This is a genomic window from Antarcticimicrobium sp., assembly GCF_029212575.1.
Taxonomy (GTDB): Bacteria; Pseudomonadota; Alphaproteobacteria; order Rhodobacterales; family Rhodobacteraceae; genus Antarcticimicrobium.
In genome coordinates this window covers 1-86,258 of sequence record NZ_JARGPK010000021.1, presented here as the reverse complement: position 1 = coordinate 86,258, position 86,258 = coordinate 1, and the positions used below count along the sequence as shown (strand labels likewise).

General features: G+C 63.1%; 79 protein-coding genes and 2 pseudogenes. 34 read left to right on the top strand and 47 right to left on the bottom strand.

The features are described from left to right. Positions 1-45 precede the first annotated feature (45 nt). Positions 46-837 carry an ABC transporter ATP-binding protein gene (locus P1U75_RS04310; protein WP_300240223.1) on the top strand — a complete coding sequence of 264 codons (792 nt, stop codon included), beginning with the start codon at positions 46-48 and terminating at the stop codon, positions 835-837. 14 nt (positions 838-851) lie between these two features. Then, positions 852-1,640 carry an SDR family NAD(P)-dependent oxidoreductase gene (locus tag P1U75_RS04305; RefSeq protein ID WP_300240222.1) on the top strand — a complete coding sequence of 263 codons (789 nt, stop codon included), beginning with the start codon at positions 852-854 and terminating at the stop codon, positions 1,638-1,640. Positions 1,641-1,662: 22 nt separating this feature from the next. On the opposite strand, the gene P1U75_RS04300 is transcribed toward P1U75_RS04305, so the two are convergent. Beyond that, a complete protein-coding gene (locus P1U75_RS04300) occupies positions 1,663-2,766 on the bottom strand; it encodes a CaiB/BaiF CoA-transferase family protein (RefSeq protein ID WP_300240221.1) in 1,104 nt (367 codons plus the stop codon). Positions 2,767-2,878: 112 nt separating this feature from the next. On the opposite strand from P1U75_RS04300, the gene P1U75_RS04295 reads away from it, so the two are divergent. From P1U75_RS04295 to P1U75_RS04285, 3 genes are read left to right on the top strand one after another with little or no spacing between them, the layout of a single operon-like run. Beyond that, the gene (locus P1U75_RS04295; protein ID WP_300240220.1) at positions 2,879-3,667 is read left to right on the top strand and encodes an enoyl-CoA hydratase-related protein; all 789 of its coding nucleotides are present in this window, start codon (positions 2,879-2,881) and stop codon (positions 3,665-3,667) included. A 16-nt stretch (positions 3,668-3,683) separates the two neighbouring features. Beyond that, positions 3,684-4,922 (top strand): thiolase family protein, encoded by a 1,239-nt coding sequence (locus P1U75_RS04290; RefSeq protein WP_300240219.1) that lies wholly within the window; start codon positions 3,684-3,686, stop codon positions 4,920-4,922. 16 nt (positions 4,923-4,938) lie between these two features. Then, positions 4,939-6,105, top strand: a complete 1,167-nt coding sequence (locus P1U75_RS04285) for an acyl-CoA dehydrogenase family protein (RefSeq protein ID WP_300240218.1) — start codon at positions 4,939-4,941, stop codon at positions 6,103-6,105. 85 nt (positions 6,106-6,190) lie between these two features. Here the strand turns inward: P1U75_RS04285 and P1U75_RS04280 are convergent, their stop codons facing one another. The 3 genes from P1U75_RS04280 to P1U75_RS04270 are packed head-to-tail and all read right to left on the bottom strand — an operon-like array spanning position 6,191 to position 9,490. Continuing rightward, the gene (locus P1U75_RS04280; protein ID WP_300240217.1) at positions 6,191-7,354 is read right to left on the bottom strand and encodes an acyl-CoA dehydrogenase family protein; all 1,164 of its coding nucleotides are present in this window, start codon (positions 7,352-7,354) and stop codon (positions 6,191-6,193) included. 4 nt (positions 7,355-7,358) lie between these two features. After that, the gene (locus P1U75_RS04275) at positions 7,359-8,234 is read right to left on the bottom strand and encodes a GntR family transcriptional regulator (RefSeq protein ID WP_067925394.1); all 876 of its coding nucleotides are present in this window, start codon (positions 8,232-8,234) and stop codon (positions 7,359-7,361) included. Then, positions 8,231-9,490, bottom strand: coding sequence for a CoA transferase (locus P1U75_RS04270; protein WP_300240216.1), 1,260 nt, complete (start codon positions 9,488-9,490; stop codon positions 8,231-8,233). Before P1U75_RS04270 ends, P1U75_RS04275 begins: the two co-directional genes overlap by 4 nt. A gap of 219 nt (positions 9,491-9,709) precedes the next feature. Here P1U75_RS04270 and P1U75_RS04265 point away from each other — a divergent pair, with 219 nt between their 5' ends. From P1U75_RS04265 to P1U75_RS04250, 4 genes are all read left to right on the top strand, one after another. Beyond that, positions 9,710-10,303, top strand: coding sequence for a TRAP transporter small permease (locus P1U75_RS04265; RefSeq protein WP_300240226.1), 594 nt, complete (start codon positions 9,710-9,712; stop codon positions 10,301-10,303). A 2-nt stretch (positions 10,304-10,305) separates the two neighbouring features. Beyond that, on the top strand, positions 10,306-11,586 hold the full coding sequence (locus P1U75_RS04260) for a TRAP transporter large permease subunit (RefSeq protein WP_300240215.1): 1,281 nt from the start codon (positions 10,306-10,308) through the stop codon (positions 11,584-11,586). After that, entirely contained in the window at positions 11,562-12,695 is a 1,134-nt protein-coding gene (gene dctP, locus P1U75_RS04255) for a TRAP transporter substrate-binding protein DctP (RefSeq protein WP_300240214.1), read from the top strand. Before P1U75_RS04260 ends, dctP (P1U75_RS04255) begins: the two co-directional genes overlap by 25 nt. A gap of 647 nt (positions 12,696-13,342) precedes the next feature. Next, on the top strand, positions 13,343-13,522 hold the full coding sequence (locus tag P1U75_RS04250) for an SDR family oxidoreductase (protein ID WP_366914954.1): 180 nt from the start codon (positions 13,343-13,345) through the stop codon (positions 13,520-13,522). 96 nt (positions 13,523-13,618) lie between these two features. On the opposite strand, the gene P1U75_RS04245 is transcribed toward P1U75_RS04250, so the two are convergent. Next, positions 13,619-14,821 carry a CoA transferase gene (locus P1U75_RS04245; RefSeq protein ID WP_300240212.1) on the bottom strand — a complete coding sequence of 401 codons (1,203 nt, stop codon included), beginning with the start codon at positions 14,819-14,821 and terminating at the stop codon, positions 13,619-13,621. Between the two features lie 348 nt (positions 14,822-15,169). Between P1U75_RS04245 and P1U75_RS04240 the strand changes: the two genes are divergently transcribed. The 5 genes from P1U75_RS04240 to P1U75_RS04220 are packed head-to-tail and all read left to right on the top strand — an operon-like array spanning position 15,170 to position 21,035. Continuing rightward, positions 15,170-16,378 carry an ABC transporter substrate-binding protein gene (locus P1U75_RS04240; RefSeq protein ID WP_300240210.1) on the top strand — a complete coding sequence of 403 codons (1,209 nt, stop codon included), beginning with the start codon at positions 15,170-15,172 and terminating at the stop codon, positions 16,376-16,378. 27 nt (positions 16,379-16,405) lie between these two features. Further along, positions 16,406-17,281, top strand: coding sequence for a branched-chain amino acid ABC transporter permease (locus P1U75_RS04235; RefSeq protein ID WP_300240208.1), 876 nt, complete (start codon positions 16,406-16,408; stop codon positions 17,279-17,281). Continuing rightward, positions 17,278-19,155 carry a branched-chain amino acid ABC transporter ATP-binding protein/permease gene (locus tag P1U75_RS04230; protein WP_300240206.1) on the top strand — a complete coding sequence of 626 codons (1,878 nt, stop codon included), beginning with the start codon at positions 17,278-17,280 and terminating at the stop codon, positions 19,153-19,155. The genes P1U75_RS04235 and P1U75_RS04230 overlap by 4 nt, the downstream gene beginning before the upstream one ends. 3 nt (positions 19,156-19,158) lie before the next feature. Further along, a complete protein-coding gene (locus P1U75_RS04225) occupies positions 19,159-20,331 on the top strand; it encodes an acyl-CoA dehydrogenase family protein (RefSeq protein ID WP_300240204.1) in 1,173 nt (390 codons plus the stop codon). Next, the gene (locus P1U75_RS04220) at positions 20,328-21,035 is read left to right on the top strand and encodes an ABC transporter ATP-binding protein (protein ID WP_300240202.1); all 708 of its coding nucleotides are present in this window, start codon (positions 20,328-20,330) and stop codon (positions 21,033-21,035) included. The genes P1U75_RS04225 and P1U75_RS04220 overlap by 4 nt, the downstream gene beginning before the upstream one ends. A 74-nt stretch (positions 21,036-21,109) precedes the next feature. Here the strand turns inward: P1U75_RS04220 and P1U75_RS04215 are convergent, their stop codons facing one another. The 16 genes and pseudogenes from P1U75_RS04215 to P1U75_RS04140 form a co-directional block, all read right to left on the bottom strand. Further along, positions 21,110-22,264 (bottom strand): acyl-CoA dehydrogenase family protein, encoded by a 1,155-nt coding sequence (locus P1U75_RS04215; protein ID WP_300240200.1) that lies wholly within the window; start codon positions 22,262-22,264, stop codon positions 21,110-21,112. 6 nt (positions 22,265-22,270) lie between these two features. Next, a complete protein-coding gene (locus tag P1U75_RS04210; RefSeq protein WP_300240198.1) occupies positions 22,271-23,392 on the bottom strand; it encodes a CoA transferase in 1,122 nt (373 codons plus the stop codon). After that, positions 23,389-24,207 carry a citryl-CoA lyase gene (locus tag P1U75_RS04205; protein ID WP_300240196.1) on the bottom strand — a complete coding sequence of 273 codons (819 nt, stop codon included), beginning with the start codon at positions 24,205-24,207 and terminating at the stop codon, positions 23,389-23,391. The genes P1U75_RS04210 and P1U75_RS04205 overlap by 4 nt, the downstream gene beginning before the upstream one ends. Beyond that, a complete protein-coding gene (locus P1U75_RS04200) occupies positions 24,204-26,315 on the bottom strand; it encodes an acetate--CoA ligase family protein (protein ID WP_300240193.1) in 2,112 nt (703 codons plus the stop codon). The genes P1U75_RS04205 and P1U75_RS04200 overlap by 4 nt, the downstream gene beginning before the upstream one ends. Next, positions 26,308-26,799 carry a MaoC/PaaZ C-terminal domain-containing protein gene (locus P1U75_RS04195; RefSeq protein ID WP_300240191.1) on the bottom strand — a complete coding sequence of 164 codons (492 nt, stop codon included), beginning with the start codon at positions 26,797-26,799 and terminating at the stop codon, positions 26,308-26,310. Before P1U75_RS04195 ends, P1U75_RS04200 begins: the two co-directional genes overlap by 8 nt. Beyond that, positions 26,796-28,310, bottom strand: coding sequence for an AMP-binding protein (locus tag P1U75_RS04190; RefSeq protein WP_300240225.1), 1,515 nt, complete (start codon positions 28,308-28,310; stop codon positions 26,796-26,798). The genes P1U75_RS04195 and P1U75_RS04190 overlap by 4 nt, the downstream gene beginning before the upstream one ends. Before the next feature lie 16 nt (positions 28,311-28,326). Further along, positions 28,327-29,499 carry an acyl-CoA dehydrogenase family protein gene (locus P1U75_RS04185; RefSeq protein ID WP_300240189.1) on the bottom strand — a complete coding sequence of 391 codons (1,173 nt, stop codon included), beginning with the start codon at positions 29,497-29,499 and terminating at the stop codon, positions 28,327-28,329. Further along, positions 29,492-30,241, bottom strand: a complete 750-nt coding sequence (fabG, locus tag P1U75_RS04180) for a 3-oxoacyl-ACP reductase FabG (protein ID WP_300240186.1) — start codon at positions 30,239-30,241, stop codon at positions 29,492-29,494. Before fabG ends, P1U75_RS04185 begins: the two co-directional genes overlap by 8 nt. A 20-nt stretch (positions 30,242-30,261) precedes the next feature. Next, positions 30,262-31,551: a TRAP transporter large permease subunit gene (locus P1U75_RS04175; RefSeq protein ID WP_300240184.1), complete on the bottom strand. Its 1,290-nt coding sequence runs from the start codon at positions 31,549-31,551 to the stop codon at positions 30,262-30,264. A gap of 2 nt (positions 31,552-31,553) precedes the next feature. Beyond that, the gene (locus tag P1U75_RS04170) at positions 31,554-32,123 is read right to left on the bottom strand and encodes a TRAP transporter small permease subunit (RefSeq protein WP_300240182.1); all 570 of its coding nucleotides are present in this window, start codon (positions 32,121-32,123) and stop codon (positions 31,554-31,556) included. A gap of 12 nt (positions 32,124-32,135) precedes the next feature. Next, entirely contained in the window at positions 32,136-33,179 is a 1,044-nt protein-coding gene (dctP, locus tag P1U75_RS04165; RefSeq protein WP_300240180.1) for a TRAP transporter substrate-binding protein DctP, read from the bottom strand. A gap of 246 nt (positions 33,180-33,425) precedes the next feature. After that, positions 33,426-33,786 (bottom strand): annotated as a pseudogene (locus P1U75_RS04160) (acyl-CoA dehydrogenase family protein). A gap of 142 nt (positions 33,787-33,928) precedes the next feature. After that, a complete protein-coding gene (locus tag P1U75_RS04155) occupies positions 33,929-34,732 on the bottom strand; it encodes an IclR family transcriptional regulator C-terminal domain-containing protein (protein ID WP_300240178.1) in 804 nt (267 codons plus the stop codon). A 139-nt stretch (positions 34,733-34,871) separates the two neighbouring features. After that, positions 34,872-36,986: an acetate--CoA ligase family protein gene (locus P1U75_RS04150; protein WP_300240175.1), complete on the bottom strand. Its 2,115-nt coding sequence runs from the start codon at positions 36,984-36,986 to the stop codon at positions 34,872-34,874. 23 nt (positions 36,987-37,009) lie between these two features. Then, entirely contained in the window at positions 37,010-38,176 is a 1,167-nt protein-coding gene (locus P1U75_RS04145) for an acyl-CoA dehydrogenase family protein (RefSeq protein ID WP_057817149.1), read from the bottom strand. Positions 38,177-38,206: 30 nt separating this feature from the next. Continuing rightward, positions 38,207-39,421, bottom strand: coding sequence for a CoA transferase (locus P1U75_RS04140; RefSeq protein ID WP_082631166.1), 1,215 nt, complete (start codon positions 39,419-39,421; stop codon positions 38,207-38,209). A gap of 158 nt (positions 39,422-39,579) precedes the next feature. Between P1U75_RS04140 and P1U75_RS04135 the strand changes: the two genes are divergently transcribed. Genes P1U75_RS04135 through P1U75_RS04110 form a run of 6 tightly spaced genes read left to right on the top strand, consistent with a single transcriptional unit; the run spans position 39,580 to position 44,929 of the window. Then, positions 39,580-40,995 carry a CoA-binding protein gene (locus tag P1U75_RS04135; RefSeq protein WP_300240168.1) on the top strand — a complete coding sequence of 472 codons (1,416 nt, stop codon included), beginning with the start codon at positions 39,580-39,582 and terminating at the stop codon, positions 40,993-40,995. Then, positions 40,992-41,663: an acetate--CoA ligase family protein gene (locus tag P1U75_RS04130; RefSeq protein WP_300240166.1), complete on the top strand. Its 672-nt coding sequence runs from the start codon at positions 40,992-40,994 to the stop codon at positions 41,661-41,663. The genes P1U75_RS04135 and P1U75_RS04130 overlap by 4 nt, the downstream gene beginning before the upstream one ends. A 59-nt stretch (positions 41,664-41,722) precedes the next feature. Further along, the gene (locus tag P1U75_RS04125; protein ID WP_300240164.1) at positions 41,723-42,160 is read left to right on the top strand and encodes a MaoC/PaaZ C-terminal domain-containing protein; all 438 of its coding nucleotides are present in this window, start codon (positions 41,723-41,725) and stop codon (positions 42,158-42,160) included. After that, positions 42,157-43,299, top strand: a complete 1,143-nt coding sequence (locus P1U75_RS04120; RefSeq protein WP_300240162.1) for an acyl-CoA dehydrogenase family protein — start codon at positions 42,157-42,159, stop codon at positions 43,297-43,299. The genes P1U75_RS04125 and P1U75_RS04120 overlap by 4 nt, the downstream gene beginning before the upstream one ends. A 48-nt stretch (positions 43,300-43,347) precedes the next feature. After that, positions 43,348-44,520 (top strand): acetyl-CoA acetyltransferase, encoded by a 1,173-nt coding sequence (locus P1U75_RS04115; RefSeq protein WP_300240160.1) that lies wholly within the window; start codon positions 43,348-43,350, stop codon positions 44,518-44,520. A gap of 4 nt (positions 44,521-44,524) precedes the next feature. Then, positions 44,525-44,929, top strand: coding sequence for a Zn-ribbon domain-containing OB-fold protein (locus P1U75_RS04110; RefSeq protein WP_300240158.1), 405 nt, complete (start codon positions 44,525-44,527; stop codon positions 44,927-44,929). 90 nt (positions 44,930-45,019) lie between these two features. Here P1U75_RS04110 and P1U75_RS04105 read toward each other — a convergent pair whose 3' ends face one another. The 5 genes from P1U75_RS04105 to P1U75_RS04085 all read right to left on the bottom strand — a co-directional run bounded on the left by P1U75_RS04105 (position 45,020) and on the right by P1U75_RS04085 (position 51,334). After that, a complete protein-coding gene (locus tag P1U75_RS04105) occupies positions 45,020-46,963 on the bottom strand; it encodes a TRAP transporter fused permease subunit (RefSeq protein WP_300240156.1) in 1,944 nt (647 codons plus the stop codon). 85 nt (positions 46,964-47,048) lie between these two features. After that, entirely contained in the window at positions 47,049-48,101 is a 1,053-nt protein-coding gene (locus tag P1U75_RS04100) for a TAXI family TRAP transporter solute-binding subunit (RefSeq protein WP_300240154.1), read from the bottom strand. Next, positions 48,064-48,831 (bottom strand): hypothetical protein, encoded by a 768-nt coding sequence (locus P1U75_RS04095; protein ID WP_300240151.1) that lies wholly within the window; start codon positions 48,829-48,831, stop codon positions 48,064-48,066. Before P1U75_RS04095 ends, P1U75_RS04100 begins: the two co-directional genes overlap by 38 nt. Continuing rightward, a complete protein-coding gene (locus P1U75_RS04090) occupies positions 48,828-49,766 on the bottom strand; it encodes a CoA-transferase (protein ID WP_300240149.1) in 939 nt (312 codons plus the stop codon). Before P1U75_RS04090 ends, P1U75_RS04095 begins: the two co-directional genes overlap by 4 nt. Before the next feature lie 173 nt (positions 49,767-49,939). Continuing rightward, positions 49,940-51,334: a hypothetical protein gene (locus P1U75_RS04085; RefSeq protein WP_300240146.1), complete on the bottom strand. Its 1,395-nt coding sequence runs from the start codon at positions 51,332-51,334 to the stop codon at positions 49,940-49,942. Positions 51,335-51,866: 532 nt separating this feature from the next. Here P1U75_RS04085 and P1U75_RS04080 point away from each other — a divergent pair. From P1U75_RS04080 to P1U75_RS04070, 3 genes are read left to right on the top strand one after another with little or no spacing between them, the layout of a single operon-like run. Then, positions 51,867-53,297 carry an MmgE/PrpD family protein gene (locus P1U75_RS04080; protein ID WP_300240144.1) on the top strand — a complete coding sequence of 477 codons (1,431 nt, stop codon included), beginning with the start codon at positions 51,867-51,869 and terminating at the stop codon, positions 53,295-53,297. Further along, positions 53,297-54,355, top strand: coding sequence for an acyl-CoA dehydrogenase family protein (locus P1U75_RS04075; protein ID WP_300240141.1), 1,059 nt, complete (start codon positions 53,297-53,299; stop codon positions 54,353-54,355). Before P1U75_RS04080 ends, P1U75_RS04075 begins: the two co-directional genes overlap by 1 nt. Next, positions 54,352-55,500, top strand: coding sequence for an acyl-CoA dehydrogenase family protein (locus tag P1U75_RS04070; RefSeq protein WP_300240139.1), 1,149 nt, complete (start codon positions 54,352-54,354; stop codon positions 55,498-55,500). The genes P1U75_RS04075 and P1U75_RS04070 overlap by 4 nt, the downstream gene beginning before the upstream one ends. A 32-nt stretch (positions 55,501-55,532) precedes the next feature. Here the strand turns inward: P1U75_RS04070 and P1U75_RS04065 are convergent, their stop codons facing one another. Both P1U75_RS04065 and P1U75_RS04060 read right to left on the bottom strand, forming a co-directional pair. After that, the gene (locus P1U75_RS04065; protein ID WP_300240136.1) at positions 55,533-56,351 is read right to left on the bottom strand and encodes an IclR family transcriptional regulator; all 819 of its coding nucleotides are present in this window, start codon (positions 56,349-56,351) and stop codon (positions 55,533-55,535) included. A 99-nt stretch (positions 56,352-56,450) separates the two neighbouring features. Then, on the bottom strand, positions 56,451-56,981 hold the full coding sequence (locus tag P1U75_RS04060) for a MaoC family dehydratase N-terminal domain-containing protein (protein WP_236553309.1): 531 nt from the start codon (positions 56,979-56,981) through the stop codon (positions 56,451-56,453). 125 nt (positions 56,982-57,106) lie between these two features. On the opposite strand from P1U75_RS04060, the gene P1U75_RS04055 reads away from it, so the two are divergent. The 8 genes from P1U75_RS04055 (at position 57,107) to P1U75_RS04020 (ending at position 65,597) form a co-directional block, all read left to right on the top strand. Next, positions 57,107-58,369: an acyl-CoA dehydrogenase family protein gene (locus P1U75_RS04055; protein ID WP_300240131.1), complete on the top strand. Its 1,263-nt coding sequence runs from the start codon at positions 57,107-57,109 to the stop codon at positions 58,367-58,369. Positions 58,370-58,385: 16 nt separating this feature from the next. Next, a complete protein-coding gene (locus P1U75_RS04050) occupies positions 58,386-59,612 on the top strand; it encodes an acyl-CoA dehydrogenase family protein (RefSeq protein WP_057817184.1) in 1,227 nt (408 codons plus the stop codon). Positions 59,613-59,658: 46 nt separating this feature from the next. Next, entirely contained in the window at positions 59,659-60,807 is a 1,149-nt protein-coding gene (locus P1U75_RS04045; protein WP_300240125.1) for a TAXI family TRAP transporter solute-binding subunit, read from the top strand. Positions 60,808-60,910: 103 nt separating this feature from the next. After that, positions 60,911-62,806: a TRAP transporter fused permease subunit gene (locus P1U75_RS04040; protein ID WP_300240224.1), complete on the top strand. Its 1,896-nt coding sequence runs from the start codon at positions 60,911-60,913 to the stop codon at positions 62,804-62,806. A 1-nt stretch (position 62,807) separates the two neighbouring features. After that, entirely contained in the window at positions 62,808-63,248 is a 441-nt protein-coding gene (locus tag P1U75_RS04035; protein WP_300240123.1) for a PaaI family thioesterase, read from the top strand. Between the two features lie 33 nt (positions 63,249-63,281). After that, positions 63,282-64,058 (top strand): 3-oxoacyl-ACP reductase family protein, encoded by a 777-nt coding sequence (locus tag P1U75_RS04030; RefSeq protein ID WP_088652400.1) that lies wholly within the window; start codon positions 63,282-63,284, stop codon positions 64,056-64,058. A 10-nt stretch (positions 64,059-64,068) separates the two neighbouring features. Next, positions 64,069-64,455, top strand: a complete 387-nt coding sequence (locus P1U75_RS04025; RefSeq protein ID WP_300240118.1) for an OB-fold domain-containing protein — start codon at positions 64,069-64,071, stop codon at positions 64,453-64,455. Then, positions 64,452-65,597, top strand: coding sequence for a thiolase (locus P1U75_RS04020; RefSeq protein ID WP_300240116.1), 1,146 nt, complete (start codon positions 64,452-64,454; stop codon positions 65,595-65,597). The genes P1U75_RS04025 and P1U75_RS04020 overlap by 4 nt, the downstream gene beginning before the upstream one ends. A 70-nt stretch (positions 65,598-65,667) precedes the next feature. On the opposite strand, the gene P1U75_RS04015 is transcribed toward P1U75_RS04020, so the two are convergent. From P1U75_RS04015 to P1U75_RS03980, 8 genes are read right to left on the bottom strand one after another with little or no spacing between them, the layout of a single operon-like run. Continuing rightward, complete coding sequence (locus P1U75_RS04015) at positions 65,668-66,801, bottom strand: C4-dicarboxylate TRAP transporter substrate-binding protein (protein WP_300240114.1); 1,134 nt, start codon at positions 66,799-66,801, stop codon at positions 65,668-65,670. Between the two features lie 57 nt (positions 66,802-66,858). Next, complete coding sequence (locus P1U75_RS04010; RefSeq protein WP_300240112.1) at positions 66,859-68,166, bottom strand: TRAP transporter large permease; 1,308 nt, start codon at positions 68,164-68,166, stop codon at positions 66,859-66,861. 10 nt (positions 68,167-68,176) lie between these two features. After that, on the bottom strand, positions 68,177-68,698 hold the full coding sequence (locus P1U75_RS04005; RefSeq protein ID WP_300240109.1) for a TRAP transporter small permease: 522 nt from the start codon (positions 68,696-68,698) through the stop codon (positions 68,177-68,179). Between the two features lie 42 nt (positions 68,699-68,740). Further along, complete coding sequence (locus P1U75_RS04000; protein WP_300240106.1) at positions 68,741-69,517, bottom strand: enoyl-CoA hydratase-related protein; 777 nt, start codon at positions 69,515-69,517, stop codon at positions 68,741-68,743. A gap of 28 nt (positions 69,518-69,545) precedes the next feature. Further along, complete coding sequence (locus tag P1U75_RS03995) at positions 69,546-70,700, bottom strand: acyl-CoA dehydrogenase family protein (protein WP_300240103.1); 1,155 nt, start codon at positions 70,698-70,700, stop codon at positions 69,546-69,548. A gap of 5 nt (positions 70,701-70,705) precedes the next feature. Beyond that, on the bottom strand, positions 70,706-71,884 hold the full coding sequence (locus P1U75_RS03990) for an acyl-CoA dehydrogenase family protein (protein WP_300240101.1): 1,179 nt from the start codon (positions 71,882-71,884) through the stop codon (positions 70,706-70,708). A 1-nt stretch (position 71,885) separates the two neighbouring features. Further along, positions 71,886-73,076 (bottom strand): CoA transferase, encoded by a 1,191-nt coding sequence (locus tag P1U75_RS03985; protein WP_300240098.1) that lies wholly within the window; start codon positions 73,074-73,076, stop codon positions 71,886-71,888. Then, positions 73,073-73,804, bottom strand: coding sequence for an enoyl-CoA hydratase-related protein (locus P1U75_RS03980; protein WP_300240096.1), 732 nt, complete (start codon positions 73,802-73,804; stop codon positions 73,073-73,075). Before P1U75_RS03980 ends, P1U75_RS03985 begins: the two co-directional genes overlap by 4 nt. Before the next feature lie 255 nt (positions 73,805-74,059). Between P1U75_RS03980 and P1U75_RS03975 the strand changes: the two genes are divergently transcribed. Continuing rightward, the gene (locus P1U75_RS03975) at positions 74,060-75,025 is read left to right on the top strand and encodes a nitronate monooxygenase family protein (RefSeq protein ID WP_300240093.1); all 966 of its coding nucleotides are present in this window, start codon (positions 74,060-74,062) and stop codon (positions 75,023-75,025) included. Positions 75,026-75,096: 71 nt separating this feature from the next. On the opposite strand, the gene P1U75_RS03970 is transcribed toward P1U75_RS03975, so the two are convergent. From P1U75_RS03970 to P1U75_RS03925, 10 genes are all read right to left on the bottom strand, one after another. Beyond that, complete coding sequence (locus tag P1U75_RS03970; RefSeq protein ID WP_300240090.1) at positions 75,097-76,293, bottom strand: phenylacetate--CoA ligase family protein; 1,197 nt, start codon at positions 76,291-76,293, stop codon at positions 75,097-75,099. Between the two features lie 27 nt (positions 76,294-76,320). Beyond that, positions 76,321-77,130 (bottom strand): enoyl-CoA hydratase/isomerase family protein, encoded by an 810-nt coding sequence (locus P1U75_RS03965; RefSeq protein WP_300240088.1) that lies wholly within the window; start codon positions 77,128-77,130, stop codon positions 76,321-76,323. A gap of 27 nt (positions 77,131-77,157) precedes the next feature. Next, on the bottom strand, positions 77,158-78,309 hold the full coding sequence (locus P1U75_RS03960; protein WP_300240086.1) for an acyl-CoA dehydrogenase family protein: 1,152 nt from the start codon (positions 78,307-78,309) through the stop codon (positions 77,158-77,160). After that, positions 78,306-79,415: an acyl-CoA dehydrogenase family protein gene (locus P1U75_RS03955; protein WP_300240084.1), complete on the bottom strand. Its 1,110-nt coding sequence runs from the start codon at positions 79,413-79,415 to the stop codon at positions 78,306-78,308. Before P1U75_RS03955 ends, P1U75_RS03960 begins: the two co-directional genes overlap by 4 nt. A gap of 1 nt (position 79,416) precedes the next feature. Then, positions 79,417-79,866, bottom strand: a complete 450-nt coding sequence (locus P1U75_RS03950; RefSeq protein ID WP_300240082.1) for a MaoC family dehydratase — start codon at positions 79,864-79,866, stop codon at positions 79,417-79,419. Beyond that, positions 79,863-80,582 (bottom strand): transglutaminase family protein, encoded by a 720-nt coding sequence (locus tag P1U75_RS03945; protein WP_300240080.1) that lies wholly within the window; start codon positions 80,580-80,582, stop codon positions 79,863-79,865. Before P1U75_RS03945 ends, P1U75_RS03950 begins: the two co-directional genes overlap by 4 nt. Before the next feature lie 75 nt (positions 80,583-80,657). Further along, the gene (locus tag P1U75_RS03940) at positions 80,658-81,785 is read right to left on the bottom strand and encodes a CaiB/BaiF CoA-transferase family protein (RefSeq protein ID WP_300240078.1); all 1,128 of its coding nucleotides are present in this window, start codon (positions 81,783-81,785) and stop codon (positions 80,658-80,660) included. A 10-nt stretch (positions 81,786-81,795) separates the two neighbouring features. Then, positions 81,796-82,653, bottom strand: coding sequence for a MaoC/PaaZ C-terminal domain-containing protein (locus tag P1U75_RS03935; protein WP_300240076.1), 858 nt, complete (start codon positions 82,651-82,653; stop codon positions 81,796-81,798). A gap of 24 nt (positions 82,654-82,677) precedes the next feature. Further along, the gene (locus P1U75_RS03930; RefSeq protein WP_300240075.1) at positions 82,678-83,829 is read right to left on the bottom strand and encodes a thiolase; all 1,152 of its coding nucleotides are present in this window, start codon (positions 83,827-83,829) and stop codon (positions 82,678-82,680) included. Positions 83,830-83,832: 3 nt separating this feature from the next. Further along, a complete protein-coding gene (locus tag P1U75_RS03925; RefSeq protein WP_300240073.1) occupies positions 83,833-84,210 on the bottom strand; it encodes an OB-fold domain-containing protein in 378 nt (125 codons plus the stop codon). Between the two features lie 105 nt (positions 84,211-84,315). Between P1U75_RS03925 and P1U75_RS03920 the strand changes: the two genes are divergently transcribed. Both P1U75_RS03920 and P1U75_RS03915 read left to right on the top strand, forming a co-directional pair. Next, positions 84,316-85,464, top strand: a complete 1,149-nt coding sequence (locus tag P1U75_RS03920) for a CaiB/BaiF CoA-transferase family protein (protein WP_300240071.1) — start codon at positions 84,316-84,318, stop codon at positions 85,462-85,464. Between the two features lie 253 nt (positions 85,465-85,717). Beyond that, positions 85,718-85,963: pseudogene (locus P1U75_RS03915) on the top strand (transposase domain-containing protein); the annotation flags it as partial. A gap of 114 nt (positions 85,964-86,077) precedes the next feature. On the opposite strand, the gene P1U75_RS03910 reads toward P1U75_RS03915, so the two are convergent. Further along, the coding region (locus P1U75_RS03910) for an FAD-binding protein (RefSeq protein ID WP_300240068.1) at positions 86,078-86,258 on the bottom strand (181 nt) is incomplete at its 5' end.

The following is an 86,258-nucleotide window of genomic DNA, read 5'->3' as shown; positions in this document are numbered from 1 at the left end:
CGATTGCGGCGCCCGTCCTGATCCTTAGCCCCGGGCAGAATGACCATGCTGGAACTCAACAACGTGGAAGTGACCTATTCCGACGTCATCCTGGCGCTCAAGGGCGTATCCATGACCGTGCGTGAAGGCCAGTGTGTTGCGCTGCTCGGCGGCAACGGCGCGGGAAAAAGCACCACGCTCAAGGCCATTTCCGGAACCCTGAAATCCGAAGACGGGACCGTTTCGGCGGGGTCCATCATGCTGAACGGCACCGCGATTCAGAACATGGAAGCGTCGAATGTGGTGAAGAACGGTCTGATCCACGTGATGGAAGGCCGGCGCGTGCTGCGTCACCTCACCTCCGAGCAGAACCTGATCGTCGGCGGGCACATGGTGCCCAACTCTGCCGAGCTGAAAAACCGGCTGGATCATGTCTATACCCTGATGCCGCGCCTTGCCGACCTGCGCAACCGCACCTCCGGTTTCATGTCCGGCGGCGAACAGCAATTGTTGCTGATCGGACGGGCGATGATGGCAAAACCCAAAATCATCGCCATCGACGAGCCGTCGCTGGGGTTGGCCCCGATGATGATCCGGGATGTCTACGAGGTGCTCAAGCAACTCAAATCGGAAGGCACGACCTTCTTCCTGGTCGAACAGAACAGCGCCGCGGCGCTGTCGATCGCGGATTATGCCTATGTGATGGAAAACGGACGTATCGTGATGGACGGCCCGGCCGACAAGCTCGCCAATAACGAGGACATCAAGGAATTCTATCTCGGTGTCACCGCCTCGGGCGAACGCAAGAGCTATCGTGAAATCAAGCACTATCGGCGCCGCAAGAGATGGCTGGGATAGGATAGGGAAAGAACATGAGTGAACTGCTCGCAATCAAGGGACGTACCGCATTTGTAACCGGGGCCGGGCAAGGTGTGGGCCGTCAGGTCGCGCTTTATCTGGCCCAGCACGGCGCGGGCGCCGTTGTGGTCAACGATTTCCACGCCGAGCGCGCCGAAAGCGTCGCCGCAGAGGTGGAAACCGCCGGCGCAAAGGCGCTCCCGCTCGCTTTTGACGTGTCCGATTTCGAAGCGGTCGGCGCGGCCTTTGCCAAGGTACAGGAAACCTTCGGCAGCGTGGATATTCTGGTCAATAACGCGGGCAACGCCGGTCCGACGTCGCGGCTTGATGATCTTGTCCCGTTCTGGGAATCGGACCCCGCCGAATGGCGCCGCTGGATGGCCACCAATTTTGACGGTGTGCTGAACTGCACCCGCCACGCCATGCCGCTGATGGTCAAGGGCGGCTATGGACGTATCGTGACGGTGATCTCGGACGCGGGCCGCGTGGGCGAGCCGCATCTGGCGGTGTACTCCGGTGCCAAGGCCGGGGCGGCAGGTTTCATGCGCGCCATTGCAAAGGCCGGTGGCCGGTTCGGGATCACCGCGAATTGCGTCGCCCTGGGCGGCACGAGAACCCCGGCGGTCGCCGATCTGATCCCCGATGCAGAGACCGAGAAGCGGGCGCTGTCGCAATATGTGATCCGCCGGCTGGGCGAGCCGGAAGACCCCGCCGGCATGATCCTGTTTCTCTGCTCGGATGCGGCCAGCTGGATCACCGGACAGACCTATCCGGTGAATGGCGGGTATTCCTTTGCCTGCTAGCGCCAAATGCGGGGGGTGGCCGTCAATCGGAGCCGCCCGCAAAGACGCTGTCATTGTCGGCGCCGATCTCCGGAGGCAGGCCCGAAATCTCGGAGTCAAAATCGTCGAACTTCAACGGCTGGACCAGGAAGGTTTCGGTCTTGCCGCCGTCCTGCGTCATGGTGCGCAACAGCTGGCGCGCACGCACATGCGGGTCATCAAGCGTTTCGACGAGCGAATGGAGCGGGCCCCAGGGCACGCCCGCGCGGTCGAACAGATCGCCCCAGTCATCGCGCGTCTTGCTGACCAGCACCGCCGCGATCTCTTCGCGCAGCGCGTCCTTACGGGCGACACGCTCGCGACCTTTCAATCCAGCAAGCTCCGGCTTGCCGATCACATCGCAGAACGGTGTCCAGAACCAGTCCTCATGCGCGATAGACAACGTCATCAGCTTGCCGTCCTTGCAGGTGAAAACGCCATAGGCCGGTTCGGCGATAAATTCGCCAAGCGGCGTGCCATTGGCCGCCGGAACGAGGAAGGCGGTGAGCATGGAGACCACTGCGTCCGACATCGAGACATCCACGTAACGCCCCTGCCCCGTGCGCTGACTGGAGACAACCGCCGACAGGATTGCGATGGCCGCAAACAGCGCCGCGCCAATATCCGCCAGGGGGACGGTGGGCAGCGGTCCGGCCTGCCCGGCATCCGCCTGATCGGCCAGCAGGCCACCGACCCCTTCATAGCTCAGATCGTGCCCTGCCCTGTCCCGATAAGGTCCATCCTGCCCGTATCCCGAAATCGACACGTAAACGAGGCTCGGATTGATCTTGCGGATGTCCTCGAACCCGGCACCGAGCGCCGCGAGCTTTCCGGGGCGGAACCCTTCAACGATGACATCGGCGGTTTGCGCAAGGGTGCGAAATTGTGCGAGGCCATCGGCGGATTTCAAGTCGAGCGCCACGCTGCGTTTGCCGCGGTTCAGGGCCCTAAACAGAGGCGGAAACTGACGGGCCGGATCGCCGACACCCGGTCGTTCGATCATGATCACCTCGGCCCCCATGTCCGACAACAGCATGGTCGCATAGGGACCCGGGAATTGTTCGGCGAGGCTGAGGATTTTCAGGTCGGCCAGGGGTGCAGTGCTCATATCGGGCTCCATGTCTCGTTTTTCCCGCGTGCGGGTCCCGTCCATAGCAACTCGATCCGTCGGAAAAAGCAAGCCAGAATTGAAAATTCTTATTGTTCTTCAGGAGGTTAACATGACTGAAGCGCCAAAGACCCTGTCCGTCGAACGTGTGGCCGGAACCGAATGGATCACTTTCCAGCGGACCGACCAGTTGAACGCCATGTCGATGCAGATGCTACGGGAAATGGCGGACGCGCTTGAAGCCGCGATTGCCGATAACGCGGTTCGCGCCATCGTCCTGACCGGATCCGGGCGGGCGTTCTGCGCCGGTGCGGACCTCAAGGAGGTCGCCGGTGCCAAGCACGAACCCGGCGAACCCGACCTTCTCGATCTCGTCGAACACACCTTCGGGCTGATGCGTCACGGCCCCAAGCCAGTGATCGCCGCCGTAAACGGGCTGGCCATGGCGGGAGGGCTCGAGATGGTGATGGCCTGCGATCTGGTCTTTGCCGCCGAAAGCGCGCAACTGGGTGATGCTCACTCCAATTTCGGCGTCTTTCCGGGCGCGGGGGGCGCGGCGATCCTGCCGCGGCGGGTCGGGCTGAACCGCGCGAAATTCCTGTTATTCTCGGGCGAAAACATTTCGGCCCAGGACATGATGGACTGGGGGTTGGTGAACAAGGTCGTGCCGGACGCAGAGTTGCGCGACGCCGTACAGGCTTTCACCGACCGGCTGGCGGACAAGAGCCCCGCCGTATTGCGCCGCATGAAGAAGGTGGCGAACCGGTCGCTGAACGTGGACGAAACCGCCGCCCTGGCCGAAGAGATGCTGAACCTGCGCGCGCATATGCGTTCCTGGGACATGCGCGAAGGGCTGGCGGCTTTCAATGAAAAGCGCAAACCGCAGTTTCGCGGCTACTGAACAGGGAGACTGCAAGATGCAGGATATCTACGTTGTTGGCGTCGGGATGACGCCGTTCGGAAAATTCCGGGATAAATCCATCAAGGACATGACAGGCGAGGCCGTCGCCGCCGCACTGACCGACGCCGGGCTGACCTCTGATCGCATCGACGGCGCGTTCTTCTCGAACGCGGTGCAGGGCCATATGGAAGGCCAGCACATGATCCGGGGCGAAATCGCGCTGCGCGAGATGGGCATTCAGGGCATTCCGGTAGTCAATGTCGAAAACGCCTGCGCCAGCGCCTCGACCGGGTTCAAATTGGCGGTGGATTTCCTCAAGGCCGGCAATGGCGATTGTTGCCTAGCCGTGGGCGCCGAGAAGATGTATTCCGACGACCGCGCGCTGATGTTCTCGGCCTTCGACAGCGGCTGGGACGTCAGCAACGGCGAAGAGGTCGCGCAGCGTCTGGCAGATCTGGGTGCAGGGGTCGAGGAACCCGAAGGGTCGAAGTCGCCCAAACCCTATAGCGTGTTCATGGATGTCTATGCAGGCTTCGCGCGGCTCCACATGAAGACCTTCGGCACCACGCAGGAACAGTTCGCCGCCGTCTCGGCCAAGAACCACGCGCATTCGGCGCATAATCCACTGGCGCAATACCGCGATGCGATGACCATCGAACAGGTTTTGCACGCGCCGCCCATTACCTACCCGCTGACCCTGCCGATGTGCGCGCCGATCTCCGACGGCGCGGCGGCCGCCGTGCTTTGCACCGGTGAGGGGCTGAAGCGGCTGGGGCTCGATCCTGCCCGCGCGATCAAGGTCAAGGCCGCGATCCTGCGCTCCGGCACCGACCGTCCGCCGGAGGGTTTTGAAAATCACCTGACCCGCTTTGCCGCGCTTCAGGCCTATGAACAGGCCGGACTCGGCCCCGAGGAAATGTCGGTCGCCGAAGTGCATGACGCCACCGCTGTTGGCGAGGTGATTCAGATCGAAAACCTCGGCTTTGTGGCATTTGGCGAGGGTGGCCCGGCCAGCCTGCGTGGAGAAACCAGTATCGGCGGACGGATACCGGTAAACCCCTCCGGTGGGCTGGAATCCAAGGGGCACCCTGTCGGGGCCACCGGGATCGGCCAGGTTTTCGAACTGGTCACACAGCTGCGCGGCGAAGCTGGCGCGCGCCAGGTTGAAGGCGCGCAAAACGCGATTGCCGAAAACGGCGGCGGCCTGCACGGCGTCGAGGAAGCTGCCGCCTGCGTCACCATTCTGGGCCGCTGAGACAAGGAAAAGAACAATGGAAAACGTGATCGCCGCCGCTCAGGCAATCTATACCGACGAGCAACGCATGTTGCTGGAAAACTTCCGTAAGATGGCCGAGGCGGAATTCGCGCCGCTGGCCGAGAAATACGAAAACCTCGGCCACCCGCCCGATGCGGAAACGCTGAAATCCCTGTTCGCCAAGGTCGAGGAATTCGGGCTGATCAGCGGCCTGATTCCGGAAGAGGACGGCGGCGCCGGGATCGACCGCATGACCTATGGCATCCTCTACGAAGAACTCGCCCGGATCTGGGCCGATCTGGCGATTGCGGTGCTGATCCAGGGCCACGCGGTGTTTGCGGTCAACCTTTTGGGCGACGCGGCGCAAAAAGAGGCCTATCTGAAGCCACTCCTGCGTAGCGAACGCATTTGCGCCACCTGCATTTCCGAGCCGGAAGTTGGCTCGAACGTGCGCGAGGTCAAGACCCGCGCAGAACGCAGGGGGGGCAAGATTTTCGTCACCGGACAGAAGCTCTGGATTTCCAATGGGGCGCAATCGGACTTTGCCATTGTGGTCTGCAATCTGGACGACGGGATTTCCATGGTCATCGTCGACCGCGACACCGGCGGTTATGAAAGCCGCGAGTTGCGCAAGATGGGGCTTGTCGGTGCCTCGACCTGCGAATTGTTCTTTGATCAAGCCGAAACCACGGAGGCCCACGTTCTGGGCAATTCCGGCGGCGGTCTGTTCCAGACCTTGAAGCTGTTTGAAAGCGCGCGTGTGTTTGTTGGCCTGACCAGCATCGGCATCGCCCAGGCAGCGCTGGAATGTGCGGTCAAATATGCGCAGGAACGCGAGCAGCATGGCAAACCGATTGGCGGGCACCAGTTGATCCAGGGCTATCTGGCCGACATGGCCACACATCTCGATGCCGGGCGGCTTTTGTGCCAACGCGGGCTGCAACTCTTGGATCTGGGCGTGCGCTGCGACACCCAGACCTCGATGGCAAAATGGTATGCGACCGAGATGGCCGTCGAAATCGCCGGCAAAGCGGTGCAAATCCACGGCGGCAACGGCATCACCAAGGAGTTCCCCGTTGAACGGCACTTCCGCAATGCGAAGGTCATGCCGATCCCGGATGGCACCACCGAAATTCAGAAGCTGGTAATCGGGCGAAACCTGACCGGGTTGAACGCGTTCTGAAAAAGGGCCTTGGCCGCCCCACCCTCGAAGGTCGTCAGCTTCGAGGGTGGGCACGACCCGGCGGAATCGCGATACGGGCGAAGGGTCAGTAGGACTTGGGCATCCCCAGTGCCTTCTCGGCCACGTAGGAGAGGATCAATTCCTCGCTGACCGGCGCGATGAAGTTCAGCACGCTTTCGCGAAAGTAGCGCTCGACGTGGTATTCCTGCGCGAAGCCAAAGCCGCCATGGGTGCGCACCGCCCGGAACGCCGCTTCGTAGGCTGCCGAGCCTGCGAGGTTGCGCGCGGTATTGGCCTCCAGCCCACAGGGCCTGCCCTGATCGTAAAGCGCGGCGGCCTTGTAGGTCATCAGTTCCGCCGCTTGAAGACGCATCCACACCGTGGCAAGCGGATGCTGGATCGCTTGGTTCTGGCCGATCGGACGGCCGAAGACAACGCGCTCGCGCGCATAGGCCGCCGCCTTTTCCAGAACATGCATCCCGAACCCGACCGCTGCCGCAGCGACAATGATCCGCTCGGCGTTCAACCCGTGCAGCAGAACCTTGAATCCCTCGCCTTCTGCTCCGATCCGATTTTCCTCTGGAACCTCCAGCCCGTCGATGAAGATGGCGTTGGAATCGACTGCCTTGCGTCCCATCTTGGCAATTTCATGCACGTCGATCTTGCTGCGGTCGAAATCCGTGTAGAACACCGACATGCCGTCGGTCGGTCGCTTGCATTCCTCGATCGGCGTGGTCCTGGTAACCAACAGGATGTGATCTGCGCGCTGTGCCGTCGACGTCCAGACCTTGCGCCCGTTGACCACATATCCCCCGCCTTCGCGGCGGCGCGCGAAGGTGGAGATATGTGTGGTGTCGAGGCCCGCGTCCGGTTCAGTCACGCCGAAGCAGGAGCGGTGCTCGCCCCGGATCAGAGGCGGCAGCATCCGCGCCTTTTGTTCGTCGGTGCCGAAGCCGACCACCGGTTGCAGCCCGAAGATATTGATATGCACCGCAGAACTGGCCGCCGCGCCGTAGCGCCCGATTTCCTGCATGACCAGAGATGCCTCGGTAATGCCCAGGCCCGAACCGCCGTATTGGTCCTCCATGGTCACGCCGTAGAAACCGCCTTTCGCGATCTCGGCCGCGAAATCTTCGGGGAAGGTCCCGGTTCGTTCGCGTTCCAGCCAGTAGGCATCGTCGAAACGCGAGCAGATCTTGGCCACCGCGTCGCGGATGGCCCGTTGCTCTTCGGTGAGATCGAAATCCATGAGATCACTCCTTCTTCTGACTTGGGTGTGGTCGCTCCGAATGCTCGGGCGGGGCGGGTTCCGCCATATGCGGGCGCCAGGAGCCGGGATCTCCTGTGGCGAGATTGCCGAACTGGCGCTCGGCGGCAAAGACGTCGCTGCGGATCTGCACGAGGTGAGCCATGACCGGGCGGCCTTCGGGATCGAACAATCGCGAGACCACATGGGCCACCGGCTCGCTGAGGGTGATGCCCAACAGGTGCGCGGTGGCGATGTCGGCCCGAACGATGGTGATGATCTGGTCGCCCGACAGATCCGTCAGGCCGGTGTGGTCGCGCAGCAGTTGTGAATAGAGCTGCGTTTCGTCAGCGCCCTCAGGCAGCATATCGAAATAGCGTTGCGGCAGCCACAGATCGACCAGCGAATAGGGCTGCTGCCCGGCGTGATGGCGCTTGCGAACATGAACCAGCGGCGTTTCCAAACCGATCAGGTCGCGGCCAAGATCGGGACGGTCTTCACAGGACACGCGCGACAGAATTTCGATGCGGACTTGTGCCCCGAGCGTCAGCGGATCGTAGGCGGGCGTATGCGCCTCTATCTGCTCGGCCGACGTTGTGACAAAGGTGCCCAGCCCGCGGGTGCTGTCGATCAGGCCCTCGCTGCGCAGAACCCCCAGGGCCTGGCGGACGGTCTCACGCGCCAGACCGTATTCTTCGCGCAGGACCAGCAAGGTGGGCAACTGGCTGTGTGTGGGCCAATGGCCGCAGCGAATCTTTTCGCGAAACAGGCTTGCGAGCTTGAGATACAAGGGGATGCCGTCACGCTGCCGAAGCAGTTCCCTGGCCGAGCCTTCCTCCGGGCGGGGACAGTGGCCGACGCCGGTGGTCCGGGTGCCGCTCAAGGCTGGTCGCCGGACCGAGGCACCGCTCCCGCCAGACCGTCGTTTGCCGACGAGTCCTGCTCGGGTTGCACAACGATACCGGCCTCTATCAGTTGAGCAACCCTTTCCGGTGAGAAGCCGAACTCTTCCAGTATCGCCGTGCCTTGTGCGCCAAGGGCAGGTGCTGGAAGGTCGGGGCCCGTCTCCACGCCTCGCATCGAGTAGGGGCTGCGGACCCGGCGCATCGGCCCCTGCTGAGGATGGACATAGTCTTCGATCAAACCGACGGCGCGGACATGCGGATCGTCGGGCAGATCCTCCATCGCCATCACTGGGGCATTGGGAATATCGAGGGCATCGAACAGCGCTTGCCACTCTGCCGTGGTCCGCTGCGGCAGGATCTGCGTGACGACAATCTCGTAGAGTTGGGGAAAGTGCCGCTGTGCAGTCACGGCGTCGGTCATCATGGGGCCGTCGGCCACGTCGTCGCGACCCACAGCGCGCAGGAATCGCTGCCACTGGTCGAATTTGTAGATCCCATGCGCGATGAAGCCGTCGCTGGTCGGCGCAGGCTTGCGGAACGGGCTCATCACCCGGGCGTAGCCGAACCCGCCTTCCGGCGGCCGGTAGGCGGCACCGTTGAAATGCTGGCTCAGCATCACTGACACCATGGTTTCGAACATTGGCGTTTCGATGTAACACCCCTCGCCGGTGGTGCGCTGCCGGAACAGGCCGGCCAGCATCGCCTGACCCAGCGCCAGCCCGGTGATCTTGTCGGCGGCCACCATCGGCACAAAGGCGGGGGCACCTGCGTTGCGCCCGTTGGCCTCGGCCAGACCCGACCGGGCCTGAATCAGGTCATCGAAGGCGGGCAGGTCGGCATAGGGCCCGTCCTGCCCGAACCCGATCGCGGCGCAGTAGACGATGCGCGGATTGACCTCCCGCACGGCGTCATATCCAAGACCCAGTCGCTCGATCGCAGGCACTCGCATATTGTGAACCACGATGTCCGCCTGACTCAGCATCTCCAGCAGCGCCGCACGCCCTTCGGGGGATTTGAGATCAAGCGCAATGCTGCGTTTGTTCCGGTTCACCGCCATCCACTGAGCGGTCATACCCGGCGCGCGCGAGACGCCGAGGCGCCGGTAATAGTCGCCTTCCGGCGCTTCGACCTTGATCACATCGGCCCCGAAATCGCCCAGGAACTGGGTGGCGTAGGGGGCGAGGAGAATATGGCCCAATTCCACAACGCGCACCCCGTCGAGCATTTGAAACATGACTCTCTCCCTCCGGTTTTATCGTCGGTGCCGGCGACACGGCGCGGCAAAAGACTATAAGTCTATGTTGCTGGATTTTTTTGCACGGAGTGCGTTGACATGCAAGGGGGCCTTGCTAAGTTTAGCGCCACAATGAGGCACAGACAGTTTTTTCCGGGTTCGGAAATCACCGCTGAAAATGGCCCGCAATGGTACAAAAAGGGGGGGATCGTGGTCGCAATGAAGCCACCGAAAAACGGGGGAGCCGTGCGCGGCATGTCAGCCGTCTCGCGCGGGTTGGACGTGCTGGAGACCGGGCTGGCGGCACTGGCCTGCGTCGCATTAGCGGCAATCATGCTGATCGTGGTCGTGGATGTCGCAATGCGCTACGCGCTTTCGATGCCGCTGGGCTGGTCGTATGACCTGATCGGGCTCTACCTTGTTGTAGCGGTGTTTTTCCTGATGCTGCCCGACACACTTCACCATCACGGCCACGTGGCGATCGATCTGTTCCAAGGGGTGCTTCCTCGCCGATTTCGGCACCTTGGACTGGCGGTGGGTTATGCCGCGGGGGCGCTGGTTATGGCGCTGATCGGATTGGAGGCCTGGGACCGCTTCCAAAGCTCCTATGCCGGGCAGGACCGGATCGCCGCGTTGGTCCCGTGGCTGACGTGGCCCGCTTATCTGATTGTCCTGACCGGCACCGCTCTGCTGACACTTCGGCTGATCTACCGGGCGGTCGGGCACGGGCTTTCCATCTTTTCGCGGCTCGATCTGGTTGAGATGCCGCCCCCGCCCGAAACGACTGCTCTCCATGGGGAGGACGCCCTGTGACGGTGGCTTTGGTAATTGCGCTATTGGCCGGGCTGCTGGTGATCGGGCTGCCGGTGGCCCTGGCAATGGCGATTTCGGGGTCCGTGGGGCTTTACCTGTTCGGCGGAATGGCGGTGCTGGGCGGTATCCTGAAAACCGCGCCGCTGAGCACCGCGAATTCCTACGAGATCATCACTATCCCGATGTTCATCCTGATGGCTGAGTTCGTGATCATCTCCGGTGTGGCGCAGGATCTGTTCCGCGCAGCAACCATATGGGTCGGCCGCCTGCGCGGGGGTCTGGCTATGGCCACTGCGGTGGCGGGGGCTGGCTTTGGCGCGGTCTCGGGATCGAGCACGGCGGCGGCGGCGACGCTCGCTTCGACCTCGATTCCGGCGATGATTGACGAGGGCTACGACCCCAAACTGGCCAGCGGCGTGGTGGCGATCTCGGGCACTCTGGCGATGTTGATTCCGCCGTCGGTGGCGCTGATTCTCTATGGGATCATTGCCGATGTCTCAGTCGGACAACTGCTGGTGGCAGGGGTGATTCCGGGAATCCTGGTCGCTCTGACCATCATGGCCACGGTCGCGGTTCTCGTGCGTATCGATCCCTCGGCCGCGCCTGCCGGTCAGTCTTACAGCTTTCGCGAGAAGATCGCGTCGCTGTCGCGTGTGGGGCCGATGCTGGTGCTGTTCCTGGCCGTCACCGGCACGATCTACTCAGGAATCGCCACGCCGACCGAGGCGTCGGGCATCGGTGCCTTCGGTGCGATGTTGCTGGCGCTGCGTGAGGGCAAGCTGGGGTTCGGCTCGGCTTGGGGCTGCCTGAGACGGGCGGCGCAGACCACCTGCATGATTCTCTTCGTGATCCTCGGCGCGCATATCTTCGGTTATTTCTTCACCCTCACGCGGGTGACGAACGATCTGACCCATTGGATCGGAGGCCTCGGCATGTCGCCGATGGGGGTGATGGTGGTGATCCTGATCATCTACATCTTCCTGGGGGCCTTCATGGATCAGATCGCCATTCTCATCCTGACGGTGCCGGTGCTTCTGCCGTTGGTGCTGACGCTGGGCTTTGACCCGATCTGGTTCGGGGTGATCGTCGTGGTGACCGCCGAGGTCGGTATGGTCACGCCACCACTGGGCATGAACGTTTTCGTGGTGGCCCGCTATACCCGTCGACCTTTGGGTGAGATCTTTCGCGGCACGTTTCCGCATGTTCTGGCGCATTTGCTGGTGATCGCGTTGCTCACCGCATTTCCCGCGCTGGTGCTGTGGCTGCCCTCGACAATGAACTGACGACGTCGGCCTGCGCAATAGCGCCAGTCCATAACCCTAGAATACAGGAGGAGAATGAAATCATGACCAGAATATCCAAATTCCCATCGCCCGTACGGACAGCGGGCTGGGCCCTGAGCGTTGCCTTGCTGCCGCTCGCCGTGCAGCCGGTTGCAGCGCAGGAGATCGAACTGCGCGCGGCCGACAGCCTGCCCACCGGCCATTACATTGCCCAGAGCCTGATCGAACCTTTCATGGAACGGGTGAGCGAGCGAACCGGGAAAACCGAGTTCGCGTACTTCCCGGCTCAGCAACTCGGCAAGGCCAAGGACCTGCTCTCGCTGACCCAGACCGGCGTGACCGATATCGGCTATGTCGGCCCCTCCTATGTCAGCGACAAGATGCCCCTTTCGGCGGTCGGGCAATTGCCCGAGGCGTTTTCAACCTCGTGTGAGGGCACGATGGCCTATTGGGAGATTGCCAAGCCCGGCGGCGCGCTAGACCAGGCCGAATTCGCGCCGAACGGCGTGCGCCTGCTGATGGCGATGGTGCTGCCACCCTACAACCTGCTGACGTCGAGCCGCGAGATCAGCGGGCTGGACAGCATGGAAGGCCTGAAGATCCGTTCAACCGGCGGCGCGCTTGACCTGACCATCCAGAAGATCGGCGGTGTGCCGGTGCAGATGCCGGCGCCGGAAGTGCGCGAGGCTTTGTCCCGCGGGACGATCGACGCCGGGCTCTTCCCCTATCCCAGCGTCACGCCCTACGGCATGGAGACATTCCTCGACTGGGGCACGCAGGGGATGAACTTCGGATCCTTCGTGGCGACTTACGTGATCAGCCACGAAAAGTGGGACAGTCTTCCCGAGGACGTCCAGCAGGCGATGACCGCGATTGGCGAAGATTTGACTAGGGAAGGATGCGAAACTGCCGACCGACAGAACCTTGAAGTCAAGCAGCAGATCGCCGAGGCGGGCGTGACCTTCGTTGACCTGCCCGCCGGAGATGTCGAAAAGCTGAACCAGATCCTGTCGACGGTGGGGTCCGAATGGGCCGAGCAACTCGATGCCCAAGGCAAGCCCGGAACCGAGATCCTGGAAGCCTTCCGGTCCGCGCTGAAAAGGAACTGATACCAGATCGTGGTCGGCCCGGTTCCTGTGTCGGGCCGGGCCACCAAAGACGCGCAGAAGTCAGCCGGTGGGTGCATCTGAATCCTGCCCTTCGACACTCAGCCTGGTCGCCCGTTATGCAGCTGAAGTCCGGGCGAGCCGTGCATACGTTCGGCCACATTGATCTGGCGTAGATGCGCCACGCCGGTCCCGATCTCGGCGACGAGTTGATGCGCGAACGGCGCGGGCGAATTGGGTTCAACGTGCCGCTCAGCGCTCCCTTCTGAGCACAGGCACATCTGAGAATCTGAATCAGAGGTAGTGAAAAAACCTGGCGAGGTTACCCGAGCAGGCTATTCCACTCCGACATTCGTTTGAGTAGCAGCGCTGTGTATGATGAAAGGTAGTGTCCAGAGTCTTTCGCACTTTCGGTCATGCGACGACGGCTCCTTGGGTTTGATCCGCGTATAGCGGTGTCATGTTCATGTATGTTCGGGTCGCCCATTGGGTTCCGGCGATATGGCGCAGATGGGCGGCAGCGAGAGTGTCCGACCTTTTGTGTATGGCTGATCCGGTCCATGCTTCATCGAAAGGCCGCATGAACGACCATCTCGAAAGAAATCCTGGATGGATAACGTACAGGATCTTCCGCACATTTGATTCCGGCGATGGTTCCTTTCAGACTGGCTGACCCGGACGGTCAGAAAGATATACGTGGGACAACGATCATGCAGCGCCCGGCCCAACCGGAAGAAGTAGCCGGGGCGGTGCTGTTTCTGGCGTCCGACGAGGCATCCTATATGACCGGATCCGAAATGGTCGTCGATGGCGGCTATACCGCGCAGTAAAATGGGCGGAGCCGGAAGTTTGGGACAGGCGGGTCCGGTTGGCCGCGAACCGATCCTGGCCAACCGGGCACCGGCTGCCCGCCTGGCCTGGTTCCGTCAGGCGTCGGCGCGCGGAAGGCGGATTTCGGACAGAACTTCCTCCGTGTGCTCGCCCAGCCGCGGTGGCAGCCGGCGCACCCGGCCGGGGCTGTCCGAGAACTGGACCGGTATCCGGGGCGTCACGACGGCACCCTCTGTCGGGTGCTCGTGGCGCTCGAAATAACCGGTTTGAACCAGGTAGGGATCAACCAGAAGATCCTCCAGGCTGTTGGCCGGTCCATTCGGCACGTCGGCCGCGTCGAACCGGCGGCGCCACTCGGCGGTTGTATTCCCCGCGATTGCCTCGGCGAGGATCCCATATAACTTGTCAATGTGATCGGTGCGCAACTCTGCTGTGGCAAATCGTGGATCGTCGCGCAGCTCGGGCCGGCCTATGGCGTCGAAGAGACGCAGCCACTGGTTGTCCATCGCCGCCATCACACAGATGTGCCCGTCCTGCGTTGGATAAGGCCGACGATGGGGCGAGAATACACGGCTGTAACCCATGCCCAGATCGGGCCGGTCGAGCGTTGCGCCCCAGAGATGCTCGATCAGATTGAAGTTGACCATCGCATCCATCATCGGCACGTTTACCTGCTGCCCGTGGCCGGTGCGCTCGCGCCAGACGAAGGCCATCGCTATGGACGATGCCAGGATGTAACCGCATAGTTTGTCGGCGATTACCGTGGGGTAATAGCGCGGCTCGCCGGTGGCCCGGGCCATCATCCCGGCTACGCCGCTGGCGCCCTGGATCACATCGTCGAAAGCAGGCCAGTCGCGGCGCTCGCTATCCAGCCGGAAGCCAGAAGCCGAGGCGTGAATGATGCGGGGATTGACCGCGCGGATCGCCTCGTAACCGACGCCCAGCCGTTCGGCGGCGCCGGGGCGCATCGAATGCACCAGCACGTCCGCGGAACGCACCAGATCAAGGAGCGCTGCCCGCGCGTCGGGTTTCTTCAGGTCGAGCACGACCGAGCGTTTGTTGCGGTTTGTGTTGAGGAACAGTGCCCCCATCTTCGGGTTGCGCGACGGCCCCACCTGGCGTGTGTAGTCGCCGTCGGGTGACTCGATCTTGATGACGTCGGCCCCCATGTCGCCGAGGATCTGGGTCGCCACCGGCCCAAGCACGTTGACCGAAAGATCAAGCACCCTGTAACCGGCAAGCGGGCCGTCCCCCTCGGCTGGCTGCTGCGGTGATGGCTGCTGCGGCTGACTGTCCATTTTCTTTTCCCTTTGCGGTATCGCACCCTTCGAGTCAGCAATGCGCGCCGTGGTCTGGCGGTCAGTCGGCCCGCAACCCAAGGGCGCAGCGCCGCAATCCTGCGGAAGCGTCCCTGCAAGACCCACACTATTCGGGAGCGACTCGTGAAAGCGGTTCCGCAGGCCATTAGAACGGCGTCGCCAAGAGCGCTCAACCGCCGCAGACCTAAAAACACATCTGTGCGCAAAAGGCTTGCCCGGCCCGGAGTTCTTGGCGCAGGCTGACCGCCCCGCTTACCCTAGGTCACCGGAGTCCTGCCATCGGCCGATGCCGCTTTCGGACTTGCGGGATTTTAGGGAGGAGCCACAATGAACAAGTTTCTACAGGCCGTTATCGGCCTGGCCGTTGCCATTGCGCCGCTGACGTCTTCACCTGCGCTGGCCCAAGCCGAAGAAATCGTGATACCGGCGATCGCCGCCATGTCGGGAGCGGTCGCCGTGACCGGACAGGATGCGCAAAAGGGGATCGCAGTTGCCCTTGAGCACATCAACGCCGATGGCGGCGTCGCCGGTCGGCCGCTGAAGATCCAACTATACGACACACAGGGCAATCCCGGGGTGGTGCGCCAGGTGATGGAGCGGTTGACCCGCCTCGAGCGGGCTCCGGTCATCCTTGGCTGCGAGATCAGCGCAGGCACATCGGCTGCGGCGCAGTTCGCCGAGCAGGCGCGGGTTCCTTACCTGAACTCGTCGGCGGTGTCGGCCGAGCTCCTCGAGCGCGGTTACAAATGGTATTTCTCCGATCAGATCACCGCCGATACCGAGGCGGCCACGGTCGTGGAATTCTTCGAACACCTGATGACGCAAGGCGACGTCGTCCCGGCGTTGCTTTACGAAGACAGCCCGCGTGGCGCCGGAACCATCGAGCGGATCGAAGCCCTGCTGGAGGCCCGGGGCATCGAGATCGCCGCCAGCGCGCCGTATTCGCGCAGCGATCGCAACCTTCTGCCGCCGGTCAAGCGGGTGCAGACATCGGGTGCCAACGTGGTGATCTGGGCCGGCTACACCGAAGATGTGGTGACCGGGCTCCAGGCAATGCAGCAGCTTGACTTCAAGCCCTACATTGTCGGAATCGGCGGCGGTCCGGGTGATGTGCGCATCCCGCAACTGGTGGACAGGGGCTTCATCGAGGACGTCAATCTCAGCACGGTGGACTACTTCAATCCCGACATGGACCGCGCCCAGCGTTTTGTGAAGGCCTACGAGGAACGGCACGGCATCGTGCCGTCAAGCTATGCGTCGATGTGCTACCGCGGTGTCTACACGCTGAAGGCCGCGCTGGAGAAGACGCTTGAGTCCGGCCAGGAACTGACGACCGAGAACCTCCGCGCCGCCATCCTTGAGATCGACATCCCCGGCGATCAGCTGATCTCGCCGTTCTCGCGGATCAAATTCGACGAACACGGCAGGAACGTCGGATCGCAGAACCTGATCGCGCAATGGAAGAACGGCGGCACGAAAAAGGTCACGGTCTGGCCGCCAGAGGTGGCTGTGGAAGAGCCCAATCCTCTGAACTGATGCGAAAACTGTACGGGAGTGGGCAGGATGAGTGTTGAGCTTCTTTTTCAGGCGGCCGTGTCGGGGTTCCTGATGGGTGGCATTTATGCGCTTATCGCCCTGGCCCTGGCCTTGGTGTTCGGTGTCATGGGAGTGCTGAACTTCGCCCATGGCGACCTGCTCATGGTCGGCATGTATGGCGTGGTGCTGGTCAGCGCCTCCACGGGTCTCTCGCCGTTCCTCGCGGGCCTCCTGATAGTGCCTGCCATGATGGCGATCGGATGGGCGGTCTTCGGGCTGCTCATCCGGCCGATCGTCGGCTCTGCCCCTCTCGTTCAGGCGCAGCTGACCATTGGGCTGTCATTCGTGATCCAGAGCGCGGCGTTCCTGTGGTTCGGGGCCGATCTTTTCAACGTGAGGACCGAACTCGGCGCCTCGACAATCCATCTGGGCGCCATCGTGGTAAGCGTGCCGTTGCTGATAGGCTTCGTCATCGCCCTGGTGGCGTCGGGGTTGCTGGCCTGGTTTCTCTCGGCGACCGTCTGGGGGTACCGCGTCCGTGCCACGGCGGAAGACCCGGTGATGGCCCAACTATGCGGCGTGAAGGTGCAGCGCGTGCAGATGTGGGTCTTCGTCGGCGCGACGGGGTCGCTGGCGGTCGCCGCCGGCTGCCTGATGGGGTTCTATCATGTCACCCCGGTGGTGGGGCTTCAGTTCAGCGTTCTATCTCTGATGATCGTGGTGCTGGGCGGTCTAGGTGATCTGCGCGGTGCGATGGTGGCAGCGCTGGTTCTCGGCGTGGCCGAGGCCCTGGCCGGCGCCATCTTCAACAGCGCATCGGCGCCGGCGGGGCTTTACATCTTGTTCGGCGCCGTGCTGCTTCTGAGGCCGCACGGCCTTCTGGGGCGGGGGGCGACAGTATGAGCGGCAAACCGGATACCGCAGCCCGCCTCCTTGGTCGATCCCCGGCGGGTGCCATAGCAGGCGTGCTGCGCAGCGAGGGTGCAGTCGCCGTCCTGGTCATCTGGGTGGCGGTGGTGATCGCCCTCACCGTTCTGAACGCCTACTGGGTCAGCGTCGCGGTGATGATGCTCGTGTGGTGCTACCTCTGCACGGCCTGGAACCTGATCGGCGGCTATGTCGGCCAGGTCTCCTTCGGCCACGGGGCCTTCTTCGGTGTCGGTGCTTACTGCACCATCTACCTTGCGACCACTTTTGGGGTCAGTCCCTGGCTGGGGATGATCTTCGGCATGGCCCTGTCGGTCGTTCTCGCACTGGCGGCGGGTTACGTTCCGTTCCGGAAAGGTCTCAGCCACCTCGTCTTTGCGCTCCTGACGCTCGCCCTGGCCTATGCGCTTTTCTACGGGGTGTCGGGGGTCAGAGCACTCGGTGGCACCAACGGCATGTTCATGCCGCTTGACGAGACCGGTCTTGCGGCCCTGCGCTTTCATGATCTCTGGCCCTATCTGCTCGTCATCGCGGTATTCAACACCGTGCTCCTTCTCGTCCTGCAGGCGCTTCTGAATTCGCGCCACGGCTTCATCTGGCGCGCCACCCGGGACAACGAGGCCGCAGCGGCGGCGTCAGGCATCAACCTCTTCAGGTCCAAGCAGCTCGCCTTCGCCATCAGCGCTGCGGCGACCTCGGTGGCGGGCGGCTTCTACGCGCAGTTCGTGGGCTTCATAGACCCGCATTCGGTGCTGGGGGTACATGTAATCATTCTGATCCTGCTGTTCTCGGTTGTCGGTGGCACCGGAACACTTCTGGGGCCGGTCGTGGGCACCCTTGTGCTCTTCCCCCTGGGCGAGATCATGCGCGTGCAGTTGATGTCGCTTGGGGCTGGCGCGCACCAGCTGGTCTACGGGGCCGCCCTTGTCGCGGTGATTCTGCTTCTGCCGGGCGGGCTGATCGGGCAGTTGCGCAGGGCACTGGGCGGGCGATGGTTTTCCGGCTTCACCCTTGCCCTGCCGCATTCGGTCGATACAGGGCCGTTGCCTCGGCGCCACGCCGCCGACCTCAAGGATGGCGGGAAAATCCTCAGCGCCGAAGGCGTGGGCCGCGACTTTGGCGGCGTGACGGCGCTGCAATCGGTCGATCTCGAGGTCCGTCAGGGTGAAATCCTCGGCCTGATCGGCCCCAACGGCGCCGGCAAGACGACCTTCTTCAATCTGCTCGGCGGTGCCTTTCCCCCAAGCCGCGGCCGGATAACCCTGCTCGGACAGCGCGTCGACGGGCTGGCCCCGCACGAATGCACCCAACTGGGCATCGCGCGCACCTTCCAGATCACGCAGACGTTTGCGTCCTTCACGGTGGCCGAGGCGGCATTCACAGCAGCGCTTCCCGACCGCTCCTACGACGAAGCCCGCAGCATCGCCGGGCGGGTGCTTGTCCGGGTCGGGCTTGAGACCCGCCGGGATGTGCCTTGCGCAGAACTCACGCTGTCGGATCGGCGTCGCCTGGAAATCGCGCGCGCCCTCGCAACGGGACCTTCCCTATTGCTGCTCGACGAAGTCATGGCGGGGCTTACCCCGACCGAGGTGACAAGCGTGATCGCGCTGATCCGCAGCCTGCGCGCGGAAGGGATTACCGTGGTGATCATCGAGCATGTGATGCATGCGGTGATGGAGCTTTGCGACCGGATTGTGGTGCTCGACGCGGGCATGGTGATAGCCGAGGGGCTGCCAAGCGAGGTCAGTCGGGATCCGCAGGTGATCGAAGCCTATCTCGGCAAGCGCGCGCAACAAGCCGCTGCCGCTGCCGCCGCAGCATCCGACAACACCGACAAGGGAGAAACCTGAATGATGATGTTTGATCTGCCCGAGGATGTCAGGGAAGTGCAGCAGATGGTGCGGCGCGTCGCCAACGAGCGTGTGGCGCCCCGCGCCCACGAAATCGACCGCAGCGGGGAGTACCCGCAGGACATGTTCGATCTGCTGCGCGAACTGGGGATGTTCACACTGCCGTTTCCGGCCGAGCACGGCGGCATGGGAAGCCAGCTTGCCGCCTGCGTGGCGGTCGAGGAACTGGCGCGCGTCTGCTATAATACCGCCTATCTGCTGATCGTGCAGTGGGTCCCGTTCGGCGCGATCCTGTTCGGCGGTGACGAGGCGCAGAAAGCGCGCTTCCTGCCCGGCCTGGCCGATGGCAGCCTGCGGAGCGCGCTGGCGGTCACCGAACCGCAAAGCGGGTCGGATGTTGCCGGAATCCGCACCCGCGCGGTGCGCGAGGGCGATGCTTATCGCATCAATGGCCAGAAAATCTGGAGCACCAACTCGGCGGTCGCCGACTTCGTTCTGGTCGCGGCCAAGACCGGCGCCAGCGACAGCACCGGAGAGATCAACTTCTTCATCGTCGAGAAGGGCACGAAAGGACTCGAACTTGGCCATAAGGAAGACAAGCTCGGCGCCCGGGGCGTGCCGTCGAATGCTCTGCACTTCGAGGACATGATCGTGCCCGCCGCGAATCGGATCGGCCCGGAGGGCAAAGGCTTCAAGATCGTGATGGAAGCGTTCAACCAGTCGCGTCCGATCATCGGGGCACGCGGCGTCGGGCTGGCCCAGGGAGCGATGGAGCTGGCGCGCGATTTCATCCTCGAACGGCAGGCCTTCGGGCAGCCGGTGTCAGACTTCCAGGGCGTGCGCTGGATGATCGCCGACATGGCAACCGGAGTAGAGGCATCGCGGCTGCTGGTCTATCGCGCCGCTGCCCTGGTGGATGCCGGCAAGACAGGAACCGAACTGGCCGCGGCGGCCGCGATGGCCAAGCGGTTCGCCACCGACAACGCAATGCAGGTGGCCCAGGATGCCGTCCAGCTTTTCGGGGCGGCGGGCATATCGAGCGAGGTTCCGATCAACCGCTACTTCCGCGATGCCAAGGTTCTGCAGATCATCGAGGGCACCAACCAGATTCAGCGCAACATCATCTCCAACACGGTCCTGGGCCGGCCTCGCACTTCTAACCGGGGCCCAAGATGAAGCTGTCGATCGAGTCTCTCGTCTCCGGTTACGGTCTGCTCGACGTGCTCCACGGCGTCAGCATCGAGATCGCCGAGGGCGAGGTCGTGGCTGTGATCGGGCCGAACGGCGCGGGAAAATCCACCCTTCTGCGCACGATTTCGGGCCTTGTGGCCGCCCGTTCCGGAGCGATCCGCTACGATGGCAAGGAGATCGGCGGCTTTGCCGCCAGCGAGATTCCGCGCCTCGGCCTCGTCCATGTTCCCGAGGCGCGGCACGTCTTCGGGTCACTCACGGTCGAGCAGAATCTGATCGTGGGTGCGAGCGCCGCACCCGACGCGAAAGACCGAAAGGACGCCATTTCCGAGGTCTACGAACTCTTTCCGATGCTGAGCCAGAAGGCCCGCGAACTTGCCGGAGGGCTCTCAGGCGGTCAGCAGCAGATGCTGGCGATCGGGCGCGCGCTTATGGCCCGGCCCAGCATGATCATGCTCGACGAGCCGTCGCTCGGCCTCGCGCCTCTGGTGGTCGAGCAGATGTACGAGGCCCTCGACGGTCTGCGCCGCACCGGCCTGACCATTCTTCTCGTGGAACAGGATGTCTACATGGCGCTGGATTTCGCCAGCCGCGCCTATGTTCTGGAAAACGGGACAATCGCCCTCGCCGCAGCCTCTGACGTCTTGCGCCACGACGATCACGTGCGCCGTTCGTATTTGGGAATCTGACCCGCCCTGTGCCCGCATTCCGCCTGCCATTCAGACCGGCAGCGGCGGCAGACCGTGCGCAAACTGCGGACCGATCAGCCCCGCAGCGCCGAGATGCCCAGGGCCCCCTGCGCCAAAAGCAGCGCCTGAAGCTGGTTTGTGCCTTCGGCAATCGTCAGATGGCGCACGTCGCGATAGTAGCGCTCCACCGGGAAGTCCCGGGTATAGCCCGCCCCGCCATGCACCTGCAAAGCGGTCTCGCAGACCCTGAGCGCCGTGTCGGAATTGTGGCGCTTGGCCATCGAGCAGGCGCGGCCACGATCCGGCGCGCTGCGGTCCAGCGCGTCGGCCGCCCGGCAGGCCAGCAGACGCGAGGTTTCCACGCCGGTCATCATGTCGGCGATCATCTGCTGAACCAGTTGGAAACCGCCGATCTTGCGCCCGAACTGTTCCCGTTCACCGGCATAGCGCAGCGCCGCCTCGTAGGCGGCAATCGACAGGCCGAGGCAGGTGAAGGACACAAAGCAGCGGCCCACGTTCAGGTAGTGTTTGGCGATGGCAAAGGCCTCGCCCTCGGTGCCGATCAGATGATCGGGGGGCAGCGCCACGTCCTCGAACAGAAGCTCGCCCAGCGGGCAGGCGTTCATGCCCATGCTGCGCACCTCGCGCGCCGAGAACCCGGGCGTGCCCGCCTCGACCACGAAGGCCGAGACGCCCGCGCCATCACCTTCGCCCGATCGCGCGAAGACCACCCCCAGATCGGCCCCGGTCCCGTTCGAGATATAGAGCTTTCGGCCGTTCAGCCGCCAGCCATCGCCGTCGCGCCGGGCCCGTGTTTCGACATTGCTGGCGTCCGAGCCGACATTGGGTTCGGTCAGTGCGAAGAAGGCGGTTTTGCGGCCCGAAATCAGATCGCCGAGCCATCTTTGCTGCTGCTCTGGCGTGCCGCGCTGCGCGATGATCATCAGGACCAGGTTGGAGGTGCTGACGATGCTGCGCAGCGACGGCCAGACTTGCGACAGCTCACACAGGAGCGTGCAATAGGTGAGGTAGTCCAGCCCCGCCCCGCCCTGCGCCTCGGGCAAAAGACCGCCCAGAAGGCCGAACTCGCCCATCTTTTGCATCACTTCGGGCGGCGGCGGACTGTGGGCATCCTCATGCGCCTCGACCAGGGGTGCCACCTCGGCGTCAAGATATTTGCGGAAGCTGCGCCGCGCCGTTTCCTGCCAGTCGTCCAGGTCGAAATGCATTTGCCCTCACTCCGTCTCTTCGGCATGGTCCAGAATTTCGGTCTGATGCTCGCCCACTGCCGGGACGTGGCCAGCCGGGTCGCTCATCCCGGCCATCGGCACAGGGAAGGCCATCACCTGCGCCGCGCCGGCTGAGCGCACCATCCCGCGCGCCTTGAGCTGCGGGTCTCGGGCCAGATCCTCCAGCCTGTTGACCGGGGCGAAGGGAACATCCTCGACCTCGAAGATCTCCGCCCAATGCGCATAGGGACGCGCGGCGATCAACGGGGTCAAGGCGGCGCGGATATCGTCCGCGCGGTCGGTGCGTGCGGCAAAGTCATCAAGCGCCGGATCGTCGAAGCCCGTCATCCCCGTGGCGCGGATCAGGCGGCGGAAGAAATGCGTCTCGATCGCCCCGATGGTTATGTAGTTGCCGTCGGCGGTCTCGAAGATGCCATAGGCGGCCCGGCGCAGGATGTCGGCCTTTGTGATCTCGCGTCCGGCCTGGCGTCCAGCGTCCCACACACCGTAGCGCGGGGCGACCCAGCTGGCCAGCGCGTCGGTGATCGCCACGTCGAGATACTGGCCCCGCCCCGTGGCGTCGCGTCCGCGCAACGCGGCAAGAATGGTGATGATGGCATACATGGCTGCCGAGAGATCCCCGATCGGCACGCCCGTCGTGTATTCAGGCGGTCCGTTGGGCGCGCCCGATATCGCTACCGCGCCCGCCATCGCCGCGTAGTTCAGATCATGTCCCGGCCAGTCGCGCGCCGGCCCGGTCTGACCATAGCCGCTGACCGAACAGTAGACGAGGCCGGGATTGAGCGCTGAAAGCGTCTCATAGTCGATTCCCAACCGCTTGGTGACGCCGGGGCGATAGCCCTCGATCACCACGTCCGCCGATTTGGCCAGCCGCAGGAAAGCCGCGTGGTCTGTGTCGTCCTTGAGGTTCAGGCCGATGCTTTTCTTGCCGCGGTTCACGGCGGCAAAGAGGCCGGGGAACATGGCGCGCGCGGCGTCGCCCGCGGGACGCTCGACCTTGATGACTTCGGCTCCCATCTCGGCCAGTTGCTGCGTGGCATAGGGCCCAGGCAGAAGCTCGGTCAGATCGAGAACGCGAAGCCCCGAAAGCGGTGCAATGCCGGTCATTTTTGCTCTCCTGCGCTGTTCGCGCGGTCCGGGTCGGCAATCCCGGCGCATTCCGCCGAATCGTCCTGTTCCAGGATCATGTCCCAGATCTTCTGACCCTGCGGATTTTCGAGCTCTTCCATCAGATGCGCCAGAAGCCCGGCGGATCGGCCAATCAGGGCGAAGGCCCGCGCCCAGATCGGGGCAAGCCCCATGTCCGAAACGGTGGCCCCGACCGCGCCGGCGGCGTTGATGGGCAGCAGACGGCCATATTCCTCGCGGGCGGCGGCCTCGACGGCCGCCATGAAGCGCCAGTGCCGCCCGTCGAACCCGTTCTCGCCCGCGATGCGGCGCAGGACCGGCGTGCGGGGGTCACCCGCCACATGGATCGGATGACCGAGGCCTGGCACGATCCGGCGCGCGGCGCGAAAGGCGCATACGACCTCTTGCGCGCGGGCGGCATAGGCCGCGTCATCGTCGCTGTCGGACAGCTCGCCGATCTCGTCGCGGGCAAAGGCCGCGGCGTTCTGCATGGTGCCCAGAAAATGATTCCCCGCGCCCAGCAAGCCCGCAGCCACCGCGCCCTGGAGCGATTCCGGCGCGCCCAGGATCGTCATTCGCGCAGCAATGGCGCTGGGGGTAAGGCCGTGATCGGTGGCGGTGACGATGATCGCGTTGGTCATCGCACGGGTGCGGGCATCCGGCTCCTTCCCCGTGGCGGTGAAATAGATCATGTCGATGAAATCCATCTTGCCGAGGATGTCGTCGGCCAGATCGCGCCCGCGCACGTAGATGCGGTCGCGGGTGGTGAAGCCGATATCCGTCTTTACCGTCATTGTCTTGCCTTCCCTTCTGTGTTGCTCGGAGCGCGCAGGATCACCGCGTCAAGGACCGTGGCACCCACCGGACCGGCGCGCACCGGATTGAGGTCCATCTCAGCGATGTCGCCGCGCGCACCCAGGGCGGCCAGGATCACGAGAAGATCGGCAAGCGCGCCCAGATCGGCGCCCGGGCGGCCGCGCAGCGGACCCAGCAGCGCGCGGCCGCGGATCTCGTCGATCATCGCGTGCGCTTCGGTGCGTCCGAAGGGCGCGGCGCGGTGCGTAACGTCAGAAAGCGCCTCGACCATGACGCCGCCGAGGCCGAAGCTGACCACCGGGCCGAACACCGGATCGCGGTGCAGTCCCGCCATCACCTCGACCCCCGGCCCCTGTTCCATGCGCTCGACCAAGGCACGGTCAAGCCTGTGCCCCTGCGCCGCAAGTGACGCCGTCATCGCGTCCCAGGCTGCCGTCAGCGCCTCCGCATCCGTCAGTCCGACAGCCACGGCCCCGGCTTCGGTCTTGTGCAGAAGGCCGGGCACCAGCGCCTTGAGTACTACCGGAAATCCGATCCCGCGTGCCGCCGCGCCCGCCTCCTGGGCGCTGGTCACAACCCGGCCTTCGGGCACCGTCAGACCAAGTCCGGCCAGCGCTGCCTTGGCCGCGGCCTCGTCCAGTTCGCCGGGCGGAAGCGCGGGCAGCGACGGAGCGTCGATGCCCGAGGCGGTCCAGTCGCCGCGCCAGATCAGCCGCTTCAGCGCCGTGACCGCCTTGCCCAGACTGCGAAAGGGCGCCAGCCCTGCCGCGTTCAGCGTGCTATAGCCTGCGGCGCGGTGCCCGCTCATCCACACCGGCACCAACAGCGCCGCACTGTCCGGCGCAAGTGCGACCATGTCGTCGGCGGACCGGTCGGTAATCTGGCCGTAATCGGCCGGGATCGGCAAGAGCACCACATCGGTGGCCGGATCGCGCGCCACCAGAGACAGGCAGTCGCGGTTGAGCGTATCCTGGGTGAAGACCTGGGTGGTCAGGTCCACCGGGTTTTCGAGCGCCGCATAAGACGGGGCCAGCGCACGCAACCCCGCGCGGGTGTCGGGGGCCAGTTCGGACAGGGTCAGCCCGGCGCTGCCCACCATGTCGGCGGCCAGCGCGGCGGTGCCGCCCGAAAAGGAATAGACGCAGATGCCCTGCCGTCGGGCGATGCCCGCACGCTCGAACAGTGCCGCCGTGTCGATCAACTCGTCCAGATCGTCCACCTCGACGATGCCGTGCTGGCGAAACAGCGCCGAGGTGACCGTCGCCGACCCCGCCAGTGCGGCGGTGTGCGAACGGGTGGCGGCAACGCCATAGTCCGACTTGCCCACCTTCATCGCCACCACCGGCTTGCCGGCGCGGGCGGCGGCGCGGGCAGCCGCCAGAAAGCGCGGCCCGTCGCGGAAGCCTTCAGCGAGAAGGGCGATTACCTTTATGTCGGGATCGCCCACCATGTGGTGCACGACATCGGCCATGGTCAGATCGGCTTCGTTGCCGGTAGAGCACCACAGGCCAACGCCGATGCCGCGCTCGCTTGCCTGGATGAAGGCACGGCCAAGTCCGCCGCCCTGGGTGACAAGCCCAATGCCGCCGCCCAGCGTGTCGTTCTTGAACACCGGTGAAAAGGTCAGCCCAAGGCGGCGGTTGATGTTGCTCAGCCCTGGCGAGTTCGGACCATAGATGCGCATCCCGCTTTGCCGGGCGATTTCGGCCATCTCGGCTTCAGCGGCCCGGCCCTCATCCCCGGTTTCACCAAAGCCAGAGGTGAAGACCACCGCGAAACCAGTTCCTGCCGCCGCGCAATCGCGCAAGGCGCCCACCACCGCATCGGCAGGAAGGCACACCACCGCCACATCGACGGGACCAGGCAAGGCCGAAATTGCGGGATAGGCAAGAAGACCATGCACCCTTTCACGCCCGGGATTGACCGGGAAGATCTGCCCATCGAAGTCGGAATGCTCGGTAAGGTTCAGCAAGGTATCGCTGCCCACGCTACGGGGCCTTTCACTGGCCCCCAGGATCGCCACGCTGCGTGGCGACAAGAGCCGCGAAAGATCGGGAAAGTCGCGGGCGACCACCTGCTCAGCCACCTTGCGGCGCCCGCCGTACGAGCAGTTTCCAGACCCCTTCCACCACGGTTTCGCCGCGCTGGTTGATAACCTCGCGCCGGAACGACAGGATGCCGCGTTCGGGTTTCGAGGTCTCGCGCTTCTCGGCTACGGTGACGCGCACCCCGATCGTGTCGCCGATGAGGGTCGGTTTCGGGAACCGGCACTGCATGTCGAGCAGCCCCAGAAGCGAGGGTTCCAGGAACGTGTTCATCAGCATCCGCGTGGTCAGCCCCGACATCACCGACACCACAAGCAACCCGTGTGCAATGCGCTGGCCAAAGGCCGAATCGGCGGCGTATTCGGCATCGACGTGCAGCCGGTTGAAATCGCCCGACAGGCAGGCGAAATTCGCTACATCTGCCTCGGTGATGGTACGGGTGGGGCTGTCGAACTGGTCGCCTTCGTTCAGGTCCTCCCAGTAGAGCTGCTGGCCCTTCAGGGCCGAAAGATCGGGCCGTGTCATTGGGTTTCCTCCTCTGGCAGTGCCAGCACTGCCTCTTTCAGTTCAGCCTTGAGAACGCGGCCGGTCAGGTTGCGCGGCACCGCCGCCATGAAGACCACCCGCCGCGGGCGCTTGTATCGGTCAAGCCGGGTTTCGGCATGCGCGATCACATCGGCCGCTGTCAGCTGCTCGCCCGGCGCGGGGACGATCACCGCGCAGATCGCCTCGGTCCAGCGCGGATCGGGCAGACCCACGCAATGCGCTTCGGCGATCGCCGGGTGGCTGGCCAGCGCTTCTTCGATCTCGGGGGCGTAGACATTGATGCCGCCGCTCTTGATGATGTCGCGCTTGCGGCCGGTGAACCAGAGCAGCCCTTCGGCATCGATCCGGCCCAGATCGCCCACGGTCAGATAATCGCCGCGCCGGGTTTCGGAAGTCAGCGCGTCGTCCTTGTAATACCCGTCGTAGCGGCTTTCGCTGCGGGTGCAGATTTCGCCGACTTCACCCTGCGGCACCTCGTTTCCATCGTCGTCGAGGATCTTCAGTTCAACGCCAAAGAACGGGCGGCCAACGCAGTTGCCCGCCAGATTCCGGCGCAGATCTTCTGCGGTGAGGTTGGCGTAGGGGCCCGCCTCGCTTGACGCGGCATAGATCATCAGCGCATCGCCAAACTTGTCCAGCGCAGCGTGCTTGAGGTCAGGATACATTTCGCCGCCGCCCGATTGCAGCGTGCGTAGTGACGACAGGTCGGCGCTGGCGAAGCCCTCGGCCTCGACCATCCGCTGGAGCATGGCCGGCAGCAGCATCGTGGCGGTCAGCCGTTCGTCCTCGATCAAGCGCAGCGCACCGGCGCCGTCGAAGCGGCGCATCAGATAGACGCTGGCCCCCAGATAGAGCGGTAGCAGCGTGTATGTGCAGCCAGCCGACAGGCAGATCGGCAGCGCAGATAGCGCCCGGTCGTCGGGGCGAAAGCGCTGTTCAATGGCGCGTTCTTCCATGCCGAACAGGCTGCGCAGCGCACCCTTGGGCTTGCCGGTGGTCCCCGAGGTGTGCAGCATGATCGTGGTGCCATCCTGCCCTTGCGGTGGATCGGGCGGGGTGTCTGCCAGAAGGTCCGACAGGCGCGGCAGGCCTTGCGCGTCCTCTGCCACGTCGCCCAGGGCAATGATGTCGTCCACCACGGTCCGGAACAGATCGGCATGGTCCAGCGCCGCCTCTCCCAGCAGCAATGCCTTGCTGTCGGAGCGGGCCACCACATCGGCCATGACCTCGGGCGCGATGCGATAGTTGATCGGCGCGGGGATCGCGCCCAGCCCGGTCACCGCCACATAGGCGGCAAGGAAATCGGGATGATTTTCCGAGATCACCGCCACCTTGTCGCCCGGTCCGATGCCGCGCCGCGCCAGCACCGTCATCATCCGTTCCACCCGGTCAAGGACGTCTGCATAGCTCTGGCTGCGCCCCTCAAACACCACTGCGGGTTTCATCGGAAACCGCCGTGCATTCAGCCTGAGGGCATGGAGAAAGGTCATCGGCATGGCCGCCTCCTCAGGTGAAGGCCGAGATCCCGAGAACCTCACGCCCTATGATCAATGTCTGGATTTCCGACGTGCCCTCGGGGATCAGCCCGCCGCGCGTGTCGCGGAACAACCGCTCGACGGGGTAGTCGGTGGAATATCCCAGCCCGCCGTGCGCCTGTAGCGCCATCGAGGCCACCTCATGCGCCGCCTCGCTGGCATAAAGCTTGGCGATCGAACATTCCTTGCGCCCGGGCAGACCCGCGTCCAGCGCTTGGGCGGCACGGTCCGTCAGCGCGCGGGCGGCCTCGGTGCGGATGGTCATATCGACGATCAGCTTCTGCACCAGTTGATAGCTTCCGATCACGTTGCCGAACTGCTTGCGCGTCTTGACGTAATCGGTGGACAGGTCCAGCGACCGCTGCGCCGCGCCAACTGCGCCCGCCGCCACGTTGAGCCGGCCATAGTTCAACCCGGTAAGGATCGCCTTGAGGCCCTTGCCCGCCGGACCCAACAGGTTTTCCTTTGGCACCCTTGCGTCATTAAACGCGAGTTGTGAGGTCGCCGTGGCCTTGATGAACATCGTACCCACGCGCGAGGCTTCGAAATCGGTTTCCTCGGGGTCCACGATAAACAGGCTCAGATCGCCATCACAGCCTTGGGTGAAGGTCCGCGCCACCAGGATTCCGACACGGCCGTGAACGCCGTTCGTCGTCCACAGCTTGCCGCCGTTGATCAGCCAGTGGTCGCCCTTGTCCTCGGCGCGGGTCTGGACCGAAGCGACATCCGAGCCGTGGTCGGGTTCGGTGATCCCGACCCAGACTGGCATTTCGCCGGCCATGACGGGTTTCAGCCATTTCTCCTTCTGCCGGGCATCGCCCAGATGGTGCAGCAGCGCGGCGACGATGTTGACGGTGTTGAGCAGCACCCGGAGCGACAGCCAGCGATACCCCGCTTCCTCCATCATCATCGCCCAGGTGCGGTAGCTGAGACCGTAGCCGCCCGCGTCTTCGGGCAGCAACCCGCCGAGATAGCCGAACTGACGAAGCTCGCCCACCATCTCCCAAGGCAGCTCGCCCGCCGCCTCGCATTCGGCGATGCGCGCCTCGGTCAGATCGCGCGCCATGAAACCCCGTATGCTGTCACGCAGCATCCGCGTCTCTTGCTCCTGGTTATCGGTGGACGGCGCGACATGTTCAGCCATATCGGCCCCCGGTGATGTGCAGCGTCTCACCCGAGATGTATTCCGCCGCATCCGAGGCCAGGAACACCACGCCGTTGGCGATGTCGCGCTCGTTGCCCAGACGCGGCACGGTGTTCATCGCCAGCGCGCGCGACTTGATCCGGTCATAGTTCGGAAGCGCCTCGATCATGTCGGTGGCGATGAAACCCGGCGCGATGGCGTTGACAGTGACGTTGAAGCGCCCCTGCTCCATCCCAAGCGCCCGGGTAAAGCCGATGATGCCGGCCTTGGCCGCCGCATAGTTGGTCTGCCCCGGATTGCCGAGATAGGCGCGCGACGAGATATTGATCACCCGGCCCCAGTTCTGCTCCATGAAATGCGGCACCACGGCACGCGAGCAGTTGTAGGCACCTTTCAGGATCACGCCCACCACGGCATCCCAATCTTGCTCCGGCATCTTGGTGATGTAGTTGTCGCGCGGAAAGCCGGCGTTGTTCACAAGGATATGGACCGCCCCGAATTCCTCGATCGTGCGCGCGACGAGCGCGTTGACCTGTGTCTCGTCGGTGACGTCGCAGACGGCGCCGATCGCCGCGTAACCGTCGGCGGCAAACGCGGCGCGGGTCGCTTCAGTGGTTTCCGGGTCGATATCGGTGATCACCACCTTCGCCCCTTCCTCGGCCAGCGCGCGCGCTGTCACCGCGCCGATCCCGCGGCCCGACCCGGTGATGATTGCCACCTTGTCCTTCAGTCCCAGTTCCACTTTCTGCTCCTTTGCATTGTCTAATACTCGCCCGAGAACGCGGTTACGATTTCAGGGAAGAACGCGATCATCGCCAGAACCGCGAACTCTGCCAGAACGAAGGGCAGCACGCCCACAAAGACTCGTTTGAGCGGCACCCCGGCGATCGAGCTGGCGACGAATACGTTCATCCCGATGGGCGGCGTGATCAGCCCGATCTCGACGGTCTTGGTGATGAGGATGCCAAACCAGATCGGCGAGTACCCGAGTTCCATGACCATCGGAAAGACGATCGGCATGGTCAGGATCAGGATCGCCAGCTGATCCATGACGCAACCCAGCAGCACGTAGATCACGATCAGAATGAGGATCACCATTCCCGGACTGATCTCCAGCCCCTGCACGTAGGAGACCAGCGCCTGCGGCGCCATCGTGAGGGTAACGAAATAACCGAAGATATGGGCCCCGATGATGATGGTAAAGATCATTGCCGTGGGGCGGGTGGTGCGTTCAAGCGCGTCCATGAAGTCGCGCCAGCCCATGCGCCGCAGCATCACGGCGGCGATCAGGATCGCGCCGAAACAGCCTACCGCCGCAGCTTCGGTGACGGTGACGGCGCCGGAATAGATTCCGGCGACCACAAACACGAACAGCACGATCACCGGCCAGAGCTCACGCAGCGACAGGACGCGCTCTCGCCAGCTGTGGCTTTGCACCGGCGGCGCAAGATTTGGGTTCAGCCCCGCCCAGGCCATGGTGATGGCGGCAAAGGACAGCGCGGTGATGAGTCCGGGCACGATGCCGGCGATGAAGAGCCCGCCGATAGAGGTTTCGGTGATAATGCCGTAGACCATGAGCACCACCGACGGCGGAATCATGATCGACAGCGTGCCGGCTGCCGCCACCGTGCCCACGATCATACCACGGTCATAGCCGTATTTATTGGCCTCCGGCGCGACGGTGCGGGCCATTGTCGCGGTGGCGGCGGTCGACGAGCCAGACACGGCACCGAAACCTGCGCTGGTGAACACCGTCGCCACAGCCAGCCCGCCCGGCAGATGCCCGACCCACTTGTTGGCGGCGCGGAACATGTCCGACGAGATCCGGCTGGCCGAAAGGATCTCGGCCATAAGGATGAAGAGCGGTATGGCAGTCAGCAACCAGGAGGCTGTGTTGCGATAGGGGGCGACCGACAGGATCCCGAGCACAAGATTGAGCCCGCCGATCAGATAAAGCCCCACAGTGCCGGCGATGCCCATAGCGAAGCCAATCGGCATCCCGACGACGAGAAGTCCCGCCAGCAGGACGGACACGGGTGCGAGATATTCCATGTTCAGACCGTCCGATCCGTGGTGTCGCGGAGCCGCTGCACGTCGCCCGCCACGTTCACGAGAAGCCGCAGGACAATCAGCAGGCAGCCGATCGGCGCGATCACGAGGGCGGTGACGAGCGGCGCGTCGATGTCGCCCGAAGTGCGATACCCGAAATCCCACGCCTTGAGCGCCTCACGCGAGGCACCGTAGCACACCAGCGCGAAAAACGCGGCCGCCACCAGACGCAGAACCACGTCGAGACCGGTGCGCAGCTTGTCTGGAAGCGCCTCGAACAGGATCCCCACCCGCACATGGCCATCGTGCATCTCAAGATAGCTCAGGCTTCCGAACACGATTATGGGCATCAGATAAAGTTCGGTGGCCCCTATGACGCCCTTGATCGGGTCGTTCAGGACATAGCGGGTGAAGACCTGGATGAGGATCAGCGCCAGCATGATCATCATCGCCACGCGCGACAGCCAGCTCGCCCAGGTGTCCACCCGGTCCATCGCGCGGCCAAGAGGGCCGTGCAATCCAGCCTTCGGCGGCGGCACGGCGTCCCCTTCGGGATCACGATCATGCGGGGGCACGGTCGCGCAGCCTTACTGCTTCTGGTGCTTTTCGATATTCGCGCGAAAAGCCTCCAACACCTCGGCGCCGGGCATGCCACGCTCTTCGACGCCGGCGATCCAGGCATCGAAGACCGGCGCCGTGGCCGCCTTGACCTGTTCGCGCTGCGCTTCGTCGAGAACGATGACTTCGATGCCGCTTTCGCGCATCTTGTTTTCGAGTTCGGCTGCCGAGCGGTCGGTTTCCTCGGCGACGCGCTGCATCGCCTCCTGCGCCGCCTGCTGCATGGCCTCCTGATACTCGGGCGCAAGCCCTTGCCAGACTTCTTCGCGGATCACGTAAGGTGCCCAGTACACGAAGACATCCAGCCCTAGCACAGCGGTGTCGATCACCTCGTCGAGCTTGTAGGAATAGACGCTCGTGGTCGGGAAGATCGCGCCGTCAACCGTACCGGTACGGATCGCCTGATAGGTTTCGGGGCTGGGAATATCCACCGGAGCGCCGCCCAGAGCCTTGATCGATTCCGACATGTTGCCAGCGATGATCTTCAACTTGAGCCCCTTGATATCCTCCAGGCCGTCAATCTCCTTGCCACGGGTGAAGAGGTTGTAGGTGGAGGTCATCACGCCCCAGAGGGGGCGCATCCCGTTATTCAGGAAATCGTTCTCCAGGATCGGCCCCGAGGTCACCGTATCGTAGAAAGCCGGCGTGCCGACCGTACTTTGCGAGAACAGACCCGGCAGCGTGTGCACACCGGCCAGCGGCATCGTGCCTCCGTTATAGGCCGGTGGAACATAGCCTATGTCCACCACGCCCGATTGCACCATCGAGAACATGTCGCGAAGCGAGCCCATCTGCCCGGCGCCGAAATACTGGAACTTGACCTCACCGTCGGTCAGTTCGGTCACCCGCTCCATCCAGTATTCGGTGCCGGTTTCGACGATGTAGTGGCCCGGCGGAAAAGTGTCCGCCACCTTGAGGGTTGTCTCGGCCAAGGCCACCTGCGGCGCCAGCGCACCCGCAATTATCAGCGCCGCGCCTGCGGCAAGCCGATCCAGTCCGTTCAATACGGTCATCGTAATTCTCCCTCCCTGCGTCGGCCGACGCTTCCCGAACCCGGCCCCTCTCGTAGTGTTTCGGCGGGTGCCTCATGGACCGTTTCGTGGCCCGTCCGCAGGTCGGCCTTCCTGGTTCGACGCAACCACACGGCACGCGGCCCGGTCAATGCGGAAGCGGTGCCCACTCCGATGCGGTCACCAGATCGCACATATATGCTATTGCGCCAACCGAAGCCGCAGCGACAGCCACGCGTTAATCAAGCGTCAACAGGACTTGGACATCCCCGGCGCTTTCTCGGCCACGTAAGAGAAGATCAGTTCCTCGCTGACCGGCGCGATGAAGTTCAGCACGCTTTCGCGAAAGTAGCGCTCGACGTGGTATTCCTGCGCGAAGCCAAAGCCGCCATGGGTGCGCACCGCCCGGAACGCCGCTTCGTAGGCTGCCGATCCTGCTAGGGTGCGCGCGGTATTGGCCTGGAGCCCGCGGAGCCTGTTCTGAACGTAAAGCGCGGCGGAACTGAAGACGCATCCACACCGAAGCGAGCGGACGCTGGATAGACTGGTTCTGACTGATCGGACGACCGAAGACGACGCGCTCGCGCGAAAAGGCCGGTGCCTGCCTCATGGGACCACTGCAACCCGCTGCCGTCAATTTACCCTGACTTTGCAAAAAGCCAGCGCCAGTGGGTTACCGATTCTGACCAGGGTCAGAACCTACTCTTTTGCCAGGGGGGCACAAAAATCACGACGGGTGGGGATCCCGATGTTCAACAGACTCTAGGATCATGACCTTTCTTTCCCAGATGCCGAACAATTTCTTCACGCATGATCCTAACAATCTCGTTCTCGGATCGCTGGATGACATCCGTTGTGGCACCAACCCCGACGGCAAAAAGGCGGGAACTCTGGTGGCTGGGAAAAGGCATGGAGATCAATCCGGCGCCTTTGACGACTTGATCGGTGGAAAGATAGTACCCCTTGGCACGGGTCTCGGCCAACGAGGCGACGAAGGCCTTCACGTCCACCGCCGGTTTGTCGGGCGCACGATAAGCATTGATCTTTCGTAACAGGCGGCACACTTCTTCATCGCTGAAGCGGCTCATCAGAACCCGCCCCACCCCCGAAGTCCCCAGCGGACGTCGCGTACCGAGTGAAATGTGGTGGATCGGTGACTTCTTCGGACGGATTACTTGGACATACTCGGCTTCGTCACCGTTCTTTGTTCCCAGGACAACGACATGTTGCGTCCGTTGCGCGATCGCCTTGAGCAACCGCTGGATGATGCCTTCGCCGAACAGATCCGGGTTCATCCATGAGCCCAGAAGAGGGACGCGTTCCGTGGGGAAGTAGTTCTTGTTTCGGGCATCGTGTGTCAGGAAGCCGAGGCTGACCATGCTCTTCAAGAGCGCCGAGGTACTCGATTGCGGATACCCCAGTTTCTTGGATACTTCCACGACCGATAGCGGCCGTCGCACCTCGTCGAAATACACCAACGTTTCACAGGTGCGGGCGACTGATTTCACGATGTGGTCCCCGCCGGTCTTCGCCAGCGTCTGATGCGCGTCTTCCATGATCCCCTCCCAGCATACTATTATATGAACAGTATTCCGAAAGCAAAATGGCCGCGTATGTGGTTTCTGTCAACTGTTAGAAAATCGCAGAAGGCTCGCCGCAGCTGTCAGGGGATCGGGAAGATGTCGGGCTCGTTTGTCAGTGGCCGCCTCGCTTTGTGGGGATGATTACGCCATCAGCGGCCACGGCGCCCTGGCCACTGGGCCCGACGATCAACGGGTTCACATCAATGGTCTCAAGCGCTGCCCCGTGATAGGCGGCAAAGGCCGACAGGCGCGCAAGGGCGTCGGCGAGCGCGCCGATGTCGCGTTCGGGCGCCCCCCGGAATGCGTCCAGCAGTTTTCGACCGTGGATTTCGTCGATCATGCGGCGCGCTTCGGCGGGACCGAAAGGAGCAACCCGGAAGGACACGTCTCCCAGCGCCTCGACCAGCACGCCGCCCAGACCGAACATGACCACCGGGCCGAACGCCGGATCCTGGGTCACACCCAGTATGGCCTCCAGCCCAGGTGCTGCCTGTTCCGCCACGACCAGACCGTCGATTCGCGCATCGGGCGCTTTCTCGGACGCCAGTTCCAGAATGCGCGCCCCGGCAGAGCGGACCTCTTCGACCGAGCGCAGGTTCAGCGCCACGCCACCGATATCGGATTTATGCAGGATGTCGGGCGAGGCGATCTTCAACACGATCGGAAAGCCCATCTCCTGCGCCGCCTCGGCTGCCGCCTCCGGAGTCCTGGCCAGGGTTTCGCGCACGATCCCGATGCCGGCCTCGGCAAGCAGCGCCTTGGCCTCGATCTCGTTCACCATGCCGTCCGGCAACGGCGACAGGTCGGACAGTTCGGGTATCGGGTCATGTTCGCCGGCCCGAGCGAAGGACCTGGCGAAATAGCGCAATGCGGCCATCGCACGGACCGCGCGGGTCGGTTCCTCGAACACGATGAACCCCGACTTTTCATATGCAGCACGACCCTCGGGTTCGGTCAGCGAACAGAACAGCATCGGCCGGCCGGGAAACTTCTCGCGGATGCGCTCCAGCCCGGTCCGGATGGCTTCGTTCAGGTCGGCGACAAGACCGACCGTGGACATGAAGATGATGGCTCCGTCGATTTCGCCGTCGCCAAACAACACATCCATGTTGGTTTCCAGCAGGTCGATCTGGTTGACCAACTGCGCCGTCACATCGACCGGATTTCGGACACCTGCGAAAGGCAGCACCTCTTTCAGTTTTTTCTGCGCGTGATCGGGAAGCGCGGGCACGTCCAGTTTCAGTTTCTCGGCCTCGTCGGCCATCAGCACCCCAACGCCGCCGGACACCGTCACAAGACCCAGCCGGTCGCCCTGCATCATCGAACCGGATTCGGCGCAGGCATAGGTCACATCGAACATTTCGTCGACCGATTGCGCCCGGTAGACGCCGTATTGCCGAAAGGCCGCGTCATAGACCGCGTCGGACCCCGCCAGCGAGGCGGTATGCGATTGCGCGGCCTCGGCACCGACCGCGCTGCGGCCGACCTTCATCATGACCACCGGCTTTTCCCCTGCGCGCGCCAGTTCAAGGGCCTCGACCAGCCTGTCGCGGTCGGTCGCGCCTTCGAGGTATCCCATGATTACCCGGGTTTCGTCATCCTGCGCGCAATAGGCCACCGCATCGGCGAAATCGACGTCGCAGGAATTGCCCGTCGTCGCCCAGAGGTTCACACCCAGTCCGCGCATCCTGACCAGCGTCATGCAATACGACCCGAAGGCGCCGCTCTGGCTGACGATCGACACGCCGCCGGGCTTGGGCAGGTGCTTTTCGACCCCCGGTGTGAAGGTGGCGTAAAGATTGTGGCGCACATTGGCGATGCCAAGGCAGTTCGGCCCGACAAGCCGCATACCCCCTTCGCGCGCGATATCCACCATGCGCGCCTGAAGCGCGGCGCCTTCGGAATCAACCTCGGAAAACCCCGAGCTGAAGATCACCGCCCCCCGCACGCCGCGGGCCGCGCATTGCTCGACCGCTTGAACCGCCAGCGGCGCGGGCAGCGCGATCACCGCCAGATCCGGGGTCGTCGGGGCCTCGGAGATCGACGGATAGGCCGTCAAACCCTGCACCTCGGGCGACTTCGGATTTATCGGCAGGATCGGGCCGTCGAACCCGTGACGTATGAGAAAATCCACCGGCCGTCCGCCGATGCGCTTGGGGTCACTCGACGCGCCGATCACGGCAACAGAACGAGGGGCGAAAATGGCATCCATTCCGTCAATTCGCATGGGTCTTCCTTTGATATTCTAAACTAGTAGGACTTCGGCAGGCCGAGCGCATGTTCCGCGATGAACGACAGCACCAGTTGCGGGGTGACCGGCGCGATGCGGAACAGGATGGCTTCCCGCACAAGCCGCTCGACATGGTATTCCTTGGCATAGCCGAAACCGCCGAAGGTAAGCTGCGCGGTCTGCGTCGCCTTCACCGCCGCTTCGCCGGCTAGGTATTTGCCTGCGTTGGCTTCGTTTCCGCAGGGCTTGCCGGCATCGTAAAGCGCGCCGGCGTTCATCGCCATGAGGTTGGCGGCTTCCAGCTCGGCCCAGCAGGCGGCCAGCGGGTGCTGCACACCCTGGTTCTGTCCGATCGGCCTGCCAAAGACGACACGCTCATTGGCGTAATCCGCCGCACGCCGAAGCGCGTTGCGCCCGATGCCCACCGCTTCAGCGGCGATAAGCACCCTTTCGGGATTCAGCCCGTGCAGGATCTGGCGAAAGCCCTGACCTTCCTCGCCGATCAGATCTTCGGCCGGGATCGGCAGCCCGTCGATGAACAGCTCGTTTGAATCGACGCACTTGCGACCCATCTTCTCGATCTCGCGCACCGTGACGAACGTCCGATCAAGATCGGTGTAGAACAGGCTCAGGCCTTCGGTCGGTTTTTTGACCTCTTCAAGCGGGGTGGTGCGCGCCAAAAGCAGGATCTTGTCGGCCACCTGGGCGGTCGAAATCCAGACCTTCTGCCCATGCACGACATAGCGGTCGCCCTGACGCACGGCGCGGGTTTTCAGCTTGGTCGTGTCGAGGCCGGTCGTCGGTTCGGTGACACCGAAACAGGCCCGTTGCTCGCCGGCCACCAGTGGCGGAAGATAGGTCTTCTTCTGGTCCTCGGTGCCGAACTTGACGACCGGATTCAGGCCGAAGATGTTCATATGGATCGCCGAGGCGGCGCTGTTGCCGCCCCCGGACTCTGCGATCGCCTGCATCATGATCGCAGCGTCGACAATGCCAAGTCCGGCGCCGCCGTAGGCTTCGGGGATGGCGATTCCCAGCCAGCCATCGCGGGCCAGCTTCTGGTGCAATTCGTGCGGGAAGCCGCCTTCGCGATCCCGGTTCAGCCAGAACTCGTCGTCGAACTCTTCGCAAATCCGCAGGACGGCATCGCGGATTCCCTGCTGATCGGATGTCATCTGATAGGTCATGGTGTTCTCCTCAAATCTCGCAGTCCGCTCTCAGCGTTTCGGTTCGGCTACAGTGCCGTTTTCGGTGAGCTTGTCGATCTTCCCGGCGTCGTATCCGAGCTCTTCCAGCACTGCGCGGCTGTCGGCGCCCAGCTCTCTGCGCCCGAGCCAGCGCAGCCGTCCCGGCGTCTTGTCCAGCTTTGGCACGGGTCCGACGACCTTGGTGTCGTCGCCCTCGACCCCGACGATGTCGCCGCGCGCGGCGATCTGCGGATCGGCAAGGATGTCATCGACGTCATAGACCATCGCCGCCACGGCATCGTGGGCCTGGAAGATGTCAATCGCCTTCTGCGCGTCATGCTGTGCCACAAATGCGCCGAGACGGTCCACAATCTCGTCCATGTGCTCCGCGAAGCCATCGAGGCTTTGGAATTGCGGCTGTTCCGCCCATTCCTTTCCGCCCGCGGCTTCCAGAAGCCGCCGCCCGGTCGCCGCACTGCCTGCGCTGATTGTGACCCATTTCCCGTCCCTGGCGCGAAACACCCCCGCCGGGGCGTAGGAATTGGGTGCCTGAAGTCCGTTTCGGTCAACCGGCAGCCCCGCGCCGGTTCGCGTCGGAACGTGATAGTCGATCAGGCGCAACAGCGGCTCGAAGATGGCCAGGTCCACCACCTGGCCCCTGGCGCTGCCGTTCTGCACCGCATGAAGCGCCATCATCGCGCCGTAGGCCGCCATCAGGCCGGTGGTCGAATCCGCGGCGGGAAAGCCGGGGTGCATCGGCGCGTTGTCGGCAAAGCCGGTGATGTGCGCCAGTCCGCTCATGGCCTCGCCGGCCCGACCGAAACCCGGCCACGAGGAACGCGGCCCGGTCTGGCCATAGCCCGAGATCCGCACGATCACCAGATCGGGATTCCAGCCATGCAGAACCTCTGGCGCCAATCCCGCCCTTTCAAGCACGCCGGGGCGGAAGTTTTCGATAAGAACCTGCGCGTTTTCGACCAAGCGGCGCAGAACCTCGCGGCCGTCTTCGGTTTTCCAGTCCAGCGCAACCAGTCGCTTGTTTCGGGCCAGCGTCTTCCACCACACACCGACGCCATCCTTGGCGCGCGCGCTCAGAACCCGTAGCATGTCGCCCTGCCCCGGCCGTTCGATCTTGATCACATCGGCGCCGAAATCGGAGAGCAGAGCGCCGCACATCGGCGCGGCAATCACATGCCCCATTTCAATCACCCTGAGATCGCTCAGCGGCCCGTCTGTTAATTTCACTCGGTAGTCTCCCAGATTGTCATTTCTCGGTCGTCAAGCCCCAACCTCCGGGTCCAGCGCCCTCAGTCTCATCGGAACCTAAATCCATTGCGAGAACAATCGAACGCCCGTTAGATCATCGAAACGGACAATAAAATTTTCACTTGACGGAGAAAGAAATGGCTGAGCCAAACACGAATCGAATGGCGGTTCGCCGACCTTCGGTTGCAGAGGCATTGGACGCTCTGTTCGATCCCAGCACCATCGCGGTCGTCGGGGCGTCCCGCACCAAGGGCAAGCTCGGGCAGGCCGTGCTGGCCCTGCTGAAGAGCAACGGCTATCGCGGCAAGATCATTCCGGTGAACCCCTCGGGCGGCGAAATCGAGGGGCTTGCGGCAGCACGCAGCCTGGAGGAGATCGACGGCCCGATCGACGTGGTCGTTCTGGCAACCCCGGTCGGCGTCGCTCTCGATGCGCTGGAAACCTGTACCCGGCTCGATGTGAAAGTCGTGGTCGGGGTGACCTCCGGCTTTTCGGAAGCCGGGGAAGACGGCCACAACAACGAGATGCGGCTGCGCCGGATCATGCAGGACGCGCCCTTTCGCCTGGTCGGGCCGAACTGCGAAGGCGTGGTGCGCCCCGCGTCGGATCTGCAATTGACCTTCAGCCCCATGTTCAACGGTCTCAGGCCCGGCCCCGTGGCCATGATTTCCCAGTCCGGCGCGCTAGGCGGCCTTATGGCGTTGCGTCTGGGCGAACGCGGCGTGGGGATCAATGCCATCGTCTCCAGCGGCAACGAAACGGATCTGACCGCCGCGGATCTGCTCGAATATCTCGGCAACGATCAGCAGACCCGCGTGGTTCTGTGCTACGTCGAGGAACTGCGCGACGGGCGCCGCTTTGCCGAGGCGGCCCAACGACTCACAAGAGCCGGAAAGCACGTCGTTGCGGTCAAGGGCGGACGAAGCCGCGCCGGATCGCGCGCTGTCCAATCGCATACCGGCGCGATGGCCGGAGACGACCGGGTGATCAGTGCGGTCTTCCGCGAAACCGGGGTTATCCGCGCCCGGGAATCCGTGGCTGCCGTCGATGCCGTCACGGCCCTCGCCGCAGGCAGGCGGCCTGCCGGCAACCGGGTCGGAATCATCTCTGTCACCGGCGGGCTCGGCGTCGAGATGACCGACCTGGCCGAAAGCGCCGGCTTCGAGGTTCCGGTCCTGGCCGAAGCGACGCAAACCGCGCTGTCGCGTTATGTGCCGTTCTACGGCTCGGTGTCGAATCCGGTCGATCTGACCGGCGTCGTTCTGGCGAATCCCACCTATGTGGGCCGTTGCCTGGAGGCCGTAGCGGCCGATCCGGGCGTGGATATCGCCATCGCAATTATCACATTTGTGCCGGATCAACAGTTCATCGAGGCTTTGGCCGAGGCGTTCGACAGCACCGGCAAGCCGATCCTGATTGTCTGGACAGGCTCGGCGCGCAGCAATGCCTCGGGCGAGGCTCTGCGCGAACGGGCTGTCCCGGTTTATGATTCGCCCGCGCGGGCGGCCTCGGGCCTTTCGGCGCTGGCGGCTACGACAGGAGAAGTGGCATGACCCCGAGGGAAACACTGGAAAACTGGCAGCGCGCCGGGCGTAAAGTGGTCCACGAGGCCGACTCGAAGGACCTGCTGCAACAGATCGGTATACCGGTGCCGAAACGCGATCCCGCCGAGGGGCGCTGTGTCGCCAAGCTGTGTCACGACGACTACCCGCATAAGTCCGATCATGGTCTCGTCCGACTGGGTCTCTCGCCTCAAGAGGCGAAACAGGCCGCCGCCGAAATGGCGGAACGGTTTGTGGGCGGCACGGCGCTGATCGAGGAAATGGAAGAAGGGTCCGTGGCCGAATGGATCATAGGTTGCAAACGCGACGAAACCTTTGGCCCGATCGTTCTGGCCGGCCCCGGCGGAATTCTGGTGGAACTGATAGACGCGGCCGAAATCCGGCTTGCACCCGCAGGGCCGCAAACCGCCGAGGCGATGGTGGATTCGGGCCCGGGTGCCAGGTTGCTGGCGGGGCTGCGCGGCGCGGAACCCGCCGACAAGGGGGCCCTGGCGGACCTGATTTCACGCATATCTGTTTTCTTCGCCGAAAACGCCGATCTGATCTCGGAAATTGAAATCAACCCTGTGATGGTTCGGGCGGACGGGAAAGGATTGGCTGCTGCCGATGCCTTGATCGTGTTGGCACCCAAGGCGAATGAACAGGAGAATTTAACGTGATACGTCACCCTTTCGGAGAGTTGTCACTGGGCCAGACCGGCGTTTCGAGCGGGCGGACGATGACGGAAACCGATGTCGTCAATTTCTGCATGCTCACCGGGAACTGGCTCGAACTGCATTCCAACATCGAGCATGCCAAGGAGGCGATATACGGCCAGCGCCTTGTTCAGGGCAGCCTCGTGTTTTCCATCGTCAACGCGATGATCCCCTTCGACAGCTCCGTGCTCGCTGCCTTCTACGGCTGCGACGAGCTGCGCTTTCTGCGGCCGACCTTCATCAACGACACCCTCTGGGCCCGCGTGGAAATCGTCAATCTGAAGGACCATGACGAAAAGCATGGTGTCGTGACCAGCAAGCTGGAAGGCATCAACCAGCGGGACGAAACGGTGATGCGCTGCGAGTTCAGCCTGCTAATCCGAAAGACCCGTCTCGATCGCCCCGGAGAACCGCCCAAAATCCGGGCCGCGCACGACACCACACAAGGAGAGAGCGCATGAACTTCTTGACCCCCGAGCAGGAGATGTGGCGCACGACCGTCGAGCGTTTCATCGACGAGGAGATCGGCCGCGACTATATCCGCAAATGCGATCTCGAACGCGAATACCCCTATGAGGCCTATGAAAAGGTGGCCAAGCAGGGCTGGCTCGGCATCCTGTTCTCGGAAGAGAGCGGCGGGCTGGGCGGCGACATCATGGATTATGCGCTGATGTGCGAGGGGCTGGCAAAATACGGCTTCGACTTTTCCACCGGCCTGATGGTCGCCACCTTCACCGCAATGAATATCGAGAAATTCGGCACGCCCGAACAGAAAGAGCGGTACATCCAGCCGTTCCTGGATGGCGACATCCGCTTCTCGATCTCGATTTCCGAACCCGGCGCCGGGTCGGACGCGGCTTCGACCAAGACCCGCGCGCGGCGCGACGGCAACGGCTGGGTGGTCAAGGGGCAAAAGCTCTGGTGCTCGGGCGCAAAGGCCGACAATGCGATCCTCGCCATGCTGACCCGCACCGACCCCGACGCGCCAAAGCACAAGGGGCTGTCGGTCTTCCTGATCCCCAACGACACCGAGGGTCTGGACATCCGAAAGCTGCCGACCCTGGCGCGGCGCGCAACAGGCACCACCGAGATTTTCGTGGACGACGTGAAACTGCCTTCCGATGCGCTGCTGGGCACCGAGAATGAAGGCTGGTCGATCATCACCGACCATCTGGAACTGGAACGTGTCGCCGTGGCCGCGGCCTATGTCGGCAATGCCCAGACAGCGGTGGACGATGCCCTGCGCTACGCGCATGAACGGATCCAGTTCGACAAGCCGATCTTCGACTTTCAGGTGATCCGCCACATGCTGGCCGACATGCAGACCCAGGTCGACGCCGCGCGGCTTCTGGTCTATCGCGCTGCCAGCCTGGCCGCGGCCAAGACGCCCTGCACGCGCGAAGTGTCGATGGCGAAACTCTTTGCCTCCGAGACCCTGCAAACCGTCACCCGTAACGGCATGCAGATCCTCGGCGGGCATTCCATGCTGCCCGACTCGGACATGGAACGCTATTTCCGTGAAGGGATGCAAAGCACCATCGGTGGCGGAACCTCGCAGATACAGCGCACGCTGATCGCCAAGACCATGCGCCCGAACTGACCTCGGGACCGCTTTGGGACACCACCGCACAACAAAGGGAAAAAACATATGAAGAACGGACGCGATCCGGTGATCGTCGGCCTTGCCGACGCGCCAATCGAGGACGGGAAATTCGTCACCAAGGCCTCGGTTCTGGGCCATGCCGCCCTGGTGGCGAAGGCCGCCGTCGAGGAAGCCGGCCTGACGCTGGACGATGTCGACGGTCTTTTGACCGCCGGCATGTGGGGCGTGCCGGGGCCGGGACAGCTCGCCACGGTAACGCTGGGCGAATATCTCAATATAATGCCGACCTATGTCGATGGCACCAATATCGGCGGCTCGGCCTTCGAAGCGCATGTCGCCCACGCCGCGATGGCGCTGCGCGAGGGCTATTGCGAGGTTGCCCTGATCGTCTACAGTTCCGACCAGAAATCCCTGCGCAGCCGCAATCTGGGCGGACGTCCTTCGGTCCTGTCCATGCAGCACGAAACACCCTACGGGATGCCGACGCCTGTGGGTGGCTACGCGATGGCGGCACAGCGTCACATGCACGAATACGGCACCACCTCCGAGAACCTGGCCGAAATTGCCGTCGCCACCCGGAAATGGGCACAGCTGAACCCCGCCGCGACTCGGCGCGATCCGCTCACCGTCGACGATGTCCTGTCCAGCACGATGATCTCGGAACCGCTGCATCTTCTCGATTGCTGCCTTGTCACCGACGGCGCGGGCGCCATCGTGATGACCACCGCCGAACGCGCCAGGGACCTCAAGACCAAACCCGTCGCGGTCAAGGGCTATGGCGAAGCGCACACCCATTGGGCCATCGGCGAGATGCCCGACCTCGCCCGCTTGCTGCCCGCGCAGAAGGCCGGCGAAACGGCGATGAAAATGGCCGGGGTAAGCCATTCCGACATCGACGTGGTCGAGGTCTACGACAGTTTCACCGTCACGGTCCTGCTGACGCTCGAAGCGCTTGGCTTCTGCAAGATCGGCGAGGGCGGCGATTTCGTGTCGGGCCAACGCACGGCGCCGGGCGGCGCCTTTCCGATGAACACCAATGGCGGCGGCCTGTCGGCGCTGCATCCGGGCATGTACGGGATGTTCCTGCTGATCGAGGCCAGCCGGCAGTTGCGGGGCGTCTGTGGCGACCGGCAGGTCGCGGGGGCCGAAACCGCGCTGGTTCATGGCACGGGGGGCACGCTGTCCTCCGGCGCAACCGTGATTTTGCAGAAGGACTGAGCCGATGAGCACTGAAAAACCGCTTCCGGTGATCGACCACGACAGCGCCCCCTATTGGGAGGCCGCGCACGAGGGTCGGCTTGACATCCCGCTGTGCGGCGATTGCGGCAAGCATCACTTCTATCCGCGGGCGATCTGCCCGCATTGCCATTCCGACAACCTGAAATTCGACACGGTCAGCGGGCGTGGCGAGGTGCATACCTTCACCATCGCCCGCCGCCCGGCAGGCCCGGCCTTTGCCGACGACGTTCCCTATGTCGTCGCGCTGATCGAACTGGAAGAAGGCCCGCGGATGATGAGCCGGATCCAGACCGACGATCCTGAATCCGTGCGGATCGGAGCCAAGGTCGAAGTGACCTTCGTGAAAGCCACCGACGAGATCACCTTTCCCTACTTCAGGATGACGTGACGCAAGGGGCCAGAGGCCCCGACTGTCCCACGCGAAAAGGGCCACCGCAGGTACTCTGCGGCGGCCCGTTCTTGTGAAGAAGCAGCGGCGTCACCCGGTGCTCAGGGTCTGCCGCTCTCCGAGAAAAAGCCGCCATGCGACCAAACCGATCAGCGCCAGCCCGCCGATAATGTCGGCCATCGGCGCGGCATAGATCAACAATGCAGCCGTCGCCAGAAACAACCCCCGTCCCACCAGAGTCAGCGTTCCCCTGAGGTAACCGCTCAACCCGACGCTGACGGCGAAGACCGCGGCGCTTGCCACGCCCAGATCCAGAACGATCTGACCGGTCCCGCCCTGCGCCAGAATGCCTGGCCGGAACACGAACAGGAACGGCACAACATAGACCGCACCGGCAAGAACCAGCGCGCGGCCGGCCACCTTCCAGAAATTGGCCCCGGCCAGCGCGGCCGCCGCATAGACACTGGCGCAGACCGGTGGCGTGATGGCCGACAGGATCGCGTAGTAGAAGACGAAAAGATGCGCCGTCAATTCCGGCAGGCCAAGCCGCACGAGACTGGGCGCGGCAATCGCCGCCGCCAGCACGTAGGAGGCGGTGGTCGGAACATCCATTCCCAACACGATCGACAGCACAGCCGCCAGCAGCAAGGCGACGATCAGGCCCTGATCGGACACAGAAAAGAGCAGGTTCGAGATTTTTACACCGGCGCCCGTCGCCGTCAGAACCTTGACGACGATCGCGGCACAGGCCAGCAACGCGGCGATCATCACCAGCGCGCGGCCGGCTTCGACCATCCCTTCATAAACGTCGCGGGCCAGCCCGGCCCAGCACGCCCGCAATCCCTGGGCCCGGGCCTCCTGGGCGAAGGGGCGCACGACCGCGCAGGTCAGGATCAGAACGATGATCGACGCTGCGCCCGCAAAGCTTGGTGTATAGCCCTGGAACAGGAAATAGATCACCGTCCCGATGGGAAGAAAAAGCGGGATCGCCTTGTCGGGCGCCAGGAAATCCGCCGGTTTCGGCATTTCGCTCTTCGGGGTGGGCTGAAGGCCTGTGCGCCGCGCATAAAGATCCACCCCGAGCCAAATCGCGAGGTAATAGAGAAACGCAGGACCGACCGCTGCTACAGCGATCTGGGTGTAGGGAATGTTCAGGAACTCGGCCATGATGAATGCACCTGCCCCCATCACCGGCGGCGTCAGCTGACCGGCCGAGGAGGCGACTGCCTCGACCGCGCCGGCGAATGCCGGCGGATAGCGCAACCGCTTCATCGTGGGAATGGTGATCGAACCTGTTGCCATCACATTGGCCACCGCCGATCCGGTCACCGTCCCGAACATGGCCGAAGACAGGGCGCAGACCTTGGCGGGGCCGCCGAAGGTGCGTCCGGCGATCCAGGTGGCCATTTTCATGAACACGTCGGTTGCCCCGGTGGACAGCAGCAACGCCCCCAAAAGCACATAGATCGTGATGACCCGCGCGCCCACATCCGCCAGATAACCGAAAATGCCGGTGGTCGAACTGTAAAAGGTCTCGACCGCCGTTCGCGCCGAAACCCGCGGCGGGCGCCAGCCCCCGTCGATCAGATCGTACCCGAAGTAATAATAGAGGACGGTGATCAGCGCCAGCAAGGGCAGGAACCAGCCGATCACCCGGCGGGCCGCTTCGAGCGTCAGCAGGACGACCAGCAACCCGGCGGCCTTGTCGAGCGGGCCGTACTGCACCATGATGTCGGAAAAACGATCCCGGTTGAGGATCACATAAAGGCACACGCCAAAGGCCAGCAGCCCGAGTGTGATGTCGATGGCCCGTTCCAGGCCGTTTCGGCCGCCGGTCCGCGACGCGCGCGCGGCGTACAGGAAAAAGGCACCGCCCAGACCGAAGCCGATAAAGATCGGTCGTTGAACCAGCGGTTCGAACTGCCCGAACAGGGCATTGTAGAAATGCAGCGCGACGAATGCCGCAAACAACGCGCCGAGCGCCTGCGCGCCGCGCCGTTCCCAGCGCGAAGCTTCGGTCAATGAGTGTTTCATGTTTCCTCCCGAGACGGCGGGGCGCATGTGGCGCCCCGCTCGACCGGTCCGTTCGACCGGCAGTATGACCGTCCGCAGTGCGGAATCAGTTGCCGACGGCTTCTTTCCAGTACCGCACCGCGCCCGGATGATAGGGTACACCGGCCTCGATGGTGGCGACGGCATCGGCGGCGATGTCGTACTCCGCCAGCTGCGGCCAGGCTTCGACCAGCAGATCCATGTTCTGGTGGATGCTGCGGGCGATGTCATAGGCTGTGTCGTCGTCCATGACGCCGGTGCGGGTCAGGAAGAAGACGTTGAGCTTAGGCACCCGCATCTCCTCGGATCCCGGAATAAGCCCTGCGGGGAGGGTTGTGAAACCGACGCCCTCCATGGCTTCCGTCGCCGCTTTCTCCTGCTCTTCGGAGAAGCCGATCAACCGCATCTCGGTGCTTGTCATCAGCTCTTGCAGGGTCGCATCGACAGAGTTTGCGGCACCGTATTTGCTGTAGCCGATGATCTGGCGGTTCTTGATGCCTTCGACCGCGTCACCGACGGCACCATGCACAAGGTCGGCGTCGATGTCGAACATCGACAGCACGGTGGTTGTCAGGGTCTCGGCGGCCGATCCCCGGATACCGGGATTGAACTTCTTGCCATCCAGATCGTCGAGCGTGGTCACACCCGATTCCTCGGTTGCGGCAATCAACAGGACCGACGCGCTGTAGGGATACAGCGCAACCGTATCGGGAATGGCGTTGCCTTCGAACTTGCCGGTTCCGTTTCGGGCCGAGATAAGAATATCGGTGGTGGCAAGACCGAGATCGATTTCGTCCCGCGCGAGGCGCAGGACATTGTCCACGCTGGCGCCGGTCTCGATCACGTTGACGGTGGTATCTTCCATGCCGGTCTCGATCGCCTTGCTCATCGCCACCGAGATCGTGAAGTGGCTGGACGTCGGGCTGGTGGTCCCCATCGTGAGATCCTTGGCCGAAACCACCCCGCCCACAAGCATGGCACTCAAGGCCGCAGCGGCACCGATTGCCGTCCGGTTTCTGGTCGTTACGCGTTTGAACATGTTTTCCTCCCAGTCGTTGTTCAAAATTATCGGCACCTGCGCGTCAGGCGCGCAGAGTTCCGGTCTTGTCGATCCGCTCACGCAGGACAGTCAGTTCCTCCTCTGTTGGCGCCGGCGTCTGTGGCACGTCTCCCCTGATCCCAAGATCGAACCCCGTGTGGCGCTGAACCTCTTCGGACGTATTGCCCGCATGGACCGATTTCAGTCGCATCCGCAGCGTCGCCGGGTCGAAATCCATGACAGCGCGTGGTGTCACCACGAACCGCGGTCCTTCCTTTTTCAGGCCGGCGGCGCGTTTCGCCTCGGGCCCGGAAAGGTGGCCCGGTATGGTGATGAAGTCCACTTTCTCGACAAAATTTCGCGTAGTATGAACCGTGGGGCAGACATAGAATCGCGTGGAGGTGTGGCAGTAGGACAGGTTGGCCGCCCCCGGCCCGCGCATCCCGGGCGCGTCGAGCGTGCCACCGACGTGATGCAGGTTGATATTGCCGTAGGAATCGTGCTGCAACCCGCTGTGAAAGAAGAAGTCCAGGCCGTGATGACTGTGGCCGAAAAGCTCGATGAAGGTTTCGGCGGCCTCACACCGGCCCAAGGCACGGTCATCCAGCATGGACGGATAAAGATGCCCCGGCAGCGGATTGAAGAACATCTCTCCGCCGACTGTCAGGTTCGGTGCGTGCAGTTCACGCGCCAGAGCGATCGCCGCCATCGGGACCAATGCAGCAGCACCCGCCGCGCCCAGCTCGCCATCGGCCAGGTCGCGGGCCAGCACGACAACCATTTGCTCAAGGGGGGAAACCGCCGCGCTCATCTCTTCCGTGTCTCCGCTTCGAGCCGGGCGAAATATTCGGCGCCGCCGACCGCTTCAATATAGTCACCCTGGCTTTTCGGCCGCGTCACATGACGCGCGATGTAGTCGTCCAGTCCTGCGCGGTCGCCGGTACGGGCGGCGTCGCCCAGATCGGCGTAGGCGTCGATATGATCCTCGTCCATCGCGTAATGGGGGAAGCTCGCGGTGGGATGCGCGCCGTAAGGCACCTCGACCACGGCATCGACATAGTGGGACGGCACCGTGACCCGCGACGGATCGTCAAGGATCACCTCGTCCGGCACGATCCTGTCCACGCTGGCAATGACCATGTCCGAGGCGCGCGCCATCAGCTGATCGGCATAGACCATGGTGCTGAGATGGCGCAGGTTTCCCCAGCGGTCGGCCTCTTGCGCGTGCAGGAACGTGACGCGGGGCCGGATCGGCCCGACGGCGTGGATGCGGCGTCCCGAAAAGGGGCAGTCGATTTCGCGGATCAGCGGATTGTGCTTCAACACGTCCGACCCGCGCAACGCGTCGATCGGCTGAAACGGAACACCATGGGCCGAGGCCATCAGCCCGCCCACCACGGTCAACGCGTCAAGCGCGTGGGCAGTCACCTGCCCTGCCTCAACCGCGCTGCGGAAATTGGGGCAAAGCCGGTTCTCCAGCGTGACGCCGGGAATGAACACCTGCTCGACCGCGCCTGTCGCGATCATCAGATCGACGTCATAGCCCGCGCCGGGCGAGGAATAGACATGCAGGTCCTTTGCGCCCGCAGCCAGCAACCCGCGCACCAATGCGACCGGCCGGCCCTGCTTGAACAGCCCGCCAAGGCATAATTCAGGACGTTCCTGCAAAGCGTCCCGGGCCAGATGCGCTGCGTCCTGCAGCCTCGTGACCTTGCTGCGACGCGTGGGTTTCGTTTGGTCGTTCATCGTATGGGTCGTCGCTCCGATGCTTCTGTTTCCCTGGCAGACCGCCGGGGAATTTGCGCAGAACAACTGTACTGGAACGCACGCAATCCAGCACCCTCCGCCATGTGACAGGCATGATCGAACACATATGTGCGATTGGCCGCGCCCGGACCCGGATGAAAAATCCCCGTCGCTCAGAACAGCCCTGTAGCGACACCGCCACCGACAATGAGAGTGATGAGGACGATGCTGACAAGACCGAAAACTCCGTTCCAGCGAAAACCGATGGTCAGGGGCCGTTCCCCGACGATTGAGGAGGCATAAACGACGGCAGTGATGGCAGGCCCCATGCAGATGATGCTGCTCCAGCCGCCGGCCAGTGCAAGGCCCAGAGCGAGCGGCGACAAACCATCCACGCCGACGCGGTTGACCACGTCCGCCAGCAGCACCACCGAGATCATCGGGTGCACACCCAGCAGCCCCGTCACGAACACCGTCATGATCAACAGCACAACGGTCAGGACAGGCCGCGCGGCAATCCAGCCCAAGTGGTCGGCAATCCACTCGACCGGGACCACTTCCAGCGCGACAAGGCCGATGAACCCCGCCGACGCGATAACGCTCATCTCGGTCGCGAACCCCGGCGCCTGGGCCACGAACCGGCGCGACATGTCCGGAATGCTGCCGATGCCCTTCCGCAGACCCGACCAGAGAAGCGCATAAACCGGCACGATGGCGATCAGGACGGTCTGGAAACTGTATTCCGTCGCCCTATCCAGTGCCACCACAACGCCCCCGAGTACAAGGATATGACCGGCAACGATCACGACCGACCAATGCGCCCAGCCCGGCAAGTCCCCGGTCAGGGCCGCGACCCGACCGCGCGCCGACGGCGGGCGCCACCATTCCACCGTGTCGAACAGCCACCCCAGAAGGAAAAGCACCCCGGCCAGCGCGATTCCGAAAGGCGCCAGATGCGCCCATTCAAGATCCGGAATCGTGAGAATCATCAGATTCAGGGCGACGCCGAACGGCGTCCAGAACGCGACCGAGGAAAACCCCCGCATACAGGCGCTTACCATCCTGCGCTTGCGGGCCTCGTACACCACATCGTCCATTTCATGGCGATGGGCCTGCAAGCCTTTCATGATGACCTCAAGCATCACGCCCAGCCCGCCGAGGTTCAGCAGCACGCCGAACAGGTGGCCCCCTGCACCCAGAGAGGCGTAGCGGCGGGTCGGCGGCTGCAACGTCAGGAATTCTCCGGCGACCTCTACAACCGGGTCCTGCGTGGCCGCGATGCGTAGGAATGCGACAGCCGTCAGCAGCGCGGACAGGAAAACGACACGCCCCGCCGCCTCGGCGAAAATGCGCGTTTCGATACCACCGGCCAGCGCCAGAACGGCAATCGCGAACGAGAAGAAAAGCAGCACCCATCCGACGCGGGCAATGTTGCGGAACGCGATCACGAGATAGACGCCAAAAAACGGCACGGCCGCGATCGACACGCCGCTGGCGGGAAAGACACCCTGCGCGATGCCACCGCCAAGACAGATCATCAGACAGACAGTGGCAATCGGGTTGCGCACGGCGGGCCGTTTCAGAACGTCAATGAACGACATCTGCCCCCGCTTTTCCTAAGCCGTGTGGCCTGCCCGCAAAGCGTCGGCAGATCCGACCGCGTCAGACACGCCGGTCGGACAACGATGTCGCCGATTCCGGGTTCATCCCGTGCGGCACGCAACGCGCTCATATCGCCAGCGCGGGAACGGCGAGAGCGACTGCCTGACGCGGCCGACGGCCTCGGTCGCGAATCTTTGCGAAACGAAAGTCTGACGGAAACGGCGTGGTGCAATGCCTTGTCGCGTTCGCGCCCTTGCCTTCCAGACCATTCACACCGGCACCCCAGCCACGCTCGCCCTTCTTCTCGCGGCTTTTCTGACACGCCCGGCGCCCGATCTCCAAGGGATTCAGATGAAGGTTTGCAACCAGGCTGCCGCAGATCAGCGGGAATCACAACGCCAATATCCTTCTTCAACACATATGTGCAAACAGGTGGTCACCCGAATTGATAGCACCTCCCGACATGAGGCAAAGTGCAATACCAGAGAGGATCAGGACATGACCAGTGATTTCACCCGCCGTCTGACGCGGTTCATCGCCGTGCCACATCGGCTGGACGCGGCAAATGCAGAGCAGGCCGCGCTTTGCGTGGAGGATACGGTGGCCGTCATCTATGGCGGGTGGCACGAGCCGGTGGTCCGCCGACTCGCGGCACTTGACGGGGACGGAGCGGCCGCGCCGGCGGGCGCAGTCGGAAAGGGCGGCGTAGAGCGGGCCGCGTTCCTCAACGCCGTGGCCGGTCACGCGCTGGACTTCGACGATGTCCACACGCTCAGCGTCACGCACCCCAGTGTGGTCTTCGTGCCGGCGCTGCTGGCCATGGCAGACGCGCGGCCAGAGACGACCGCCCGTGTCGCCCCCGCGCTTGCGGTGGGAACGGCCGTCAATGTCGCGCTGGGACAGGTTCTGGGCTTTGGTCACTACAACAAGGGCTGGCATGCCACATCGACGATCGGGGCCGTGGCCGCGGCGGCAGCGGTCGCGCATCAGCTTGACCTTGACGACGAGGCCATCGGAAACGCCCTGTCGCTGGCCGCGTCGCTGGCCGGCGGATTGCAGATCAATTTCGGCGCGATGGCAAAACCGATCCAGGCCGGCAACGCCGCCCTTGTCGGAGTGCGCTCCGCCCGCATGGCCGAAGCCGGGATCACCGGCGCCCCCGACATCTTTTCGCGGCGCGGCTTCTTCGATCTTTATGCCGGTCCGGACGGGCTTGCGACCGACCCTGCGGAAGTGGTGCCAAAGATCGATCTGGGCAGCGTGTCGCGCAAGCTTTATCCGTGCTGCTATCTCACGCACAGGATGATTGCCGCAGGGCGGCATCTATACACCGAACGCGGCGGCGACGCGGTGCCCGGGGACTCGGTGATCGAAATGACAGTGCCCAAGGGCGTCATGGTGCCCCTGCATGTCACCAATCCCAAGGACGGAATGGAAGCCAAGTTCTGTGCCGCCTATACCCTGTGCGCCGCCCTGCATCAGGGTCAGGTCGGGCTCGCGGATTTCGAGGGCGACAGCCCCCACCGGGCCGAGATCCGTCGCCTGATGGACATGGTGACCATCGAAACGGAACCGGACGCGGGGCAGGATCGCGTCGGCGTGGACCATGGGGCGGTCCATGTCCGCCTGCGCAGAGGCAACGAAACCCTGGCCGAAACCTCGGTCGCGGCACATCCCGGATCGCCCTCGGACCCGGCGACGCCAGCCGAGATCGGTGACAAGATCGCCGATTGTCTTGAGAAATACCGCCGGGACGGTGGCACGCCGCACGCCGCCGGTGCGTTTCGTCAGGATCTGCGCACACGGCTGCATCTGCCGCCGCTGCGCGCTTCGATTGAAACCGACGGCCAATCACTTCACGCCCGTCACAACACACCAGAACACGGTACTTCAACCGCCAACCAAGCACTGTCTGAAAGGACCACCTGATGGAGTCGATGATCTTCGACATGGCCGAGCGGCTTTTCCGCGACCATGTCAGCCACGGCCTACGCGAGGACGCCGCCGCCGGACAATGCCCTGAGGCCCTCTGGACGCGGATCGAAGAGGCCGGGTTGCACATGGCGCTGGTGCCCGAAGAGGCCGGCGGCTTCGGCGTGCCCGCCGCCGAGGCGCTCGGGCTTGTGCGCATTGCCGGGGCGCATGGCCTGCCCCTGCCGCTCGCCGAAACCCTGATCGCAAATGCGGTTCTGGCGCGCGCGGGTCTGGCCCTGTCCGGCGGCAGGCTGACCATTGCCGAGGGCGAGGTGCTGCAACTGGAACGGCGCGGCGGTGCCGTGCATGCACGCGGACACCTGACGCTGGTGCCTTTTGCCCGCTGGGCGGACCGGATCGTGACCATTGCCGCGCTGGATGGCGCCGATCACGTATTGTCCCTTCCGGTGAAGGATCTGACCGTCACCCCGGCGCAGGATCTTGCCGGGATGCCGCGCGACGATGTCGCGGTCGATCTCGACCTGCCCGGGGCCAATGCCGCCGCCTTGCCCGGGTCGATGGGCGGGATGCGCGGGCTGGGTGCGCTTGTCCGCAGCCTGGCCACCGCCGGCGCGATGGAGACCATCCTGAAGATGAGTGTCGAATACGCCAACGACCGGGTCCAGTTCGGACGACCGATCGGCAAGTTTCAGGCGATTCAGCAATACCTCGCAACGATGGCCGGAGAAACCGCCGCTTCGCGCACTGCCGCCGAAATGGCGGCCGACAGCTATGACACAGCCGCCTTTGCGCTGACCGTTGCCGCCGCCAAAAGCAGCGCCGGAGAAGCTGCGGAAACGGTCGGTGCGCTGGCTCATCAGGTTCATGGGGCCATCGGCTATACGCAGGAACATGCGCTGCACCATTTCACCAAACGGATCTGGAGCTGGCGCGACGAGTTCGGCACCGAACTGGACTGGACACAGGAACTGGGACGGGCCGCACTGTCGAGCCCCCACGACACCTTCTGGCATTTCATCACTGACAGCACAGCACAAGGCGCAACGGCATGACACTCACCGCGTTTCCTTCACCCCCGCCCGGCGCCGACTATGACGATCTGCGGCAAGAGGTCCGTGCATTTCTAGCCGAAGAGCTGGCAGATTTCCCGCCCGAAAAACGCGCCGAGTCGTGGAATGGGTTCAGCCGTGACTTTTCACGCAAGCTGGCGCAGCGCGGCTGGGTCGGCATGACTTTTCCCAAAGAATACGGCGGTCACGCGCGCAGCGCACTGGAACGCTATGTCGTGTCCGAAGAACTGCTGGCTGCCGGTGCGCCGGTAATTTCGCACTGGATCGCCGATCGTCAGAGCGGCCCGCTGATACTTGCCAAGGGCACCGAAGATCAGAAACGCGCGATCGTGCCGCGCATCGCCGCGGGCGAGCTCTGTTTCTGCATCGGGATGAGCGAACCGGATTCCGGCTCGGACCTTGCGGCCACGCGCACCGTCGCCACCGAGGTCGAGGGCGGTTTCCGCGTCAACGGCACAAAGGTCTGGACGACCTATGCGCATGTGGCCGATTACATGATCCTGTTCTGCCGCACTGGCAAGAGCGACGACCGCCACGGCGGGATGAGCCAGTTTCTGATCGATCTCAAGGCCACCGAGAACATCCAGATCAGCCCGATCATCGACCTGGGCGGCGAACATCATTTCAACCAGGTTGTCTTCGACAACACCTTCCTGCCATCCGATGCGCTTCTGGGCGAACAGGGCGAGGGGTGGTCGCAGGTCATGAGCGAACTGGCCTTCGAACGCAGCGGACCGGAACGGTTCCTGTCGTCCTTCGCCCTGATCGAAGAACTTATTCGTTTGCTGCGCAAAGACGCCACCGAGGCGCAACAGGCCGAGATCGGCCGCCTGTCCGCGCATCTGATGGTGCTGCGGCAAATGTCGCGGTCGGTGGCCGGGATGCTGAACGAGGGCAAGAACCCAGCGCTTCAGGCCGCCATCGTCAAGGATCTCGGTGCGCTCTATGAACAGGACATTCCGCGCCTGGCCCGCAGCCTCTTGTCCCGCCCGGCCGTGCCCGGAGGACGCGACAGCTATGCAGCAGTGCTGGCCTATACGGAACTCGCGGTACCGTCGTTCTCGCTCCGGGGGGGCACCCGCGAGATCCTGCGCGGCATCATCGCGCGCGGACTGGGACTGAGGTAACGGGGGGCTCGGCCAGCCGGAGCGGGGCGCGTCTAATTCAGGCCCATCCCGGTCCGACCCGGACGATAGCCTAGCGCCAACGAAAGTTGTTCGGCGCTCGCTTTGGCCGCTGTGACGCAAAGCTTTCGGTTCCTCTCGGCGCGTTCCAGAGGGGCGCCGATCACCAGGGCTCCTGCCAGGCTCCCATCGGCCCGAAACACGGGCACACCGAAGCCTGCGGCGTCTACATGCGCGGTGCCGACCGTTCTGGCGTAGCCGGTTTTGCGAATCTCTGAAATCATGCGCCGCAATGCATTTTCGTCGGTGATCGAATTGCCGGTAAGCGGCGTCAGTTCCGTCCGTTCGAAATACGCGTCAAGCTTCTCGGGCGTGTCATAGGCCAGCATGACAAGACCCGATGCCGAACAGAAAAGGGGCCGATCGACACCCGTCTGGGCAACGTACCGAACGGGCTGCTCGCTTTCGATGACCGATGAATAGACAACGCGATCACCATCCCGGACGGCAAAGAGAACCGTCTCGCCCGTCTGCTTGACAACCTCGCTCATCACACCGCGCAGGATCGACTCGAACGGGTGGTTGGTCAGGATGGATTGCGCGAACTGGAAAATCCTCGGCCCGAGAAGATAGGTGTCCTTCTCGCGCATCAGGTAACCTTTTTCCGTGAGAGGGCGCAGCAGCACCAGCAAACTGCTCTTGGGGCAATTTAGCGCGCCGCTGAGTTCAGAGAGCGTCATGCGCCGGTCGCTTTGCGCCACCAGATCGAAGAGCGCAAGGATGCGGTTCAGCGACCGCGGCCCATCCGATTTACGCCCGGCAGATCCAATTCCGTCAGATTGCGCGGTTTTCATATCTGCGTCTCCCGTTTCGCCCGGTTACTAGCAAAACCGGGGCGGCAGTCCAGCCATTTCCGGCCAGGGGCGTACTCCCGCATCGTATCGGAGACGGGTTTACGCCTCTCCCGGCTCCTTGTCCGTCGTGCGTGCCTTGATCATCCGCAGGGGCGTGTATTCCAGCACCTGCTCTCCGGTCTGTTTGAATACCCTGTTCCGGGTCCGGACAAGGCCGCGGTTCGGCCGGCTTTTCGAGCGGCGCGACTCGGTCACCTCGACCTCGCAATGGATCGTGTCGCCCGCGAACGTGGGTCCCAGAACCTTCAGCTCCATTTCCAGAAAGGCAAAGCCCGTGTGTTGCATCGTGGACTGGGTCAGCAGACCCTCCATGAAGCAATAGACCAGGGAGCCGGGGGCGGCGAAGCCCGGCATGTTGGATTCCTTTTCGCGGAAGTCGCTGTTGATGAACAGCACTTCGAGCATGCCGGTGACACTGACGAAATTCGTGATGTCTGTTTCGGTCACGGTGCGGCCGATGGTCCGAAACTTGCGCCCCACCGGCAAATCTTCATAACAAAATCCAAGGCCCACAGTTTCCATGCCGCTCGTTCCCTTGTTAAGTCCCGTCTTCTGCGAAGGCTCGGCCACGCCAGTCCCGCAACCTGAACATTCCCCGCTCTCGTAAGGTTAAGGTGCAAGAGCCAGGCCAATCAATCGAAGCGACCATTTTTTCGGGTCTGACATGAATCAAGCACATTCATGATGAATCCGGCTTGTCGGTCTTTTTCGCCGTTCTCAACGCGACATTGCACGTATGTGGTTTTGTGCGACCGCCGGCCGTTAGTGTTTGGTCGGGCCCGGCCGCCAACCTAACGTCGGCCAACAAGCACTCGGCATCCACAACCGCAAGGAGTTATTCAGGCATGAATTTCGGTTTTTCCGAGGAGCAGGATACCATACGCGAAACCCTGGCCCGGATGCTTGGCGATCACGCCACCCTGGAGGTCGCGCACAACCGCCTCGACAGCGGGGAAGGGTTCGATACGGCAACCTGGTCCGCACTGGCCGAAGGCGGCTGGCTTGGCCTCGCCATGTCGGAAGAAGAGGGTGGCTCGGGGATGGGCGCGGTGGAACTGGCCATCCTTGCCGAAGAAATCGGCCGCTGTCTGGCCGCCGTACCTTGCATCCCGGTCCTGTGTATGGCGGTTCCGGCCCTTCAGTCCGCCGGGACGGACGACCAGCGCAAATCGCTTCTGCCCGGCATCGCCGAAGGCCGTACGATCATAGCGACAGCGCTTGCCGAAGGCGGGGGTCTCGCACCTGACACCGTATCGGCGAAAGTGACGCAGGATCGCCTTTCGGGACAGAAAACGCCGGTCACCTTCGGCGCCGAGGCGACCCACGCTCTTGTCGCTGCGACCGATGAAGAGGGCACGCCGCGTCTCTATCTTGCGGATCTCTCCGCGTCGGGTGTGACGACGCGTGCGCTCGACCCGGTCGACCGCACGCGCCCGGCGGCCGAGATCGTTTTTGACAACACGCCGGTCGAACTTCTGCCCGGCTCGGACCCCGCGGCGATCAAGCGTCTTCTGGACGGCGCCGCGGTGCTGGCCGCCTTCGAACAGATCGGCCTTGCCGAGCGCGTGCTTGCCCTGACCACCGCCTATGCCGGCGAGCGGCACGCTTTCGGGCGTCCGATCGGCGGCTTTCAGGCGGTCAAGCACCGGCTCGCGGACATGTTCGCCAGGATCGAACTGGCGCGATCCAACGCCTTCTTCGGTGCCTGGGCGCTGGCGAGCGGCGACAACCAACTGCCCGAAGCGGCCGCCGTCGCGCGCCTCACAGCGCTCGATGCCGTGCAATTCGCCACCGAGGAATCGATCCAGCTTCACGGCGGTATCGGGTTCACATGGGCCGCCGACCCGCAACTTTTCCTGCGGCGCGGCTGGCAGTTGAAGGCAGAACTCGGCCCGACCGCCATGTGGCGCGAACGGCTGCTCGGGCATCTGGCGGACGCCCCACGGACCGCAAGCTAACAGGGAAATCGGACACATGGATTTTAGCGACAGCCCCGAAGAAGCCGCCTTTCGCGCAAAAGCGCGGGAATGGCTGGACGCCAACGCAACCCTGAGGGACGGCAGCGAGAAGGCTCAGGATCACTTCATGGCCCGCGACGCCGACGAGGTCGCGCGAGCGCGGGACTGGCAGGCCCGCAAGGCCGAAGCGGGCTGGGCCGGACTGACCTGGCCGCGCGCCTTCGGCGGCCGCGACGCCACGCCGATCGAACAGGTGATCTGGAACCAGGAGGAAGGGCGCTATGCCGTTCCGCCCAACGCCTTCCTGATCGGCATCGGGCTGGTCGGGCCGACGGTCATGATCCACGGCACGGAGGATCAGAAAACCGCGGTTCTGCCGCGCGCCCTGACCGGCGAGGACATCTGGTGCCAGTTGTTTTCCGAACCCGCCGCCGGCTCCGACCTGGCCGGCATACGGACCCGCGCGCGGCGCGATGGCGGCGACTGGGTGATTTCCGGCCAGAAAGTCTGGACCTCGGGGGCGCATTATTCCAGCCACGGCATCCTTCTGGCACGCACCGACCCGTCGGTGCCCAAACACAAGGGGATGACCATGTTCCTCGTGGACATGTCCGACCCGGCCATCGAAACGCGCCCGATCCGCCAGATCTCGGGCGGGGCCAGCTTCAACGAGGTGTTCATCGACGACCTGCGCGTGCCGGACAGCGCCCGTCTGGGCGGCGAATCCGAAGGCTGGAAGGTGGCGCTGACGACGCTGATGAACGAACGGTTCAGCATCTCGGTCGGACGCGCCAGCGGCGGCGCGCGCGCCGAGGAGCTGATCGACCTTGCCGCCCGCGTCGAACGCAACGGGCGCCCGGCCATCGAGGACGGCGAAGTGCGCGCGCGGGTCGCTGATTTCATCGCGCGGCAACGCGGACTCGAATTCACGTCCTACCGGGTCATGACGTCGCTTTCGCGCGGCGAGGCACCGGGGGAGGAAGGCTCGATCGGAAAGCTGCTGCTGGGCAAGCTGCGGCAGGAGATGGGCGCCTTCGGGATGGAACTGGCAGGGACTGCGGCGGGCGTGTCGGCGGCCGCCGGCGACGATACCGCGCGCTGGCGCAACGAGTATCTTACGGCGCCGGGCAACCGCATCGCCGGCGGGTCCGACGAGATCCAGCGCACGATCATCGGCGAGCGCATTCTTGGACTTCCGCCGGAAATACGCGTCGACAAGAACGTGCCGTTCTCGGAACTTTAGGCAAAATGCCGACTGAGCCCGAATAACCAACAAGGAGGAGACTACCATGAACTTCAGATGGACAAGCGTCGCGGCTGTCGGGTGTCTGGCGATGGCCGCACCGGTCGGCGCACAGAACATCGAACTGCCCGACATCATCACCTGGTCGGCCTATGACACGGGATCAGCCGGCCACGCACATTCCATCGCCATCGGCAACATGATGCGCAACCGATTTGGAACGACGATCCGAGTGCTTCCGGGGCGCAACGATGTCTCGCGGATGACGCCTCTCAAGAATGGTACGGTGGATTACTGCCTGTGCGGAATCGCCTCCTATTTCGCCGGCGAGGGCGTGTTCCTGTTTGCTGCGCCGGAATGGGGGCCGCAGCCGATCCGGGCGGTTATTCAGGCTGTCGGCGACTATGGCCTGGGCGTGGTTGTCGCCGCCGATGCCGGCATTGAGACGATTACCGACCTTAAGGGCAAACGAGTCGGCCGCGCCACCAGTTCGCCCGCGATCGACGTCAACATGGAGGGTTTGCTGGCTTTTGCGGATCTGACATGGGACGATGTCGAAGCCGTTGAATTCTCGGGCTATGTGAATTCTCTCAAGGGCATCCTTGAGGATCGCGTCGATGCGGCCTTTGCGCTGACAACCACCACTGTGAACTACCAAATCGAGTCCAGCCCGCGGGGTATCAAGTGGCTTGAAACCCCCGCCGAGGATACCGAAGCCTGGGCCCGCTATACCAAAATAACGCCTTACGTGACGCCGCACATGGTGTCGGTCGGGCCGGGGATCGACCCCAAGGCACCGCTGCCCATGGCGCAATACCCCTATCCGATCCTCGTCACCGAAGCCGATCAGGATGCCACCGAGGTGCGCAACATCGTCGCCGCGCTTGACGCCGGTTTTGACGAATTCAAGGACGCGGCCCCCGGTGCCAATGCCTATGCAATCGATCGCCAGATCCTTAGTTGGGTGATGCCGTGGAGCGATGGAAGCGTCGCCTACTTCAAGGAAAAGGGCATGTGGACCCCGGAGCACCAGGAGAACCAGGACAAGTTGCTGGACCGGCAAAGGGTGCTCTCCGAAGAGTGGAGCGGTTTTGTCGAAGGCGCTCCCGAGGGTGAGGAAGAGTTTGCCGCCGCCTGGATGAAGGCACGCGCCGAGGCGCTTGAGGCAGCAGGTCACGAAGTCTACTTCCGCTGACTTTCCACAATCGCACAAGTCAGGAACAGGTATGCCACAGCAACCGCAGGCCACGACGGTACAGCCGATAGGCACGAGCAACCAGCCGACCGGTCTGCGGTTGATGCTTGCGGCGTCGGCCCTTCTTTTGTCTGCAGCGTCGGCCAATCATATCTTCAATCTCGGGTTCTTCATGAACGTCCGACTGCTGGAGATTCATTACCTCTACGTGATGCTGTTGCTGACGTTACCGCTCGTCTACCTTGTCTTTCCATGCAGCAAGACAAACCCGCACGGGTCAACGCGATGGTGGGATTATTTTCTTGCCCTCCTCGCGTTGATAACTTGCGCATTCTTCGTCTATTACGGGCGCAGCGTGGTGAACAAAGGCTGGGATTTCGCGGCCCCCACCCATGCCGTGATTGCCAGCTTCGCCTTCTGGTTTCTGCTGCTCGTGGCGGCGCGGCGCACCGGCGGCTGGACGCTCTTTGTCGTCATCCTGATGTTTTCCATCTATCCTATGATCGCCAATTATGCGCCGGGACCGATCCAGGGATTCCAGCGCCCGCCGATTGAGACGGCGATCTTCCACGCCATGAGCGGCGAAAGCGTTCTGGGCATCCCGATGCGCAGTTTCGTCAACCTTGTTGTCGGCTTCATGATCTTCGGGGTTGCGATGCAGCACACCGGTGCGGGGCCGTTCTTTATCGACCTCGCCTTTGCCGCGCTCGGGCATGTGCGGGGCGGCCCTGCCAAGGTCGGCGTCCTGACCAGCGCGCTGACCGGATCCATGAGCGGCAGCGTCATCACCAATGTGCTTACCACCGGGTCTATCACCATTCCGGCCATGAAAAAGGTGGGCTTCCGGCCCAGCTATGCCGCCGGGATCGAGGCGGCGGCCTCGACCGGCGCGGTGCTGATGCCTCCGATCATGGGGGCCACGGCGTTTGTCATGGCGAGCTTTCTGCTGACGGACTACACCAACATCGTGGTTGCGGCAGTGCTGCCCTCGCTGCTCTATTTTTTCGGTCTCTTCGCCCAGATCGACGCCTACTCGGCGCGCAACGGGCTGAAGGGCGTGCCCCGCGCCGATCTTCCCAGATTCGGAAATGTGCTGCGCGAGGGCTGGTATTTTCTCGCCGTCTTCGGGCTTCTCATCTGGATGCTGCTTTATCTCAAGCGCGAGGCAATCGCCCCGTTCTATGCGACCGCGCTGCTGATCGTTCTGAACCAGTTGCTGTCGAAATCGCGCTGGGGCCGGCAGGAGCTGATGAACTTCCTGGCGGCGACGGGGCGGCTGTTTGTCGAACTGGTCGCGATCCTCGCGGCGGTCGGGCTGATTGTCGGCGGACTGGCGGTGACCGGCATGTCCGGCACGATCTCCAATGATCTGCTTTTCATCGCGGGCGGCAACACCTTCCTGCTGCTGCTTCTCGGCGCCCTGACCAGTTTCATACTCGGGATGGGCATGACGGTGACGGCCGCCTATGTCATCCTCGCGGTGTCTCTGGCCCCGGCCCTGATCGCCGGCGGGCTCGACCCGATCGGCGTGCATCTGTTCATTCTCTACTGGAGTATGCTGAGCTACATCACCCCACCCGTGGCGCTGGCGGCTTTCGCCGCGGCGGCGATTGCCCAAGCCCGGCCCTTCGCTGCGGCCTATGAGGCGATGAAGCTGGGCACCATCATCTATATCGTGCCCTTCTTCTTCGTCCTCGATCCTGCGTACACCCTCCAGGCAGGGTTCGTCGACAGTGCCCTGACAATCCTGCGCGCGGGTATCGGCGTTCTGCTGATCTGCGCCGGATTGCAGGGATACCTGCTGGGCGTCGGCCGTATCGAACCCGGTCCCACGGGCACGATTGCGCGGCTTCTGCTCGGGATTGCCGGTCTGGCCTTCGCCCTTCCCTCGACCGCGATGCTGGCAATTCCGATCGCTGCGGCGGTGGGCGTCGGTGTCGCGGTGACGGCGCTGGCGGCGGTCATCGTGACGTTCTCGCGCAACCGAAAGGCCACCTGAAATGAGCGCACAGAATGGCAAACCCGAGGTTCCCGCCCCGTTCAACGCCTTGCTGGGCGTCCGATTCATTTCCTGGTCCGATGACATGGCGGAATTGCAGTTGACGATCACCCATGACCACCTGAATGGCGCCTTCGCGGTCCATGGTGGGGTTTTCGCAACCATGCTGGACAACGCGGTCACCTTCTGCGCGGCTTTTGCGGGCGAAGGCCGTCCCGGTCATCGCTGTCTGACGCTCTCTCTCACCACCAGCTTTGTCGGCCCGGCGGTCGAGGGCGACGTGCTGACGGCACGCGCGCGCATTGTCGGTGGTGGGCGCAAACTGGTCTTCGTGCAGGGCGAGGTCGTCAATCAGGACGGGCGTCGTCTGGCACATGGAGATGCCGTGATAAAGCGGGTCACACCGCCCTCGGGCCAACCCGAGCCGAGCGGCGGAAACTGATCTTCAACCAATGAATGTAGTAAGGAGATAGAAATGATCAACCCGATGTCATTGGAAAATCAGGTAGTGATCGTCACCGGCGCCGGACAGGGGATCGGTCGCGGCGTGGCGGAACTGGCGGCCGATCTGGGTGCCAGGGTCGTCGTGAACGATCTCAACGAAGACGGCGTCAAGGAAACCGCCGAGAAGATCGGCGGCAATGCCCGCGCCCTCGTCGGGAACGTGGCCGACCCGGACTTTCCCGAGAAACTGGTGAAGTTCAGCCTTGACGAATTCGGGGACATCAACGGGCTGGTGAACAACGCCGGCATCGTGCGCGCTGCGATGATCCACAAGATGGACCGCGCCACATGGCAGCAGGTCATCGACGTCAATCTCACCGGTGTCTTCGCCTGCCTTCAGGCTGTGGGCACCTACTACAGGGATCAGGCCCAGAAGGACCCGGACAGCTCCGCACGCCGCGCCATCGTCAACGTCTCCTCCGATGCCGGCCGCCGCGGCACCATCGGGCAGATCAACTATGGCGCCGCCAAGTCCGGCGTGCTCGGCTTGACGATGAGCGCCGCGCGCGAATGGGGCCGCTACGGGATCAACGTCAACTCGGTCTGTTTCGGAATGGTCGAAACACCGATGACTGAAACGATCCGATCGGACAAGTTTGCCGACAAATACATGGCACAGATCCCGATGGGCCGTATGAGCACCCCTGAAGAAGTGGCGCAGCCGGTCTGTTTCCTGTTGTCCAACGCGGCATCCTACATCACCGGCCAGCACCTGAGCGTGAACGGCGGCTACCACATCGGGTTCTGAGATGACAGGCATGGAAAAGGGTCCGGGGCCCGACGCCGTCTTTGCCGCCAAGCTGGCCGAGGGCGTCTTCGAGATTCAGAAATGCGGCAGCTGCGGCACGCATGTCTTTCATCCGCGCGTGATCTGCCCAGCCTGCGGCAGCGCAGACCTTGAATGGGTTACGCCCTCGGGCAAGGCTACGGTCTATGCGCGGACAGTTGTGCGCCGAAAGCCCGAACGCGGCGGCGATTATAACGTGGTGCTGGTGGACCTCGAAGAAGGTGTTCGAATGATGTCGCGCGTGGACGGCATCGCGCATGACGAAATTGCCGCCGGGCTGAAGGTAATCGCGTCGATCGGCGAAGGCGCGGACGGTCAATCCGCTGTCGTGTTCCGGCCCGAAGGAGGTGCAGGATGAGTTTGCGGGGAAAAGCCGCCATTGTCGGAGCGGCGCTCGCCGGCTGTGGCGAGGCTCATGGCAAGAGCGCGATGGAGATCACCGTCGAAGCAGTACATGGCGCGCTGGCCGATGCCGGGGTCTCGCTTTGCGACGTCGACGCCATCGCAACCTGCCAGCCGCTGGACATGCTGTCGGGGCTGACGCTGGCGCAGGAACTGGGGCTGAACCCCAGGTTCACCATGAACAACCGCATGGGCGGCTCGTCGTTTCTGTCGCACACGCTCTGGGCCGCGATGCTGCTGGAGTTGCGGCTCGCCGACACGGTGCTGATCGCCTACGGGTCGAACCAGCGCACCGCCTCGGGCAAGCTGATGACAGCGCTCGGCCTGCCAACCTACGAGGCCCCCTACCGGCCGATGTTCCCGCTGTCGTCCTACGCGCTTGCCGCGGACCGTCACATGACCCAGTTCGGCACCACGCGGGAACAACTGGCCGACGTGGCGGTGGCCGCCCGCGCCTGGGCGCAAAAGAACCCCGAAGCGTTCGTTCGCGACCCGCTGACGCGCGAGGATGTCATTGCCTCGCGGCTGGTCTCGGATCCGCTGCGGGTACGCGACTGCTGCCTTGTCACCGACGGGGGCGGCGCGCTGGTGATGCGGCGGGCCGAGACGGCGAAGGATCACCCCAGGCCACCGGTTTATCTGCTGGGGGGCGGCGAAGGCACCACCCACCGCGACATTTCCGAAATGCCGGACCTGACTGTGACCGGGGCCGCGCAGTCGGGTGCGGCGGCCATGGAAATGGCGGGCGTGCGCCCGTCGGATATCGACGTGGTGGAGCTTTATGATGCCTTCACCATCAACGTGATCCTGTTCCTTGAGGATCTGGGCTTTTGCAGGAAAGGCGAGGGCGGCGCCTTCGTCGAAAGTGGCGGCATCGCGCCCGGCGGTCATCTGCCGGTCAACACCAACGGCGGCGGGCTGTCCTGCGTGCATCCCGGCATGTACGGCATCTTCACGCTGGTCGAAGCGGTGCGGCAGCTGCGCGGCGAAGCCGGAGACCGCCAGATCGACGGCGCAGAGCTGGCCCTGGCCCACGGCAACGGCGGTGTCCTGTCCAGCCAGGTGACGAACATCCTGGGCTCCGAAGCCACGCTCTGACCAGGCCATCGGACAAGACGAAAGCGGCCCTCCATACAGAGGGCCGCTTTGCGTTTCTGCCTGAGGTGACTCAGTTCGGGTAGGTGTCCAGGTCGATCTTGGAGTAGATTTCCTGGCGCAGGAGATCGGCAAAGGGCTTCGGATTGTCGCGGATCGGATGCAGCGGCTTCACCAGACCATGCCATTTCTCGATCAGCTCGCGGTAGGTCGCGATCAGCGGCTCGGGATCTTCGATGCCGCGCTCCTCGCGGGAGATGCGGGCGATCTCTTCAAGGTCTGCGGTGCGAAAATCGACCAGATCCTGAAGAAACTCGGGCGAAGGTTCGTGAACCGTCAGTCCAAGGTCAGCGGCCTCTTTCAGCACATCCAGATCATCGGTTTCGTAATTGACCGCCGTCTGCGCCACGGCGTCGGGGATATTCTTGGTGAATTGTGTCCGTTGTTCACTTGAGAGGGACTTCCAGAACTTCGGGCTGAGGGCAAAGATCGACCCGGAATGATAGGTGCCCAGCGGCAGCTCCGTCAGGTGCTTGGCAACTTCAATCAGGCTATGCCCCTTGAGCGCCCCGACCGGTTGCACCGCGGCGGTGACGACGCCGTGGCTCATCGTATCATACATCTCGCTCGTTGGCACGTTGACGGGCTCGGCCCCAAGGCGGGTTGCCCAGCGATCCCAGACCGAGCCGCCGGTGCGCAGCTTGACGCCCTGCATATCCTCGATGGTCACAATCGGCTGGGTCGTCAGCAACACGTAGGGCGCGGTGCTGATCCCGCTAAGGGCCACCATGCCGTTCGCGGCGAATTCGTCCTTGCAGGGCTGACAGTGCAGCATGACAAATTCGCTGGTCGCACCGAGCATCGCGTAATGATCCTCGCCCAGAAGCGCCATATCGGCGACGAGCTGCGCATAGGGCATTTCCGAGCGGAAATAGGTCAGCGCCAGCAGGCCCACATCGGCCACGCCGTCGCGCAGGCCAGACAACGTCGGCTTGGCACCGAGCAGGGCACCGCCGGCAAACAGCTTGAAGTCGAAGGCATCGGGAAATTCGGCCTCGGTCATATCGGCAAAGGCGGCATGGCCGCGCGATGTCGCGTGATTGGGCGAGGTCCAGTTGCTTACCGTCACCCGTTTTTCGGCCAGGGCGGGCGTGGCCGAGAGTACGGCACCCGTCGCCAGTATCGTCAGGATTTTCGTCAGTCTCATGTGGTCTCCTCCTCTTTGTCAAAGTCCCGCTGTCGCGCGGGGTTCATCACGGCAGTTTCAACTTCCAAGCTCCGGCAGGAACATGATCAGTTCGGGGAACGCGACCATGATGATCAGGACCACCACATCGGCGGCCAGGAACCACATGACGCCTTTGAAAATCAGCGAAATCGGAACCGCGTCTCCGACAATACCCTTGATCACGAAGACGTTGAGCCCCACCGGCGGCGTAATCAGCGCCATCTCGACCAGTTTGGTTGCAAGGACGCCGAACCAGATCAGGCTGATATGGTTCGCCTCAAAAATCGGAAGGAGAACGGGTAGCGTCAGCAGCAGGATGCCCAGCGGATCTAGAATCATGCCCAGCAGGCAAAAAAGCACCGCCGTGCCGAAAACCAGCATTACATAGCTCACCCCCAGGTCGATCACCAAGTCTGACATCGCTTCGGGGATACCGCTGATTGCCAGAAACCGGGAAAACAGATTGGCACCAACCGCAATGATAAAAATCGCCGCTGTCATTTTTGCAGTGTCCATCAGCGCGATTTTCGAAACTTTCCAGTTCAAAGTGCCGCGCGCCGCCGCAATCACGAAGGACAAGGCCGCCCCGACAGCGCCAGCCTGTGTCGGTGTGAATATCCCGGTGAACAGACCGCCAAAAACACCCAGCACCAGCAAGATCACAGGCCATGTTTCGCTCAGGGCCTCCAGCCGTTCGGACCAGATGGCACTTTCGTCGAGCGGCGGCGCAAGTGCGGGGTTGATCCGCGCACGAATGATGATCACGGCCCAGTACCCCAGCATTGTCAGCACGCCCGGCACGATCGCTGCCAGAAACAGCTTGCTGATCGCGACCTCGGCAAAAATGCCGTAGATGATCAGAAGGATGCTCGGCGGGATGAGTGAGCCCATGGTGCCGGCCGCGGCAACCACGGCGGTACTCAGCCCGGGATCGTAGTCGCGCTTCAGCATTTCCGGCACCGCGATCCGCCCCATCGCCGCGGCGCAGGCCAAGCTGGAGCCCGCCGCGGCCGAAAACAGCGCTGCGCCGCCCACGCTGGCGACTGCCAGCCCCCCGGGCAGGAACGACAGCCAGACCCGAGCGGCCTTGAAGATCCCGCGCGTGATGTCGGTCTGGTAACAGACGTAGCCCATCAACAGAAACATCGGGATCGAACTCAGCGTCCAGTGCGCGGCGAAGTCATATGGCACGGCGGTCAGCAGGCCGAAGGCCGCGCCGCTGCCCAGCATGGCCCAGAACCCGAAGAAGGACACGATGCCCAAGGCCACCGCGATCGGAACGCGCAGCAAAACCAGCAGGATGACGGAAACGATGCCGCAAAGGCCGATCTGGAAAAAGCTCACCGTCCCGCTCCTATTCGTACATGTCGTGATTGGGACCGGCCATGCCAGCGTCGGTGAATGGCCTTTGGGTCAGCTTCGCCAGCAAGAGCAGCACCATCAGCCCCGCTCCAAGGGGCAGAAAGAAGCGGCCGGGCCAGACGGTCAGCGCGGCCATGCCCATGGATTTCTCCCCGATAAGGTATTTCTCGACAGCGTCTATCCAGGTTTGCCAGGTGAGCAGCCCGTAGAACACCGCAGACAGTGCCAGAGCCAGCATGTCGAAAGCGGTCCTCGCCCCCGTCGGGAGCATATCGTGGATCAGGTCGACCTTGATGTGCTCGTTGGTATATTCGACGAAGGGAAGCGGCAGAAAGACCAACCCGACCATGTAATAGTAGGACACGTAATCCACCGTTCCCGGCAGTGGCTCGGCGATGAACTGGCTCAGGATGACGTCGAGCGTGACATGGACCATCATCAGGGCCGCCAAAGCCGTCGCGGCATAGGTGATGATCCGCGACACCCATCCAAGTCGGGCAATTACTGATTCCATCGCTGTTTCTTTCCTGTCATGGTCAGGTCGCGGGCCCTACGGCTATGCCCCTCGAAATACCGGTTGTCTCTTGCTCAGGAAGGCGTCGATGCCTTCGGCGTGGTCTGCGCTCTTGATGATTTGTCCCTGGATGATGGCTTCGGTTTCAAGAAAGCTCTCAAGCGAAGGTTGCAGCGCGGCGCGCATCAGCCGCTTGGCTCCGGCCAGCGCAAAAGTCGGGCCTGCCGCCAGGTCTGCCGCATAGTCCGCCGCGGCGTCATCGAGCGCGTCGTCCGGATGCACCTGGCTCGCCAGCCCCAGGCTCAGCGCCTCTTGCGCCGGCACCAGCCGGGCAGAGAAGGCAAGATCTGTCGCCCGCTGTCGCCCGATCAGATTCTGAAGAAAGAACGCCGCGCCGCCATCCGGGGCCAGGCCAATCTTGCGAAAGACCTGACCAAGTTTCGCTGTCTCGGAAAGCAGCAGGACGTCGCAGGCCAGGGCCATGCTCAGCCCGATCCCCACCGCGGGACCGCGCACCGCCGCCACCACCGGCTTTTCACAGTTGTAGATCGACAGGATCATCTGGTGCGCCCGGTGCAGACGCGCACGGTCGCCCCAGACATCGTCCTTGCCCATGGTCGAAATATCCGCGCCCGCACAAAAGGCACGGCCCTCGGCTCTCAGCAGCACCGCCCGGATCTCGGGGTCGGTGTGCATCTGGCGGAAGCTCTCCATGAGCTCGACCCGCATTTCAAGGGTCAGCGCGTTCAGCTTGTCCGGCCGGTTCAGCGACACGACGGCCAGACCGTCCTTGCGTTCAACTGTGATGTCACTTTCCATGACCGTCCCTCCCCTCAGCAATAATCTGTCAGTCGGCAAACAGCGCCCGTGCGATCCCGTTCTTGTGGATCTGGGTCGTGCCTCCGGTGATCGTCAGCATCCGCACGTCCCGCACCATCCGCTCCAGCGGCAACGAGCCGAAATAACCGTAGCCGCCGAACATCTGCATCGCGTCGTGGGTCACGCGCTGTGCCATCTCGGTGGCCTGGACCTTGGCAATCGATGACAGGGTCGGATCGGGCTGGCCCCGGTCGATCAGCGACAGCGCGGTGTAGCACAGCGACCGGGCAGCCTCGATCTGCACTTTCATGTCCGACATCATCCATTGCAGGCCCTGCATGTCGGACAGCGCCTTGCCGAACTGGCGGCGCGTTTTCATGTAGTCGCAGGCCAGGTCGAACGCACCTTCGGCCACGCCAAGCGCCAGAACCCCCATGCCGACGCGGGTGCCGTTATAGACACCCAGCGGACGGACAAAGCCGCTAGAATTCTCGGCCAGACCCTCGGTCACGATGTTCTCCGCCGGCACTCGCACGTCGTCAAAGTGGATCTCGCATTCGTTGCAGCCGCGCGCCCCCATCTTCTGTTCGAGGATGTGCACCGTCACGCCGGGGCTGTCACGTTCCACCAGAACCGTGCCAATGCCCCGCGCCCCCTTGCTGTCGCAGAACCGCGCATAGACCAGAAGGTAATCGGCCCGGTCGCCGAAGGTGGTAAATATCTTGCCGCCGTTCAGCACAAAGTCATTGCCGTCCCGCCGCAACGAGGTCGTCACTGCCGTGGCGTCCGAGCCTGCCTCGGGCTCGGTCCAGGAAATCGCGCATTCGATCTCGCCCGCCGCGAAGCGCGGCAGGAAGGCGCGCTTCAGCTCTTCGCTGCCGCAGGTGGCGATGATCCGGGGCGAGACGTTCTGATCATGGACAATCAGCGCGGTGTTGAAATCCACCTTCGCCAGTTCCTCGATCACCAGATAGCAATCGACCAGCGAGGCATCCCCCCCCCCATATTCGCCGGGGATGGTCATGCCCAGATAGCCAAGTTCGCTCAGGCGATGGTGGTTTTCATCGGGATAGATGCCCTCCCGGTCCCAGCGCGCGGCCCGGTCGCGAAATTCACCCAGCGCCAGCTTGCGCGCCGCGTCCTTCAGCGCGATCTGCTCCTCGGTCAGCATTGAAGGATGCATGCGCCCTACCCTCCCCGCCGTTGGTTGAAGCTGTGGCCATAGACCATGGCGGCAATGGTGTTGCGCAGGATCTCAACGGTGCCACCGCCAAGCGCGAAGCCGCGCGCGTCACGAACCATGCGTTCCAGCGGGTATTCACGCGTATAGCCGTTGTGGCCGTGGATCTGCAGCGCCTCGTTCGTGACCCGTTGCGCCATTTCGTTGGCGTAGAGCTTGGCCATGGTTGCATCCATCGGGTCGGGAAAGCCGTTCGGCGCGGGGTTGGTGGCGGCGCGATAGACCATCAGCCGTGCCGCATGGATCTGTGTCGCCATGTCGGCGATCTTCCATTGGAGGCCCTGAAATTCGTTGATCGGGCGGCCAAACTGATGGCGGATCTCCGAATATTCCTTGGCCGCCTCGAAGGCACCTTGCGCCAGCCCCACGCACATCGCCGCATTGCCCACACGCTCGGGGCCGAAACTGCTCATCAGCAGCGCGAAGGAGCGCGAGCTTTCCGGATCCCCCTCAACCAGCACGTCCTCGGGGCCGGCCTTGTAGTTTTCAAGGATGATCTCGGCCTCGGTCAGGCCCCGACCGCCCATTTTCAGCGATATGTGGCCGATCCGCGCGCCGGGTTTCTTCAGATCGACAACGAAAGCGCCGATCCCCCTTGCCCCGCTGGCCTTGCCGAACCGGCAGAAGACCAGCGCGAAATCGGCCACATGGGCGCCGGTGGACCAGCACTTGTTGCCGTTCAGCACCCAGCCGTCGCCATCCTTGGTGGCCGTGGTGCGCAGATCGGTGACCGCGGACCCCGCCTCGGGTTCACTGATGGCGATGGCGATGAATTTCCTGCCCGCCGCCATGTCCGGCAGAAACCGCTTTTTCTGTTCGTCGTTGCCCAGAACGCTGATCGCCCGCGACGGACCGTTCAGGTAAAGCTGCGAGACCAGCGCGGTGTTGAAACAGACCCGCGCCATTTCCTCCAGAAAGACGGTGCCCTGCACCACCGGCGCGCCGGAGCCGCCGTATTCCTCGGGGATGAACATGCCCAGATAGCCAAGCTCGGCCAGCTTGTCGCGGTTGGCAGCGGGAAATTCCTCTTTGTCGTCCCAATAGGCGGCCTTTGGGGCGAATTCCCGTTCGGCCAGCTTGCGGGCCTCCGAGCGAAAATCTTCCAGTTCCGGATCGAGCTTGAACATGTCAGTTTTTGTCCTCTGAGAGTGTGGAAAGCCCGGCCTGGCGCAATGCGCCCAGTACGCGTGCCGTATCGGCACCCGCTGCCGGGGCGGGTATGGGGGGCACGCGGTTGTGACGTGCAAATTTCATTGGCAACCCGGGCACAGGGACCGTGCCCAGATCCGGATGCGGAAGATCGTGGATCATGCCGCGGGTGCGCATGTCATCGTCCGAAACCACCTCGGCCAGGGTGCGCACCGGCGCGCCCGGCACACTGGCGTCGCTCAAAGCCGCGAAAATCTCAGCACGGCTATGCTGCGTGGTCCATTCCGAGACCCAGCCATCGACCTCGGCACGCCGCGCACAGCGCGCGGGGCCCTCGGCCAGTTCGAGATCCTCGACCAGATCGGCGCGCCCCATCGCGCGGCTCAATTGCTGCCAGTGGCGATCATTCAGGCACATGATCGCCACCTGCCCGTCCCGCGCCGGAAACAGATCGTAGGGCGCGACCTTGAGCACCGCCTGGCTGTTGCCGGCACGGTCGGCAAACCCGTCAGGTGCCAACAGGAAGCTGGAGATATTGGACGCCAGCGCGTGATGCGTCACGTCCTGCATGGCAATTTGAACGAAGTCGCCGCGCCCGGTCGTGCCGCGTGCATGCAGCGCCGCCATGATCCCGCCAAACAGGTGGACGCCGCCGAGAAAATCGGTGATCGCCGCGCCGCATTTCACCGGCGAGCCATCAGGAAACCCGGTTACCGACATCAGCCCGGTCAGCGCCTGAATGGGGAAATCCATCGCCGGTGCATCGCGGTAAACGGAATCGGCGGCGTAGCCCTTGCCCGACCCCATGACCAGGCGCGGATTGCGAGCCGAGAGCGTCTCCCACCCGATACCCAGTTTTTCCATCGTACCGGGCCGGGAATTCTCGATCAACACGTCGGCGGTATCCGCCAGCGCCAGCAGCGCGGAGCGCCCTTCCTCCGACTGGAGATCAAGCACCACGCTTTGTTTGCTGGAATTCAGCATCATCGCCGCCGGGTTTTCGCGTCCGCCCGCGATGCCGCGAATGCTGTCACCGCCGGGCGGCTCCACCTTGATGACCTCGGCGCCCATGAGCGCGAACATCAGCCCGCAATAGGGCCCCAGATAAACCTGACCCAGATCAACCACTTTGAGCCCAGTCAGAGGGCCGCCCGCTGCCGCCGCGGTCATGTGCCGCTAAAGCACGGTTTGCGCTTTTCCCTGAAGGCAGCCACGGCTTCGCGATGATCCTCGGTCTGCATGATAAAGGCCTCGGCGGTGGCCTCGATCTCAAGATAGGTGGCAAAGTCGCAATCCATGCCGCGGTTCAGCATCGCCTTTCCCAGCCCGAAAGCACGGGTCGGCCCGTCGGCCAGACGCGTGGCAAGTGCAGCGGCTTCCGCCTCCAGCGCGTCTTCGTCGTGAATTGCATGGACGATCCCCAGATCGCACGCCTCCTGCGCGCCGATCACCTGGGCGGTCATGAACATGGCCTTGGCGCGCTGTGTGCCAACCACCCGCGACAGCAGGTAAAGCCCGCCGCCATCGGGCACGATCGCCACCCGCGCATAGGCCTGGCAGAACCGGGCCGAGGGTGCGGCGAGGATCACGTCGGCCAGAAGCGCGATATTGAACCCCACACCAAATGCAGGCCCCGCAACCGCTGCAACCACCGGTTTTTCAAGATCATAGAGCATCCGGGTGACGCGGTGTTGTTGCTTCATGCGGTCGCGCATTGCGGTTGGCGACGCGCCGGCAAAGGTGTTGATGTCACCGCCCGCGCAAAACGCGCCACCGGTTCCGGTGATCAGCAGCGCGCGGACACGGTCGTCATCGCGCACTTCCGTGACGATGCGCTCCATCTCCTTGCGCGCGGCCTGGTCGAGCGCATTCTTCTTCTCGGGGAAGTCGAACGTCATCCGACCGACACCCTCTGAGCATTTGTAAAGCAAGGGCACCGCTTCCTCCTCCCGGAAATGGATCTCCTGGGAACACGCTAAAGGCGGGTTGTGCCAACAAGCTATAGGTCAGCGCCGGAAAACAGACTTGTGTTAAATGGATGCCGCCCGTTTTTTCCGTTGCGGTCTCAGGGCCGCGGTGTTTCGATCTGGCCAGAGATGCGCTGGCGGCGGCTCCGCGCAACGTCCTGATGAAACAGCAAAGAGACCGAAACCATGTATTCCGACACTCTTCTCGGCCATCTGCGCCTGCCCGTGATCTGCTCTCCAATGTTCCTGGTATCCGGGCCCGACCTTGTCATCGCTCAATGCAAAGCCGGCGTGATCGGCAGTTTTCCCGCCCTGAACGCACGCGAAAAAGACGGCGAGCCCCCCCTGCTTGAAGCTTGGCTCAAACGCATCACCGAAGAGCTCGACGCACATAATCAGGCCAATCCCGACCGGCCCGCCGCGCCCTTTGCGGTCAACCAGATCGTGCACCGCTCGAATGATCGGGTCGAACGCGACGTCGAGATATGTGCCCGTTGGAAGGTGCCAGTCTGGATCACTTCGATGGGCGCACGCGAAGACGTGAACCAGGCGGCACATGATTGCGGCGGCACCGTGCTGCACGACGTGATCAACAACCGGTTTGCCAGGAAGGCCATCGACAAGGGGGCTGACGGACTGATCGCGGTCTGCGCCGGGGCGGGTGGCCATGCGGGTGCCCTGTCGCCCTTTGCGCTGGTTCAGGAGATCCGCGAATGGTTCGACGGTCCGCTGGCCCTGTCGGGATCCATCGCCACCGGAAGCTCCGTACTGGGCGCGCAGGCCATGGGCGCCGACTTTGCTTATATCGGGTCGCCCTTCATCGCGACGACCGAAGCCGTCGCCTCGGAGGATTACAAGCAGATGATCGTTGACAGCGGCGCGGACGACATTCTCTACACCAGCCATTTCAGCGGCGTGAACGCCAATTATCTCAAACCGTCGGTCCGGGCGGTTGGGCTTGATCCTGACAACCTGACCGGTGACGGCAACAAATTGAATTTGGCCACCGGCGACATCCGCCCGAAGGCTTGGCGCGACATTTGGGGCAGCGGTCAGGGGATCGGTGCGGTCGGCGCGGTGACGACGACAGCGGACTATGTTGACCGTCTCGTCCGGGAATACCATGCCGCCAAAGATGGGCTCTGCGCCTGACGAAAAAGGGCGGCAAGTTGCCCAGCCGCCCATCTGATCCTGCCACTATCGCAGATGACTGAGAAGCGATCTCAGCCGTCTTTTTGGTTGATGATCAGTTCTGCATTCTCGGGCAGTTCCGCAACAACGCTCACCGCGTCGGCACGGATCCTGGCATGCAATTTGAAGGCCTCTGCTGCGGCTGTTTCCGCAGCTGAGGCGTCGGCGCCGTCTTCCAGCACAAGCGAAAGCCGGATCATGTCACGGTCACTTTCGCGCGTCACCACGGCCTGCGCGGCCTTTGCGCCTGGCGTCACGATCACGACTTCTTCGATCACGCGGGGATAGACGAAGATCTCGCGCACTTTGACCGCCGCGCCGACCCGGCCCTGCAACGCAGAAATGCGGCCGACACTGCCATCTTCATTGCTTTCCAGAGCAAAGGCGCTGTCGCCGGTGCCGAACCGGATCATCGGCCAACTGGCATCGCGCGCGGTCACGACAACCTCGCCCGGTTCGCCATGGGCTACCTGCTCGCCACTGATCGGATCGCAGATCTGCACCACGCGGTCGGGATGAACCAGATAGCCTTCGCCGCCATCCTCATAGGCGACAAGGCCCAGATCGGCGGTGGCATAGGCGGCCCAGGTGGACACGCCATAATCGGCCTCGATCCGGCGGCGCTTGGCCATCCAGTCGCCCATCTCACCGCCGAGGAAGGCGGTTTTCACCGTCCAAGCATCCCGGCCATAGGTTTCAATCACCTTGTCCGCCAGCGTCAGGAAAAACGCGGTCGAGGCGCAGATTGAAGTCACACCGGTTTCAACGATGATCTGGGCCTGAAGCTCGGTATTGCCGACACCGCCGGGGATCACCGTGGCCCCGACGGACTGTGCCGCTTCGTCGAACAGCAAGCCTGCCGGCACCAGATGATACCTCCAGGTGTTCAGGATGATATCCCCCGGCCCCACCCCGGCCGCCTTGAACAGCAGGTCAAGGCCGTGGCCGCCACCGCCCGAAAGTGCCGGTTCGAAGATCGGGCCGGGGGACACGTAGATCCGCCCGACATCCTTCAGACCAGAGGCGAGGAACCCGCCAAAAGGCGGGTTATCACGCTGGATCTTCAGAAGCTCTTCCTTCTTCATCACTGGCAGCCGCGACAGGTCCGCCAACGACGTGACGGCTGCCGGATCGAATCCGGCAGCCGTAAACCGCGATTTGAGGCCAGATGCCTTTTCGGCCGCATCGGCATAGGCTTGAGCTATATCTCGATAAATATCTTCAGACATGTCCATGCCTCCTCGTCCGATCAGACTTTAAAGCGGGCAGTCCTTGCGGAAGTTCGGTGCGCGCTTCTCGCGGTGCGACAGCACACCTTCTTTGACGTCCTCGCTCATGAAGCCAAGCATTTCCAGCGCGGTCGAGGCATCGAAGATCGGACCGGCCTGACGCAACCAGTTGTTCAGCGAATACTTGGTCCAGCGGATCGCGCTTTGCGACCCGTTGGCCAGTTCGACGGCCGTGTCCAAGGCGATCTGCTGCAGCTCGTCATCTTCGACGCACATTGACACAAGGCCGATGCGCTCGGCCTCTTCGCCCGACACCGGTTTGCAGGTCATCAGATAGTACTTCGCCTTGGCCATCGAGGTCAGCAGCGGCCAGATGATCGCCGCGACATCGCCAGCGGCAACACCCAGCCGCGGGTGGCCATCGACAATCTTGGCCTTCTTCCCGGCGATCGAGATGTCGGCAAGAATGGCAACCACAAGGCCCGCCCCGGCCGCAGGGCCGTTGATCGCGGAAATGATCGGCTTGTTGCAGTTGACGATATTGTAGACGAGGTCCTTGGCTTCTTTCCACGTCTTCATGATTTCATGCGAATTGCCGATCATGTTTTCGATCAGGCTGAAATCACCGCCCGCCGAAAACGCCTTTCCCGCGCCGGTCACGATGACCGCGTTGATGTCCGGGTCGCGGTCGATATCGATCCACATATCCGTCATCTGGGTGTGGGTTTCCGCATCCACGGAATTGAAGGACTCAGGGCGGTCAAAAGTGATCCGCAAAACGCGATCCGCCGGGTAGTCAAATTTCAGTTTGTCGTACTTTGCATAACGCTCTGACACAGTTCTTTTCCTCCTCAGGGTATGGGTTCAGCCAGGCAGTCCGAGGACTGCCTTGGACAGGATGTTGCGTTGGATTTCGTTCGATCCACCATAGATCGTCGTCGGTCTGGCCTTGTAAAAGCTCGCAAGGACATCGACACTTATGTTGCCGACCTGAAGTGGCCCGATGGTGCCGCCATCGGGGCCGGCAGCTTCGATCATCAGTTCGGTAATGCGCTGAAAGCACTCAGTCACCCAGATCTTGAGCATCGAGACATCCGCCCCAAGCGTTTCGCCTCGCTTGAGCTGGTCGGCAAAACGGGCGTATAGCGCGGCGTGATCTTCAACATCGAGCGCGGCCTGAGCAAAACGGTCGCGGAACACCGGATCGTCGAAAGCGCCACGGCCACGGGCAAAGCTTTCCAGCTGCCCCAGAGCGTTCTGGGCCAGACTTGGCGAGCCGATGAAGATGCGTTCAAAGCTCAAGAGCGCCTTGGCCATTGTCCAGCCCTTGTTCAGCTCGCCGACCAGATTCGCCCGCGGCGTGCGGGCATTGTCGAAGAAAACTTCGCAAAACTCAGTCTCGCCCGACAGGGTGGTGATTGTGCGCACGTCGACACCGGACTGATCCATCGGCGCAAGCAGGAAACTGATCCCCTGCTGTTTTTTGGGGGCATCCGGATTGGTACGGACCAACATGAAGATATGCGTGGCGTCATGCGCCATCGTGGTCCAAATCTTCTGTCCGTTTATGACGAATTCGTCACCATCGATCTCTGCGCGTGTGCGCAGGTTGGCCAGATCGGACCCGGCGCCAGGCTCGGAATAGCCCTGGCACCAGATGTCTTCGCAACTCAGGATACGTGGCAGCCAATAGTCTTTTTGTTCCTGGGTGCCGAACTTGATGATCAGAGGGCCGACCATCTGCACGCCCATATCGCGGCCACGATTGACGCCCCAGCGTTGCTGCTCTTCGTAGAAAATCAGTAGCTTGGCGGCGTTCAGCCCCATGCCACCATATTCCGCGGGCCAGGCCGGCGCGACCCAGCCCTTGGCGTGCAGCTTGCGATGCCAATGCTCGATCTCGGCGAATTTCGGGCGGTGTGGCAGATGGCGCAGCTCTTCGGGGTATTCGGCCTCGAAGAACTGGCGCACCTCCTTGCGGAACTCTGCATCGGTCATTGCGTTCCAGTCGTTCATTGTGCGGCCCCCTCTTCTTCGCGTGCCTCGAACCAAAGCCGCCGGTGATAAGCGTCGTCGCCCAGCCAGGCCGACAGGACCAAGGCCCGGTTCAGGTAGAGCCCGACATCGAACTCATCCGTATAACCGACCGCGCCGTGCAACTGGATGGCATCGCGGGTAAGTTTCTTGGCCGCTGTGACGGCCCGTGCCTTGGCCCGGCTGGCCAACCGGGCGCGGATCTTCGGATCCGTTTCGCCGTCCATCTGCGCCAGAGCTTCGCCGACGCCTGCCTGCGCGACCTCGCACATCACGTGAAGGTCGACGGCACGGTGCTGGATGACCTGGAATGACCCGATCGGCTTGTCGAACTGCTCCCGCGTCTTGATGTAATCGAGCGTGATCTCGAAGGCGCGCTCGCTCAGGCCGACAAGCTCGGCGGCGGCAAGCGCCGTTGCATCGACGACAGCCTCGGCCAGCGCGTCCTGAACCGCTCTTCCGCTGGCCAGTTCGGCGGCCGGGGTTCCCGAAAACGAAAGCTCGCCCAAGGAACTGCCATCGGCTTGCGCACGCTTGTTGATGACGAACCCGTCCGCGTTTGCCTCGACCAATACCAGAACCTGACCATCGTCTCCCTGGGCCACAACAAGGAACCCTTGCGATCCGGCCGCGCCGACCACCCAAGCCTTGGCGCCGGTCAGCTTTCCGCCTGCGTATCGGCAGGTCGCATCGGCGGGCGCTCCGCCCGGGCCGCGTTCCTGCCAGGCAACCGCCAGCACAGTTTCGCCGCTGATGAGTTGTGGCACCTTCGGATGATCCGGGCAAAGGCGGCGCAGAAGACCGAGGCTCAGACCGATCGTCAACACGACCGGTTCCGGGGCAATCACGCGACCGACCTCTCCGGCGATGATACCCCCGGCGGCCAGCCCCATGCCGAGACCTCCGTTGTCTTCGGGCACCGCTACGCCAAAAACGCCGGCCTCGGCCAATTCCCGGACCATCTCCGGGTCAAAGTCGCCCCCTGCATCACGCAGTTTTCTGGCTCTTCCACTTCCGCCAGCCCGCTCAAAAAGCATGCGGGCACTCTCGCGCAGCAGGCGAAGATCGTCTTGTTCGCTGGACAGCATATCAGTCGATGTCATTTTGTTTTCGCTGGATCATTACGGGGGTGTCGGTCGAAAAAACGACCTCGCCTGTAGGGTTTTTGGCAGAAAGCGTATAATGTAAAACACCTCTGTCGGGCTTGCTTTTGGACGGCGTGACCGAGTTGACCGTCAACTCAATATCAAGCGGTTCGTTCGGACGCACAGGCCGCAGCCAGCGCAAATTGTCGAAGCCCATGCCACCGATATTGGCAACGTTGACCATCATCTCTGTCATGACAGGTTTGAACACCTCTAGCATCGTCTGAAAGCCCGAGGCGATCAGGCCACCATGTATGGTGGTCGCAAAGGCTTCGTCGGTGTGCAGCCGCTGCGGATCCCATTCCTCGGCAAACGTCTTTATCGAGTCAGCGCTCATCGGGGCGCTGCGAAATTGATAGACTTGGCCCGGCGCAAAATCATCCAGATACCTCAAGTGGCATCCTCCTTTGCAAAACCGGAATCGTATCCGCGCGCATCCTTGGAAATCCGGACGCGGTTGAACTCTTCCAGCTTCGGATAGGTTTCCTTGAAGGCCTTCAGGAATTCGCCCATCGGCGCGTCGAAATAGAGCCCCCGATCGTTCACATATTCCATGTGCCGATGGTTCTGTTCGTCGAACTCGTGGAAAAGCGCATCGTGATAGCCGTCGAAGACCAGTGGTTTGACCCCAAATCGTTCGCACAGCTCCATGTTGAAGGCAGGCGTGACCTTGTAGGGTTCACCATCCAGCCACAGTTGAACGTAGCCGTGATAGATGAACAGGTCGGTCTCCATCAACTCCTGCAGCTTGGGGGTATTCAGGTGGTTGCGCACATCGGCAAACCCCAGTGCGGCGGGGACACCAACGGCACGCAAACAGGCCGCAAGCAGGATCGCCTTGGGGACGCAAAACGCCGCTTCTGCTCCGGCAATCCGGCTGGCACGGTAAGAATCTTCATCCAACGCAAAACAATACGGGTCGTAACGAATGCCGTCGCGAACCGCTTCAAACAGGCGGATCGCCTTGTCTCGATTGGTTGCGTCAACAGGAAGATCACGCAAAGCCGATGTCACGAAACCCTGCACTTCGAGGCTATCGCTCTCGACATAGTGCGATGGCATTACATAGCGCTCGGCTTCGGCCGGCAGGTCTTCTTTGGACTTGTCCATTGGACCTCTCCACTTTTTCTAACATTTGTTAGATTAACGGTTCAGAACGGGCGCGTCAACGGCGATTTAATCAGCCTACGTCACGTCCAGCCCGTAACGCGCGTTGTCTTCGCCCAAGGCGGCCGCAACTCCGACCGAGTTGGCCGGGGAACGGAACTCCGGCGCAATTGGCAGCGGCAATGCGGGCGCGATCTGGCCGGATATGCTCAGGTTTCGCCCGAACACGTCACGCGTTTTGAAATGCGGGTCAAGCGACGCCTCGGCGGGCGTTTTCACGACCGAACAGCAACAATCGGCCGCCGCGAGCAAAGGCTCCCAATGGGTCGAGGGCCGTTCCCCGAGACGACGCGCAACTTCCGCGGCACAGGCATTTGGATCGGACCAGTCGTCGCGAAGCTCCGGCGGCAGACCGATGACATCACAGAACGACTGCCAGAACTTCTCTTCCAACGCACCGACAGCGATCTGACGCCCATCCGCAGCCGTATACAGCCGATACCGTGCCAGACCGCCCGTCAGGCGGCTGCCGCCGCTTCCGATGTTCTGCCCGGCGATCACACCTTCGGCATGGGCCCAATAGGCAAATGCGAACGGCCCCTCGGACATGGCGATATCCAGATGCGTCCCCTGCCCGCTTGTCTGCCGCGCGATCAGGGCCAGCAGGATATTTACAACCGCCGGATAGGTGCCGCCCCCGATATCGGCAATCAGGCCGAAAGGCGCCGTTGGCTGATCGTCCGGTCCCCGACCCAGCGACAGGATACCTGAATCGCCCACGTAGTTGAGATCGTGCCCAGCAAGGGAAACCTTTGGTCCGGTCTGGCCATAGCCTGTTATCGAACAGTAGATGATGCCGGGATTGATCTCGCGCACGGTATCGTATCCCAGGCCGAGACGGTCCATCACGCCGGGACGGAACTGCTCTACCAGAACATCGGCCTTCTCGATCAAGGGGCGCAACAGATCTACTGCGCCGCTTGACTTGAGGTCGATGGCCACCGATCGCTTGCCGTGGTTCAACACGGCAAATCCGATACTCACTCCTTCGATCATGGGTTCCGTGTGGCGTGCGTCCTCGCCGACCCCGGGCCGCTCGAACTTGACCACTTCGGCGCCGGCCTCGGAAAGCATGAGCGTCGCCATCGGACCGGGAAGAAGGGTGCTGAAATCCAGCACCAGTATATCCTTAAGCGGTTGAACCATCTTCAGTGCCTCAGGCGAAGCGCGCCGCGCCGTTGTTCAGAACAACCACATCGCGTGCCGGAATCGACGCGCGGAATCGAGCCTCGCCGTCTTCTTCCCAGATTTCGAACCGCACGGTTTCGCCGGGATAGACCGGCGCAGAGAACCGCACGTCGAGACCGACAAGCCGGGAGGCATCGTAATCCAGCACCGACTTGAGGATCGCCCGGGCGGCCAGACCATAGGTCGCCAGACCGTGCAGGATCGGGCGGTCGAACCCGACCGACCGCGCGACATCGGGGTCGGCATGCAGCGGGTTCATGTCGCCGCTGAGCCGGTAGATCAGCGCCTGGCGCGGAAGCGTCTCGATATCACATATGTGATCGGACGCCCGGTCCGGCAGCACCGCCGGCGTCGGGCCGGGCCTGTTCTCGCCGCCGAATCCGCCGTCGCCCCGGCAGAAGGCCGACATCGCGACGCGTGCCAGCTTGTCGCCGCTATCCGCGTCGATGATCTCGCGGCTTTGATAGATAACCGCGCCCTTGCCCTCGCCCTTGTCCGAGATGAAGTCGATCTGGCTGCGGCCGATGATATTGGCATTCACGGGCAGCGGCTTGTAGATATCCAGCCATTGTTCGCCGTGCAGCACTTTCTGCCAATTCACGCCGGTCCTGGGATTGCGCAGCCAAAAGCCGGGATACCCCATAGTGACCGCCATCGAGGGAACCGCCTTCAGCCCGTCCTCATAGACATAGGCCAGTTCCTTTTTATCGGTCGGATCCTCACCGAACCCAAGGCCGAGCGCGTAAAGGATGGTATCCCGCTCGGTCAATGTTTGTTCGATTTCCTCAAAGTCCCAGTTCGAAAGTGCTTCGAAATCCAATGGCATAATCTTTTCCTCCCTTGATTGCCGTCAGAGCGTGTTTTGTGATCCCAGAATTGCCGTAACCTGACTGGAGAGCACACCGCCGTTACCATGCGCTAGCGCCAGGTCGATGCCGTCCAGTTGTAAGCCGGGTGCGTCGCCGCGGATCTGGCGGGCGGCCTCGATCACCGTGAAGATGCCGTACATACCGGGGTGCACACAGGACAAGCCTCCACCGTTCGTATTCACCGGCAACGCCCCGCCAGGTGCGATGCGTCCGCCCTCGACGAAGGCCCCGCCCTCGCCCTTGGCGCAAAAGCCGAGATCCTCGAGGAACAGGATGGTGTTGATGGTGAAGGCATCGTAAAGTTCAACCGCCTGGATGTCGGCGGGCGATACCCCTGCGGCGGCAAAGGCGCGCTTTCCGGACTCGCATGCGGCGGTCACGGTGAAGTCCTTCATCTGAGAGATCTGCCGGTGCGAGCTTTCTGCCGCACTGCCAAGCACATAGACGGGTGGTTTGAGGAAATCCTTCGCGCGTTCGGCCCTGACCATCACAATCGCGCCACCGCCATCGGTCACCAGACAACAGTCCCGCACTGTCAACGGATCGCCTACCATGCGCGCGCCCAACACGTCCTCGCGGGTCAGCGGGCCGCGCTCGAACGCTTCGGGGTTGTGCTGCGCCCATGACCGCGCGGCAACGGCCACGTCGGCCAGATGCTCTCGGGTGGTGCCGTATTCATGCATGTGCCGCGCTGCGGCCATCGCATATGCCGAGATCGGATAGCGCGGATTATACGGTGCCTCATAGGCCGGCGGGCGCGAGGCCGTCACCAGCTTGCCCGATGCGGTTCGCTGATTGGAGCCATAAACGATCAGAGCGACATCGCACAGGCCGGCATCAAGCGCCATGGTCGCGGAGGTCAGGTAATTCACGAAGGACGAACCACCCGTCATGGTGCCGTCAATGAAGCGAGGCTGAATGCCCAGATACTCCGCCGCCATAAGCGCTGGCATGCTGTCTTCCATCATGGTGCAGAACAGGCCGTCCACGTCGGACAACCTCAGCCCGGCATCGTCCAGAGCTGCAAGTGCGGACTGCGCCATGACATCATAGGCCGTCAGGCCGTGCGCTTCGCCGAAACCGGCGTGCCCGGTTCCGACAATCGCGGATTTTCCCCGAAGCCGATCGGTCATGCGTTATGCCTCCGCCGGTTTGAAAAGCACGGCCGGGGTCCCCTCGGCCTCTCCCACGAAGGCGGTCACCGCCATGTCGATGACTACGTTTTCCGGGGATATCCCCTCGACCCGGCTCATCATCCTGACGCCTTCCTCCAGTTCGACCATGCACACGTTGTAGTCGCCTCCACGTTCAGGCTTTCGACGGACGACGGTTGTGGTGTGGACCCATCCCGCGCCGGTCGCCCGCTTCCACGAAATCGCGGCGCCATGACAGTGTGGGCACAGGACTCTCGGGAAAAAGTGATAGGCGCCGCAGTCTTTGCATTTAGGCAGCAAGATCTCTCCGTTTGCCAATGCGCGCTGGAAAATCTGATCTGGTCCTGTGGCGTCCGGCACCGAAGTTCTCCTTCAAGTGGTCCAATTTGCGGTTAAGCGTATTGATAATATTTCTAACATTTGTTAGATTTAGTCAACCTCTTAGGACCATTTGCGAGACACTCAATGTCAGGATCAGACTTAGCTCCGCTTTCCGGTAAACTCGTCATCGCGCTCGAACAGGCAGTGGCAGCGCCTTTTTGCTCCTCCCGGCTGGCCGATGCCGGCGCGCGCGTGATCAAGATCGAACGTAAGGGCGCGGGCGATTTCGCGCGCGCTTACGATACTGCGGCCAACGGTGAAAGCGCCTATTTCACATGGTTGAACCGAGGCAAGGAATCGATTGCACTGGACATCAAAGCGCCAGAAGATCGCGAGATCCTGCTGAGAATGCTGGAAAACGCGGATGTGTTCATCCAGAATCTTCTGCCCGGCGCTTTGGCTAAACTGGGCTTGGATTCAGCGACCTTGCGAGAGAAGTTTCCGCGCCTGGTGACCTGCGACATCACCGGATATGGCGAAGATGGCCCGATGCGCAACGCCAAGGCCTATGACCTTCTGGTGCAATGCGAAAGCGGACTGGCATCTGTGACCGGCACACCGGACGGGCCAGGTCGGGTTGGCGTGTCGGTCTGTGATATCGCCACGGGCATGACTGCCCATGCCGGGATCTGCGAAGCGCTGGTCAGATGTGATCTCACCGGCAAGGGCAGCGGCGTTTCGGTGGCAATGTTCGACGTCATGGCCGACTGGATGTCGGTTCCGCTGCTCTATCACGATTACCTTGGCAAGCCGACGCCGCGTGTCGGACTGAACCACACGGTCATCTGCCCTTACGGGGCCTATGAGTGCAAGGACGGCCAGCTTGTCGTCATTACCGTGCAGCACAGCGGCGAATGGCGACGCTTCTGTGAACACATACTGGGCGACGCGACTCTGGCAACAGACCCGCGCTTTCATGACAACACGGCGCGGATAGACAACAAGCCCGCGCTCGAAGCGCTCATCAAGGCCGTGTTCGGCTCTCATGACCGCGCCGAGATGCTGAAACGGCTTGACGCCGCGGGCATTGCGTCCGGGGCCGTGAATGACGTGGCGGCCCTGTCCGATCACCCGCAGCTTGACAGGTCCGTGATTGGCACACCCTCCGGCGAAATCAATGTCCCAACGCCCCCGATCCGGCGCAGCGTCGGCGAAACGATTCTTGGCCCCTGCCCTGCCTTCGACGCGGAGGGCCAGGCCCTTCGCGCCGAGTTCGGGCCTCGTTCACAATGAAAGTTACGCAAAATGATGCCATACCGCGCGGCCACCGCATTGACAGTGTTGCCCGACTCCAGCCTCTCCGATACCGCCTGCGCCTTGGCGGCATCGGTCCAGCGACGGTGCCCAGAGGCATAGACCTCAACGCCCAGAGATCTGAGAACCGAATTTGTCGCGCACATTGCGAAACGCACTCTCCATCTTGAGATGGGTATCACCTCGCACCCGAAGCCACGGGCGGCAACGTGGGGTGGGACCGCCGCTTACGATCGACTCCAACGCCGTGGAAAACCTCATCCGCCCGATCGCGCTCACCCGAAAAAACGCTTTGTTTGCGGGGCATGACGAAGGCGGGCGCACCTGGGCCCGCATCGCCTCGCTGATCGCGTCCGCAAAGATCAACGGCGTCGAGGCCTTCGCCTACCTGAAGGCGACGTCAGAGGCCATCGCGGCCGGCCATCCTGCCAGCAAGATCGACGATCTCCTGCCCTGGAACTTCAACCCGTCAACCTGATACCCGGTGGGGCGGAGACACCGCATAAACTCTTCTCACTCGGGAACAAGATGTACCCACTAAAAAACGGCCCGCCTTATGGCGGACCGTTTCGTATTGGATGTAATGGGTGACTTACAGCTTCTCGGTCAGCTCGGGCACCGCCTGGAACAGATCGGCGACCAGGCCAAAGTCGGCCACCTGGAAGATCGGCGCCTCCTCGTCCTTGTTGATGGCGACGATGATCTTGGAGTCCTTCATGCCGGCCAGGTGCTGGATCGCGCCGGAGATGCCGACCGCGATGTAAAGCTCGGGC

Bases quoted from the DNA above. Each gene is read 5' to 3' on its own strand.
- P1U75_RS04310 (WP_300240223.1), top strand. From the start codon at position 46: ATGCTGGAACTCAACAACGTGGAAGTGACCTATTCCGACGTCATCCTG.
- P1U75_RS04305 (WP_300240222.1), top strand. From the start codon at position 852: ATGAGTGAACTGCTCGCAATCAAGGGACGTACCGCATTTGTAACCGGG.
- P1U75_RS04300 (WP_300240221.1), bottom strand. From the start codon at position 2,766: ATGAGCACTGCACCCCTGGCCGACCTGAAAATCCTCAGCCTCGCCGAA.
- P1U75_RS04295 (WP_300240220.1), top strand. From the start codon at position 2,879: ATGACTGAAGCGCCAAAGACCCTGTCCGTCGAACGTGTGGCCGGAACC.
- P1U75_RS04290 (WP_300240219.1), top strand. From the start codon at position 3,684: ATGCAGGATATCTACGTTGTTGGCGTCGGGATGACGCCGTTCGGAAAA.
- P1U75_RS04285 (WP_300240218.1), top strand. From the start codon at position 4,939: ATGGAAAACGTGATCGCCGCCGCTCAGGCAATCTATACCGACGAGCAA.
- P1U75_RS04280 (WP_300240217.1), bottom strand. From the start codon at position 7,354: ATGGATTTCGATCTCACCGAAGAGCAACGGGCCATCCGCGACGCGGTG.
- P1U75_RS04270 (WP_300240216.1), bottom strand. From the start codon at position 9,490: ATGTTTCAAATGCTCGACGGGGTGCGCGTTGTGGAATTGGGCCATATT.
- P1U75_RS04265 (WP_300240226.1), top strand. From the start codon at position 9,710: ATGAAGCCACCGAAAAACGGGGGAGCCGTGCGCGGCATGTCAGCCGTC.
- P1U75_RS04250 (WP_366914954.1), top strand. From the start codon at position 13,343: ATGGTTCCTTTCAGACTGGCTGACCCGGACGGTCAGAAAGATATACGT.
- P1U75_RS04245 (WP_300240212.1), bottom strand. From the start codon at position 14,821: ATGGACAGTCAGCCGCAGCAGCCATCACCGCAGCAGCCAGCCGAGGGG.
- P1U75_RS04240 (WP_300240210.1), top strand. From the start codon at position 15,170: ATGAACAAGTTTCTACAGGCCGTTATCGGCCTGGCCGTTGCCATTGCG.
- P1U75_RS04235 (WP_300240208.1), top strand. From the start codon at position 16,406: ATGAGTGTTGAGCTTCTTTTTCAGGCGGCCGTGTCGGGGTTCCTGATG.
- P1U75_RS04230 (WP_300240206.1), top strand. From the start codon at position 17,278: ATGAGCGGCAAACCGGATACCGCAGCCCGCCTCCTTGGTCGATCCCCG.
- P1U75_RS04225 (WP_300240204.1), top strand. From the start codon at position 19,159: ATGATGTTTGATCTGCCCGAGGATGTCAGGGAAGTGCAGCAGATGGTG.
- P1U75_RS04220 (WP_300240202.1), top strand. From the start codon at position 20,328: ATGAAGCTGTCGATCGAGTCTCTCGTCTCCGGTTACGGTCTGCTCGAC.
- P1U75_RS04215 (WP_300240200.1), bottom strand. From the start codon at position 22,264: ATGCATTTCGACCTGGACGACTGGCAGGAAACGGCGCGGCGCAGCTTC.
- P1U75_RS04210 (WP_300240198.1), bottom strand. From the start codon at position 23,392: ATGACCGGCATTGCACCGCTTTCGGGGCTTCGCGTTCTCGATCTGACC.
- P1U75_RS04205 (WP_300240196.1), bottom strand. From the start codon at position 24,207: ATGACGGTAAAGACGGATATCGGCTTCACCACCCGCGACCGCATCTAC.
- P1U75_RS04195 (WP_300240191.1), bottom strand. From the start codon at position 26,799: ATGACACGGCCCGATCTTTCGGCCCTGAAGGGCCAGCAGCTCTACTGG.
- P1U75_RS04190 (WP_300240225.1), bottom strand. From the start codon at position 28,310: ATGACCTTTCTCCATGCCCTCAGGCTGAATGCACGGCGGTTTCCGATG.
- P1U75_RS04185 (WP_300240189.1), bottom strand. From the start codon at position 29,499: ATGGCTGAACATGTCGCGCCGTCCACCGATAACCAGGAGCAAGAGACG.
- P1U75_RS04175 (WP_300240184.1), bottom strand. From the start codon at position 31,551: ATGGAATATCTCGCACCCGTGTCCGTCCTGCTGGCGGGACTTCTCGTC.
- dctP (WP_300240180.1), bottom strand. From the start codon at position 33,179: ATGACCGTATTGAACGGACTGGATCGGCTTGCCGCAGGCGCGGCGCTG.
- P1U75_RS04155 (WP_300240178.1), bottom strand. From the start codon at position 34,732: ATGGAAGACGCGCATCAGACGCTGGCGAAGACCGGCGGGGACCACATC.
- P1U75_RS04150 (WP_300240175.1), bottom strand. From the start codon at position 36,986: ATGCGAATTGACGGAATGGATGCCATTTTCGCCCCTCGTTCTGTTGCC.
- P1U75_RS04145 (WP_057817149.1), bottom strand. From the start codon at position 38,176: ATGACCTATCAGATGACATCCGATCAGCAGGGAATCCGCGATGCCGTC.
- P1U75_RS04135 (WP_300240168.1), top strand. From the start codon at position 39,580: ATGGCTGAGCCAAACACGAATCGAATGGCGGTTCGCCGACCTTCGGTT.
- P1U75_RS04130 (WP_300240166.1), top strand. From the start codon at position 40,992: ATGACCCCGAGGGAAACACTGGAAAACTGGCAGCGCGCCGGGCGTAAA.
- P1U75_RS04125 (WP_300240164.1), top strand. From the start codon at position 41,723: ATGACGGAAACCGATGTCGTCAATTTCTGCATGCTCACCGGGAACTGG.
- P1U75_RS04120 (WP_300240162.1), top strand. From the start codon at position 42,157: ATGAACTTCTTGACCCCCGAGCAGGAGATGTGGCGCACGACCGTCGAG.
- P1U75_RS04115 (WP_300240160.1), top strand. From the start codon at position 43,348: ATGAAGAACGGACGCGATCCGGTGATCGTCGGCCTTGCCGACGCGCCA.
- P1U75_RS04110 (WP_300240158.1), top strand. From the start codon at position 44,525: ATGAGCACTGAAAAACCGCTTCCGGTGATCGACCACGACAGCGCCCCC.
- P1U75_RS04105 (WP_300240156.1), bottom strand. From the start codon at position 46,963: ATGAAACACTCATTGACCGAAGCTTCGCGCTGGGAACGGCGCGGCGCG.
- P1U75_RS04095 (WP_300240151.1), bottom strand. From the start codon at position 48,831: ATGAGCGCGGCGGTTTCCCCCCTTGAGCAAATGGTTGTCGTGCTGGCC.
- P1U75_RS04090 (WP_300240149.1), bottom strand. From the start codon at position 49,766: ATGAACGACCAAACGAAACCCACGCGTCGCAGCAAGGTCACGAGGCTG.
- P1U75_RS04080 (WP_300240144.1), top strand. From the start codon at position 51,867: ATGACCAGTGATTTCACCCGCCGTCTGACGCGGTTCATCGCCGTGCCA.
- P1U75_RS04075 (WP_300240141.1), top strand. From the start codon at position 53,297: ATGGAGTCGATGATCTTCGACATGGCCGAGCGGCTTTTCCGCGACCAT.
- P1U75_RS04070 (WP_300240139.1), top strand. From the start codon at position 54,352: ATGACACTCACCGCGTTTCCTTCACCCCCGCCCGGCGCCGACTATGAC.
- P1U75_RS04065 (WP_300240136.1), bottom strand. From the start codon at position 56,351: ATGAAAACCGCGCAATCTGACGGAATTGGATCTGCCGGGCGTAAATCG.
- P1U75_RS04050 (WP_057817184.1), top strand. From the start codon at position 58,386: ATGGATTTTAGCGACAGCCCCGAAGAAGCCGCCTTTCGCGCAAAAGCG.
- P1U75_RS04045 (WP_300240125.1), top strand. From the start codon at position 59,659: ATGAACTTCAGATGGACAAGCGTCGCGGCTGTCGGGTGTCTGGCGATG.
- P1U75_RS04040 (WP_300240224.1), top strand. From the start codon at position 60,911: ATGCTTGCGGCGTCGGCCCTTCTTTTGTCTGCAGCGTCGGCCAATCAT.
- P1U75_RS04035 (WP_300240123.1), top strand. From the start codon at position 62,808: ATGAGCGCACAGAATGGCAAACCCGAGGTTCCCGCCCCGTTCAACGCC.
- P1U75_RS04030 (WP_088652400.1), top strand. From the start codon at position 63,282: ATGATCAACCCGATGTCATTGGAAAATCAGGTAGTGATCGTCACCGGC.
- P1U75_RS04025 (WP_300240118.1), top strand. From the start codon at position 64,069: ATGGAAAAGGGTCCGGGGCCCGACGCCGTCTTTGCCGCCAAGCTGGCC.
- P1U75_RS04020 (WP_300240116.1), top strand. From the start codon at position 64,452: ATGAGTTTGCGGGGAAAAGCCGCCATTGTCGGAGCGGCGCTCGCCGGC.
- P1U75_RS04015 (WP_300240114.1), bottom strand. From the start codon at position 66,801: ATGAGACTGACGAAAATCCTGACGATACTGGCGACGGGTGCCGTACTC.
- P1U75_RS04005 (WP_300240109.1), bottom strand. From the start codon at position 68,698: ATGGAATCAGTAATTGCCCGACTTGGATGGGTGTCGCGGATCATCACC.
- P1U75_RS04000 (WP_300240106.1), bottom strand. From the start codon at position 69,517: ATGGAAAGTGACATCACAGTTGAACGCAAGGACGGTCTGGCCGTCGTG.
- P1U75_RS03995 (WP_300240103.1), bottom strand. From the start codon at position 70,700: ATGCATCCTTCAATGCTGACCGAGGAGCAGATCGCGCTGAAGGACGCG.
- P1U75_RS03990 (WP_300240101.1), bottom strand. From the start codon at position 71,884: ATGTTCAAGCTCGATCCGGAACTGGAAGATTTTCGCTCGGAGGCCCGC.
- P1U75_RS03985 (WP_300240098.1), bottom strand. From the start codon at position 73,076: ATGACCGCGGCGGCAGCGGGCGGCCCTCTGACTGGGCTCAAAGTGGTT.
- P1U75_RS03980 (WP_300240096.1), bottom strand. From the start codon at position 73,804: ATGACGTTCGACTTCCCCGAGAAGAAGAATGCGCTCGACCAGGCCGCG.
- P1U75_RS03975 (WP_300240093.1), top strand. From the start codon at position 74,060: ATGTATTCCGACACTCTTCTCGGCCATCTGCGCCTGCCCGTGATCTGC.
- P1U75_RS03970 (WP_300240090.1), bottom strand. From the start codon at position 76,293: ATGTCTGAAGATATTTATCGAGATATAGCTCAAGCCTATGCCGATGCG.
- P1U75_RS03960 (WP_300240086.1), bottom strand. From the start codon at position 78,309: ATGAACGACTGGAACGCAATGACCGATGCAGAGTTCCGCAAGGAGGTG.
- P1U75_RS03955 (WP_300240084.1), bottom strand. From the start codon at position 79,415: ATGCTGTCCAGCGAACAAGACGATCTTCGCCTGCTGCGCGAGAGTGCC.
- P1U75_RS03945 (WP_300240080.1), bottom strand. From the start codon at position 80,582: ATGGACAAGTCCAAAGAAGACCTGCCGGCCGAAGCCGAGCGCTATGTA.
- P1U75_RS03940 (WP_300240078.1), bottom strand. From the start codon at position 81,785: ATGGTTCAACCGCTTAAGGATATACTGGTGCTGGATTTCAGCACCCTT.
- P1U75_RS03935 (WP_300240076.1), bottom strand. From the start codon at position 82,653: ATGCCATTGGATTTCGAAGCACTTTCGAACTGGGACTTTGAGGAAATC.
- P1U75_RS03930 (WP_300240075.1), bottom strand. From the start codon at position 83,829: ATGACCGATCGGCTTCGGGGAAAATCCGCGATTGTCGGAACCGGGCAC.
- P1U75_RS03920 (WP_300240071.1), top strand. From the start codon at position 84,316: ATGTCAGGATCAGACTTAGCTCCGCTTTCCGGTAAACTCGTCATCGCG.